This is a genomic window from Micrococcus sp. CH7, assembly GCF_001595485.1.
GTDB classification, from domain to species: Bacteria; Actinomycetota; Actinomycetes; order Actinomycetales; family Micrococcaceae; genus Micrococcus; species Micrococcus luteus.
The window spans coordinates 1-113,754 of the sequence record NZ_LOSQ01000007.1; the positions used below are offsets into that span (position 1 = coordinate 1).

The 113,754-nt window shown below is 72.7% G+C and carries 99 protein-coding genes, 6 tRNA genes and 3 pseudogenes (1 of these 108 only partly in view); 33 read left to right on the plus strand and 75 right to left on the minus strand.

The annotated features are described in order from the left end of the window. Positions 1-280, minus strand: a pseudogene (locus AUV08_RS02840) (hypothetical protein); the annotation flags it as partial. A gap of 112 nt (positions 281-392) precedes the next feature. On the opposite strand from AUV08_RS02840, the gene AUV08_RS02845 reads away from it, so the two are divergent. From AUV08_RS02845 to AUV08_RS02865, 5 genes are read left to right on the plus strand one after another with little or no spacing between them, the layout of a single operon-like run. Beyond that, positions 393-2,036 (plus strand): pyridoxal-dependent decarboxylase, encoded by a 1,644-nt coding sequence (locus AUV08_RS02845; protein ID WP_197463614.1) that lies wholly within the window; start codon positions 393-395, stop codon positions 2,034-2,036. Beyond that, positions 2,033-3,358, plus strand: coding sequence for a lysine N(6)-hydroxylase/L-ornithine N(5)-oxygenase family protein (locus AUV08_RS02850; protein ID WP_036313286.1), 1,326 nt, complete (start codon positions 2,033-2,035; stop codon positions 3,356-3,358). The genes AUV08_RS02845 and AUV08_RS02850 overlap by 4 nt, the downstream gene beginning before the upstream one ends. A 5-nt stretch (positions 3,359-3,363) precedes the next feature. Continuing rightward, the gene (locus AUV08_RS02855; RefSeq protein ID WP_227717895.1) at positions 3,364-4,008 is read left to right on the plus strand and encodes a GNAT family N-acetyltransferase; all 645 of its coding nucleotides are present in this window, start codon (positions 3,364-3,366) and stop codon (positions 4,006-4,008) included. Beyond that, positions 4,005-5,840, plus strand: coding sequence for an IucA/IucC family siderophore biosynthesis protein (locus AUV08_RS02860; RefSeq protein WP_052520015.1), 1,836 nt, complete (start codon positions 4,005-4,007; stop codon positions 5,838-5,840). The genes AUV08_RS02855 and AUV08_RS02860 overlap by 4 nt, the downstream gene beginning before the upstream one ends. Next, complete coding sequence (locus AUV08_RS02865; RefSeq protein WP_036340822.1) at positions 5,837-8,542, plus strand: GNAT family N-acetyltransferase; 2,706 nt, start codon at positions 5,837-5,839, stop codon at positions 8,540-8,542. Before AUV08_RS02860 ends, AUV08_RS02865 begins: the two co-directional genes overlap by 4 nt. 74 nt (positions 8,543-8,616) lie before the next feature. Here the strand turns inward: AUV08_RS02865 and zapE are convergent, their stop codons facing one another. Further along, positions 8,617-9,672 carry a cell division protein ZapE gene (gene zapE / locus AUV08_RS02870; RefSeq protein WP_004167583.1) on the minus strand — a complete coding sequence of 352 codons (1,056 nt, stop codon included), beginning with the start codon at positions 9,670-9,672 and terminating at the stop codon, positions 8,617-8,619. Between the two features lie 223 nt (positions 9,673-9,895). On the opposite strand from zapE, the gene AUV08_RS02875 reads away from it, so the two are divergent. The 3 genes from AUV08_RS02875 to AUV08_RS02885 are packed head-to-tail and all read left to right on the plus strand — an operon-like array spanning position 9,896 to position 11,811. Further along, positions 9,896-10,789 (plus strand): sulfurtransferase, encoded by an 894-nt coding sequence (locus AUV08_RS02875; RefSeq protein WP_044659665.1) that lies wholly within the window; start codon positions 9,896-9,898, stop codon positions 10,787-10,789. A 37-nt stretch (positions 10,790-10,826) separates the two neighbouring features. After that, the gene (locus AUV08_RS02880) at positions 10,827-11,285 is read left to right on the plus strand and encodes a SufE family protein (RefSeq protein ID WP_004167585.1); all 459 of its coding nucleotides are present in this window, start codon (positions 10,827-10,829) and stop codon (positions 11,283-11,285) included. A gap of 7 nt (positions 11,286-11,292) precedes the next feature. Then, entirely contained in the window at positions 11,293-11,811 is a 519-nt protein-coding gene (locus AUV08_RS02885; protein ID WP_044659664.1) for an aminoacyl-tRNA deacylase, read from the plus strand. Positions 11,812-11,836: 25 nt separating this feature from the next. On the opposite strand, the gene pgsA is transcribed toward AUV08_RS02885, so the two are convergent. The 5 genes from pgsA to AUV08_RS02910 all read right to left on the minus strand — a co-directional run bounded on the left by pgsA (position 11,837) and on the right by AUV08_RS02910 (position 19,274). Then, a complete protein-coding gene (pgsA, locus tag AUV08_RS02890) occupies positions 11,837-12,448 on the minus strand; it encodes a phosphatidylinositol phosphate synthase (protein ID WP_044659663.1) in 612 nt (203 codons plus the stop codon). After that, complete coding sequence (locus tag AUV08_RS02895) at positions 12,448-13,128, minus strand: HIT domain-containing protein (RefSeq protein ID WP_044659662.1); 681 nt, start codon at positions 13,126-13,128, stop codon at positions 12,448-12,450. Before AUV08_RS02895 ends, pgsA begins: the two co-directional genes overlap by 1 nt. Next, positions 13,125-15,143, minus strand: coding sequence for a threonine--tRNA ligase (gene thrS / locus AUV08_RS02900; protein ID WP_041102751.1), 2,019 nt, complete (start codon positions 15,141-15,143; stop codon positions 13,125-13,127). Before thrS ends, AUV08_RS02895 begins: the two co-directional genes overlap by 4 nt. 109 nt (positions 15,144-15,252) lie before the next feature. Next, positions 15,253-18,951, minus strand: coding sequence for a DNA polymerase III subunit alpha (locus AUV08_RS02905; protein WP_061867733.1), 3,699 nt, complete (start codon positions 18,949-18,951; stop codon positions 15,253-15,255). Beyond that, entirely contained in the window at positions 18,948-19,274 is a 327-nt protein-coding gene (locus AUV08_RS02910; protein WP_036338972.1) for a DUF6504 family protein, read from the minus strand. The genes AUV08_RS02905 and AUV08_RS02910 overlap by 4 nt, the downstream gene beginning before the upstream one ends. A gap of 473 nt (positions 19,275-19,747) precedes the next feature. On the opposite strand from AUV08_RS02910, the gene AUV08_RS02915 reads away from it, so the two are divergent. Continuing rightward, positions 19,748-20,467 carry a DUF6318 family protein gene (locus AUV08_RS02915; RefSeq protein ID WP_061867734.1) on the plus strand — a complete coding sequence of 240 codons (720 nt, stop codon included), beginning with the start codon at positions 19,748-19,750 and terminating at the stop codon, positions 20,465-20,467. Positions 20,468-20,940: 473 nt separating this feature from the next. Beyond that, positions 20,941-21,411, plus strand: coding sequence for a PKD domain-containing protein (locus tag AUV08_RS02920; protein WP_061867735.1), 471 nt, complete (start codon positions 20,941-20,943; stop codon positions 21,409-21,411). A gap of 68 nt (positions 21,412-21,479) precedes the next feature. Here AUV08_RS02920 and AUV08_RS12135 read toward each other — a convergent pair whose 3' ends face one another. The 3 genes from AUV08_RS12135 to AUV08_RS02940 form a co-directional block, all read right to left on the minus strand. Continuing rightward, positions 21,480-22,196: a hypothetical protein gene (locus tag AUV08_RS12135; protein ID WP_231862121.1), complete on the minus strand. Its 717-nt coding sequence runs from the start codon at positions 22,194-22,196 to the stop codon at positions 21,480-21,482. A 213-nt stretch (positions 22,197-22,409) separates the two neighbouring features. Then, positions 22,410-23,231, minus strand: a complete 822-nt coding sequence (locus AUV08_RS02935) for an SOS response-associated peptidase (protein ID WP_041102748.1) — start codon at positions 23,229-23,231, stop codon at positions 22,410-22,412. 1 nt (position 23,232) lies between these two features. Continuing rightward, positions 23,233-23,502: a hypothetical protein gene (locus tag AUV08_RS02940; protein WP_041102747.1), complete on the minus strand. Its 270-nt coding sequence runs from the start codon at positions 23,500-23,502 to the stop codon at positions 23,233-23,235. 205 nt (positions 23,503-23,707) lie between these two features. Between AUV08_RS02940 and AUV08_RS02945 the strand changes: the two genes are divergently transcribed. From AUV08_RS02945 to AUV08_RS02955, 3 genes are read left to right on the plus strand one after another with little or no spacing between them, the layout of a single operon-like run. Further along, positions 23,708-24,802 (plus strand): S-(hydroxymethyl)mycothiol dehydrogenase, encoded by a 1,095-nt coding sequence (locus tag AUV08_RS02945; protein ID WP_061867737.1) that lies wholly within the window; start codon positions 23,708-23,710, stop codon positions 24,800-24,802. Continuing rightward, positions 24,802-25,458: an MBL fold metallo-hydrolase gene (locus AUV08_RS02950; RefSeq protein WP_061867738.1), complete on the plus strand. Its 657-nt coding sequence runs from the start codon at positions 24,802-24,804 to the stop codon at positions 25,456-25,458. The genes AUV08_RS02945 and AUV08_RS02950 overlap by 1 nt, the downstream gene beginning before the upstream one ends. A 32-nt stretch (positions 25,459-25,490) precedes the next feature. After that, positions 25,491-26,111 carry a uridine kinase gene (locus tag AUV08_RS02955; RefSeq protein ID WP_061867739.1) on the plus strand — a complete coding sequence of 207 codons (621 nt, stop codon included), beginning with the start codon at positions 25,491-25,493 and terminating at the stop codon, positions 26,109-26,111. A 31-nt stretch (positions 26,112-26,142) separates the two neighbouring features. On the opposite strand, the gene AUV08_RS02960 is transcribed toward AUV08_RS02955, so the two are convergent. The 9 genes from AUV08_RS02960 to nrdH all read right to left on the minus strand — a co-directional run bounded on the left by AUV08_RS02960 (position 26,143) and on the right by nrdH (position 35,178). After that, a complete protein-coding gene (locus AUV08_RS02960; protein ID WP_044659655.1) occupies positions 26,143-26,913 on the minus strand; it encodes a lipoate--protein ligase family protein in 771 nt (256 codons plus the stop codon). Beyond that, positions 26,910-27,776: a thioesterase family protein gene (locus AUV08_RS02965; protein ID WP_061867740.1), complete on the minus strand. Its 867-nt coding sequence runs from the start codon at positions 27,774-27,776 to the stop codon at positions 26,910-26,912. The genes AUV08_RS02960 and AUV08_RS02965 overlap by 4 nt, the downstream gene beginning before the upstream one ends. Before the next feature lie 88 nt (positions 27,777-27,864). Next, positions 27,865-28,542 (minus strand): methionine ABC transporter permease, encoded by a 678-nt coding sequence (locus tag AUV08_RS02970; RefSeq protein WP_061867741.1) that lies wholly within the window; start codon positions 28,540-28,542, stop codon positions 27,865-27,867. Next, the gene (locus AUV08_RS02975; RefSeq protein ID WP_084785995.1) at positions 28,539-29,633 is read right to left on the minus strand and encodes a methionine ABC transporter ATP-binding protein; all 1,095 of its coding nucleotides are present in this window, start codon (positions 29,631-29,633) and stop codon (positions 28,539-28,541) included. Before AUV08_RS02975 ends, AUV08_RS02970 begins: the two co-directional genes overlap by 4 nt. 3 nt (positions 29,634-29,636) lie before the next feature. Next, positions 29,637-30,587: a MetQ/NlpA family ABC transporter substrate-binding protein gene (locus AUV08_RS02980; RefSeq protein ID WP_061867742.1), complete on the minus strand. Its 951-nt coding sequence runs from the start codon at positions 30,585-30,587 to the stop codon at positions 29,637-29,639. Positions 30,588-31,046: 459 nt separating this feature from the next. After that, entirely contained in the window at positions 31,047-32,030 is a 984-nt protein-coding gene (gene nrdF, locus AUV08_RS02985) for a class 1b ribonucleoside-diphosphate reductase subunit beta (RefSeq protein ID WP_369814511.1), read from the minus strand. Between the two features lie 249 nt (positions 32,031-32,279). Beyond that, positions 32,280-34,406, minus strand: coding sequence for a class 1b ribonucleoside-diphosphate reductase subunit alpha (gene nrdE / locus AUV08_RS02990; RefSeq protein WP_186299924.1), 2,127 nt, complete (start codon positions 34,404-34,406; stop codon positions 32,280-32,282). Positions 34,407-34,453: 47 nt separating this feature from the next. Then, a complete protein-coding gene (gene nrdI, locus AUV08_RS02995) occupies positions 34,454-34,921 on the minus strand; it encodes a class Ib ribonucleoside-diphosphate reductase assembly flavoprotein NrdI (RefSeq protein ID WP_004167610.1) in 468 nt (155 codons plus the stop codon). A gap of 11 nt (positions 34,922-34,932) precedes the next feature. Further along, entirely contained in the window at positions 34,933-35,178 is a 246-nt protein-coding gene (gene nrdH, locus AUV08_RS03000; RefSeq protein ID WP_036313172.1) for a glutaredoxin-like protein NrdH, read from the minus strand. Between the two features lie 411 nt (positions 35,179-35,589). Between nrdH and AUV08_RS03005 the strand changes: the two genes are divergently transcribed. Beyond that, positions 35,590-35,895, plus strand: coding sequence for a GNAT family N-acetyltransferase (locus tag AUV08_RS03005; RefSeq protein WP_061867744.1), 306 nt, complete (start codon positions 35,590-35,592; stop codon positions 35,893-35,895). 9 nt (positions 35,896-35,904) lie between these two features. On the opposite strand, the gene AUV08_RS12140 is transcribed toward AUV08_RS03005, so the two are convergent. The 5 genes from AUV08_RS12140 to AUV08_RS03025 form a co-directional block, all read right to left on the minus strand. Next, positions 35,905-36,465, minus strand: a complete 561-nt coding sequence (locus AUV08_RS12140; RefSeq protein ID WP_231862122.1) for a hypothetical protein — start codon at positions 36,463-36,465, stop codon at positions 35,905-35,907. A 49-nt stretch (positions 36,466-36,514) separates the two neighbouring features. Next, positions 36,515-36,898 carry a hypothetical protein gene (locus AUV08_RS12145; protein WP_231862123.1) on the minus strand — a complete coding sequence of 128 codons (384 nt, stop codon included), beginning with the start codon at positions 36,896-36,898 and terminating at the stop codon, positions 36,515-36,517. 202 nt (positions 36,899-37,100) lie between these two features. Next, a complete protein-coding gene (locus AUV08_RS03015; RefSeq protein WP_036313160.1) occupies positions 37,101-38,171 on the minus strand; it encodes a DUF305 domain-containing protein in 1,071 nt (356 codons plus the stop codon). Positions 38,172-38,293: 122 nt separating this feature from the next. Next, positions 38,294-39,052: a class F sortase gene (locus AUV08_RS03020; RefSeq protein ID WP_231862124.1), complete on the minus strand. Its 759-nt coding sequence runs from the start codon at positions 39,050-39,052 to the stop codon at positions 38,294-38,296. Between the two features lie 95 nt (positions 39,053-39,147). After that, positions 39,148-40,059 (minus strand): LysR family transcriptional regulator, encoded by a 912-nt coding sequence (locus AUV08_RS03025; protein ID WP_061867745.1) that lies wholly within the window; start codon positions 40,057-40,059, stop codon positions 39,148-39,150. Between the two features lie 144 nt (positions 40,060-40,203). Here AUV08_RS03025 and gabT point away from each other — a divergent pair, with 144 nt between their 5' ends. Continuing rightward, positions 40,204-41,526, plus strand: a complete 1,323-nt coding sequence (gabT, locus tag AUV08_RS03030) for a 4-aminobutyrate--2-oxoglutarate transaminase (RefSeq protein ID WP_061867746.1) — start codon at positions 40,204-40,206, stop codon at positions 41,524-41,526. Positions 41,527-41,604: 78 nt separating this feature from the next. Here gabT and AUV08_RS03035 read toward each other — a convergent pair whose 3' ends face one another. From AUV08_RS03035 to AUV08_RS03050, 4 genes are all read right to left on the minus strand, one after another. Continuing rightward, positions 41,605-41,916 carry a hypothetical protein gene (locus AUV08_RS03035; protein ID WP_017487866.1) on the minus strand — a complete coding sequence of 104 codons (312 nt, stop codon included), beginning with the start codon at positions 41,914-41,916 and terminating at the stop codon, positions 41,605-41,607. 202 nt (positions 41,917-42,118) lie between these two features. Next, positions 42,119-43,504, minus strand: a complete 1,386-nt coding sequence (locus tag AUV08_RS03040) for an NAD-dependent succinate-semialdehyde dehydrogenase (RefSeq protein ID WP_061867747.1) — start codon at positions 43,502-43,504, stop codon at positions 42,119-42,121. Then, entirely contained in the window at positions 43,501-45,162 is a 1,662-nt protein-coding gene (locus AUV08_RS03045) for an APC family permease (protein WP_061867748.1), read from the minus strand. Before AUV08_RS03045 ends, AUV08_RS03040 begins: the two co-directional genes overlap by 4 nt. A gap of 26 nt (positions 45,163-45,188) precedes the next feature. Then, on the minus strand, positions 45,189-46,721 hold the full coding sequence (locus AUV08_RS03050; protein ID WP_061867749.1) for an NAD(P)/FAD-dependent oxidoreductase: 1,533 nt from the start codon (positions 46,719-46,721) through the stop codon (positions 45,189-45,191). 162 nt (positions 46,722-46,883) lie between these two features. Here AUV08_RS03050 and AUV08_RS03055 point away from each other — a divergent pair, with 162 nt between their 5' ends. Beyond that, complete coding sequence (locus AUV08_RS03055) at positions 46,884-47,576, plus strand: TetR/AcrR family transcriptional regulator (protein ID WP_061867750.1); 693 nt, start codon at positions 46,884-46,886, stop codon at positions 47,574-47,576. A gap of 96 nt (positions 47,577-47,672) precedes the next feature. Here the strand turns inward: AUV08_RS03055 and AUV08_RS03060 are convergent, their stop codons facing one another. Together AUV08_RS03060 and AUV08_RS03065 are read right to left on the minus strand one after the other, a co-directional pair. Continuing rightward, positions 47,673-48,752, minus strand: a complete 1,080-nt coding sequence (locus AUV08_RS03060) for a hypothetical protein (protein ID WP_061867751.1) — start codon at positions 48,750-48,752, stop codon at positions 47,673-47,675. 243 nt (positions 48,753-48,995) lie between these two features. Next, positions 48,996-49,071, minus strand: a tRNA-Ala gene (locus tag AUV08_RS03065). A gap of 169 nt (positions 49,072-49,240) precedes the next feature. Here AUV08_RS03065 and AUV08_RS03070 point away from each other — a divergent pair. Continuing rightward, complete coding sequence (locus tag AUV08_RS03070; protein WP_061867752.1) at positions 49,241-50,371, plus strand: oxidoreductase; 1,131 nt, start codon at positions 49,241-49,243, stop codon at positions 50,369-50,371. 86 nt (positions 50,372-50,457) lie between these two features. Here the strand turns inward: AUV08_RS03070 and AUV08_RS03075 are convergent. The 11 genes from AUV08_RS03075 to AUV08_RS03125 all read right to left on the minus strand — a co-directional run bounded on the left by AUV08_RS03075 (position 50,458) and on the right by AUV08_RS03125 (position 61,280). Next, positions 50,458-50,533 (minus strand) — tRNA-Ala (locus AUV08_RS03075). Positions 50,534-50,654: 121 nt separating this feature from the next. Beyond that, on the minus strand, positions 50,655-51,320 hold the full coding sequence (locus AUV08_RS03080) for a histidine phosphatase family protein (RefSeq protein ID WP_061867753.1): 666 nt from the start codon (positions 51,318-51,320) through the stop codon (positions 50,655-50,657). Between the two features lie 13 nt (positions 51,321-51,333). Beyond that, positions 51,334-51,759: a ribosome silencing factor gene (rsfS, locus tag AUV08_RS03085; protein ID WP_002853902.1), complete on the minus strand. Its 426-nt coding sequence runs from the start codon at positions 51,757-51,759 to the stop codon at positions 51,334-51,336. Beyond that, positions 51,756-52,403, minus strand: coding sequence for a nicotinate-nucleotide adenylyltransferase (nadD, locus tag AUV08_RS03090; protein WP_061867754.1), 648 nt, complete (start codon positions 52,401-52,403; stop codon positions 51,756-51,758). Before nadD ends, rsfS begins: the two co-directional genes overlap by 4 nt. A gap of 74 nt (positions 52,404-52,477) precedes the next feature. Next, positions 52,478-52,702: a hypothetical protein gene (locus AUV08_RS03095; protein WP_036316935.1), complete on the minus strand. Its 225-nt coding sequence runs from the start codon at positions 52,700-52,702 to the stop codon at positions 52,478-52,480. A 79-nt stretch (positions 52,703-52,781) separates the two neighbouring features. Next, on the minus strand, positions 52,782-54,131 hold the full coding sequence (locus AUV08_RS03100) for a glutamate-5-semialdehyde dehydrogenase (RefSeq protein WP_061873096.1): 1,350 nt from the start codon (positions 54,129-54,131) through the stop codon (positions 52,782-52,784). A gap of 73 nt (positions 54,132-54,204) precedes the next feature. Next, a complete protein-coding gene (gene proB / locus AUV08_RS03105; protein WP_061867756.1) occupies positions 54,205-55,410 on the minus strand; it encodes a glutamate 5-kinase in 1,206 nt (401 codons plus the stop codon). 3 nt (positions 55,411-55,413) lie between these two features. Then, positions 55,414-56,961: a GTPase ObgE gene (gene obgE / locus AUV08_RS03110; protein WP_020622077.1), complete on the minus strand. Its 1,548-nt coding sequence runs from the start codon at positions 56,959-56,961 to the stop codon at positions 55,414-55,416. Positions 56,962-57,130: 169 nt separating this feature from the next. Beyond that, on the minus strand, positions 57,131-57,388 hold the full coding sequence (gene rpmA / locus AUV08_RS03115; RefSeq protein ID WP_002853915.1) for a 50S ribosomal protein L27: 258 nt from the start codon (positions 57,386-57,388) through the stop codon (positions 57,131-57,133). A gap of 51 nt (positions 57,389-57,439) precedes the next feature. Then, entirely contained in the window at positions 57,440-57,745 is a 306-nt protein-coding gene (rplU, locus tag AUV08_RS03120; RefSeq protein ID WP_002853919.1) for a 50S ribosomal protein L21, read from the minus strand. A gap of 232 nt (positions 57,746-57,977) precedes the next feature. Beyond that, positions 57,978-61,280: an Rne/Rng family ribonuclease gene (locus AUV08_RS03125; RefSeq protein WP_231862125.1), complete on the minus strand. Its 3,303-nt coding sequence runs from the start codon at positions 61,278-61,280 to the stop codon at positions 57,978-57,980. 397 nt (positions 61,281-61,677) lie between these two features. Between AUV08_RS03125 and AUV08_RS03130 the strand changes: the two genes are divergently transcribed. Continuing rightward, positions 61,678-62,337, plus strand: coding sequence for a vitamin K epoxide reductase family protein (locus AUV08_RS03130; RefSeq protein WP_061867758.1), 660 nt, complete (start codon positions 61,678-61,680; stop codon positions 62,335-62,337). An 85-nt stretch (positions 62,338-62,422) separates the two neighbouring features. On the opposite strand, the gene ndk is transcribed toward AUV08_RS03130, so the two are convergent. Beyond that, positions 62,423-62,845 (minus strand): nucleoside-diphosphate kinase, encoded by a 423-nt coding sequence (gene ndk, locus AUV08_RS03135; protein WP_061867759.1) that lies wholly within the window; start codon positions 62,843-62,845, stop codon positions 62,423-62,425. A gap of 75 nt (positions 62,846-62,920) precedes the next feature. Further along, a complete protein-coding gene (locus tag AUV08_RS03140) occupies positions 62,921-63,265 on the minus strand; it encodes a DUF4233 domain-containing protein (RefSeq protein ID WP_354436019.1) in 345 nt (114 codons plus the stop codon). Between AUV08_RS03140 and AUV08_RS12380 the strand changes: the two are divergent. Continuing rightward, positions 63,258-63,302 (plus strand): annotated as a pseudogene (locus AUV08_RS12380) (hypothetical protein); the annotation flags it as partial. The gene AUV08_RS03140 and the pseudogene AUV08_RS12380 overlap by 8 nt on opposite strands. Positions 63,303-63,417: 115 nt before the next feature. Here the strand turns inward: AUV08_RS12380 and AUV08_RS03145 are convergent. The 13 genes from AUV08_RS03145 to AUV08_RS03205 form a co-directional block, all read right to left on the minus strand. After that, the gene (locus AUV08_RS03145; protein ID WP_061867761.1) at positions 63,418-64,971 is read right to left on the minus strand and encodes a folylpolyglutamate synthase/dihydrofolate synthase family protein; all 1,554 of its coding nucleotides are present in this window, start codon (positions 64,969-64,971) and stop codon (positions 63,418-63,420) included. Further along, on the minus strand, positions 64,971-68,387 hold the full coding sequence (gene ileS / locus AUV08_RS03150; protein WP_061867762.1) for an isoleucine--tRNA ligase: 3,417 nt from the start codon (positions 68,385-68,387) through the stop codon (positions 64,971-64,973). Before ileS ends, AUV08_RS03145 begins: the two co-directional genes overlap by 1 nt. A 277-nt stretch (positions 68,388-68,664) precedes the next feature. Then, complete coding sequence (locus tag AUV08_RS03155; RefSeq protein WP_061867763.1) at positions 68,665-69,300, minus strand: TIGR03085 family metal-binding protein; 636 nt, start codon at positions 69,298-69,300, stop codon at positions 68,665-68,667. Positions 69,301-69,381: 81 nt separating this feature from the next. Beyond that, positions 69,382-70,818: an FAD-dependent oxidoreductase gene (locus tag AUV08_RS03160; protein WP_061867764.1), complete on the minus strand. Its 1,437-nt coding sequence runs from the start codon at positions 70,816-70,818 to the stop codon at positions 69,382-69,384. Next, positions 70,815-72,083: a uroporphyrinogen-III C-methyltransferase gene (cobA, locus tag AUV08_RS03165; RefSeq protein ID WP_061873097.1), complete on the minus strand. Its 1,269-nt coding sequence runs from the start codon at positions 72,081-72,083 to the stop codon at positions 70,815-70,817. The genes AUV08_RS03160 and cobA overlap by 4 nt, the downstream gene beginning before the upstream one ends. Continuing rightward, positions 72,080-73,003: an ABC transporter permease gene (locus AUV08_RS03170; protein WP_061867766.1), complete on the minus strand. Its 924-nt coding sequence runs from the start codon at positions 73,001-73,003 to the stop codon at positions 72,080-72,082. Before AUV08_RS03170 ends, cobA begins: the two co-directional genes overlap by 4 nt. Next, positions 72,993-73,718, minus strand: coding sequence for an ABC transporter ATP-binding protein (locus AUV08_RS03175; RefSeq protein ID WP_010078844.1), 726 nt, complete (start codon positions 73,716-73,718; stop codon positions 72,993-72,995). The genes AUV08_RS03170 and AUV08_RS03175 overlap by 11 nt, the downstream gene beginning before the upstream one ends. Positions 73,719-73,749: 31 nt before the next feature. Continuing rightward, entirely contained in the window at positions 73,750-75,090 is a 1,341-nt protein-coding gene (locus AUV08_RS03180; protein ID WP_061867767.1) for a sulfate adenylyltransferase subunit 1, read from the minus strand. Then, entirely contained in the window at positions 75,090-76,025 is a 936-nt protein-coding gene (cysD, locus tag AUV08_RS03185; RefSeq protein ID WP_061867768.1) for a sulfate adenylyltransferase subunit CysD, read from the minus strand. Before cysD ends, AUV08_RS03180 begins: the two co-directional genes overlap by 1 nt. A 32-nt stretch (positions 76,026-76,057) precedes the next feature. After that, positions 76,058-76,783, minus strand: coding sequence for a phosphoadenylyl-sulfate reductase (locus AUV08_RS03190; RefSeq protein ID WP_061867769.1), 726 nt, complete (start codon positions 76,781-76,783; stop codon positions 76,058-76,060). Continuing rightward, positions 76,780-78,495, minus strand: a complete 1,716-nt coding sequence (locus AUV08_RS03195; protein ID WP_061873102.1) for a nitrite/sulfite reductase — start codon at positions 78,493-78,495, stop codon at positions 76,780-76,782. Before AUV08_RS03195 ends, AUV08_RS03190 begins: the two co-directional genes overlap by 4 nt. Positions 78,496-78,612: 117 nt before the next feature. Further along, on the minus strand, positions 78,613-79,362 hold the full coding sequence (locus AUV08_RS03200; protein WP_061867770.1) for a sirohydrochlorin chelatase: 750 nt from the start codon (positions 79,360-79,362) through the stop codon (positions 78,613-78,615). 43 nt (positions 79,363-79,405) lie between these two features. Beyond that, entirely contained in the window at positions 79,406-80,200 is a 795-nt protein-coding gene (locus AUV08_RS03205; protein ID WP_061867771.1) for an SDR family oxidoreductase, read from the minus strand. 139 nt (positions 80,201-80,339) lie between these two features. On the opposite strand from AUV08_RS03205, the gene valS reads away from it, so the two are divergent. Beyond that, positions 80,340-83,018: a valine--tRNA ligase gene (gene valS, locus AUV08_RS03210; RefSeq protein WP_061867772.1), complete on the plus strand. Its 2,679-nt coding sequence runs from the start codon at positions 80,340-80,342 to the stop codon at positions 83,016-83,018. A gap of 360 nt (positions 83,019-83,378) precedes the next feature. Continuing rightward, positions 83,379-83,714, plus strand: coding sequence for a membrane protein (locus tag AUV08_RS03215; protein WP_036316984.1), 336 nt, complete (start codon positions 83,379-83,381; stop codon positions 83,712-83,714). Between the two features lie 83 nt (positions 83,715-83,797). On the opposite strand, the gene AUV08_RS03220 is transcribed toward AUV08_RS03215, so the two are convergent. From AUV08_RS03220 to AUV08_RS03250, 7 genes are all read right to left on the minus strand, one after another. Further along, positions 83,798-84,415 (minus strand): DsbA family protein, encoded by a 618-nt coding sequence (locus AUV08_RS03220; RefSeq protein ID WP_061867773.1) that lies wholly within the window; start codon positions 84,413-84,415, stop codon positions 83,798-83,800. Positions 84,416-84,477: 62 nt separating this feature from the next. Then, positions 84,478-85,776 carry an ATP-dependent Clp protease ATP-binding subunit ClpX gene (gene clpX, locus AUV08_RS03225; protein ID WP_060775624.1) on the minus strand — a complete coding sequence of 433 codons (1,299 nt, stop codon included), beginning with the start codon at positions 85,774-85,776 and terminating at the stop codon, positions 84,478-84,480. Between the two features lie 167 nt (positions 85,777-85,943). Beyond that, positions 85,944-86,609, minus strand: coding sequence for an ATP-dependent Clp protease proteolytic subunit (locus AUV08_RS03230; RefSeq protein ID WP_002855988.1), 666 nt, complete (start codon positions 86,607-86,609; stop codon positions 85,944-85,946). 41 nt (positions 86,610-86,650) lie between these two features. Beyond that, a complete protein-coding gene (locus AUV08_RS03235; RefSeq protein WP_152743804.1) occupies positions 86,651-87,265 on the minus strand; it encodes a ClpP family protease in 615 nt (204 codons plus the stop codon). Positions 87,266-87,532: 267 nt separating this feature from the next. Beyond that, positions 87,533-88,888: a trigger factor gene (gene tig / locus AUV08_RS03240; protein WP_044659111.1), complete on the minus strand. Its 1,356-nt coding sequence runs from the start codon at positions 88,886-88,888 to the stop codon at positions 87,533-87,535. Between the two features lie 42 nt (positions 88,889-88,930). After that, positions 88,931-89,004 (minus strand) — tRNA-Pro (locus AUV08_RS03245). Positions 89,005-89,087: 83 nt separating this feature from the next. Continuing rightward, entirely contained in the window at positions 89,088-89,981 is an 894-nt protein-coding gene (locus AUV08_RS03250) for an SDR family oxidoreductase (RefSeq protein WP_036316872.1), read from the minus strand. Between the two features lie 76 nt (positions 89,982-90,057). Here AUV08_RS03250 and AUV08_RS03255 point away from each other — a divergent pair. Beyond that, positions 90,058-90,128, plus strand: a tRNA-Gly gene (locus tag AUV08_RS03255). A 122-nt stretch (positions 90,129-90,250) separates the two neighbouring features. Here the strand turns inward: AUV08_RS03255 and AUV08_RS03260 are convergent. Next, entirely contained in the window at positions 90,251-91,162 is a 912-nt protein-coding gene (locus AUV08_RS03260) for an Fpg/Nei family DNA glycosylase (protein ID WP_061867774.1), read from the minus strand. Further along, positions 91,163-91,636 (minus strand): ribose-5-phosphate isomerase, encoded by a 474-nt coding sequence (locus tag AUV08_RS03265; RefSeq protein WP_044659097.1) that lies wholly within the window; start codon positions 91,634-91,636, stop codon positions 91,163-91,165. A gap of 195 nt (positions 91,637-91,831) precedes the next feature. Between AUV08_RS03265 and pepN the strand changes: the two genes are divergently transcribed. The 3 genes and pseudogenes from pepN to AUV08_RS12050 all read left to right on the plus strand — a co-directional run bounded on the left by pepN (position 91,832) and on the right by AUV08_RS12050 (position 95,618). Then, a complete protein-coding gene (gene pepN / locus AUV08_RS03270) occupies positions 91,832-94,453 on the plus strand; it encodes an aminopeptidase N (protein ID WP_061867920.1) in 2,622 nt (873 codons plus the stop codon). A gap of 91 nt (positions 94,454-94,544) precedes the next feature. Continuing rightward, positions 94,545-94,976: pseudogene (locus AUV08_RS12045) on the plus strand (OsmC family protein); the annotation flags it as partial. Between the two features lie 168 nt (positions 94,977-95,144). Then, positions 95,145-95,618 (plus strand): globin, encoded by a 474-nt coding sequence (locus AUV08_RS12050; RefSeq protein ID WP_167754995.1) that lies wholly within the window; start codon positions 95,145-95,147, stop codon positions 95,616-95,618. Between the two features lie 40 nt (positions 95,619-95,658). Here the strand turns inward: AUV08_RS12050 and AUV08_RS03280 are convergent, their stop codons facing one another. Beyond that, positions 95,659-96,369, minus strand: coding sequence for a hypothetical protein (locus AUV08_RS03280; protein WP_061867775.1), 711 nt, complete (start codon positions 96,367-96,369; stop codon positions 95,659-95,661). A gap of 78 nt (positions 96,370-96,447) precedes the next feature. Here AUV08_RS03280 and AUV08_RS03285 point away from each other — a divergent pair, with 78 nt between their 5' ends. Beyond that, entirely contained in the window at positions 96,448-97,467 is a 1,020-nt protein-coding gene (locus AUV08_RS03285) for an acyl-CoA thioesterase II (protein ID WP_036341631.1), read from the plus strand. Positions 97,468-97,653: 186 nt separating this feature from the next. Here the strand turns inward: AUV08_RS03285 and ettA are convergent, their stop codons facing one another. Further along, positions 97,654-99,336 (minus strand): energy-dependent translational throttle protein EttA, encoded by a 1,683-nt coding sequence (gene ettA / locus AUV08_RS03290; protein ID WP_036341629.1) that lies wholly within the window; start codon positions 99,334-99,336, stop codon positions 97,654-97,656. 98 nt (positions 99,337-99,434) lie between these two features. Beyond that, entirely contained in the window at positions 99,435-99,986 is a 552-nt protein-coding gene (locus AUV08_RS03295) for a single-stranded DNA-binding protein (RefSeq protein WP_036381125.1), read from the minus strand. A gap of 198 nt (positions 99,987-100,184) precedes the next feature. On the opposite strand from AUV08_RS03295, the gene AUV08_RS03300 reads away from it, so the two are divergent. After that, a tRNA-Arg gene (locus AUV08_RS03300) sits at positions 100,185-100,258 on the plus strand. Positions 100,259-100,373: 115 nt separating this feature from the next. Beyond that, entirely contained in the window at positions 100,374-101,819 is a 1,446-nt protein-coding gene (locus AUV08_RS03305; RefSeq protein WP_061867776.1) for a DUF2079 domain-containing protein, read from the plus strand. Between the two features lie 36 nt (positions 101,820-101,855). Here AUV08_RS03305 and AUV08_RS03310 read toward each other — a convergent pair whose 3' ends face one another. Genes AUV08_RS03310 through mptB (AUV08_RS03320) form a run of 3 tightly spaced genes read right to left on the minus strand, consistent with a single transcriptional unit; the run spans position 101,856 to position 106,617 of the window. Beyond that, on the minus strand, positions 101,856-103,241 hold the full coding sequence (locus tag AUV08_RS03310) for a glycosyltransferase family 87 protein (protein WP_036316843.1): 1,386 nt from the start codon (positions 103,239-103,241) through the stop codon (positions 101,856-101,858). Then, a complete protein-coding gene (mptB, locus tag AUV08_RS03315; protein WP_230297487.1) occupies positions 103,238-104,911 on the minus strand; it encodes a polyprenol phosphomannose-dependent alpha 1,6 mannosyltransferase MptB in 1,674 nt (557 codons plus the stop codon). The genes AUV08_RS03310 and mptB (AUV08_RS03315) overlap by 4 nt, the downstream gene beginning before the upstream one ends. A gap of 50 nt (positions 104,912-104,961) precedes the next feature. After that, positions 104,962-106,617 (minus strand): polyprenol phosphomannose-dependent alpha 1,6 mannosyltransferase MptB, encoded by a 1,656-nt coding sequence (mptB, locus tag AUV08_RS03320; RefSeq protein ID WP_061867779.1) that lies wholly within the window; start codon positions 106,615-106,617, stop codon positions 104,962-104,964. Between the two features lie 90 nt (positions 106,618-106,707). Between mptB (AUV08_RS03320) and orn the strand changes: the two genes are divergently transcribed. Next, positions 106,708-107,334: an oligoribonuclease gene (gene orn / locus AUV08_RS03325; RefSeq protein ID WP_002857127.1), complete on the plus strand. Its 627-nt coding sequence runs from the start codon at positions 106,708-106,710 to the stop codon at positions 107,332-107,334. A 103-nt stretch (positions 107,335-107,437) separates the two neighbouring features. After that, a tRNA-His gene (locus AUV08_RS03330) sits at positions 107,438-107,513 on the plus strand. On the opposite strand, the gene AUV08_RS11720 is transcribed toward AUV08_RS03330, so the two are convergent. Continuing rightward, complete coding sequence (locus tag AUV08_RS11720) at positions 107,492-108,067, minus strand: hypothetical protein (protein WP_369814512.1); 576 nt, start codon at positions 108,065-108,067, stop codon at positions 107,492-107,494. The genes AUV08_RS03330 and AUV08_RS11720 overlap by 22 nt on opposite strands. 208 nt (positions 108,068-108,275) lie before the next feature. Here AUV08_RS11720 and AUV08_RS03340 point away from each other — a divergent pair, with 208 nt between their 5' ends. Then, positions 108,276-108,581: an antibiotic biosynthesis monooxygenase gene (locus tag AUV08_RS03340; RefSeq protein ID WP_010078879.1), complete on the plus strand. Its 306-nt coding sequence runs from the start codon at positions 108,276-108,278 to the stop codon at positions 108,579-108,581. On the opposite strand, the gene AUV08_RS03345 is transcribed toward AUV08_RS03340, so the two are convergent. Both AUV08_RS03345 and AUV08_RS03350 read right to left on the minus strand, forming a co-directional pair. Then, entirely contained in the window at positions 108,497-110,491 is a 1,995-nt protein-coding gene (locus AUV08_RS03345) for a heavy metal translocating P-type ATPase (protein ID WP_369814513.1), read from the minus strand. The genes AUV08_RS03340 and AUV08_RS03345 overlap by 85 nt on opposite strands. A 31-nt stretch (positions 110,492-110,522) precedes the next feature. Further along, positions 110,523-110,750: a heavy-metal-associated domain-containing protein gene (locus AUV08_RS03350; RefSeq protein ID WP_010078881.1), complete on the minus strand. Its 228-nt coding sequence runs from the start codon at positions 110,748-110,750 to the stop codon at positions 110,523-110,525. Positions 110,751-110,918: 168 nt separating this feature from the next. On the opposite strand from AUV08_RS03350, the gene AUV08_RS03355 reads away from it, so the two are divergent. Together AUV08_RS03355 and def are read left to right on the plus strand one after the other, a co-directional pair. Next, positions 110,919-111,614, plus strand: coding sequence for a Crp/Fnr family transcriptional regulator (locus tag AUV08_RS03355; protein WP_061867780.1), 696 nt, complete (start codon positions 110,919-110,921; stop codon positions 111,612-111,614). 94 nt (positions 111,615-111,708) lie between these two features. Beyond that, positions 111,709-112,350: a peptide deformylase gene (gene def, locus AUV08_RS03360; protein ID WP_044659107.1), complete on the plus strand. Its 642-nt coding sequence runs from the start codon at positions 111,709-111,711 to the stop codon at positions 112,348-112,350. 82 nt (positions 112,351-112,432) lie between these two features. Here the strand turns inward: def and AUV08_RS03365 are convergent, their stop codons facing one another. Beyond that, positions 112,433-113,754, minus strand: partial view of a glyceraldehyde-3-phosphate dehydrogenase gene (locus AUV08_RS03365; RefSeq protein ID WP_061873100.1) — the 3' portion only. 124 nt of this gene lie beyond the right edge of the window; the window shows 1,322 of its 1,446 coding nt (coding positions 125-1,446); its start codon lies off the right edge, out of view; it ends in the stop codon at positions 112,433-112,435.

Genomic DNA, 113,754 nt, shown 5'->3' on the forward strand with positions numbered 1-113,754 from the left:
TCACGAGCGCCCGCCCCGGGGGCGGGGTGAGCAGCCCGAAGTACTCGTCGCAGCCCTGCGGGGTGAACGTGCGGAACTCCTCCGCGGCGAACGTGAGACGACGCAGCCGGGGGGCGAGCAGCCACGTGGCGCGGACCGTCATGGTCCACTGCGGATACTCGTCGCGGTCAACGGGCATCGCCTGGCCGAGGGCCGCGAGCCCGCGGTAGGCCTTCATCTGCAGGGCCTCGACACGCGAGGGACGGGCGGCAGGCGGGGGGAGGACGGAGGAGCTCGTCATCCGGTCATCATAGGTGAGCCTCACCTTTGCTGGAGTCCTCCCTTTGAATACGTCACGTCATTGTTGCGTATTTGCTTTCTTAGGTAAGGCTTCCCTACTGTGCGGGACGTCCGTGGCGCACGCCGCCCGGAGCCGACGACCCCCTCACGGAAGGCCCTCCCATGCTCCCTCGCCTGTTCGGACTCGGCGATCCAGCCGCCTACCTCGACGCCACCGGCAGGGCGGCCCGGGTGGCCGTCGACACCGCCTACGACCGCGCGGGGGTCCACCCGGACACCCCGTCGACGCACCTGGCCGACGCCGTCGGCGCCGTCGACTTCTCGCAGCCGACGGGCAGCCTCGACGACGCCTCGCCGAGGTCGCGGAGCTCTACGCCCACCAGACCACCGCCTACCACCACCCGCGCTATGCCGCTCACCTCAACTGCCCGGTCCTGCTCTCCAGCACCGCAGCGGACACCGTGCTCGGGGCGCTCAACACGGCGGTCGAGTCCTGGGACCAGGCCCGCTCCGCGGCGCTCATGGAGCAGCGGCTCCTGGCCGAGGTCGGACGCTGGTGCGGGTTCGCCGCGGGCGACGGCGTCTTCACCTCCGGAGGGTCGGCCTCCAACCTGCAGGCCATGACGCTGGCCCGCGGCCGCGCCGTGCAGCGTCTCACCGGCCACGCCGGGCTCGCCGACCTGCCCGCCGAGGTGCTCGGCTCGCTGCGCGTCTTCGTCAGCGCGGCCACGCACTACAGCATCGCCAAGGCAGCCGGCCTGCTCGGGCTGGGCCGCCACGCCGTGGTCGTCGTCCCCACCGACGCCGCCGGGCGCCTGGACCCCGGGGCCCTGGCCGCGGCGGTCGAGCGTGAGGTGGCCGCCGGTGCCGTGCCGATGGCCGTCGTCGCGACGCTGGGGACCACCGACCGCGGCGCCATCGACCGGCTGCCGGCCATCGCCGACGTCGCCGAACGCCACGGGATGTGGGTCCATGCGGACGCGGCCGTGGGCGGGATCCTCGCCGCGAGCGCGGCGACGCGCCACGAGCTGCCGGCACTGCACCGTGCGGACTCGGTGACGATGGACTTCCACAAGACGTTCTACGTGGGGCTGGCCTGCAGCGCGCTGGTGGTGCGGGATGCCGAGAGCCTGCGCCATGTGACGGTGCACGCGGATTACCTGAACCCGGAGGACAGCGTCCATCCGAACTTGGCGGATCGGTCGCTGCAGACGAGCCGCCGGTTCGATTCGCTCAAGCTGTGGCTGACGCTGCGTGAGCATGGGGCCGAGGCGGTGGCGTCCCTGTTCGCGGGGGCGCGCGAGCGCACGCGGCAGGCGTGCGGGATCCTGCGGGCCCGGCCGATGTTCGCGGTGCTGGAGGATCCGACGCTGGTGACGGTGCTGTTCCGGGTGCGGGCCGAGGGACTGTCGGAGGAGGAGTGCACGGCGGTGCAGGCGGCGATGCACCGGGAGCTGGTGGCCGGCGGGCGCGCGCTGATCGCGACGACGGTGGTGGACGGGGTGCCCCATCTGAAGTTCACGATCCTGAACCCCGCGGTCACCTCGGGCGAGCTGGAGGCGCTGGTCGACGTCGTGGAGGAGGCGGCGCTGCGGCACGCCGACGCGGTGCGGGCCGGCCGTCACCGGAGGCGCGGGGCGGGGCGGAACCGTCCGCATGCCCCGTCGGCCTCCGTGTCCTGCACGCTTCCCTCGTCGGCGGGACCCCGTCCGTCCGCGGCGCGCGTGGTTGAGCACGGAGAGCAGGTGTGCGCATGAGCCCGGCGTCCACGTCCCCCCGCCGCGTGCTCGCGATCGGGCTGGGCCCGTTCGACCTGAGCCTGGCCGCGCTGGCCCACCCGCTGCCCGACGTCGAGGTGGAGGTGGTGGAGAGCCGCGACGCGTTCGTGTGGCACCCGGGCATGATGCTGCCGGGCGCGCAGATCCAGGTGCCGTTCCTCGCTGACCTGGTGACGTTCGCGGACCCGACCTCCCCGTACTCGTTCCTGGCGTATCTCAAGGCGATGGGCCGGCTTCACCGCTTCTACATCCGGGGTTCCTGGTACCCGCTGCGGCGGGAGTTCTCGGACTACTGCGCGTGGGTGGCAGCCCAGCTGCCCGGCATCGCCTACGGGACCACGGTGACGGCGGTGCGGTGGGACGAGCAGGCGGACGAGTTCGTGGTGGAGGCGGCCTCCGCGGCCGGGACCAGCACGCACCGGGCCGACCACGTGGTGGTGGGCACGGGCACGGTGCCATCCCTGCCCGCGCCGCTCGCGCGCGTCGCGGAGGAGGCGGTCCGGGTCGGCGCGTCCCCCGTGGTGCACACGGGCGAGTACATGGGCCGTCGCGAGGACATCGTTGAGGCCGGGTCGGTCCTGGTGGTGGGCAGCGGTCAGTCGGCGGCGGAGTGCGCCCTGGACCTGCTGAACGCGGGCCACCCGGACCTCACGTGGGTCACGCGCTCACCCCGGTTCTTCGGCATGGAGGTCGGCCAGCTGACGCTCGAGCTGACCTCGCTGGACTATGAGCGGCACTTCGCCACTCTGCCCCGGGCGCGGCGGGATGAGATCAACGCGTCCCACCGGTCCCTGTACAAGGGGATCAGCGAGCACACGATCGAGGACGTCTACCACGCGCTGTACGAACGCCAGGTGGGTCCGCTGGACCCGGCCCGGCTGTGGCCGGGCACGTCGGTGGCGGACGCCCGCCTGGTCGCGGGCCAGGGCGCGCCCCGGGTGGAGGTCACCCTGCGCGATGAGGAGACCGGGGTGACCGCGCGGCACGTGGTGGACCGCGTCGTCGCGGGCACGGGCTACCGCCACCCGGACCATCCGTTCCTGGAGCCGGTGCGGCACCTGCTGCGCGTGGAGGACGGTCGGACGACGGCGAACGCGGACCACGCGATCGACGTGAGCGGCCGCCGGATCTTCGTGCACAACACCGCCGAACAGCCCCTGGGGCTCACCGGCCCGGACCTGGGCATGGCGGCGGAGCACAGCGGCCGCATCCTCAGCACGATCGCCGGCCGCGAGGTCTACGCGCAGGCCGAGTCGATCGCGTTCCAGGACTTCGGTGCCGTCGCGGCGGGCGTCCGGTGAGCGCCGTGACGCCGCCGCAGACCACCGTGGACGGTGCGGCCGCGAGCGCGGCCCGTCGTGTGGAGCTCCGTCCCGTGGGCGCGCAGGACCATCCGCTGCTGCACCGGTGGGTGACGTCCCCGCACGCCGTGTACTGGGAGATGACGGAGGCGGGCCTGGCCGACGTCGTGGCCGAGTACGAGGCGATCGCCGCGCACCCGCACCACCACGCGCACGTGGGGCTCGTGGACGGGACCGCGACCTTCCTGGTGGAGGTCTACGACCCGGCCCACTCGGAGCTGGCCGGACGGTATGCGGGCGCGCCCGGCGACATCGGCCTGCACGTGCTCGTCGCCCCGACGGACACCCCGGTGCCCGGGACCACGGACCTGGTGATGGCCGCGGTGGTGCGCTGGTGCCTGGCCCAGCCGGGGGCGCGGCGCGTCGTCGTCGAGCCGGACGAGCGCAACGCCGCCATCCGGGCGAAGAACCTGGCCGCCGGGTTCACGGAGCTCGGTCCCGTGGCGCTGGGATCCAAGACGGCGATGCTCTCGATCGCCACGCCCGAGTCCTTCACTGCCAGCCGGATCGGCGTCCTCGCCGCCGGGCTGGACCTCACCCTCCCCGAGCCCCCGCTCCTCCTCACCCCCGACAGGCAGGTGTCCGCATGACCCCCGTCCCCCCGTCCTCCCCGTCCCGCCTGGACGCGCTGACGGCGCCGACCGCCCGGCACGCCCACCGGCTGCTCGTCGCCAAGGCGATCCGCGAGTTCACCCATGAGCGGCTCCTGACGCCGGTGCGCGGCGAGCGGGTCGACGACGCCGGCCGCCACGCCTACACGCTCACCCTGGGCGGGGTGCGGTGGACGTTCACCGCGCGTGCCCTCCCGCTCGAGCACCTCGGCGTGGATCCGGACTCGGTGTGCCGTGCCGGGGATCCGGACGCGGTGGCCGTCGACCGCTTCGTCCTCGACGCGGCCGAGGTGCTCGGGCTGGCCGGCGAGGCGCTGGACGTCTATCTCGAGGAGCTCGCCTCCACCTTCGCCGCCCGGTGCCACACCCTGGCCGGCGAGCGCCCGTCCGCCGCCGACCTGGTGGACGCGGACTACACGGCGGTGGAGGCCGCCATGAGCGAGGGACACCCGGGCTTCGTGGCCACCAACGGCCGCATCGGCTGGGGGGCCACGGAGTACGCGATGTTCGCCCCCGAGGGCGGGCGGGCGCTGCACCCGGTGTGGCTCGCGTTCCCCTCCGAGCTCGGGGGACGGTGGACCTGGCCCAAGACCGCGAGCGCGGGCGCCGCCGTGCCGGCGCCGCCCCCGCCGATCACCGAGGCGGTGGCGGGCCTGTGGGCGGAGCGGGCGGCGGCGCTCGACGTCGATCCGGAGGCGTACACGCTGATCCCGGTGCACCCGTGGCAGTGGGAGCACCGGATCCAGGTGGCGTTCGCCCCCGACCTCGCCGCGGGGCGGCTGGTGCACGTGGGCGAAGACCCGGACGCGTTCACGGCCATGCAGGCGGTGCGCACCCTGTTCAACGCGAGCGACCCGCACGCCCCGCAGCTGAAGACGGCGTTGTCCGTGCAGAACATGGGGTTCGTGCGCGGCCTCTCCCCCGCGTACATGTCCGTCACCCCGGCGATCAACGCGGTGGTGGCCGACCTCGTGGACTCCGACCCCCTGCTCGCGAGGTGGGGCTTCGGGGTGCTGCGGGAGTACGCCTCGGCCGGGTACACCGGGGACGCCTTCCATGCCGTGGGCTCGAAGGGTCCTCACACGAAGATGCTCGCCGCCCTGTGGCGGGAGAGTCCGCTGCCGCGCCTGGCGGAGGGCGAACGGGTCATGACCATGGCGGCGCTGCTGCACCGGGACGGCGGGGGCCGCTCCGTGGCGGGGGCGCTCGTGGAGCGCTCGGGGCTGACGGCGGCGCAGTGGCTGCACGGGGTGGTGACGGCCTACGTGACCCCGCTGGTGCATCTGGCCGCCGCCTACTCGACCGTGTTCATGCCCCACGGGGAGAACATCGTGCTCCGCCTGCGGGAGGGACGGGTCACCGGCGCCTTCCTCAAGGACATCGGGGAGGAGGTGGTGGTCGGCGCGGACGGCGTCCCGCTCACGGAGCAGACCCGGCGCATCCGCATCGACCTCACCGACGAGGACCTCTCCCTCTCCTTCTTCACGGACATGCTGGACGGCGTGCTGCGCCATCTGGCCGACGTGATGGACGCGGACGCCCTGCTGCCGGCGGAGGAGTTCTACGCCGTGGTGGGGCGGGTCCTCGCCGAGTACACGGCCCTGGGGCTCGCGGATGTGGAGCGCCTCGGCCTGGACGCGGAGGACTTCGCGCACTCGTGCCTGAACCGGCTGCAGCTGCGGAACGCCACGCAGATGGTGGACCTGACGGACCCGTCGGGCTCGCTGCTCTACGCCGGTCGCCTGGCCAACCCGGTGTCCGCGCCGCTGCGCCGCGCGCTGGCGGAGCTCCGGCAGGACGCCGCGGCATGAGCGCGGACGCGTGGACCGGGACGGCGACGGGTGACGTGGCGGGCCGTTGCCACCGGGACGCGCACGGCGTGCCGACGCTCGTGGCCGCGTCCCTGCCCGAGCTGGCCTACCTCCAGGGGTGGCACGTGGCGACGGAGCGGGCCTGGCAGGTCGACTGCGAGCACCGCCGGGTCACCGGCATGGGCGCCGAGGTGTTCGGCCCGCCGGCGGTGGCGAACGACGTCGCCGCCCGGCAGATGGACCTGGACGGCGCGGCCCGCCGGGCGTTCGACGCCCTCGACGACGCGGAGGACCGGGCCTGGTTCACCCGGTTCGCCGACGGCGTGAACGCGGGGCTGGACGCCGGGGCCCGGCGCGCGCCCGAGTTCGCCGCCCACGGGGTGAAGCCGCTGCCGTTCGACCCGCACACGGCGCTCGCCCTGCACCTGGGCTACAACGTCTGGCTGACCAACGCGCCGGCCGCCCTGTTCCGCACCCTGCTGGCCGAGCGCTTCCCCGCGCTCGCCGCGGCGCTGATCTCGCCGCGCCCCGACGCGGACGGCTCGAACGCCTGGGCGGTGCGCGTCGGCGCCGAGGGCGCTCCGCTCGTGGCCGCCGACCCGCACCGGCTGCTCGAGCTGCCCGGCGTCTACCAGCAGGTGCGCCTCGTGGTGGAGGCCGAGCGTCCCCGGGACCGCGTCGACGTCGTCGGCCTGGCCTTCCCCGGTGTGCCGGGCGTCCCGCATGTGGGGCAGTCCGAGCACGTCGCGTGGGTGACGACCTCGGCGATGGTGTCCTCGCTCGAGATGGTCCTCGAGGACGCCCCCGAGGGGCCGGAGGTCCTCGACGCCCGGACCGAGCGGGTGCACGTGCGCGGCGGCGACCCCGTGGACGTGCGGGTGGCCCACACCCCGCGCGGGCGGCTCGTGGACGTGCCCGGCGCCGGCCCGGTGAGCATGCGGTTCCCCGCCTGGGACCGCGCCGACACCGGCCTGCCGAGCGCGCGCCGGCTGCTCACGGCCGCGAGCGCCGCGGAGGCCTGCGCGGTGCTGGACGGGCACGTCGAGCCGGTCAATCGCGTGATCGTCGCGGACCGGCGGACGGTGCTCACCCGGCACGCCGGGGCCGTGCGGCGCCGGGATCGACGCTCGGCCTGGGGTGCGGCGCGGGCCTCCGCGCTGGGCCGGGGCTCCGCCGACGGGTCCCTCGATCAGCGCTGGGTGCGCTGGCCCGCGCCGGCCGCGGCGGACGACGTCGTGGTGGCGGCCAACGAGCCCCACCCGGACACCGCCTGCCTCACCGTGGACGCGTGCGCGCCGTGGCGGTCCCGCCGCATCCGGGAGGCCCTCGAGGCGCTGGCACCGCAGGAGCGGACCGTGGACGCGATGGCCGCCCTGCAGACGGACACCCGGACCCCGGGCGCGCCGCGGGCCTGGCTCGCCGACGCCGTCGACGCGCTCGTCGCGGACGACGTGCTGGCCGCGGAGTCCGTCCCGGCGTGGGCCGGCGACGCCGCCGCCGGATCGGCCGCGGCCCGCTGGTGGCTCCTCGTGGAGCACGAGGTGGCCGCCGCCCTGATCGCGCACCTGCCGCCCGCCTCGCGGGCCCTGCTCGGCGGCCCGTGGGCACCGTGGGGCGACGCCGCCGCATGGGTCGGCGCGGCGCTCGCCGAGCGCGGGCCGGAGCCGCTGCGCGCGGCCCTGGGGGTCGCAGCGTCGACGAGGGACCTCGTGCGGGCCGCCGTCGCCGCCGTCGGCGACGCCGCTGAGCCGCCGGGCCCCGACGACACGGCTCGGACGTGGGGTGCGGCGCATGCCCTGACCCCGTTCCTGTTCACGCACGAGCATCCCGGCGGGCCGGATGTGCCGGGGCTCGCCGACGTGCTCGACACGATCGGGTCCGTCCGGGTGGGCGGCACCGCGGACGCGGTCTGCGCCACCTCGCACGCCCCCGGCCTGGCCGTCGGCACCCACCGCGGGCCAGTGGCCCGGGTCGTGTTCGACCTCGGCGACCGCACCCGCAGCCGGTGGGTCGTCCCGTTCGGCGCCTCCGGTCTCGGAGGCGGGCACGTGACGGATCAGCTGGACGCGTGGGCCGCCGGCCGCCTGCTGCCCGTGCCGTCCGGTCCCGTCCCCCCGTCCGCCGGCAGCGGCGTCGCACCCGCCCGCTCCGTCCCCGGCGGGGCCCCTCCGGGACGCATCGTGGCCGAGGTCGGCGTCGGGGCGTTGGGCCTGACCATGACGCGCGTCCGCCCGGCCCTGGACGCCCCGCTGATCCACGCACTCGTCACGGAGCCGCGGGCGGAGTTCTACGGGATGCGCGGGCACAGCGTGCAGGACGTCGAGGAGGTCTACGACTTCCTCGAGTTCCAGCCCACCCACGCGAACCACCTCGTGTGGCACGGCGGGACCCTCGTGGCCCTCGTGCAGACCTACGACCCTCGCGCGGAGGAGGTCGGCGGCGCCTACGAGGTGCGGGACGGGGACCTCGGATTCCATTTCATCACCGCCCCCGGCGGCCTGCAGGGGCGCGCCCGCGCCACGGCCTACCGGAGCATTGTGGACTGGTTGGGCGCACGCCCCGGCACGCGTCGGCTCGTGATCGAGCCGGACGTCCGCAACACGCGGGCCGTGAAGACCGCCCGGGCTCTGGGCTTCACGGTGGACCGGGAGGTCGAGCTGCCGGGCAAGCGGGCGGCGCTGTGCTTCCGCGCCGTGCACTGACCCTGCCCCGCACACGGCGACGGCGCGCACCCGCCTCGGTGCGCGCCGTCGTCGTGCCGGTCAGGGGCGGTGGCTCACTTGTGCTCGGCCACGCCCGTCTGGCCCTCCCGGACCAGGGCGGTCATGCGGGAGACCGTGCGGAAGTACTTCTTCATGTAGCCGCCGTGCATCATCTCCTGCGTGAACAGGGCGTCGAAGGGCACACCGGAGGCGAGGACGGGCACGTCCTTGTCGTACAGGCGATCCGCGAACACCACGAAGCGCAGGGCCGTGGCCTGCTCCGTGATGGTGTGCACGTCGTGGAGGGCGAGCACGTCCACGTCCTTGACGAGCTCGCGGTAGCGGGAGGGATGCACGCGGGAGAGCATCGCGGTGAGGTCCGCGAAGTCGTCCACGGCGAGCACGCCCGCGTCGGGGAAGTTCTCCTGGGCGGTGGCCTCGACGGCGGCGTCGTCCAGCGGCGACGGGGCGGCGGAGAGGCCGCGGTGGCGGTAGTCCTCGCCGTCCACGCGGATGACCTCGAACTGGTCGGCCAGGACCTGGATCTCGCGCTTGAAGTCCTGCGCCGCGAAGCGCCCCTCGCCGAGCGAGCCCGGCAGGGTGTTGGAGGTCGCCACCAGGCGCACGCCGGCGTCGGCCAGCTCGCGCATGAGGCGGGACATCAGCACGGTGTCCCCCGGGTCGTCGAGCTCGAACTCGTCGATGCACACGAGGGTGTACTCCTTGAGCTGGTCCACCGCCTTGCGGAAGGACAGGGCGCCCACGAGGTTGGTGTACTCCACGAACGTGCCGAACGCCTTGGGCCCGGGGGCCGCGTGCCACGTCGAGGCCAGCAGGTGGGTCTTGCCGACGCCGAAGCCGCCGTCGAGGTAGATGCCGGCCGGCCCTGCCGCCCGCTTCTTCCCGCCGAACAGGCCGCCGAGGAACCCGCCGCCCGAGCCGCCCCGGCCGAGGTCTGCCGCGAACCGGCGCAGCCGCTCCACGGCCTGTGCCTGCGAGGGGTGCGCGGGGTCCGGGATGTAGGTGTCGAAGGACACCGTGCCGAAGCGGTACGACGGGTGGAAGCCGGCCAGCAGCTGGTCCGGGGTGACCTGCGGCGAACGGTCGGCGAGGTGGACGATCTGAGCCACGGGACACTCCCAGGGTCGACGACGGGGATTCCGGGCCATGCTATCGGGCCGCGGACCCGACCCATGTGACCTCGCGTGTCCTGGACTGAGGGGCCCCTACCCTCTTACGTGACACCGATGTGCCGTAATCTGGCGCGCAGGGCACGGACACGGAACCCGCCGTCGTCGTGCCGCCCGCCCCGGGCCCGTGCGGGCCCGCCCCGACGCGAAGGAAGGCAGTGCCATGACCGATACCGCCGCGAAGTTCTCCGAGTACGCCCACCCCGAGAAGCTGGTGTCCACGCAGTGGGTCGCCGACCATGTCGGCGACGAGGACGTCGTGGTCCTCGAGTCCAACGAGGACGCTCTCCTCTACTCCACCGGCCACATCCCCGGCGCCCAACGCGTCGACTGGCACACCGAGCTCAACGACCCCGTCACCCGCGACTTCGTCGGCCCCGAGGCCTTCGCCGAGTTCGCCGCCTCCAAGGGGATCTCCCGGGACACCACCGTGGTGTTCTACGGCGACAAGTCCAACTGGTGGGCCGCCTACGCCCTGTGGGTGTTCACCCTCTACGGCCATGAGGACCTGCGCCTGATGGACGGCGGCCGTGACAAGTGGATCGCGGAGGGACGCGAGACCACCCGCGAGGTCCCGACCGTGGCCCGCGCCGAGTACCCGGTGATCGAGCGCGACGACCACACAGATCGTGCCGCCCGCGAGGACGTCCTGCAGGCCATCGGGACCACCCCGCTGATCGACGTCCGCTCCCGTCCCGAGTACACGGGCGAGACCACGCACATGGCCGGCTACCCGCAGGAGGGCACCCTGCGCGGCGGCCACATCCCCACGGCGGCGTCCGTGCCGTGGGCGTCCGCGGCCAACGAGGACGGCACCTTCAAGTCCCGCGCCGAGCTGGAGCAGGTCTATCGCGCCGGCGCCGGGCTGCAGGAGGGTGACGACGTGATCGCCTACTGCCGCATCGGCGAGCGCTCCTCCCACACCTGGTTCGTGCTCAAGTACCTGCTCGGCCACGAGGACGTCCGCAACTACGACGGCTCCTGGACCGAGTGGGGCAACGCCGTGCGCCTGCCGATCGCCGTCGGCGAAGAGCCGGGCGAGGCCCCCGCGCGCTGAGCCCCCGGCACGGCGTGGATCACTAGACTGGGACACCATGACCGAGAACCACGCCGTGCCCGCCGCCCTGGCCGAGATCATCGACGACTTCGCCGGGGTGCCCGATCCCGAGAAGCTCGAGCTGCTGCTGGAGTTCTCGGACGAGCTGCCGGCGCTGCCGGAGCGCTACGACGGCCACGAGGCCGAGATGGAGCAGGTCGTGGAGTGTCAGACCCCGCTGTTCCTGGCCGTGGAGCTCGAGGGTGAGCCCGGTCCGCAGGCCCCGGTCCGCCTCTTCATCACCGCTCCCCCGGAGGCGCCCACCACGCGCGGTTTCGCCTCCGTGCTCACCCAGGGCCTGGACGGGCTGAGCGCCCTCGAGGTCCTGGACGTGCCCGAGGACATCCCCACCCGCCTCGGTCTGGCCAAGGCCCTCACCCCCCTGCGCCTGCGCGGAATGTCCGCCATGCTCGGCCGCATCAAGCGCAACGTCCGCGAGCAGGCCGGGATCGCCTGAGTCCGCCGTGGGCCAGCGCAAGAAGGATCGCAGCGCCCGGCACGGGGCGGCCACACCGGCCGTCGCCGCCCTCGAGGCCGCCGGGGTCCCGTACCGGCTGCACACCTTCGACGTGGCCCTCGACGCCGGCGGCGAGCGGTTCGGCGTCCAGGTCGCCCGGGCGCTCAGCGTGCCCGCCGACCGACTGTTCAAGACGCTGATGGTGGCGGACCCCGACGGCGCGCTCGCCGCGTGCGTGGTGCCCGTGTCCGGTCAGCTGGACCTGCGGGCCGCCGCCGCGGTGCTGGGCGTCAAGCGACTCGCCCTGGCCGATCTGGCCGTCGTCGAACGCCGGACCGGCTACGTGCGGGGCGGCGTCTCTCCCCTGGGCCAGCGCCGGCCCCACCCCGTCGTCCTGGACTCCTCCGCCCTCGACGCGGAGCTCATGTACGTCTCCGGCGGGCAACGCGGCCTGGATGTGGAGATCGCGCCCGCCGACCTCGTGCAGGTGACGGGCGCCGTCGTCGCGGAGATCGCGGCGGACTGACGGGCGGGTCCTGCGGCCGGGCCGGTCAGACGTCGTCGCGCGCCTGGCGGCGCACCACAGCCATGCGCTGGCCGACGGTGACCAGGGAGGCTGCGGCGAGCAGCCCCAAGGTGACGGCCAGGACGACCGGGGGCAGACCGAGGCCGGTGAGGCCGGCGACCACGAGGGTGGCCACGAGCCGTTCGGCGCGCTCGGCGATGCCCACGTGCGCGTCCCAGCCGAGGGCCTCCGCCTTGGCGCGCACGTAGGAGACGAGCATGCCCAGGGCCAGGCAGGCCCCGGAGAGCGCGCCGACCGCGGGTGCGGCGCCGACGCCGAAGCCCCACAGGCACAGCCCGAGGAACACGGCCGCGTCCTGCACGCGGTCCAGGGTGGAGTCGAGGAACGCGCCCCAGCGGCCGGTGGACCCGGCCTCGCGCGCCATGATCCCGTCCACCAGGTCCGAGAACACGAACGCGGTGATGAAGAGCGTGCCCCAGAACAGGTGCCCCAGGGGGAAGAGCACGAGCGCGCCCAGGCTCACGCCGAGTGTGCCGACGACCGTCACGGTGTCCGGACTGACCCCGGCCCGCAGGAGCGTACGGGCCACCGGGGTGAACAGGCGGGTGGTGACGCCGCGCGCGTGACGGTCCAGCATCAGGCGGGGTCTCCGGCCCCCGGGCGAGGATGCTCGGCCGCGGCACGGGCGTTGGCCGCCCGGCGCGCGGCGTGGTCCCGGGCGGCCCGGTCCCAGACGCCCGCGAGGATCTGCCGGGTCTCCCCCAGGGTCTGCGACATGTTCTTGGTCCGAGCGATGATCGGCAGGAAGTTGCCGTCGCCGGTCCACCGCGGCACCACGTGCTGGTGCAGATGGGCCGCGATCCCGGCGCCGGCCACCGCCCCCTGGTTCATGCCGAGGTTGTAGCCGGACGCGCCGGCGGCCTGGCCGAGGGCGAGCATCGCCGTCTGGGTCAGCTCCGCCATCTCGGCGGCCTCCTCCGTGGTGGTGTCCGTGTACAGGGGCACGTGGCGGTAGGGGCAGACGAGCAGATGACCGGGGTTGTACGGGTACAGGTTCAGCACCACGTAGGCGGTGCGGCCGCGGTGGACGATGAGGGAGTCCTCATCGTCGCGCTGCGGGGCCGCACAGAACGGGCAGGTGTGCTCGTCCTTGACCTGGCCCGTCCCCTTGGACACGTACGCCATGCGGTGGGCGTTCCAGAACCGCTCGAAGGCGTCCGGGGCGCCGGGCAGCTCGAAGCCGTCCGTGGCGGCGGCGTCCGCCGACGCGCGGGCCTGCGCCCGCGCGTCGGATCCGCCGGTGCCGGGGCTGGTCATGGGGTGACCTCGCGCTCGCGCACCGCCTTCACGATGCGTTCGATCGCCTCCTCCACCGGCACGCCGTTGTCCTGGGTGCCGTCGCGGAAGCGGAAGGACACGGCGTTCGCCTCCCTGTCCTCGCCGCCGGCGATCAGCACGAACGGCGCCTTCTCCTTGGCCGCGGTGCGGATCTTCTTCGGGAAGCGGTCCGAGGAGTCGTCCAGGCGCGCCCGGATCCCCTCGGCACGCAGCTTCGCGACGACGTCGTCCAGGTAGTCGTTGAATGCCTCGGCCACCGGGATGGCCACGACCTGCTCCGGGGCAAGCCAGGCCGGGAACGCGCCGGCGTAGTGCTCGGTGAGGACGCCCAGGAAGCGCTCGATGGAGCCGAAGAGGGCGCGGTGGATCATCACGGGGCGCTGACGGGTGCCGTCGGCGGCCTGGTACTCGAGGTCGAAGCGCTCGGGCAGGTTGAAGTCCAGCTGGATGGTGGACATCTGCCACGTGCGGCCGATGGCGTCCCGGGCCTGGACCGAGATCTTCGGGCCGTAGAACGCGGCGCCGCCCGGATCCGGGACGAGCTGCAGACCGGAGGCCTCCGCGACCTCGGCGAGGGTGCGGGTGGCCTCCTCCCAGATCTCGTCGGAGCCGACGAACTTCTCCGGGTCCTTCGTGGAGAGCTCGAGGTAGAAGTCGTTGAGGCCGTAGTCCTTGAGCAGGTCGAGGACGAAGTTGAGCGTGGTGGTCAGCTCCTCCTTCATCTGCTCGCGGGTGCAGTAGATGTGGGCGTCGTCCTGGGTCATGCCGCGCACGCGCGTGAGCCCGTGGACCACGCCGGACTTCTCGTACCGGTACACGGAGCCGAACTCGAACAGCCGCAGCGGCAGCTCACGGTAGGACCGGCCGCGGGAGCGGTAGATCAGGTTGTGCATGGGGCAGTTCATCGGCTTGAGGTAGTAGTTCTGCCCCTGGCGCGTGATCTCGCCGGTCTCGGGATCACGGACCTCGTCGATGTGCATGGGCGGGAACATGCCGTCCGCGTACCAGTCGAGGTGGCCGGACACCTCGTAGAGGTGCTGCTTGGTGATGTGCGGGGTGTAGACGAACTCGTAGCCGGCCTCGGTGTGGCGCCGACGGGAGTAGTCCTCCATCTCCTTGCGGATGATGCCGCCGCGCGGGTGGAACACGGGCAGACCGGAGCCGAGCTCGTCCGGGAAGGAGAAGAGATCCAGCTCGGCGCCGAGCTTGCGGTGGTCGCGGCGCTCGGCCTCGGCGAGGCGCTCCTGGTAGGCCTTGAGGTCGTCCTTGCTGGCCCAGGCGGTGCCGTAGACGCGCTGCAGCTGCTTGTTCTTCTCGTTGCCGAGCCAGTAGGCGGCGGCGGAGCGGGTGAGCGCGAAGCCGTTGCCGATGAGCTTGGTGGAGGGCAGGTGCGGGCCGCGGCAGAGGTCGCACCACACGGCGTCGCCGGTCTTGCGGTCCACGTTGTCGTAGATGGTGATCTCCCCGGCCCCGACCTCCACGGAGGCGCCCTCGCCGGCGGTGTCCGCGGCGTCCTTCTTGCCGAGCAGCTCGAGCTTGTAGGGCTCGTTCGCCATCTCGGCGCGGGCGGTCTCCTCGTCCACGACGCGGCGGCGGAAGGTCTGGCCGGACTTCACGATCTTCTGCATGAGCGAGGAGATCTGCTTGAGGTCCTCGGGGGTGAAGGGCTCGTCGACGTCGAAGTCGAAGTAGAAGCCGTCCGTGATGTACGGGCCGATGCCGAGCTTGGCGCCCGGGCGCAGCTGCTGCACGGCCTGGGCCATCACGTGGGCGGTGGAGTGCCGCAGCACCTCGAGTCCCTCGGGCTCCGTGATGTCCACCGATTCGACGGACGCGCCGGCGGGGATCTCGCGGGCCAGGTCCCAGAGCAGGCCGTCCACCCGCATCACGGCGGTGGTCGGCTTCTCGCGGAAGAGGTCGAGGCCGGTGGTGCCGTGCGTCACCTCCCGCAGCTCTCCGTCCACGGTCAGCAGGATGTTCTTCGGCTCCGACACGGTGCTCCTTCGAGGTCTGGCTTCGGGATCGGTGGCGTACGGGGGCCACCGTTGGCCGCGTCCCATTCTAGGGGCGCGGCCGGACGGCGGGGCACGGAGGCGGACGGTCTCATCTGTCCGGGGTGGGCAGCAGCTCCCACGTCTCCGGGTGGGGCACCGGGATCGGGGTGTGCTCCGGAGCGGGCCGATCGGGTGCCGTGCGGCCGGGGCGGGCCCCGCCGGCCGGCCCGACGTCGGTGCGCACCTTCACGGGCCAGCCGCCCGTGCCGTGGTGCGGGATGTCCGGCAGGGGCTGCGCCCCGGTGCCCGCCCGGCCGCTGCGGCGCGCGGCGGCGGCTCGGCGGTCCGCCGCGAGCCAGTCCCGCCACTGCTGCCGGGTGGCGTCCAGGTAGTCGGGGTCCGGGAGCGTCTCGGGCCGGTGCAGGTCCCAGGCGCGCACGGCCTGGACGGACACGGCCCGGTCACCGGTGCGCCGGACGGTGCCCTCGATCAGCAGGAGGCGGGCGGAGAAGAGCATCTCCCCGGAGGCGTGCTGGGCCTCGGTGAAGAAGGAGGCGTCCACGCAGCCGGTGCCGTCGTCCACGGAGAGGAACACCACCCGCTTGCCGCTGCGCATGGGCGGGGTCTGGGTGGCCACACGCACCCCGGCCACGAGCACCCGGGACTGCGTGCGCAGCCCGAGCAGGTCCTTCGCCCGGGTGACGCCGAGCGCGTCCAGATACGGGGCGTGGGAGTCCATGAGGTGGGCGGTGACGTCCAGGGCGGTGAGCTCCAGCTCGGTGCGGACCCGGGCGGCCGGGCCCGGGTCCGGGAAGAGCGGGGCGAGGGCGGTGAGCTCGGTGTCCGGCAGGTCCAGGGCCAGCTGGCCCTCCACCTGCCGTGGACGGGCGGACCGCGAGCGCGGGGCGGTGCGGCCGGGGGCGGTGCCGCGGGTGGTGGAGTGCTGGAGTTCGAGGTGGTGGACGAGGTCGGTGCGGGAGGCGCCGCCGGGTGGGAGGAGGCAGTCGAGGGCGCCGAGCTGGGCGAGGCGTTCGAGGTTGCGGGCGGTGGGGCGGGCGCGGTCGCGGACGTCGGCGAGGGAGCGGTAGGGGCGGCCGGCGTCGAGGCGGTCGGTCTCGGCTTCGCTGAGTCCGGAGAGGCTGGTGAGGGGCAGGCGGATGCCCCAGCGGCCGGGGGCGCCGTCGTCGACCTCGGGGTGGGCGGGGACCCATTCGACGTGGACGTGGCGGGAGGAGGCGTTGACGTCCACGGGGAGGACGGGGATGCCCATGCGGCGGGCCTCGGCGACCATGAGGCGGGCGGGGTACATGCCGGGGTCGTGTTCGAGGATGGCGGCCATGAAGGCGGCGGGGTGGTGGGTCTTGAGCCAGGCGGAGTGGTAGGTGGGGACGGCGAAGGCGGCGCCGTGGGCCTTGCAGAAGCCGAAGGAGCCGAAGGCGGAGAGGGTGGCCCAGACCTCGTCGATGACGTCGAGGGAGTAGCCGCGGGCGAGGGCGCCGGTGCGGAAGGCCTCTTCGACGAGGTGTTCCTGCGGGCCGCCGAGGAGGCGGCGGTGCTCGTCGGCGCGGGCCAGTCCGCAGCCGGTCATGACGTCCATGGTGCGCAGGACCTGTTCGTGGAAGACGGTGACCCCGTGGGTCTCGGCGAGGACGGGCCGCAGGTCGGGGTGCGGGTAGTGGGCGGGTGCCCAGCCGTGCCGCTGTTCGAGGAAGGGCCGGACCATGTCGGACTGCATGGGGCCGGGGCGGAAGAGGGAGATGTCCACGGTGAGGTCGTTGAACTCGCGGGGGGCGAGTTTGCCGACGAGTTCGCGCTGGCCCGGGGACTCGATCTGGAAGCAGCCGAGGGTGTGGGTGGTGCGGATCATCGCGTAGGTGGCGTCGTCGTCGAGGGGCACCTGTTCGAGGTCGATGCGCTCGCCCGTGGTGCGTTCGACCTCGGCGATCGTGTAGGCGATGGCGGACTGCATGCGCACGCCGAGGATGTCGAGCTTGAGGAAGCCCATGGGGTCCATGTCGTGCTTGTCGAACTGGCTCATGGGCAGGCCCATGCCGGAGGGCTGGACGGGGGTGCGGTGCAGCAGGGTGGCGTCGCCGAGGATGACGCCGCAGGGGTGCATGGAGATGTGGCGGGGCAGGCGGTCGAGGCGTTCGGTGAGGTCGACGAGCAGGTCCAGCTGGCGGTCGCCCTCGGCGCGGCCGGACTCGATGCGGCGGGAGAGGCCGCCGAGTTCGGGCATGCGCTGGAGGGCCTCGCGGAAGTTCGAGGCGGAGAAGCGCCAGAGCTGCTTGGCGATGGCGTCCACCTCGGGTTCGGGCATGCCGAGGGCGAGGCCGGCGTCGCGGACGGCGCCGCGGGCCCGGTAGGCGTTCTGCATGCTCATGAGGGTGGTGCGCTCGGCGCCGAAGCGCTCGACGACGGCGTGGTAGATCTCGTGGCGGCGGGCGGACTCCACGTCGATGTCGATGTCCGGGAGGGTGGAGCGGTCGGTGGAGAGGAAGCGCTCCATGATCAGGCCGTTGGCCATGGGGTCGACATGGGAGATGCGCAGGGCGTGGTTGACGAGGGAGGAGGCGCCGGAGCCGCGGGCGGCCACGCGGATGCCCATGCCCTCGATGAGGTCCACGACGGCGGCCACGGTGAGGAAGTAGGAGGAGAAGCCGAGTCGGGTGATGATGCCGAGCTCGTGCTCGGCGCGGTCCTGCAGGTCCCGGGCCGCCTGGCTGGTGCCGGGGAGGCCTCCCCCGGTGTGGAGGTGGGGGTAGCGGGCGAGGAGGCCGGCGCGGGTGCGCTCGCGCAGCACGTGCTCCGGGGGGCCGTCGATGCCGATGACGGCGGCCTCGGGGACGCGGGGCACACCCCAGCCGAGGTCGGTCTCGGGGTCGATCGCGCAGGCCTCGGCGAGGCGGCGGGTGGCCTCGAGCAGGGGGGCGGGGCGGTCGTCGGCGGCGGAGGCGACCTCGTGGGCGATGCGGTGCATGGCGGCGGTGGGCTTGAGCCAGCCCTGTCCGTTGGGCTGCAGGTCGTGGAGGGCGTCGAGGGAGCTGAGGGCGCGGACGGCGTCGAGGACGTCCGCGGTGGCGGCGCCGTCCGGGGCCGCGTAGCGCACGGCGTTGGTCAGGACGGCGGGGATGCGGGCCTGGCGGGCGGCGCGGAGGGTCTTCACGGCGTGCCCGGTGTCGAGGCGGCGGCCGGGGGCGGAGAGGTGGGTGACGACGTCGGCGTGGGGGCTGCCTGCGGGCAGGGCCGCCTTCCAGCGGCGCAGAGCGGCGAGGCCGGCCGCGTACCGGCGGCGGGCCAGGTGGCGGCCGACGTCCGAGTCCGGGCCGAGGAGGACGAACAGCTCGGGGGTGGGCGGGTTGTCCCGGTTGGCGGCGGTGGGGACCCGGCCGGCCGCCGCGGCGGCGAGCTCGGCGACGCTGGCCCAGGGGCTGCCGCCCGCCGCTCCCCCGGTGGTGCGGGCGTGGGCGGCGGAGACGAGCTCGCACAGGGAGCGGTAGCCGGAGCCATGACAGCCGCCTCGGGCGAGCACGACCACGCGGCCGGCGTCCTCGTCCTCGCTCCACCGGACGGCCAGGTCCACGCCCACGATCGGGGTGATGCCGTGGCGCAGGCAGGCGCCCACGTGCTTGGCCATGCCGTAGAGCCCGTCCCGGTCGGTGCAGGCCAGCAGGTCCATGTCCGCGGCCGCGGCGGCGGCCACGAGGTCCTCGGGCCAGCTGGCCCCGTAGTGGGCACTGAACGCGGAGGCGACGTGCAGGTGGGCGAAGGGTGCGATGGTGCGTCCGGCCGCGGCGGCCTGGCTCATGCCGACCGCCTCAGGTCCTGGGCGTGCTCGTGGACGCGCACGAGCCGCCACCGGCCGGAGTCCAGGTGGTGGGCGACGTCAAGGGTCTGCAGGGGCGCGGCACCGGCCCGGGCCAGGCGGACCTGCAGCCGCCACATCTCGTGGTCGACGAGACCGGCGCCGCGACCCTTCTCCGCGCGGACCTCCTCCGCCCACCAGCGGCGCCGCTCGAACCAGCGCACGGGGCGCTCCGCGAGGACGTAGTCCCGCCCGTTCCAGCGCAGCCCCTGCGGGGTGCCGTCTGCCCCGCACTCCACCGCCACCGACTGTGTGAGGACTCCCATTCTGCTTCTCTCCCTGTGCACTGCTGACCGAACCGACGACGGGGTGCCGTCGGGCGATGGGAGCGCGGCCCGTCCGGCGCACCGGACGCGGGGAAGAAGTGGGAAGGTGGGGCCGCACCCCCGATCGTACTCGAACATGTGTTCGAATACGATGGGTGCGAACGTAGGGCAGCCGCCGGACACGTTAAGGACGCATGACCCCGAGACGGGCGAGGCCGGGAACGCCCTTTCGTGAGGCCGGCTGGCCGAGTCCTGGCCGTGGGTCTCGAACCCGACCCTGGGGCGCACGTGCACGAGAAAATCGCCTCTGGGCCGGAAGAAGTGCGCCGGCACGGTCCTGTGGACAATGCGAGCAGGACCACAATCCGTCTGCGTATACTCCGAACCAACCGGGCCTCGCATGCCACGGGCACCGCGCTGCGGGATCAGCGCGGGAGGCGCGGACACACGACGGACGTCCAGTTGGAGGGGAAATGTCTCTCACCGCACCCGGGCGCGCCCTGCGCCGCCACCGATTCGCCCAGGCGGGCACGCTCAGCGTGGCCTTGGCGCTCACACTGACCGCCTGCGGCGGACAGTCCGAGCCCGCCGAGTCGTCGACGACGTCGCCCTCGTCCGCCAAGCCCGCCGTCGAGACGTCCGCGAGCACGAGCGAGACCGCGGGTGTCAGCTCATCCCCCACGGCCACGGAGAGCGGGTCCGGCGAATACGTGCCCGCGTCTGCCGACGGTCCCGCTCAGAATGTGCCCAAGCCAGAGATGCCCGCCGCCATGAAGGAAGAGACCAAGGAGGGCGCCGAGGCGGCAATTCGCTATTTCTGGGACGCGCACTACTACGCCGAGCAGACCGGAGATACGGAACTCATCGACTCTCTCTACAGCGAGTATTGCGAGTTCTGTTCGGTCCGCAGCGAGAGCATTGATGGAATTTATAAGGATGGTGGCTGGTACACCGGCACGGAACCTCGAATTGACTCGATGCTCACTGCACAGTCGGAGAACGGGTACATCTCGACGTTGCTCATCACAACTGAAGACGGGACCGGGTATTCCAGTGATGGCTCCATTCCAGAGGACGCCCGAGTCGCACATGCGTCAAAGCAGCCCTGGCTAGTAGAGGTCTCCTACGACACCAACAACGGCCGCTGGGTGATTGATGAAATGACCTACGAGGGTGGAGACCCGTCTCAATGAAGCACCAGACACTGATTGCTATGGCAGCGGCTATCACGCTAGCTAGTGTCGGAGCGACAAGCGCCTGGGCTGTCACTTCGCCTTCCTCCGCCACCTGCAAATCAACGAATATCAATTATTCCGCTCGATCAGACTCTTTTGATGGAACGTCTCACTGTCGTAATGAAAAAAGGCCTGATCGCAAAAGTGCTGTGACCGCGGGGAGCAGGAGTCGAGACTCTGGCAGAGACTCCCACCTGGAGCACAAGACGGTCAGTGCATGCTTCTCAGGGCAGCTGGGCAATCCGGATTTCGAGAGTTGCCGAGAGCAAGAGGCGAACTTCTGCCCCGAAGGCTCATGGATCCGCGCACAGACGACAGATACTCGTCAACCTGATGCGAATCCCATCTATGGCGCCCCCAAATGTTGGACGGCCAAGGCCTCCAGCAACGGCGCCCCGCCCGTCTCCATCGACGAGGTCCGCACGCTCCTCGTGCTGGAGCCTGAGATCCGGTCGGACAACGGCGGACGCGGGATCCGCAATGCGGAGACCAACTTCTACGCAGACGCCGAGACGCGCACGCTCGTCACCACCCTCAACGGGGTCGAGGTCGAACTCCGCGCCACGCCGGTGAGCTTCCACTGGGATTACGGGGACGGCTCCCCCACCAAAACCACCTCGATCGCAGGCCAGAGCCAGCCGGAGTTCAACGTCCCCACCCCCACGAGCCACGTGTACGAGGACACCGGGCAGTACACGGTCCGCCTCACCACCGTGTACATCGGCGAATACCGGGAGGCCGGGGGCGAGTGGGTGCTCATCCCGGGCACCATCAGCCTCGACTCGGCCCCCGTCACCGCGAACATCTGGCGCACCATCACCCGCAATGTCGCCGATGACTGCAGCGTCGACTCCTCAGCCTGGGGCTGCACCGGCCCCATCGAATCCGCTCCGGCCGGCTGAGCACAGACCGCGGGGCGGCCGACGGTCTCCCGTCCACCGCCCCGCGGCCCCCTCGTCGGCCGGGTGTGTCAGACCCGGCGCACCCGCCCCCGGGCCATGAGCACGAGTCCCGCGCCGAGGGCCGCGAGCGCTCCGAGCGCGCCCGCCGGAACCTCGCGCCCGGTCTCGACCGTGTCCGGGGTCGTGTGGGTCTCCTCCTCGCCCGTTCCCTCTCTCGGCTCCTCCCCGGCCACGGGCGCCGGAGTGTCGACGGGCTCCTGCTCGGCGGGCGGCACCGGGTCCGCCTCGCCGGGAGACGGGGCGTCCTCCCCCGCCGGCACGTTCAGGGCCCGGGGCTTCTGCCCGTCCGCGAGCAACTCGACGAGCGCGAAGACGTCGGACCGCGCCGCGTCCTGGGTGATGATGACGTCCTCACTCTTGGTCATCCCGTCCAGCGACCAGTCGAGGACGAGGCGGTCGTCGGTCGGGTATGTCGCATCAGCGAGGTAGTGAAACCCGGTGAAGGAGTCCACCGTGGTGTCGCGCCAGAGGGCACCCCAGCGCGGACCCCACGAGAGTTCCGCAACCGCCGCGTCGTCGCCCAGGCCTTCGGACCGGAACGGCAGCAGCACGCCCGGCTCGGCGTGCTCCAGCGTGAGGAACCGCTCGGGGTAGTCCCCGAACACGGGGTCGGCCAGGCTGTGCTCGCCCCACGCGTAGACGAGCCCGGCAGAGGGGCCTATGTTGCCCTCCGGAGTGCCGGCAGCCTCATCGTAGAGAGCGGCGGCCACCGGGGTGCCGTCCACGGACAGGGTGAACAGGAGATGACCGTCTCCGGCCTCACCGTGGCACCCCGCCGAAAGATGCGGCGCTCGCGCCGGCCCGGTGACACCCACGCTACGCAGAGCCCATTCTCAGGGGGAGTTCAGGACGGTCTCGGATCCGTCTCGATCCGATCACGGTGCCGCGGCACCGCGTTCCCGCGCCTCACGGGCAGGTCATCCCCGTCGCCCCGTCCCTCAGAGCAGCGTGCCCTGCTGCTCTCTCATCTCCTGGATCAACTCCGGCCCGTTGTTCCGGACGTTCCCCACGGCGCCCTCCACGGGCCGCAGCGACCAGCCCGCCGCGACGTCGTACGCGCCGGCGCACACCTCGCCCACGAGGGCGTCGGCTTCTTCGGCAGACCCGAGCGTGTCCGGGGCGAGCCACCGGTCCATCGTCTCGGCGTCCATGGGCACGGGCATCCGGTCGTGCAGCTGGCCGAGTGCGGCGAGCACCGGCTCGTCGTCGTCCGCGTCGGGTGCGGCCATGGTGAGGATCGTCGTCGAGAGGACCCAGGCGTCCTCCCCCGCGGCCTGGGCCTCGGGGTCCTGCCACCACTCGTACAGGCCGGCGAACCAGATGACCGGCCCCTCGCCGTCCCCGGCCCCGGCCGGGTGCACGTAGTAGGGCTGCTTCTTCGCGGCCCGCCCGTCGGGGCCCTTGGCGCCAGGCTCCGGCGTCTTCCACTCGTAGTAGCCCTCCACCGGCACAGCGCAGCGGCGGGCGCGGACGGCGGCCCGGAACGTCGGCTTGGAGGCCACGGTCTCCGAGCGCGCGTTGAACGCACGGGACCCCACGGACAGCTCCTCCGCCCACGGCGGCACCAGGCCCCAGCGGGCCACGTGGATCCGCCGGGTCACTCCGGCGCCGCCGTCGTCCGCATGCGCCACGAGGATCGGCACCTCGGCTGTCGGCGCCACGTTCCAGCTCTGGCGCAGCACCAGCTCCTCATTCGTCTCGGCATCGCCCAGGGCCACCAGGTCGCTCGTGGCGCGGGCCATCACGTAGCGGCCGCACACGTCAGCGGTCCCTCCCGTCCCGGCCACGCTCGACATACATCCACGCGATGCCGAGGGCGAAGCCCATCATCGCGCAGCCGAGCACAGTGCCCCAGGGCCTTTCGGTGCCCAGTCCGAACACCACCCCCAGGCCGACGCCGATCAGCAGCCCCACCAGTGGGATGCGCCACTGAGCGAGCGCCCCGGTGCCGTTCCGGGCACCGGCCGGAGCCCCGGCTGGAGCCTCCGGAGCTTCGTACGCCTCGTCCTCGTCTCTGCCCTGTCCTGCCACGGTTCGCCCCTCCGTTCACATCGGTGTTGCGGGTCAGGTTGCAGTCTCCCCCGGCCGCCGCGGCGACACCACACACCAGGCCCCCCGGCTGCTCACCGATGCGTCGCACAGACACCTGTGATGGGATGGGCAGAACGAGCCCGCACGTCGCGCCGCCCCACGCATGCGCGGCATCGGGCAGATCCCCACCACCAGGAGGAACAACGTGTCCCAGAAGGTCCGCGGCGTCGTCGCCATGGCGAAGGACGCCCCCGTCACCATCGAGACCATCGTCATCCCCGATCCGGGACCCGGCGAGGCCGTCGTCGACATCAAGACCTGCGGCGTCTGCCACACGGATCTGCACTACCAGCAGGGCGGGATCGGCGACGAGTACCCGTACCTGCTCGGCCACGAGGCCACGGGTGTGGTCTCCGCGATCGGCGAGGGCGTCGACCACGTCAAGGTCGGCGACACCGTGATCCTCAACTGGCGCGCCGTGTGCGGCGAGTGCCGCGCGTGCCGGAAGGGCGAACCGAAGTACTGCTTTAACACCCACAACGCGACCCAGAAGATGACCCTGGAGGACGGCACGGAGCTGTCCCCGGCCCTGGGCATCGGGGCGTTCGCGGACAAGACGCTCGTCCACGCCAAGCAGTGCACCCAGGTCGACGGCGTCGACACGCCCGAGGAACAGGCCGCGGTCGGCCTGCTCGGCTGCGGGATCATGGCCGGCATCGGCGCGGCCATCAACACCGGCGAGGTCAAGCGCGGCGAGTCCGTGGCCGTGATCGGCTGCGGCGGCGTCGGCGTGGCCACGATCGCCGGGGCGAAGCTCGCCGGCGCCACCACGATCATCGCGGTGGACATCGACGCCAAGAAGCTCGCCAAGGCTGAGGAGCTCGGCGCCACCCACACCGTGAACTCGAAGGACGAGGACCCCGTGGAGGCCATCCGCGCGGCGACCGGCGGCTTCGGTGCCGACGTGGTCATCGAGGCGGTCGGCCGCCCGGAGACCTACGAGCAGGCGTTCTACGCCCGGGACCTGGCCGGCCGCGTCGTCCTGGTGGGCGTGCCCACCCCCGGCATGGAGCTGAAGCTGCCCCTGCCGGAGGTGTTCGGCCGCGGCGGCGCGCTGAAGTCCTCGTGGTACGGCGACTGCCTGCCGGAGCGCGACTTCCCGATGCTCGTGGACCAGTACCGCCTGGGCCGCCTGCCGCTGGACGAGTTCGTCACGGAGACCATCGCCCTCGACGAGGTGAACGAGGCCTTCGAGACGATGAAGTCCGGCGACGTCCTGCGCTCGGTGGTGGTGCTCTGATGGCGCGCATCGATCACCTGGTCACCTCTGGCACGTTCTCCCTGGACGGGGAGACGTTCGACGTGGACAACAACGTGTGGATCGTCGGCGGCGCGGAGCAGTGCGTCGTCATCGACCCGGCCCATGACGCCTCGGCCGTCTGGAAGAAGGTGAACGGCCGCCAGGTGCTGGCCATCGTCCTCACCCACGGCCACGACGACCACATCCGCCAGGTCCAGGAGTTCCGCCAGATGGTGGACGCCCCCGTGCTGCTCCACCCCGCAGACCGCATGCTCTGGGACGACGTCTTCCCCGACGAGGAGCCCGACGGCGCGCTCGCCGAGGGCGACGTCCTGCGCGTGGCCGGCGTCGAGCTGCGGGTGCTGCACACCCCCGGCCACTCCCCCGGCTCGGTCTGCCTGTACGCCCCCGCCCTGGGCGAGGCCGGCGACGACGGCGCCCCGACCGGCGTCGTGTTCTCCGGCGACACCCTGTTCCAGGGCGGGCCCGGCGCCACCGGCCGCTCGTACTCGGACTTCGACACGATCATCGAGTCCATCCGCGAGCGCCTGCTCCCGCTGCCGGAGGCCACCGTGGTCCACACCGGCCACGGCGACTCCACCACGATCGGCACGGAGAGGCCGCACCTGCAGGAGTGGATCGACCGCGGCCACTGAGGACGCGCCGAGGTGGGGAAGAATGGTCCCCCGTGACCATCCTCCCCGCCTCGCCCCCTCCCTCCGTGATCCTGCTCGGCGGCGCGTCGGGCTCCGGCAAGTCCTACCTGGCCCGGCGGCACGGCCGGCCCCACCTCTCGCTCGATGCCTTCTACCGTCCGCAGTCCGACGACGGCGCCGCGGGCGGGCCCGGCCCCGCGTTCCCGCGCACCCCGTACGGCGAGATCGACTGGGACCACCCCGGAACATGGGATGAGCAGGCGGCGGTGGACGCCGTCGTCGAACTGCTCGAGGAGGGCGCCACGCGCGTGCCCGACTACGACATCTCCACGTCCTCCGTCCGCGGGCACAGCACCGTCGCGCTCGAGCCGGGCGGGGTGATCGTGGCGGAGGGCATCTTCGCCGAGCGCATGCCCGCCGCCCTGGACCGGGCCGGAGTCCGCTACGCGGCCTGGTACATCGACCAGGCGCGGACCACGACGGCGGCCCGCCGGTTCGTGCGCGATGTCGCCGAGCGTCGCAAGCCCGTGCCGTTCCTCGTGCAGCGGGGCTGGTCCCTGTACCGGACGGACGCGGCGCGCCGGGCGGCGGCCGTGGCGGCCGGCTTCACCCCGCGACGCAAGCGGGAGATCATCGCGGATCTCACGGCCTGACGGGCCGCCCGCAGCCGGGCCGCCCGTGCCCTCAGCCGGCGGTGCCCGCGCCGAGGACGGCGAGCTGCTCGTCCACGACCTCGAGCCCGGCGGCGGCGGCCCACGCCGTGTACTCCTCCCGCAGGGCCACGGCGAACGCGGGGACGCTCACCCCGGGACGCACGTCCTCGGCCGCGCCCGCCGTGCGGGGGTCCATGTCCAGGCCGAGCTCCCGGTAGACGTCGACGAGCACGGCCCGCAGCGGGGCGGGGTCGGACACCACCACGTGGGTGGAGAACAGGAACGCCCCCTTCACCACGCGCTGCGCGGAGCCGGCCAGCTTCACCGGGTAGGTCGGCGCAGGACCCTGCACGGAGAACTCACCCGGGCAGTACTCCCCCGGGATCTCGCCCACGGAGGCGGGCACGTCCATGCGCGCGAACGCCCGCACGAACAGGTCGGCGAACTCGGCGAACCGGGCCTGCTGGGTGAGTGCCGCGTCCTCCTGCTGGCTCAGGTGGTCCACCACCAGGCAGCCGTGATGGTAGGCCGCCGCCCGCCCGCCGGCCCGGCGCACCACCGGCGCGAAGCCGTGGGCCCGGGCCGCCGCAGCCGCGGCCGCGAAACCGGGCAGCCGCGCGTCGCGCTGGCCGAACGCGACCGTCGGTTCGGGCACGTAGACGCGGATCAGATCGTCGAGGGCCCTTCCCTCGGCCGCGGCGGCGCGGAAGACGGCCAGCTCGCCCATGGCCCAGTCGAGGTCTTCAGCGGCCCCGAGGGTCCGCTCCTGCACGGCCCAGCGCAGCCGGGGAGCTGGGCTCACAGGCCGCCCTCGACCGGCCAGGAGCGCAGGGTGAGGGTCTGCTCGACGTGGGCGAAGGGGCCGTCGTCGTCGTGGAGGACGGTGCTGGTCAGGCCCACGCCGTCCGGGCCCACCGTGACCTGCCCCGCGAGGCCGAGCCAGTGGCCGGTGGGCTCGCGGTACAGGTGGATCTGCAGGTCCACGTTGGGGAAGAACCACCCGCCCGGCTTCGCCGGCAGGGCGGGGGCGATCCCGTTGGCCGCATCGGTGAGGCTGATCAGGCGCACCAGGTCGCTCGTGCTCTCCCCCGCCACCATCTTGCGGTCCGTGGTGAGCCACACCCGGCCGTGGCCCGGCCCGTGGCCGGGCAGGACGACGCCGTCGAGGGAGGCGATGTACCCGCCTCCCCATCCGTGGAGCGCGTTGTGCGACTGCGCCTGCGAGCGCGGCGGGAGGGGCTCGTCCGGCAGCTGGGCGACGGCGGAGGTGTCCGAGGTGGACAGCAGCCAGGCGCGCAGGGTCAGCACGGTGCGGCCCCGGGCGTGGAGCACGGACTCGACGAGCTCGATGGTCCGGCCCGGACGCAGGGTGCGCGTGACCACCTCGAGCTCGCCCGACCAGAGCGTGCCCAGGATGTCGTAGGAGAGCCGTCCCACCCGCAGCCCGGGGGTGGTCTCGTGCGCGGCGACCTCGTGCAGCAGCAGGCCCGAGACGGCGGCCATGTGCATCTCCTCTTCCCGCCATGCGCCCTGGGCGTGCACGGTGGAGCGCACGCGGGAGGTGCGGACGCCGTCGGCGTCCACGGTGGGCTCGCCGAGGCGGACGTAGAAGGCCAGGGGATCGTCGGCGACGGAGGTCGCGGGGGTGGAGGTGATGTCGGTCATGGGCCGAAGTCTGCCAGAACGACGACGACGGCCGGTGACGTCCCCGCGGGGATGTCACCGGCCGTCACGGCGTGGGCCGAGCCGGGGTTCAGCGGCGCATGACCTTGCGGGCGATGCCGTTGCCGATCAGCTGCAGCGCCTGGACGAACACGATCACCACGACGACGGCCAGCCAGGTGACCTCCGGACGGAACCGGTTGTAGCCCTCCACGATGGCGAAGTTGCCGACGCCGCCGCCGCCGATGATGCCCGCCATGGCGGACATGTCCACGAGCGAGATGATCACGAATGTGAAGCCGAGGATCAGCGGGCCGAGGGCCTCGGGCAGCACCACGGTGCGCACGATCCGCATGCGTGAGGCGCCCATCGCGCGGGCGGCCTCGATCACGCCGGGGTCGAGGGAGACGAGGTTCTGCTCCACGATGCGGGCGATGCCGAACGTGGACGCCCAGATCATGCAGAACACCACGGCGGTGTTGCCGATGCCGGTGCCGAGCACCGCGATGGTCAGCGGCTGCAGGGCGGCGATGAGGATGACGAACGGGATGGGCCGGATGAGGTTCACGATGAAGTTCGTGACCAGGTAGACGGCGCGGTTGGCGAAGATGCCGCCCGGGCGCGTGGTGTAGAGGAGGAGCCCGACCAGCAGGCCGAGGACGCCGCCGATGACGAACGCCCAGCCGACCATGTAGAGGGTGTCCCCCACGGCGGTCAGGAGTTCGGGGCCGTAGTACCCCCAGTCGAGGTTCTGGAAACGGTCGATCACTGCTGCACCTCCTGCACGTCCCCGGCGCCGGCCAGGTCCGCGACGAACGCGTCCACCGCGGCGGGCTCACCCGTGAGCGCCACGGTGAGCAGGCCGTACGCGGAGTCCTTGGTGGCGGACATGCCGCCGTGGGCGATCTCGAAGCCGACGCCGCGCGTCGACGCGGTGCCGAGCACGGCCGACACCGCGGCGGCGTCCTTGAGCGAGACCATGATCAGCCGACCCTCGGTGCGCGCCCGGATGCGGGCCACCTCCTCGGCATTCGGCCGGTCCTTGAGCGCCGTGGCCACGAAGGACGCGGCGTCGGCGGAGTGGGCGGGCCGAGAGAAGAGGTCGTAGACCTTGCCGGACTCCACCACGCGGCCGCTGTCCATCACGGCGACGCGGTCGGCGATCGAGCGGATGACCTCCATCTCGTGGGTGATGGCCACGATCGTGACCCCGAGCTCCTCGTTGACGCGGCGCAGCACGGAGAGCACCTCGTGCGTCGTCGAGGGATCCAGGGCGCTGGTGGCCTCGTCTGCGAGCAGGATCTCCGGCTCGGCGGCCAGGGCGCGGGCGATGCCGACGCGCTGCTTCTGGCCGCCCGAGAGCTGCTCCGGGTAGTGCTTGGCCTTGTCCGCCAGGCCGACGAACTCGAGCAGCTCCGCCACGCGAGCGCGGCGTTTGGACCGCGGCCAGCCGGCCGTGTCCAGGGCGAACTCGATGTTCCCGGCCACCGTGCGGGAGGTCAGCAGGTTGAACTGCTGGAACACCATGCCGATGCGGGTGCGCAGCGGACGCAGCTTCGCCTCGGACAGGTGGGAGACCTGCTGGCCCAGCACGGTGACGGTGCCCGACGTCGGCTTCTCCAGCCCGTTGATCATGCGGATCAGGGTGGACTTGCCGGCGCCGGAGAAGCCGATGACGCCGAAGACCTCGCCGCGGTTCACGGCGAGCGAGACGTCGTCCACGGCCTTCACACCGGCACCCTTCTTGGCGGCGTAGACGCGGCTGACGTGGTCGAAGACGATGACCGGCTCCCCCGGGGCGCCCGCGGAGGGGCGCCCCGGGGTGACCGCGTCACGGTCGGACGTATGGGAACCTGCCATGGATCAGGCGTCCTGCTTCGCGATCGCGTCCTGGTACTGCTTCAGGGTCTCGTCGATCTGGGCGGTGTCGAGCTGCACCGGCACGCTCGTGTCGGAGGAGAGCTTCGCGGACTCGTCCAGCACGGCCTGCTCGTGGTACAGGGCCGCGACCTTCTTGTAGGTCTCGTTGTCGCGGTCCGCGCGACGCACGGCGAAGCCGTTGACGAACGGCTTGGCGGAGTCGGCCTTGGGGTCGTCCTTGAACAGGGCGGTGTTCGTGTCGATGCCGGCGTCGGCCGAGAACGTGTTGTTGATGACCGAGCCCTGGACGGACTCGAGCGCGTTCACGGTCTGCTGGGCGGCCACGGTCTGGACCTTCACGGTGGAGGCGGCCTCGTCGATGTCCTTCGGCTCCGGGCGGATGGTCTCGTTGGACAGCTTCAACAGGCCGGCGGCGACGAGCACGTTGATGGCACGGGCCTGGTTCACGGTGTCGTTCGGGATGGCGACGGTGTCGCCCTTCTTGAACTCGGAGACGTCCTTGTACTTCTTGGAGTACAGGGGCAGCGGGATGATCTCGGTGGTCCCGATCAGCGTCAGGTCCTTGCCGGAGGCCTGGTTGTAGTCGGCCAGGTAGGCGATGTGCTGGAACCAGTTCATGTCGATGTCGCCGTTGTCCAGCGCCGGGTTCGGCTGCGTGTACTCGGTGAAGTTGCGGATCTCGACGTCGATGCCGTGCTTCTCCTTGGCGAGCTTCACCAGGGCGCGGTGCGTCTCGTTCTCGGACACGACGCCGATGCGCACGGTCTGCGCGCCGTCGTCGCCCTTCTCCTCGGCCTGCGAGTTGCAGGCGGTCAGGGCGAACGCGCCGACGGCGGCCAGGGACAGGCCGGCGAACGAGCGGCGGGAGATGTTCGAGGGGGTCATGGGGTTCTCCTTGGAGGACAGGGCGAGGCCGCCGGCGCGGGTGGGCACGGCGGGCGCGGAACGGTGCGGGGTGGGCCGTGCGGTGGGTGGTTCCCCGCGGGGCACAGCACGGCGGGCGGGGGGCGAGAGACGCCCCGAGCCGGAGGCCGGGATCCTTTCGAACGCTGCTCTTGCCCGTCCCCCAGTCACTGCGTGCTGCCCTCGATGGGTCTGCACGCAGCGGAGGCGGGCCGCTTCTCGGTCCGTTGCCACCCGTGAACATGGGGTTGGCGAGCGGCTCGTCGTGGGACCACGTGGACCCGCCGAGGCGGGGTTCACAGCCGCTTCTCCTGAAGCTGGGCCCAAGCATATCGCAGCGTGTGCGCTCCATCGCGCAGGGCGGTGACGCGCAGCGTCATACTGCGGGGCCCGGGGCCGACGTGTGATGCCCCTCGCGAGACGACGACGGCCGGGCGCCTCCACGGGAGGCGACCGGCCGTCGTCGGGACGGGGCTCAGGCGGACGGGATCAGAAGTCCCAGTCCTCGTCCTCGGTGTTCTCGGCCTTGCCGATCACGTAGGAGGAGCCGGATCCGGAGAAGAAGTCGTGGTTCTCGTCCGAGTTCGGGGAGAGTGCGGAGAGGATGGCGGGGTTCACGTTCGTGGTCTCGGCCGGGAACATGGGCTCGTAGCCCAGGTTCATCAGCGCCTTGTTCGCGTTGTAGTGCAGGAACTTCTTCACGTCCTCGGCCAGGCCGACGGCGTCGTAGAGGTCATGGGTGTACTCGACCTCGTTCTCGTACAGCTCGAACAGCAGCTCGAAGGTGAAGGCCTTGAGCTCCTCCCGCTTCTCCTCCGGCAGGGTCTCGATGCTCCGCTGGTACTTGTAGCCGATGTAGTACCCGTGCACGGCCTCGTCGCGGATGATCAGGCGGATCAGGTCGGCGGTGTTGGTGAGGCGGGCGTGCGCGGAGAGGTACATGGGCCAGTAGAAGCCCGAGTAGAAGAGGAAGGACTCGAGCAGGGTGGAGGCGATCTTCTTCTTGTACGGGTCCTGGCCGTCATAGCGCTCCACGATCAGGCGGGCCTTGGCCTGCAGGTTCGGGTTCTCCCGGGACCAGCGGAACGCCTCGTCGATCTCCGGGGTGGAGGCCAGCGTGGAGAAGATCGAGGAGTACGACTTCGCGTGCACCGACTCCATGAACGCGATGTTCGTGAGGACGGCCTCCTCGTGCGGGGTCATGGCGTCCGGGATGAGGGAGACGGCGCCCACGGTGCCCTGGATCGTGTCCAGCAGCGTCAGGCCCGTGAACACGCGCATGGAGAGCAGCCGCTCCTCATCCGTGAGGTGGGACCAGGACTGGACGTCGTTGGACAGCGGCACCTTCTCCGGCAGCCAGAAGTTGTTGACGAGGCGGTTCCACACCTCCACGTCCTTCTCGTCCTGAATGCGGTTCCAGTTGATCGCCTCGACGAGGTGGGACTGCTGGGTCTCGGTCACGGCAGGGCACATCCTTCAGAAGAATTCGTTGAGAATCCGCGGATTCCGGGGGCTCGCGAGAGCACGGTCAGCGGGGCGCGGGTTCGGGACAGTCTAGGCCCGCAGGGGCAGCGGCAGCCACTCGGGCAGGTCCGGGCTCACGACGTCGTGGGCCCGCCCCGCTCGACCGTGCGCGCCGCCCCACTTCGAGGCGGGAAATCGAGCGCAAGCGCGCCCAGAAGCGCGGAATACGCGGGATTTCCCGCCTCAAAGGGCCGGCTGTCAGAGCATGCAGCTCACGCAGCCCTCGACCTCGGTGCCCTCCAGCGCGAGCTGGCGCAGGCGGATGTAGTAGATCGTCTTGATGCCCTTCCTCCACGCGTAGATCTGTGCGCGGTTCAGGTCACGGGTGGTGGCCGTGTCCTTGAAGAACAGCGTCAGGGACAGGCCCTGGTCCACGTGCTGCGTCGCCGCGGCGTACGTGTCGATGATCTTCTCGTAGCCGATCTCGTACGCGTCCTCGTAGTACTCGAGGTTCTCGTTGGTGAGGTACGGCGCCGGGTAGTACACGCGGCCGAGCTTGCCCTCCTTGCGGATCTCGATCTTCGAGGCCACCGGGTGGATCGAGGAGGTCGAGTTGTTGATGTAGGAGATCGAGCCCGTCGGCGGGACGGCCTGCAGGTTGCGGTTGAAGATGCCGTACTCCATGACGGAGGCCTTCAGCTCACGCCAGTCGTCCTGCGTGGGCAGGGCGATCCCGGCCTCGGCGAACAGCTCGGCGACGCGCTCGGTGGCGGGCGCCCACTCCTGGTCCGTGTACTTGTCGAAGAACTCCCCCGAGGCGTACTTCGAGTCCTCGAACCCGCCGAACCGCTGGCCGGTCTCGATCGCGATCCGGTTCGAGGCCCGCAGCGCGTGGAACAGCACCGCGTAGAAGTACATGTTCGTGAAGTCGATGCCCTCCTCCGAGCCGTAGTGGACGCGCTCGCGCGCCAGGTAGCCGTGGAGGTTCATCTGCCCCAGGCCGATGGCGTGGGAGGCCGCGTTGCCCTTGGCGATGGACGGCACCGACTGGATGTCGGACATGACCGACACGGCCGTCAGCGCACGGATCGCGGTCTCCACGGACCGGCCGAAGTCCGGCGAGTCCATGGTCTTGGCGATGTTCATCGAGCCGAGGTTGCACGAGATGTCCTGGCCCACGTGGGCGTAGCTCAGGTCCTCGTTGTACTCGGAGGCCTCGGAGACCTGCAGGATCTCGGAGCACAGGTTGGACATGGTGATGCGGCCCTTGATCGGGTTCGCGGCGTTCACGGTGTCCTCGAACACGACGTACGGGTAGCCGGACTCGAACTGGATCTCGGCGATGGTCTGGAAGAACTCACGCGCGCTGATCTTGGTCTTCTTGATCCGCGCGTCGTCGACCATCTCGTAGTACTTCTCGGTCACGGAGATCTCGGAGAACGGCACCCCGTAGACGCGCTCGACGTCGTACGGGGAGAACAGGTACATGTCCTCGTTCTTCTTCGCCAGCTGGAACGTGATGTCCGGGATCACGACGCCGAGGGAGAGGGTCTTGATGCGGATCTTCTCGTCCGCGTTCTCGCGCTTGGTGTCGAGGAAGCGGTGGATGTCCGGGTGGTGCGCGTTGAGGTACACCGCGCCGGCGCCCTGGCGCGCGCCGAGCTGGTTGGCGTAGGAGAAGGAGTCCTCGAGGAGCTTCATCACGGGGATGACGCCGGAGGACTGGTTCTCGATCTGCTTGATGGGCGCGCCGTGCTCGCGGATGTTGGTCAGCGAGAGGGCCACCCCGCCGCCGCGCTTGGACAGCTGCAGGGCGGAGTTGATGCCGCGGGCGATCGACTCCATGTTGTCCTCGATGCGCAGCAGGAAGCAGGAGACGAGCTCGCCGCGCTGCTTCTTGCCCGAGTTGAGGAACGTGGGGGTGGCTGGCTGGAAGCGGCCGGCGATCATCTCGTCCACCAGATGGGTGGCCAGCTCCTGGTCGCCCCGGGCCAGGTGGAGGGCGACGACGGCGACGCGGTCCTCGTAGCGCTCGAGGTAGCGCTTGCCGTCGAAGGTCTTCAGGGCGTACGAGGTGTAGAACTTGAACGCGCCGAGGAAGGTCGGGAAGCGGAACTTGGCCTTGTAGGCACGATCGAACAGGCCCCGGATGAACTCGAAGGGGTACTGCTCGAACGTCTCGGTCTCGTAGTAGTCGTTCTTCTGCAGGTAGTCGAGCTTCTCCTCCAGGTCGTGGAAGAACACCGTGTTGGTGTTGACGTGCTGCAGGAAGTACTGGCGCGCGGCCGCGTGGTCGGCCTCGAACTGGATGCGACCGTCGGCGCCGTAGAGGTTCAGCATGGCGTTGAGCTCGTGGTAGCCGAGGTTCTGCCACTCGGCGGGCATGTTCTTCGCCTGGCGGATGAGGTCCGCCTCGGTGGGTGCGGTGGTGGTCATGTCCACAGTCCTTCCAGGCCGCCGCGGACGCGTTCGACGTCGTCGGGCGTGCCCATCAGCTCGAATTTGTACATGAGGGGCACCTGGCACTTGCGGGAGATGATGTAGCCGGCCAGGCAGTAGCCCTCATGGAAGTTGGTGTTCCCGGACGCGATCACACCCCGAATCCAGTGACGGTTCTCCGGGACGTTGAGGAACTTGATCACCTGCTTCGGGACCGCGCCCGGCCCGCTGCCCCCGCCGTAGGTGGGGGTCATCAGGACGTACGGGGCGGTGGCCCCGAGGGTGGGCTCCCGGGTGATCAACGGCAGTCGAGCCACCCGGTCCTCGGGCAGCTCGAGCTTCTCGACGAAGCGGTGCGTGTAGTTGGAGGCGGAGGAGAAGTAGATCAGTCCCGCGTCGGTGGGGACGAGCCCCTGCGCCTCGGCCGAGCGGATGTGGCTCGGGTCCGCGGCGACGGTCATGTCGACTCCGGTCAGGCCACCGATGCCGCGGCGGACTCGGCGAGCTCGGCGATCTTGTCCGGGCGGAAGCCGGACCAGGAGTCGGTCTCGGTGACGACGACGGGGGCCTGCATGAAGCCGAGGGCACGGACGCGCTCGAGGGCGGCGGGGTCCTGGGACATGTCCACGACCTCGTAGGCGATGCCCTTCTTGTCCAGTGCACGGTAGGTGGCGTTGCACTGCACGCAGGCCGGCTTGGTGTACACGGTGACGGTCATGGCGATCCCTGTTCCTTCGTGGTCTCTGGTGGTCTGCGGGTGTCGGCGCGGCGCCCGCGAGGTGAATCACGGGGCGTGCCGAACATCTGCGTCGATACTACATCTAGTGATCACAGCCGGGAACCATCCCTACATGTAGTAGTCACACCGCTGTAGTTACGTATCCCCACGCTCTGCCCATCCTGTCCACACCCTGCTGTGCGAGACGATCCGCGCGGACATGCGGGACACGCCGGGACCGAGGTCGACTGTCCACAGCCGGTGGAGATCTCGGGGCCGGGTTCCCACAGCCGGAAAGTCGGGTTCGCCACGTCCGCGAGCGGCGTGTCCGGCCCCCGCGGACCACTACATGTAGGAGCCCGCCGCCGGCCGGCGTCGGAATACCCCGTGACCACCGGGGGTTGCCCCGGCATGAGCACCTCCCCCACCGTCACCCGCAATGACGCCGAGTCCCGCTACGAGCTCCATGACGGCGGCACCCTGCTCGCCGTCCTCGACTTCCGGGACAACGGCGCGGCCGTCTCCCTGAACCGGGCGTTCACCATCCCCGTGCACCGCGGTCGGGGCCACGCCGCCGCGCTGACCGCGGGCGCCGTCGAGGACATCGCGACGAACGGCGGCCCCGCAGGGGGCCGCCGCATCGTGCCGATGTGCTGGTACGTCGCCCAGTGGTTCGACGAGCACCCGGAGAAGAGCGCGCTGCCCGCGCCCCACTGACCGGAGCGGTCAGGCCGCGACGCGGTGCCGGCGCACCACGGCCAGGACGCCCGCGGCCAGCACCGCGACGGCGACGGGCCACGCCGCCGGACCACGCCCGGTCTCGACCGCGTCCGGCACCGTGTGCTCGCCGTCGGCCGGATCCGCAGGGGTCTCGGGCTCCGCCGGCGAGGTGGGAGTGTCGGGATCGGCCGGCTGGCCCGGAGCCGGAGCGTCGTCGAACAGACCGGCCACGGGGAAGGTCACGAACCCCGGGATCCGCCCGTTCTCCCAGTCGTAGAGGTCCACGCGGGGATCGCCGAACCGCACGGTCACCGTCCGCGTCGTCGTCACGCCGTCCCTCGTGGCCCGCAGGGTGACGGTGTCGGATCCGGTGAAGCCCTCGGGCGCCTGGTACACGTAGCCGCGCGGACCGCCGGTCTCCTCCTCCGTCACCTCGACGACCCGACCCTCGGCCGGGCCCGCGACGAGCGTCAGCGGCGCCGCCTCATCGCCCGTGTACGAGGAGATGAACACGTATCGCTCCCCCGGCGCCGCGAGCAGGGTGGTGTCCCAGGCGGTGGGGAGCATGTGGAAGCCGAGCTCATGACGCTGGTCGGCGCGCAGCGGCTCGCCCGGGTCAGCGGTAGAGGGTGTAGACGACGGGACCGGTCCCCGACTCGCCCAGGCTCCGCCGGGCCGCGGCGACGTCGAAGTCACCGCGCTCCAACTCGTCGTCGTACGTGAACGGGACCTCGGTCTCGGCGCCGCGGGCCTCCCCCTCCAGCACCGGAGCCACCGTCAGGCGGACGTCGGACTCGTCCACCTCGAACTCGGTGCCGAAGGAGGCACCGGTCTCACCCTCCGCGCTGGCCACGAGGAAGGATCCGCCGGGCAGGTCGTGCTCGGCGGTCCATCCAGCGGGGTGGGCGGGTGAGGCGAGGGCGGGGGTCGCCCCCAGGCCGGTGAGAAGGACGCCGGCGCCCAGGGCGGCGGCAAGGCGGGTCGGTCGGGCGGTGCGCATCGTGCTCCTCCAGGGGTGCGGTGCTGCGACGGGCCGAAGGGTTCTCCGGCTCGGACGCCCGAGGTCGACCGGATGCCGCACTCGCCGCGTCGGCACGAATCTACGCCGCACGGACGTGAGGCGGGTCACCATCCGGTGACGAAGCGCTATCGACTCGGTCACGGCGACGCGCGATGCGGATCGGGCCGGCCGGCGCCGCGCGTCAGCGGGATGCGCTGGGCGAGGGGCTTGCCCCGGAGGAGGGGCGCGGGGTGGCCTGCGCCGTGTCGGCCGGGCTGGGCGACGGGCTCGCCGATGCGGCGTCCCGCCCCCGCTGGTCCTCGGCGTCCCGGCCGGACGCGCTGGCGGAGCCCGACGCGCTGGAGGAACTGGGCGAGCTCGACGACGGCAGCACCGGCTTCTGGGTGGCGCGGAAGCTGCGCACCCGCTGCAGCGGCTCCGGGACGAAGTCCGAGGGGACGGAGCCGCCGTCCGCGCCGGTGCCCTCGATCTTGATGGGGCCGGTGAACCCGGACGGTTCCGCCGTGCGCGCCCCGCTCGACCCGATCACGCCCATCTCCCCGAGCGTCGCGGCCAAACTCTCCAGCTCCTTGCGATGGCCCTCGACCACGCTGGAGGCCAGCTCCTTCGCCGCGTCGTCCGAGCCGTCCTCCGCCTCCGTGGCGGAGATCGTCAGCGCGCCCTGATAGAGGCGGCGCATCTGGAGCAGGTAGATCCGTCCTGCCTCCTCCGGCTCGGCGGCGGCCAGCACGTTCTTCTCCCGGTCGGACAGGAGTCCGGCGCGCAGCTCGTCGCCCACGATCTGGGTCGGCTCCGCGTCCTCCGTGGACTCGGGCTGCGCAGACGGGGTCGACTCGGCACCCGCACCGCGCACGTCATCCGAGGGGACGCCCCAGCCCTCGAGCATCGACTCGAGCCGGCCCGCCCGCTCCTCGTGCTCGGACTTCATCCGTTCGGCGGTGGCCCGGATCTCCTGGTCCACGCCGTCCTTGCCCAGCACCTGATCGGACTGCTGGATCGCGTCGCGGTGGTTGCGCAGCAGCAGACCCGCGAACTGGATGTCCGCCGCGAGCGGGTCGGCGGACGTCTGGCTGGGGCTGGCCAGCACGCCCTCCAGGTAGGTGTTCCCCGCCTCCGTGCCACCGGTCTGTCCGGGCTCCTCGGCGACGCTGCAGCCGCCGGTGGCCAGGGTGATGCTCAGGAGCGCCCCTCCGACGGCCACGCTCCAGCGGCGGGGGCGCACGCGGGCGGGGGCGATGTCGGCTCGGCTCATGGGCGCAGGTCCTCTCGGCGGTCGTCACCCGGTCACGGGGTCAATGGCGGTCCGACGCGGTCGGCCGCCCCGGCCTCCCCAGGGTACCCCTCCGGCCTCCCTGCCCCGGGGTCGCCGCGGCCTCAGGCGACGCGGGTGGCCTGCACCACCCAGTTGTTGAAGGCGTTCCCGGCCATCCCGGTGCCCGGCACGAGGTCGCACGTGATCAGCGTGACCTTCGCGTCGTCGCCCCCGGGCTCCCAGGCCCAGCGGTTCGCCGGATCCTGGGTGAGCGCCTCCTTCTCCACCGAGACCGCGTCCGCGTCCGCCTCGAAGGCGGCCTGCGTGCCGTCGTCGTATGTCACCACGACGACGGCACCCGCGCGCACGTCGCCCAGGTTCCAGAACACGTCCCGCACGCCGTAGTAGACGACGTGCCCGGCCAGGACCCCCGCGTACCGGGAGCGCTCCCCCGGCGTGGTGCCCCACTGCGGCGGGCCGTACCAGCCGACCGTCTGCGGCTCCGGGTCCAGGTCGCCGCCCTCGTCCAACTGCGTCAGGTCGATCCCCGCTCCGACGATCTGCTCGCCGTCCTGGTGGACGTCCACGTGCACGGGCGTCGCCGTGATCTCGTCCCACGGGGCGGCGGGGCCGGAGAGGTGGGCGGCCGCGGCGGGGGCTGGCTCCTCGGTGGGGGTCGGCTCCTCGGACGGCGTGGGTGCGCCGGCGGGTTCCTGGGTCTCGATGGGAACCGCCGCCTCCCGCGTGGTTGCCGCAGAGGACGGGCTCACGGACGCCGTGGCGCTGAGGGTGGGGGCAGCGCTGATCGGCACGGCGCCGACCGCCAGCACCCCGCGCAGCGCGAGGAACACGAGGCTCAGGCACAGCAGCAACAGGACCACCCACAGGGCGCGTCGGACGGTGGTGTTTATCCGGGTTCTCCCCTCGTGTGCATCGACCCGGCCCGCCCGGGGCCGCGTCCGACGACGGCATGGTCTCACGCGCTCCGGCCTCGGCCCGGCGCGTCGTCTCCGGGCTCGGCATAGCGGTCCCGGACGAAGGCCTGCAGCCGACGGGCGATCGCCTCCAGCGTCTCGGCGGCGAAGTGATCCCCCCGCCACGCCGCGTGCAGTCGCACCGTGAGCGTCCGCCCCTGCGCGATGACCCGCACCGGCGTCAACCCGAAGGCCGGGTCCTCGGTGACGACGGCGACGCCCGCCCCCGCCGCGACCAGGGCCTGGGCCACCCGCCCGGAGTTCGCCTCGGTGAGGGCCGGCGGCGTGAGGCCCGCCACGGCCACGGCGCCGTCGAGGACGCGTCGCGCCATGAAGGTGCGGGCGGGTGCGACGACGGGCTGGGCCACGAGGTCGTCGAGGGACACCCGCGTCCGGCCCGCCCAGGGGTGGCCCGGGGCGACGTACGCCCAGACCGGCAGGTCCATCAGCGGCAGCGACGCGACGGAGGGCGGCGGCACCGTCGGCATCACCACGAGGTCGTGCCGCGCGACGGCGTCGAGCAGCGAGTCGTCCAGCTGGGTCTCCGCGACGCGCGGGCGCGGGTCCTCCTCGCCGAAGGTGGCCACGAACGGCAGCACGACATCGATGAGGGTGGTGCCCGGCGCGGCCACGGCCACGTCCGTGAGCCGACCGGAGGCGAGCGCGCGGGCCGCCTGCTCCGCCCGTCGATGGGCGACGAGGACCTCGCGCGCCACCGGGAGGAACGCCTCGCCGGCCGTCGTCAGCTCGAACCGGCCGGCGACCCGGGCGAACAGGGGCAGGCGCAGCTCACGCTGAAGCCGCTGCAGCTGCCGACTGAGCGCGGACTGCACGAGATCCAGGCGGATCGCGGCCCCCGAGACCGTGCCGACCTCGGCCACCGTGACGAAGGCCCTGAGCAGTTTCTCCTCCATGCCGGATGAGCATAGCCACCATGCCAGATCATCACTGGACGGCATGGACTCGACGCCCCACCATGGGAGGACGCGGCCCGACGCGTCGTCGTCGTGCCCACCCGTCGTCCCCGCTCCCGTGAGCCGTCCCCAGGAGGCATCCCCATGACCGCCACCCCCGACCTCGAGCAGACCCGCCATCTGGCCACCGAGCTGCCCGGCCCTCGCTCCCGTGAGCTCGCCGAGCGCCAGAAGCGCGCCGTCCCGGCCGGCGTGGCCACCACCATGCCGGTGTACGCGGCCCGCGCCGCGGGCGGCATCCTCGAGGACGTGGACGGCAACCGCCTGATCGACCTGGCCTCCGGCATCGCCGTCACCTCCGTGGGCGCCTCCCACCCGCGCGTCGTGGCCGCCGTCCAGGAGCAGGTCGCGCAGTTCACCCACACCTCGTTCATGATCACGCCCTACGAGGGCTACGTGGCCGTGGCCGAGCAGCTGGACCGCACCAGCCCGATCCCCGGCGAGACCCGCACCGCCCTGTTCAATTCCGGCGCCGAGGCCGTGGAGAACGCCGTCAAGGTGGCCCGCGCCTACACCGGCAAGCAGGCCGTGGCCGCGTTCGACCACGCCTATCACGGCCGCACCACCCTGACGATGGCGCTGACCGCCAAGTCCATGCCCTACAAGCACAGCTTCGGACCGTTCGCCCCCGAGATCTACCGCGTGCCCGGCTCCTACCCGCTGCGGGACGGCCTGTCCGGCGCCGAGGCCGCGCAGCGCGCCATCTCCGCGCTGAAGAAGCAGATCGGTGCCGACAACCTGGCCGCCGTGATCATGGAGCCGATCCAGGGCGAGGGCGGCTTCATCGTCCCGGCCGAGGGCTTCCTGCCGGCCGTGGTCGAGTGGTGCAAGGCCAACGACGTCCTGTTCATCGCGGACGAGGTCCAGTCCGGCATCGCCCGCACCGGCGCCTGGTTCGCCTCCGAGACCGAGGGCATCGAGCCGGACCTGATGGCGACCGCCAAGGGCATCGCCGGCGGCATGCCGCTCTCCGGCGTCACCGGCCGCGCCGAGGTGATGGACTCCGTGCACCCGGGCGGTCTCGGGGGCACCTACGGCGGCAACCCCGTCGCCACGGCGGCGGCGCTCGCCGTGTTCGAGGCCGTCGAGGAGGACGGTCTCCTGGAGAAGGCCCGCCGGATCGAGCAGGTCATCCGCGACCACTTCGAGCAGAACCCCGACGACCGCATCGCCGAGGTCCGCGGCCGCGGCGCGATGATGGCGATCGAGTTCGTGGACCCCGCCACCGGCGAGCCGGACGCGACGCTGACCGCCACCGTGGCCGCGGCCGTGCGCGCCACCGGCGTCATCCTGCTCACGTGCGGCACCTACGGCAACGTCGTCCGCTTCCTGCCCCCGCTGACCATCGGTGAGGACCTCCTCAAGGAGGGCCTGAGCGAGGTCACGAAGGCGCTGCAGTCCGCCTGAGCCCCCGCCACCGGCGGACCGACGACGGCCCCGCATCCCTGCCCGGGATGCGGGGCCGTCCGCCTGTCGGCGGAGGACTCAGATGTCGTCCTCATACGCGGGGCCGCCTTCGTTCTCCAGGGCCTCGAGGCGCCGGGACTTCTCGGCGGTGAAGATCCGGCGGACCCCCGTGCCGCCGAACTCGTCCTCCGGGACCAGCCCGACGCCGTACTTCCGCAGGGCCTTCTCCAGACGCAGACGCTCGTCCACCCGCAGGTCGGCCAGCCCCTTCTCGAAGCGGCGCAGCTGCTCCTTCTCGAGGCCGGCCGCGGTGGCCAGGGTGCGGACACTGACCTGGGCGAGAGCGCGGCCGGCACGCGCCACGTCGAAGGTCATGGGGGTGGGGTACATCAGACATTCTCGATTCTGCTGGGATTCAGGGGGGGAACCGGTCCATGATGGCCACGGGGCGGTTGAATGGACAAGGGCGCGCCAGCCTAGAGCCCGCTGTGCGACATGCGCGTCGCTGACCCCTCGCTCCCGCCACGCCGGCGGGACGCGGACGGGCCCGCCTCCGGTCACCGGAGGCGGGCCCGTCGTCGTCGTGGGGGTGTCAGTCCTGGACGAAGTACATCTGCTTGTTGACGAACTCGTCCATGCCGAGCGGGCCGAGCTCGCGGCCGAAGCCGGAGCGCTTGATGCCGCCGAACGGGATCTCCGCCCCTTCTCCCGCCGGCGTGTTGACGTTGGCCATGCCGACCTCGAGCTGCCGGGCGATCCGCTCGGCCTGAGCCTCGTCCTGGGAGAACACGGCGCCGCCCAGGCCGTACTGGGAGTCGTTGGCGAGGGCGAGCGCCTCGTCCGCGGACTCCACCTTGTAGACGACGGCGACGGGGCCGAAGAGCTCCTCGCGGTAGGCGTCCATCTCGGAGGTGACGCCCGTGATCACGGCCGGGGCGAAGCGGGCGCCCGCCTCGTCCGTGACGGTCCCGCCGACGTGGACGGTCGCGCCCTGCTGACGGGCCCGCTCCACCTGCTCGGCCAGGCCCTCGGCGGCACCGCGCGAGGACAGCGGGGTGAAGACCGTCGGGTCCTCGTCGGCGGCCTCCCCGGGCTTCATGGCCTCGGCCAGGGACACCAGCTCGGCCACGAAGGCGTCATGGATGTCCGCCGAGACGATCATGCGCTTGTTGGAGTTGCAGGCCTGGCCCATGTTGTACATGCGGGTCGCCCACGCGGTGCGGGCGGCCTCGGCCGGATCCTCGGCGTCAAGCACGATGTACGGATCCGACCCGCCGAGCTCGAGGACGGCCTTCTTGAGGTGCTGGCCCGCGAGCGCGCCGATCACGGAGCCGGCCCGCTCGGAGCCGGTCAGGGAGACGCCGGCCACGCGCGGGTCGGCGATGAACTCGGCGATCTGGTCGTGCGTGGCGAACACGTTGGTGTACACGCCGGCCGGCACGCCGGCGTCGTCCATGATCTGCTGCACGGCCAGGGCCGAGCGCGGGCAGATCTCGGCGTGCTTGAGCACGATCGCGTTGCCGAGCATGAGGTTCGGCGCGGCGAAACGGGCGATCTGGTAGTACGGGAAGTTCCACGGCATGACGCCCAGCAGCACACCCAGGGGCAGGTGGCGGATCATGGCGCGGCCGCCCTCGAAGGTCTCGATGGGACGGTCCGCGGCGAAGGTGGGGCCCTTGTCCGCGAAGTATCCGAAGATGGCCGAGCTGAACTCCGCCTCCTCGACGCCCTCGGTCACGCGCTTGCCCATCTCGGTGGCGATGATCTGCGCGAGCTCGTCCTTGCGCTCCTCGAAGAGGTCCGCGACCTTGTGCACGATGGTGGCGCGCTCCTCGATGGGGCGGGCGGCCCACGCGCGCTGGGCGGTCTCGGCGGCGGCCAGCACCTGGTCGACCTCACCGTCGGCGAGGGCGGGGAAGGTCTCCACGACCTTGTCGGTGCTGGGGTCCTGCACGCGATAGCCGGTGGGGGTGCTCATGAGTGGGTCCTCTCGTTGGGGTCCCGGACCACGGCAGTGCCGTCGTCGTCCGGACGGATGATCGGGATGGGTCGGGTCGAGTCCGTCTGCGGCAGGGTCTCGCCACGGAAGTAGGCCGGGTGGCGCAGCCGCGTCCACATCATCAGTACCACGCCGATGGCCAGCACGCCCATGCCCAGGATGAACACGGTGCCGACACCGAACACGGAGGAGCCGGAGCCGTAGTCGGGGTCGGTGGAGTCCATCGCGGTCACGCAGAACATCACCAGCAGCACGAGGCCGCCGATCAGCGGGAACAGGAAGGTGGTGAGGGCGTTGCCCACCGAGGTGAACCACTCGCGGCGGAAGTACCAGACGCAGGCCAGGGCGGTGATGCCGTAGTAGAAGCAGATCATCAGGCCCAGAGCGGTGATGGTGTCCCACAGGGCGTTCTCGGAGAGCAGCCGCGTGACGACGTAGAAGAGGCCGGCGAAGCCCGCGCACACCCAGGTCGCGAAGGCCGGGCTGTTGAACCGGGGGCTCAGCTCGGCGAAGCGCGCGGGCACGGCCCGGTAGAAGCCCATCGCCAGCAGGGTGCGGGCCGGGGAGACCATGGTGGACTGCAGGGAGGCCAGGGAGCTGACGAGGATCGCGCTGGACATGATCACGGCGAAGGGGCCCAGGATCGGGCCGGCGAGGACCGCGAAGATCGACTCCTGGTTGTCCGGGTTGCCCGCGCCCAGGCCCTCGGAGCCGATGCCCGCCCAGGAGATCACGGCCAGGGCGGACAGGATGTAGACGGCGATGATGACGAACACGGTGACGGCGGCGGCCCGGCCGGGGGTGCGCTCGGGGTCCTTGGTCTCCTCGTTCATCGTGAGGGTCACGTCCCAGCCCCAGAACAGGAAGATGGACAGGGAGACGCCGGCCGCGACCACACTGAAGTCGCCCGCGGTGAACGGGTTGAACCAGTCCAGCTGCACCGGGGTGGGGTCGAAGCCCGCGCCACGGGAGGACTGCGTCAGGGCGGCGACCGCGAACGCACCGAGGGCCAGGATCTGGAAGGCCACCAGGATGTACTGCAGGTGCTTGGTGGTCTCCATGCCCCGGTGCGAGATCCATCCGGCCAGGGCCAGGTACACCAGGGTCAGGGGGATGTTGACCCACAGGTTGCCGGCCAGGTCCGCGATGGCCTGGCTCCCGGTGATCTGGGCGAGCAGCAGGAACGTGAAGTCGACGGCGACGGCCGCCAGGTTGGACAGCACGATCACGGAGGCGGCGATGAGCCCCCAGCCGCCCATCCACCCGACATACGGCCCGAAGGCGTGCGTGGCCCAGGTGAAGGACGTGCCGGAGTCCGGCACCCGCGTGTTCAGCGCCCGGTAACCGAGGGCCACCAGGAGCATCGGGATGAAGCCGAGCAGCAGGATCGCGGGCACGTGGGTGCCGACGGTGCTGATGGTCGGCCCGAGGCCCGAGGTCAACGTGTAGGCGGGGGCGACGACGGAGACGCCGATCACCACCGCCCCGAGCAGGCCGACCTTGCCGGCCTGGAGCCCCTTGTTGCTCACCCCGCCCGGGTTGAGCAGGTTGACCTGCTCGATGGCGGAGGTGGTCGGGTACACGTGCTCGTGTCCCTCGCTGTCGACGACGCGGCGTCGTGGGGTGGATGCGCTCATGAGGATGTCCTTGTCCGTCGGGCCGGTCAGCCGGTGGGCTGCCCCGCGTCGGTGGCTTCCCGCTCGGCGATGGCCAGGGCGGCGGCCTCGCCCATGCGGATCGCGCCGTCCACGTGCTGGTAGCCCTCGGCGGCGATGTCCGAGCACGCGTAGTGGATGGGGCCGGTCGGGCGGTTCTGGAGGTGGCCCCAGCGGGAGAGCCCGCCGAGGTCGTAGCTGGTGGCGTAGGCGCCTCGGGTCCACTCCTCGGCGGCCATGTCCGAGAGGAAGAACGCGATCGGCTTGAGGGTCCGGGGGCCGAGGTACTCGGCCATGGCGCCGAGGATCGCGGCCTTGCGCTCCTCCTCCGGCAGGGCCCACATCTGCTCCGCGTACACGTCGGACACGAAGCCGACGAGGGTGCCGTGCGGGTCCTCCTCGCCCGGGGCGCCACCGGCCAGGTTCTCGCCGCGGTTGGTGTTGTCATAGATCTCCTGGACGAGACGGCCGCCACCGAAGCACGTGCCGGACAGGCCCTCCTCGCGCCAGAATGGGGTCTCGTACACGGCGTGCACCTTGATGACCAGGCCCATGGAGATGTGCTGGTGCGCGATCTGCTGCTCGCGCGGCAGCGGCGGCTCGAAGGAGATGCGGCTGTAGAGGTTCGGCGGGACGGCCAGGACCGCGTATCGGGCGTGCACCTCGTAGTCGTCAGTGAGCGCCACGACGTCGCCGGCGGCGCCGTCGTGCGCCACGCCGTTGCGCACGTCCGCGGCCACACCGTTCTTCTCGTCCGCGGTGGACGGGTCCGGCTCGGCCCAGCGCAGGGTGCGCACCGGCTGGCCGAGGACGACGTCGTCGCCCAGCTCGGCGGCCATGGCCAGGGACACGGACTGCATGCCGCCCTCGACGCGCTTGTCCAGGATGAAGTCCTCGTCCACCAGGTTGCGGAACGACCCCGCCGAGGCGGCCATGAGCAGCGCCTGGAGCATGGAGAAGGTGTGGGAGGGCTTGGTCAGCATGCCGGAGGCGATGTAGATGGAGACGTTGTCGATGGCCTCCGGGTCGTCCGACTCCTGTTCCAGCCAGTGGCGGAAGGAGATCGTGTCCAGCTCGGCGGCCCGCGGGTGCTCCCACGGGGCGGCGGCGTCGATCTCTGCGGTCAGTTCGTCGATCTTGGCGATCAGGCGATCCATCTCCCGGTCCGTCTTCTCGGCCACCGGGAAGTCGAGGCCGTCGTAGACGTGGCGTTCTCCGCGCGGGTCCACATAGACGTTGCGACCGTCGCGGAAGCGGGAGAACGTCGGCAGGCCGAGCTCCTCCACCAGGGAGATGAGGCGGGTCTGGTCCGGGGAGATCCACTGGCCGCCGATCTCGATGAAGTGGTCCTTGCCGTCGGCGCCCTCGACCAGGCCGTTCCAGGTGCGGCCGCCGACGCGCCGGCGAGCCTCCAGGACGGTGACGGACAGGCCCTGGGCCTTCGCGGTGCGGGCGGCCATGAGGCCGGCCGGGCCGGCGCCGATCACGACGACGTCGCTCGTCCGGCGCTCGCGGCCGGCGGTGGCGGGGGCGGTGGTCATGGGGTGCTCCTCTGGCGGGGACGGGGGCATCGGGCGGGGCCCGGGTGAATGCCGTTCATTTAGAGTGTCGGCGCTCACTGTACGGGCCGCGCGCCGGGAAGGGAAGGCCGGTCCGTGGCCGGCCTGACACCTCCTGCCCGTCCGACGGGTCAGAATGGCCGGATGGACGAGACCCCTGAACCGCCCCGGACGCGCCGCCGCCGCGGACGACCTCTCTCCCCCGCTCTGAGCCGCGAGGCGATCGCGGATGCGGCGCTCGCGGTCGCCCGCACCGAGGGATACGAAGGGCTCACCATGGCGGCGGTCGGCCGTCGCCTGGGCGTGGCGCCGAGCGCGCTCTACAACCACATCCGGGGCAAGCACGAGCTGCTCGTCCTGCTGCAGGACGCCGTGATGGGCGAGGTCTCGCTCGTCGAGCTGGAGGCCGCGATCCGGGGCGAGGCGCCCGTCGTCGCCGCCCTGCGGGCGTGGGCACGCTCCTACCGGGACGTCTTCGCGGCCCATCCGCCGCTGATCCCGCTCATCGCCACCCTGCCGATCGAGGGAGCCCCGTCGACGCAGCGGGTCTACGAGACGGTGTGCGCGGTGCTGGCCCGGACCGGCCTGGCGCCGGAGCAGGTGCTGGCCCGGGTGATCGCGCTCGAGTCCTTCATCTACGGTTCCGCGTACGACGTCGACGCTCCGGCCGACATCTTCGAGGTGGCGGGGGCGCAGGAGCGCCTGCCCGCGCTCGGCGCGGCCGCCGAGGCCTTCCGGGCGGGCGGGGGCACGCGCGCGACGGGGGCGCGGAACCCCTACGCGGACGCACCCTTCGAGGAGGGACTGGACCTGCTGCTGGCGGGCCTCGGCGACTGACCCGCGGACTGCCGGCCGCGTGTCAGGCCGACACGGACGCGCCGCCCCTCTGTGCGAGAGGGGCGGCGCGTCGACGGATCTGTGCGCGGCGGGCTGTCAGTCGGTCAGGCCCAGACGACGGCGGGCCGCGACCAGCACCCCCGCGGCGGCGGCGCCGAGGCCGGCCAGCCACCAGCCGGTGGACTGCCCCGTCTCGACGGTGTCCGGGGTCGTGTGCTGCTCGTCGGCGTCGTCCTCGACCGGAGCGGGCTGCTTCTCCGCGCCCTCCGGAGCCGGGGCGGCCTCGTCGCCCCGGAACGCGGCGAGCGCCTCGGCGGTGTCCGGGTCGGTCAGGTCGAGCGGTGTCCCGTTGAGGACGCCGTCCTCGGCATCGAGGAAGCCGTCGTACGCGGCGGGGATCTCCTCGCCGACGTGCACGGTGACGGTCTGGACATGGGCGACGTGATCGCTGTGGAAGTCGACGGTGAAGGTGTCCGTGCCGACGAAGCCCTTCTCGGGGATGTACCAGGCACGGAGCTCGGAGTGCTCCGAGTCACGGAACGCGAAGACCTCACCGTGGGCCGGCTCGGCCACGACCGCCGCGTAGGTGTTCTCCATCGTCGGCGCGGCGACCAGGTGGACGATCTCGGCGCCCGCCACCCCGGGTGCCAACTGCATGGCCGAGTCCCAGGCCAGGGGCCGGTCCCCGAGGTGGGCCATCTGCGGGCCGTCGACGGAGTGCACGGCCGCCCCCTGATCGTCGGCGAGGTCGGTGTCCGCCTGGAGCGTGATGCCCATGTTCAGCATCTGCCCGTCGGCCACGACGTCGTACCGCACCAGGCCTGCACCGGCCGCGCCGAGCGCGCGGCGGGTCTCGAGGACGTCCACCGCACCGCCGTCGATGACGTCAAGGGCGGTGAACTCGACCTCCTGGCCGCCCTCCAGGCGGGTGCCGTCCTCGGCCACCGGGGTGAGCGTGAGCGTGAGGTCCTCCGGGTCGTAGCCGTCGTAGGTCTGGAAGAAGGCGGTGGTGACGTTCTCGTGGTCGACGGCCTGGAAGTAGCCGGCCTGGGGGCCGTGGGCGTTGTCCCAGGCGGCGGCGGGGCCGGCGAGGGCGACGGCGGTGCTGAGGCCGGCGGCGGCGACGGCGGCGGGCAGGTGACGGAGGGAGGGACGACGGGTACGGATGACGGACATGGCAGCTCCTCACCGAGTCGGCCGGTCGGAACCGGCTGCCCCCGCCTCTGCAGCACCGGTGTTCCGGGCTCCACGGGTGGGGATGCTTCGAGTCTGTCCGCCCAGAGCCTGCCGTGAAAGGGCTGTGCGACGCCGATGCCTGATCCACGCTGGACCACAACCCGGCCGTGACCGGCGGGTCTCGACGGCGAGCCCGCCGTCACGACAACGAAGGCCCGGTCCGTATGGACCGGGCCTTCTGCCTGGTGGAGGTAAGGGGATTCGAACCCCTGACCTTCTGCATGCCATGCAGACGCGCTACCAACTGCGCCATACCCCCAGGTGGGTGATGCCCCCGTTTCCGGCGGACCGGCCGGAGCACCTGAATAGAATACCCGGCCTGCGGCAACCGTGCAAACCTGCCGGGCGGCGTCGGTGGACCGCCGCGGCCCCACGGCCTAGCGTGCAGGAGACGCCCCCATGCCCGCCGCCAGCCCAGGAGGTCCTGCATGTCCCCCACCGACGCACCGATCCGCACCGCGCTGATCGGCTACGGGTTCGCCGGGAAGACGTTCCACGTCCCCCTGCTCCACGCCACGGAGGGACTCGCTCTCACCCATGTCGCTTCCAGCCGCCCGGACGCGGTGCGCGCGGACCTGCCGGACGCCGTCGTGGTGCCCGACATGGACGCGCTCCTGGCGCGCCAGGACGTGGAGCTCGTGGTGATCGCCGCCCCGAACGACCAGCACACGCCGCTCGCGCGCGCCGCCCTCAGGGCGGGCAGGCACGTGGTGGTGGACAAGCCCTTCACGCTGAGTCTCGCCGAGGCGCGAGAGCTGCGCGACCTCGTGGCCGAGACGGGACGGGTGCTGCGGGTGTTCCAGAACCGCCGCTTCGACAGCGACTTCCTGGGCATCGCCGAGCTCGTCCGCTCCGGCCGGCTCGGGAACGTCGTCCACCTCGAGTCCCGGATCGACCGCTTCCGTCCGACCGTCCGGGACCGCTGGCGGGAAGCCGCGGTGCCCGGGGGCGGCATCTGGTTCGACCTCGGCCCGCACCTGGTCGACCAGGCCCTCCTGCTCTTCGGCGTCCCCGAACGCGTGGACGCCGACCTCGCGGCCCTGCGTCCGGGTGCCCCGGTCGAAGACTGGGCGCACTGCGTGCTGCAGTACCCGGGCCGGCGCGTGGTCCTGCAGGCATCGATGCTCGTGGCCGGCGGCAGCCCGCGCTTCGCGGTCCACGGCACGCGCGGCTCCGCGGTGAAGGAACTGCCGGATCAGCAGGAGGCTCAGCTGCGCGCGGGCCTGCTCCCCGGCGCCGAGGGCTGGGGCGTCGACCCCGACCCGATCCTCCTGCACGACGGGGAGGGGAACACCGAGCGCGTCCCCGCACCCACCGGAGCCCAGCAGCGGTCCTACGCGGGCGTGCGCGACGCGATCCTGGGCCGCCCGAGCAGCGACGCCGCCACCCCCGACCAGGCCGTCGCCGTGATGGCGGTGCTCGAGGCCGCCGTCGTCTCGGCGCGGGAGGGCCGTGCGGTGGAACCCGCACTCACGGCGGTGGAGCGCGCCGCGTACCCCGGCGTGTCCCCCGCACCGACCGCGGCGGAGCGACATCACCGCAGTGCCGCAGCGCGGTGATGTCGCAGGGCGGCGGTCGCCGCCCGGGCCCGCACAGGAACCCGACGACGACGAAGGCCCGGTCCGTATGGACCGGGCCTTCTGACTGGTGGAGGTAAGGGGATTCGAACCCCTGACCTTCTGCATGCCATGCAGACGCGCTACCAACTGCGCCATACCCCCAGATGTGGGCGCCACCCGCGATCTTCACGCGCCGTTTCCGGCCCGTTCGCCTCGCTGGCAACTCGACCAGCGTACACGGTCCCTGCGCGGGCGCCAAATCGGCGTCCGGGCCGGGGTGCCCTCAAATGCCGTAGCCCTCGAGGGTCCAGTCGCCCCAGCCCTCGGCCCCGGTGTCCGGAGTGAACGCGCCCTGCAGCACGGCGGCACGGGCGTTGCCGATCCGCTCCATCGCCGCGAAGGCCTCGCCCTCGTGACGGAGGAGCAGCCCCGTGGCCGCGCGGATCAGCGCACCGTGGGCCACGGCGAGCAGGGTCTGGGCGCCCCCGTCGCGCGGGGTGTCCGCCCAGTGCGGGGGCACGTGGCCGCGCAGCGCGCGCAGGGCCCGCCCGCCGCCCCCGCGCAGGGTCTCCCCGCCGACGGGGCCGGCGTCGAGCGACGGCTCGGCCCGCCAGAGGCGGTGCTCGTCCGGCCAGCGTTCCGCGATCGCGCTGAGCTCCAGGCCCTCCCACTCTCCCCCGGCCAGCTCCATCAGCTCCGGGTCGACGGCCACGGACGCCTCGCCCACCCGGGCCTCGAGGACGATCTCGGCCGTGCGCCGTGCCCGGGACAACGGGGAGCACACGGCCACGAGCTCCTCCGCGTCCTCGATCAGGTCACCCACGGGCCCGCCGGCGGCGCGGCGGGCCTGGCGCTCCCCCTCGGCGTTCAGCTCGATGTCCGTGTGCCCCTGATACCGGTCCAGGGCGTTCCAGTCGGTCTCACCGTGACGCAGCAGGATCAGGCGCATCTCCCGGCCCCGCTCAGGAGGCGTGCGAGGCGGAGGCGCCGTCGTCCTGGGCGGCCGCGTCCGGTCGGGTGCTCTCCTCCGGCAGGCCGAGGTCGATCGCCGGGGTGTCCTTCCACAGGCGGTCCAGCGCGTAGAACTCGCGGTCCTCGCGATGCTGGACGTGCACCACGAAGTGCCCGTAGTCGAGCAGCACCCAGTGGCCGTCGGACCGGCCCTCGCGACGCAGCGGCTTGAGCTGCTCGTCCTTCAGCAGCGCCTCCTCGACGCCGTCGACGATCGCGTTGACCTGACGCTCCGAGGCGCCGGAGGCGATCAGGAAGGCGTCGGTCAGGCCGAGCCGCTCGGCGACGTCGAACGCGACGATGTGCGTGCCGAGCTTGTCCGCGGCGGCGGCCGCGGCGGTGGTGAGGGCGTCCAGGGTGGTCTGGGGAACGGTCACGAGGTCTCCTCTTCCGAGACGTAGAGGTGGTGCTTGGCGATGTATTGGACGACGCCGTCCGGGACGAGATACCAGACGGGTCGGCCCCGGCGGACGCGCTCCCGGCAGTCCGTGGAGGAGATCGCCATGGCGGGGATCTCCATCAAGGACACGTCATCGCCCAGGCCCATGTCCGAGAGGTCGTGGCCGGGACGGGTGACACCGACGAAGTGCGCCAGGCCCCAGAGCTCGTCCACGTCCTTCCACGTGAGGATCTGGCCCATCGCGTCCGCGCCGGTGATGAAGAACAGCTCGGCGTCCGGGTGCAGGCGGCGCAGGTCCCGCAGCGTGTCCACGGTGTAGGTCACGCCGGGGCGGTCGATGTCCACGCGGGAGACGGTGAACCGGGGGTTGGAGGCGGTGGCCACCACGGTCATGAGGTAGCGGTCCTCGGCCGGGGAGACCTGCCGGTCCGACTTCTGCCACGGCTGGCCCGTGGGGACGAAGACGACCTCGTCCAGCTCGAACTCGGCGGCCACCTCGGAGGCGGCCACGAGGTGCCCGTGGTGGATCGGGTCGAAGGTGCCGCCCATGATGCCGAGGCGACGACGGCGCGCGCCCCCGGCGGTGGGCGCGGGCACGGGGGTGCGGGAGGCGACGGTCATGCGCTCAGGAGACGAACGGACGGCCCGCCGCGTCGCCCCCGGCGGAGGCGACGACGCGGCGGGCCGATGAGACGTCAGTGACCGGAGGTGTGCGAGCCGCGGCCGGTGCCGTGGTGCTGGACCGCGGTGGTGGGCTCGGGCAGGCGCAGCGCGCGGGAGCGCATGGACATGGTGGCGGCCAGGGCGGCCATCAGCAGCGCGAAGACGAGCAGGCCGTACCAGATGGGGTCCATCGGCAGCTCGTTGACGACGTGGTGGCCCTCCTCGGCGGCGGCCAGGATCAGGGAGGTGTTCAGCATGGATGCTCCTCGGTGCAGCGGGTCAGACGGCCGGGCCGGGGCCGGGCCGAAGGGGTCCTGGTGTCCATCGTAGCCCGGCTCAGCGGCGGATCTGCCCGTCGCCGCGCAGGATCCACTTGGTGGTCGTGAGCTCCTCCAGGCCCATGGGCCCGCGGGCGTGCATCTTCTGGGTGGAGATGCCCACTTCGGCGCCGAGGCCGAGCTCGCCGCCGTCGGTGAAGCGCGTGGACGCGTTCACGATGACGGCCGCGGCGTCCACCTCGGTGATGAACCGCTCGGCCGCGGCCAGGTCGTTCGTGACGATGGCCTCGGTGTGGCCCGTGGACCACCGGCCGATGTGCTCGATCGCCTGGTCGAGGGAGTCCACGACGCGCACGGCCATCTCCATGTCCAGGTACTCGGTGCCCCAGTCCTCCTCCGTGGCGTCCACGGCGTCCCGGGCGTGGTCGCCGCGGTCGGCGAGCGTGGGCAGCCAGGCCCGCGCGGCCTCGTCCACGTGCAGCAGCACGCCGGCACGGGTGAGGGCGCGCAGCACTTCGCGGCCCGCCTCCTCCGCGTCCCGGTGGAGCAGCAGGGTCTCGGCCGCATTGCACACGGAGGTGCGGTGGGTCTTCGAGTTCAGCGCGATGTCCACCGCCATCTGCTTGGGTGCGGAGGCCTCCACATACAGATGCACGTTGCCCTCACCCGTCTCGATCACGGGCACCCGGGCCTCACGGACCACGCGCTGGATCAGCTCACGGCCGCCGCGCGGGACGAGGACGTCCACGGCGCCACGGGCGGCCATCAGCGCGGCGACGCCGGGACGTCCGAGATCGTCGATGCCCTGGATGATGTTGGGGTCGAAGCCCTGGTCCACGAGCGCCTCGCGGAGCACCTGGATCAGGACCGCGTTGGTGGACTCCGCGGCCGAGCCGCCGCGCAGGATCACGCCGTTGCCCGACTTCAGGGCGATGCCGGCGATGTCCACCGTGACGTTCGGACGGGCCTCGTACACGGCGCCCACGACGCCCAGGGGCACCCGCACCTGGCTCATCCGCACACCGTTGGGCAGCGGACCGCCGCGGACCACGGTGCCCACGGGGTCCGGCAGGCCGGCCAGGGTCTCCAGGGCGAGGGCCAGCGCCTCGACGCGCGCCTCGTCCAGCTTGAGGCGGTCCAGCATGGCCGCCGAGGTGCCGGCCTCGCGGCCGCGGCTGCGGTCCTCGCGGTTGGCCGTGATGATCGCGGCCGCGTTGGCGCGCAGGGCCTCGGCCATGTGGCGCAGGACGGCGTCCTTGCGGACGCGGCCGGCGGTGGCCAGCTCGGGCACGGCCTGACGCGCCCACTCGGCCCGTTGGCGGACGGCCTCCTCGACCTCGGGCGTCGGCGCCTCGGCGTCCTGGCGGCCGGACTGATCCTGGGGTGCGGTGCTCTCGGTGGTCTGCATGCCCCCAGCCTATCGAGCGCCCCGGACGAGGCACGAGGCCCCGGTCCGTCGCCGCGGCCGGAGCCCGTGCCGGTCAGCGCTGCGGCGGAGCCAGGCGCACCCAGTCGTCGGCGTGCACGACGACGCCGTCGTAGCCCGCGCCCAGGTCCTCGCGGAGGTCGGCGGTCGTCCGCCCGAGCATGGCGGGCAGCTGCGACGAGGAGTACTGCACGAGGCCGCGCGCCCGCACCCGGCCGTGCGCGTCCACGATCTCGACGACGTCGCCCGGCGTGAAGTCGCCCGTGCAGCCGGTGATGCCCGCGGCCAGCAGGGAGCGGCCGCGGTCGATCGCCCCGGCCACCGCGCCGTCGTCGATGACGAGCCGGCCCCGGACCTCCGCCGTGAGGCCGAGCCACGCCGCGCGCGCGGACCGGCGGCGGCCGGTGGCGGAGAACCACGTGCCCACGTCCTCCCCCGCGAACGCGGCGCCCGCGTTCGCGGCCGAGGTGAGCAGGGTCGGGATGCCGGTGGTGGCCGCGATGCCGGCCGCGTCCACCTTGGTCACCATGCCGCCCGTGCCCACGCCCGCGGAACCGGGCACACGCACGTCGACGCCGGCCAGATCGTCGTCCGAGGTGACCTCCGGGATGCGCCGCGCGTCCGGGTTCGAGGGGTGGCCCGTGTAGAGGGCGTCCACGTCCGAGAGCAGGACCAGCAGGTCCGCCTTGCAGAGGTTGGCGGTGAGGGCCGCGAGGCGGTCGTTGTCGCCGAAGCGGATCTCGCGCGTGGCCACGGCGTCGTTCTCGTTCACGATCGGCATCACGTCGAGCGTGAGCAGCCGCGACAGGGCCCGGTGCGCGTTCGTGTACTGGGTGCGCCGCATGAGCTCCTCGGCGGTCAGCAGCACCTGGGCCACCTCGGTGTCGTGCCGGCCGAAGCTCGTGGTGTAGTGCGCCATGAGCTTGCTCTGGCCGACCGCCGCCGAGGCCTGCTGGGTGGCGGTGTCCTTGGGGCGTCGGCCCAGCCCGAGGTGGGGGAAGCCGGCCGCGACGGCACCGGAGGACACGAGCACCACCTGGGTGCCCTTCTGCCGCTCGGCGGCGAGGACGTCCACGAACCGGTCGATGGCCGCCACGTCCAGGCCGTCCGGGGTGGTCAACGAGGACGAGCCGATCTTCACGACCACTCGGCGTGCGGCCTGCATCGTCTCCCGCGAGGTCACGGGGTTGGCCTGCGGGTCCTCAGAGCCGCGCGTGGCGGGGGTCGGATAGCGGGTGACGACGGTGCGCCGCACGGACATGGATCATCCCTCTCGATCGTCGGTGTCGGTCCACAGGCCGGAGCGTCGCTCGGCCTCCATCTCGGCCCGGGTCGCCGCACGGGCGGCCCGGCGGGCATCCTGCTCGGCGCGCTTCTCCGCGCGGGTCGCGCGGGTGCGCTCGTCGAGCCGCAGGTCGGTGCCACGGGGCCCGGCGAGCAGCTCGGCTCCCGCGGACAGCGTGGGCTCCCAGTCGAAGACGACGCCCGTGACGTCGTCGCCGATCACGACGGCGTCGCCCGGCCTCGCACCGGCCTTGAACAGGCCGTCCTCGACGCCGGCCCGCTGGAGCCGGTCCGCAAGGTAGCCGATCGCCTCGTCGTTCTGGAAGTCCGTCTGGGCGACCCACCGCTCGGGCTTCTCGCCGCGCACGCGGAACAGCGGCTCGAGGTTGCGTTCCTCGCGGCGGATCGTGAATTCGGCCCGCTCGCCACGGCGGCGATGCCGGCGCGGCACCTCGACGGGCGCGGCCGGCGCGGGCTCGACCACCCGGGAACGGGCCTCCGCCACGAGCTCGGCCATGGCGTACTTGAGGGCGTCCAGGCCCTCGCGGGCCAGCGCGGAGATGTCGAAGACCCGCAGGCCACGGCCCTCGAGCTCGTCGCGGACCATGTCCGCCATCGCGGCGCCGTCGGGCAGGTCGGTCTTGTTCAGGGCGATGAGGCGGGGCCGCTCGTTCAGCGGTACGACGCCCTCCCCGCCCTGGGAGAAGACGGGCTCCACCGCGTAGGCCTCGAGCTCGGCCTCGATGGCCTCGAAGTCGGCGATCGGGTCGCGGTCGGACTCGAGGCTGCCGCAGTCGAGGACGTGCACGAGCGCGGCGCAGCGCTCGACGTGGCGCAGGAACTCCAGGCCGAGGCCGCGGCCCTCCGAGGCACCGGGGATCAGGCCCGGGACGTCGGCCACGGTGAAGCGCACGTCGCCGGCCTGCACGACCCCGAGGTTGGGCACGAGCGTGGTGAACGGGTAGTCCGCGATCTTGGGACGGGCCGCAGACAGGGCAGCGATGAGGGAGGACTTGCCGGCCGAGGGGAAGCCCACGAGCGCGACGTCCGCCACGGTCTTGATCTCGAGCGTCAGGTCCCGGCTCTCCCCCGGCAGGCCGAGCAGCGCGAAGCCGGGCGCCTTGCGCTTCACGGAGGCCAGAGCCGCGTTGCCGAGGCCGCCCTGACCGCCGGCGGCGGCGACGTAGGTCGCGCCCTCCCCCACGAGATCGGCCACGATGTTGCCCTGCTCATCCTTGACCACCGTGCCGTCCGGCACGGGCAGCACGAGCGACTGGCCGTTCTTGCCCTCGCGGTGGTCGCCCATGCCCGGCTGGCCGTTCTCAGCGGACCGGTGCGGGGCGTGGTGGTAGTCCAGCAGCGTGGTGGTCTGCGAGTCCACCACGAGGGTGATGTCGCCGCCGTCGCCCCCGTCGCCGCCGTCGGGGCCACCCAGGGGCTTGAACTTCTCGCGATGCACGGAGACGCACCCGTGCCCGCCGTTGCCGGCGGTGAGGTGGAGGACCACGCGGTCCACGAAGGCTGCCATGGGAGTGCTCCTAGGGGCTGGAGGGATCGGACTCAGACGGCCCAGGGGCCGGAGACGCCGACGGCGGGGGCGGGTCCGGTGGATGCCGGGCCCGCCCCCGCCGGGGCGTCAGGGGGTGCGGGTGTCCTCGCCGGGCGAGGGTCCGCACGCAGACCGCACGAGTGTCAGATCACTCCGCGGCGGGGACGATGTCCACGACCTTGCGGCCGCGGCGCTGGCCAAAGGCCACGGAGCCCGCGGACAGCGCGAAGAGGGTGTCGTCCTTGCCCCGGCCGACGTTGCGGCCCGGGTGGAACTTGGTGCCACGCTGGCGGACGATGATCTCGCCGGCGTTGACGTCCTCGCCGCCGTAGCGCTTGACGCCGAGGTACTGCGGGTTCGAATCGCGGCCGTTCTTCGAGGAACTGCCGGCCTTCTTATGTGCCATTGCTGTTGCCTAACCTCTCGGATGCTCGGTTTCGCCGGTGCCGGTGACGGCTCAGGCGATCCCGGTGATCTTGACCGTGGACAGCTCAGAGCGGTGGCCCTGGCGCTTCTTGTAGCCGGTCTTGTTCTTGTACTTCATGATGACGACCTTCTTGCCACGGGAGTGGGAGACGACCTCGGCGGTCACCTTCACACCGGCGGCATCGGCGCCAGCCTTGACCTCGTCCCCGTCCACCAGCATCAGAGCGGGCAGCTCGACGGAGCCACCGGTCTCAGCGGGAACGCGGTCAAGGGTAACGAGGTCTCCGACGGAAACCTTCTCCTGGCGGCCGCCAGCGCGGACAATCGCGTACACCACTTGGGACTCACTTCTCTCGACGTTTCAATGGATCAGATCGGGTTCTGCTCGCCCGCACCTCGACCGCGGCTGCGTCCGGGTCCGGCGGTCCCTCACCGGGACATGCGGGAGCGTGCGGGCGGTGAACACCGATGGTCCAGCATACTCGCTGCCGGGCATCCGGACCAAACAGAGGCGTGTCGGCGCGTCGCCGCCGCCCGGGGCAGGCCCGGGGCGGCGGCACCGACGACGGTCAGCGGCCGCGACGGGCCAAGTCGGCGGCCTTCACGCCGACGCCGAGCATCACCGGGGCGGCACCCTGCGGCTCGGCGGGGGTGGACGCCTCGGCCACGGCCGCCGTGAAGCGGCCGCCCTGGGCGCCGCCGGGCGCGGCCTGGACCTGGACGTGGACGCCGTCGGACGACACGGCACGACGCGAGCGCCGGCGCGGCGATCCGGGCGCCGGGGCCGCCTGGGCCTCGGTCGGGGCGTCCGCGGCGGACGCCTGCTCCGCGTCCGCCGTGGGCTCCGCCGTCGGCTCGGTCGCCGCAGGCTCCACCATCACGGCCTCCTCGACGGCGGCCGGGGCGGCGGGCTGCGCGTGGACCTCGGTGGCGTCCGTGGACTCCTCGGGCGAGGGCTCGGTGGCCTCCACCGGAGCCGCGTCCGTGCGGTCGGCCGCCCGCGCAGTGGACGCGTCCGTACCGGCGCCCGGACGGACGACACCGTCGCTCGAGGCCCGGCGGGACCGGCGGCGCCGGGGCGCCGGGGCATCCTCGGCGGGCACGGGCGCCGGGGCGTCCTCCGCGGGCACCGGCTCCGATGCGTCCTCCGCGGGCGCGGCCGCCGAGGACTCGGCGTCCGCGGCGTCGTGCCGCGACGGCGTCGCGCGCTCCGCACCGTGGTCCTCGGCGTCGGCGTCGGCCTCGGTCGAGGCCGCCTCGCCGCCTCGGCGAGACCGCCCGCGGCCACCCCGGCGACGCCGGGACCGGCGGGGACGGTCGCCCTGCTCAGCCGCGTCTTCCGGGGACTCGGCCTCCTCGGCCTGCGCGACCGGGTCCTGGTGCTCGGGGACCTCGGCGGCGGCCGGCTCGGCGACCTCCTCCTCGGTCTGACGGGTCTGACCGGCGGACTCGGCGGGGCCGTCGTCGTGCGACCGCGCGGCATCCTCGGAGCCGGCATCCTCGGCGCCGGTGTCCCCCGACTCCTCAGCGCGGCCCCGGCTGCGCCGGCGGCCCCGACGGCGCCGGCGACGCGGCGTCTCCTCCTCGTCCGCCCCGGCCGGCTGCCCGGCCTCCGCGGGCCCGGCCGACGCGGCCTCGACGGCCTCGGCCGCCTGGTCCTCGGCGACGTCCGCCGCCTGCTCGGCGGGGGCGGACTCCTGCGCGGGGGTCTCGTCCTCGGCCACCTTGCCGGAGGCCTTCGCGATCGAGTGCAGGGCGACCCGGGCGGCCTCGGCCCGCTCACGGCGCTGCCGCTCGTCCTCGGAGTCGGCGTGCTCGGCGCCCGTCGTCGTGGCCGCGGCGGCGTGGGCGTGCTCGCCCTCCCCGTTGCCCCGGCGCCGGCGACGACGGCGGCCCTCCGCCTCGCCGCGCTGCTCACCGCCGGAGCGGCCCCGCTCGACGGGCGTGTCCTGGATGAGGATGCCGCGGCCGGCGCAGTGCTCGCAGGTCTCCGAGAACACCTCCACGAGCCCGGTGCCCATGCGCTTGCGGGTCATCTGGACCAGGCCGAGCGAGGTCACCTCGGCGACCTGGTGCTTCGTGCGGTCCCGGCCCAGGCACTCCACGAGACGGCGCAGCACGAGGTCGCGGTTGGCCTCGAGCACCATGTCGATGAAGTCGATGACGATGATGCCGCCGATGTCCCGCAGGCGCAGCTGCCGGACGATCTCCTCGGCGGCCTCGAGGTTGTTCTTGGTGACGGTCTCCTCGAGGTTGCCGCCGGAGCCCGTGAACTTGCCGGTGTTCACGTCCACCACGGTCATGGCCTCGGTGCGGTCGATCACGAGCGAGCCGCCGGAGGGCAGGTACACCTTGCGCTCGAGCGCCTTGTGGAGCTGCTCGTCCACACGGTGGGTGGCGTACAGGTCCTCGCCGTCGTGGTCCTCCGGCACCCAGTGGTGCAGCCGGTCCAGCAGGTGCGGGGCCACGTAGGTCACGTAGGCCTCGATGTTGTCCCACGTGGCCTCACCCTGCACGAGCATGGCGGAGAAGTCCTCGTTGAAGACGTCGCGGACCGTCTTGATGGTCAGGTCCGGCTCGGCGTAGAGCAGCTCGGGGGCCAGCACCTTGGTGCCGGACGCCTTCTCCTGGATGCCCTCCCACTGGGCGCGCAGACGGTTGATGTCGTTCTGCAGCTCCTGCTCGGAGGTGCCCTCGGCCGCGGTGCGCACGATCACGCCGGCGTCCTGCGGCAGGTGGTCCTTGAGGATCTTCTTCAGACGCGAGCGCTCCACGTCCGGCAGCTTGCGGGAGATGCCGGTCATCGAGCCTCCGGGCACGTACACGAGGTAGCGGCCGGGCAGGGAGACCTGGCTGGTCAGGCGGGCGCCCTTGTGGCCCACCGGGTCCTTGGTGACCTGGACGAGCACGGTGTCGCCGGACTTGAGCGCGTTCTCGATCTTCCTCGGCTTGCCGTCCAGCCGGGCGGCGTCCCAGTTGACCTCGCCCGCGTAGAGCACGGCGTTGCGTCCGCGGCCGATGTCCACGAACGCGGCCTCCATGGACGGCAGCACGTTCTGGACCTTGCCCAGGTACACGTTGCCGATCATCGAGTCCTGCGTGGTGTGCGAGACGAAGTGCTCGGCCAGCACGCCGTCCTCGAGCACGGCGATCTGGATGCGCTGGTCGCGCTGGCGCACCAGCATCTTGCGGTCCACGGCCTCGCGGCGGGCCAGGAACTCGGCCTCGGTGATCACGGTGCGGCGACGCCCGCCCGAGCGGGAGTCGCGGCGGCGCTGGCGCTTCGCCTCGAGCCGGGTGGATCCCTTGACGCTCTGGACGGTGTCCGAGGCGGTGCCGACGGCCTGGCGCGGCGCGCGCACGCGGGTGACGGTGTGCTCGGGATCGCCGGCCTCGCCGCCGTCGAGCTCCATGTCCACCTCACCGCGGCGGCGTCGGCGGCGCCGCCGGGAGACCACGGCGCCCTCGGCCCGGTCCTCGGACTCTCCGGCGTCCTCCCGGTCCTCGGCGTCCGCCGACGCGTCTGCGGCGCCCTCCTCCGCGTGGCCATCCTCGCGCGAGGGGCGGCGACGACGGCGCGAACGCCCGGAGGTCTCCGGGTCGTCCTCGTCCTCGGAGCGCTGCCGGGACGTGGTCTCGGTGCGCAGGACCTCGATCAGGTTCGCCGGCACGGCGAACGGGTCGGTCGGGTCGACCTGCAGCGTCGGCGCGCTCGGCTCCTCGGGCGCGTCCGCGGCGTCGTCGGACGCGGGGGTCCGCTCCGGCTGAACCGCCCCGGCGGCGGTGTCCGCCGCGGTCTGCGTCACGGCCTGCTCGGCCGTCTCCTCCACGCGTTCGTCTGCGCGGGTCGTGTCCTCGTTGTTGGCCGCCATGGCAGCACCTCCCGCCGACCGACGACGCCACACTCGCCGCCGCCCGGCGTGTCCGCGTCCGCCGCCGGCCGCGTTGCCCCGGGCGCCGTGCGCCGCGGGTGCGCCGGGAGGCGGACTCCGAGAAGTCATCGGGTGGACCGCGTCGACCGTCAGGGCCCGGCGCGGAACCGCTGCGCCCTCGAGATCGGGTCCTCGGCGTCACGTGCCGTCCGCCGGCCGGCGCACGGACGCGCACGGGCGGAGCCCGGCGTCCACCTCCCGCACGATGCTCGACGCGGGGGCGCCTCGGCGGCGGCCCGACGTCGGGCGCGCAGCGGGCTGCCCCGCGGTGTGGCCACGGGACGGCCAGGGCCGATTCTCTCACATCCGCCCCGGGCACGCGCCTAGAATCGTGTCCATGCCTGCGACCCCGCTGACGGACGACGTCCGCCTCTCCCCTGCCGACGACGTCCCCGCCGAGGAGGCCCGGCTCACCTGGTACGCCCGGCCCGCGGGCACGGCGGCGCTGCTCCTGATCACCTCGCTCGTGGCGCTGACGGCCACCATCATCATCATCGTCGAGCGCGCGCTCCTCACCGCTGACCCGACGCACCGCACGTCCTGCGACCTCAACCCGTGGGTGTCCTGCGGCCAGGTGATGCAGTCGTGGCAGGCCCACACCTTCGGCTTCCCGAACACGTACATCGGCGTGGTCGCGTTCTCCGTGCTCATCACCGTGGCGATGTCCCTGCTCGCCGGCGCCCGCTTCGCCCGCTGGTACTGGCTGCTGATGAACGCGGGGATCCTGGCGGGCTTCGCGTTCTGCGTGTGGCTCTGGTACTCGGCCGTCTACAGCATCGGCACCCTCTGCCTCTACTGCATGATCGTGTGGGCCATGGTCATCGCCCAGCTCGTGCTCGTGACGTCCCGGAACCTGCAGACCGGCACGCTGCCGGCCCCGGCCGGTCTCGTCCGCCTCGCCCGGGACCTGGCCTGGCCCGTGATCGTGCTCCTCTACGTCCTGGTGTTCGCCTCGATCCTGCTGGAACTGGGCCTCGGGGTCATCGGGATCGACTGAGCCCGCGCTCCCTCACCGGACACGACGACAGCGGCCGGCCACCCCACCAGGGTGACCGGCCGCCGTCGTCGTGCCCGGAACGGGCTCAGCCGAACCAGATCGCGAGCTCGCGCTCGGCCGAGAGGGTCGAGTCCGACCCGTGGACGAGGTTCTTCTGGACGGCCTCGCCCCAGTCCCGGCCCAGGTCGCCGCGGATGGTGCCCGGGGCGGCCACGGTGGGGTCGGTCTTGCCGGCCAGCGAGCGGAAGCCCTCGATCACCGAGTCGCCCGTGACGCGTGCGGCCACGACGGGGCCGGAGGCCATGAACGCGACCAGCGGCTCGAAGAACGGCTTGCCCTGGTGCTCCTCGTAGTGGCGCTCCAGCATGGCGCGGGTGGGCGTGAGCATCTTCAGATCGGCGATCACGTAGCCCTTCCGCTCGATGCGCGCGAGGATCTCGCCGAGCAGGTTGCGGGCCACCCCGTCCGGCTTGATGAGGACGAGGGTCTCTTCGGTGTGGTGCGTCATGGGGTGTGCTCCTAGCGTCGTCGGGCGGCCGCGAGCGCGGTCCGGTTCCCGCCCCACCCTAGTGGGGCCCGGGTCTCAGCGTCCGTGCTCGGCCTCCCAGGCGGCCTCGAGGCGGTCGCGCTGGGCGTTCTCGACGTCCATGGCACCGCCCTTGATCACGGCGTACGCCCACGTCAGCGCGAAGAGGGCCCCCACCACGAACATCGAGTACTCCCAGAAGCCGGAGGCCAGCAGGACGGCCTGGATCGCCCAGCCGATCGCGATGCCGACGGGCTTGCGCACCAGGGCGCAGGTCAGCACCGCGACGACGGCCAGCGCGGAGTAGCCCGCCACGAACCACCAGGCGCCCGGCTCGTCCCGGTGCATGCCGAACAGCATGAGCCCGAGGAAGAAGATGAGCACCGCCTCGAGCATGAGGATCGTGGAGGTGAACAGGGCGCGCACGGAGCGGCGACGCCGACGAGTGCCGGGGCGCCACTGCCGCTGGGACCGCGTCTCACGCGCGGGGCGCCAGGACTCGTCGCCGAAGCGCCCCTGCTCCGTGGCGTCTCCGGTCTGCGGCTGGTCGGGGGTCATCGGTCCTCCTCCGGCCGGCGGCGGGCGCCGGCGTCGTCGCGGTCCTCGAGCAGCTCGAGGATCTCCGGGTCCAGGTCGTCCTCGTCGGCGTCCGCCAGCCCGACGGCGTCGAGCAGGTCGGCGGGGTCGAGGCCGCGGGCGGCCACGGTGACGGGGCCGGCATGGCGGGGCTCGCCCACGAGGGTGCGGACCTCGGCGGCCAGGGTGATCGAGCCGAGCACGAGCACGCCGCCGCCGGTGCCGGAGGCCAGTTCGTCCGCGCTCGTCTCGAGGGCCTCCGCGCGGCCGACCGCCCACTCGAGGGCGTCGGGCACGGACTCGGTGGCGTACACGTCGTCCTCGGGCCAGCCGGCGTCGACGGCCATGCGGGCCAGCTCCCCGGCCGGGATGGCGCGGGCCGAGGAGGACTGCGTCATCGCGAGGTCCTCCACGTCGTCGCCGAACGCCCGGTAGAGCGCCGCGAGCATGCCCGGCGCGTCCTTCTCCTGGAGGATCCCGACGACCAGCGAGAGGCGGGTGAAGCCGAACGCCTCCTGCACCGCGCGGGCCGTGGCCCGCACGCCGTCCGGGTTGTGGGCGGCGTCCACGATGAGCGTGGGGGCGGTGCGCAGCACCTCGAGCCGGCCGGGCGAGGTGACCTGGGACAGCCCCTCGCGCAGCAGCTCCTCGTCCAGCGGTCGCTCGCCGCCGCCCAGGAACATCTCCAGGGCCGCCACGGCCACCGCGAGGTTCTGCGCCTGGTGCTCCCCGAGCAGCGGCAGGAACAGGTCCCGGTACTCGGCCGCGAGGCCACGCACGGACACCTGCTGGCCGCCCACGGCCAGGGAGCGCTCGAGCACACCGAACTCGACGCCCTCGAAGCGGAACGGCACGTCGGCCGCCCGGGCCGCCTCGAGCAGCACCTGGGCGGCGTCGCGCTCCTGGGCGGCGGAGACGAGGGCGCCGCCGGGCTTGATGATGCCGGCCTTCTCCTGGGCGATCTCGGCCTCGGTCTCCCCCAGCAGGTCCGTGTGGTCCAGGGAGATGGGGGTGACCACGGAGACGACGGCATCCGCGACGTTGGTCGCGTCCGTCACGCCACCGAGGCCCACCTCGAGGACGACGACCTCCACGGGCTCGTCCGCGAACACCGCGAAGCCCAGCGTGGTGACCGCCTCGAAGTACGTCAGCGGGACCTCGCCCGCGGCCTCGAGCTCCGCGTCCACGGTCTGCACGATCGGGAGGATCTCCCCCCACACGCGCACGAAGGTCTCGTCGGCCACCGGGGCGCCGTCGATGCTGATCCGCTCCGTGACGCGCTGCAGATGCGGCGAGGTGTAGCGCCCGGTGCGCAGCCCGTAGGCGCGCAGGACGGCCTCGACCATCCGCGCCGTGGACGTCTTGCCGTTGGTGCCGGTCAGGTGGATCACCGGGGCCGCGTGCTGCGGGTCGCCGAGCAGCGCGAGCACGCGCCGCATCGGCTCGAGCCGCGGCTGCATCGCGTTCTCCGGGGCGCGGGCGAGCAGGTCCCGGTAGACCTCCTCGACCGTGCCCGGGACGTCCCCGCGCATCACGCGTCCGCCTTCGCGACGGTGACGGCCACGGTCTTCATGGCGTCGTCGGCCGGGTCCTTGCGCGGGTCGGCCGCGCCGGAGTCCACGAGCTCCAGGTCCACCGTGAGGGTCTCCTCCGCGACGAGACCGCGGCGGGCCTCGAGCGCCGCCACGACGGCGGTGGGACCCTCGATCCGCGTGCGCACGCGGTCGGAGACGTCCAGGCCGGCGTCCTTGCGGGCCGCCTGGACGGCGCGGACCACGTCCCGGGCGGTGCCCTCGGCGGCCAGCTCCGCGGAGACCTCGGTGTCCAGCACGAGGAAGCCGGCGGTGCCGGGCAGCACGCCCACCGCGGTCCCCTCGGGGGCACCGGTGGAGACGGTGCGCAGCTCGTAGAGCGCGGGGGCCAGGGTCACGGTCTCGCCGTCGGCGAGCGTGACCGCCAGGCCCTCGGCCGTCTCCTCGTACGCGCCGGCGTCGACCGCCCGCTTCACGAGCGGCACCTGCCTGCCGAACGCCTTGCCGAGCTCGCGGAAGTTCAGCTTCAGCTCCGTGCCGATGCCGTAGCGGGCGATCGCCTCCTCCGAGAGCTCGGTGAGCTCGACGTCCTTGAGGTTCAGCTCGTCCGCCACGATGCGGGCGTAGGTGCCCTCGAGGCCCGCCGCGTCCGGGACGACGACGGACAGGCGGGGCAGCGGCAGGCGCACCCGGCGCCCGGCCCCCTTGCGCAGGGCCGAGCCGGCCGAGCTGATGCGGCGCACCGCGTCCATGCGGGCCACGAGGGAGTCCGCCTCGGGCCCGTGGGGGAACAGGTCGGCGTCCGGGTAGTCGGTCAGGTGGACCGAGCGGCCGCCCGTGAGACCGCGCCAGATCTCCTCGGCGATCAGCGGCATCAGCGGCGCGGCGGCCCGGGTGAAGGCCTCCAGGACGGTGTAGAGGACGTCGAAGGCGACGGTGTCCTCGTCGAAGAACCGCTCACGGGACCGGCGGATGTACCAGTTGGTCAGCGTGTCCATGAAGCCGCGCAGTGCGTCCGTGGCGTCCGAGACCTCGTAGGCGTCCAGGCCGGCCTTGACCTCCCGCAGCATGCGGCCCGTGGCGGCCAGGATGTACTGGTCCAGGGGATCCTCGGCGGTGTGCCGCTCCTGCGCGCGGTACCCCTCGGGGCGGGCGCCGCCGTCGTGCGCGGTGTTCGCGTACAGGGTGAAGAAGTGGTACGCGTTCCACGCCGGCAGCAGCACCTGGCGCACGCCCTCGCGGATGCCCTCCTCCGTGACGATCAGGTTGCCGCCGCGCAGGATGGGGCTGGCCATGAGGAACCAGCGCATGGCGTCCGCGCCGTCGCGGTCCAGGACCTCCGTGACGTCCGGGTAGTTGCGCAGCGACTTGGACATCTTCTGCCCGTCCGAGCCGAGCACGATGCCATGCGAGATCACGTTGGAGAACGCCGGCCGGTCGAACAGCGCGGTCGCCAGGATGTGCATGGTGTAGAACCAGCCGCGCGTCTGGCCGATGTACTCCACGATGAAGTCCGCCGGGTTGTGCGTGGGGAACCAGTCCGCGCGCTCGAACGGGTAGTGCACCTGGGCGTACGGCATGGAGCCGGAGTCGAACCAGACGTCCAGCACGTCCTCGACCCGGCGCATGACCGCGCCGGCCGCGGCGGCCTCGGGGTCCGGGTGGGGGCGGGTGAGGTCGTCCACCCACGGGCGGTGCAGGTCCACCTCGCCCTCGGCGTTGCGCGGCAGGCGGCCGAAGGCCTCCTCGATCTCCGCGAGCGAGCCGTAGACCTCCTGGCGGGGGAAGTCGGGGTGGTCGGACTCCCACACCGGGATGGGCGAGCCCCAGTACCGGTTGCGGGAGATGGACCAGTCGCGTGCGTTGGCGACCCACGTGCCGAACTGCCCGTGCTTCACGTTGCCGGGGATCCAGGTGATCTCCTCGTTCAGCTCGAGCATGCGCTCCTTGATCTGGGTGACCTTGACGTACCAGGACGTCACCGCGCGGTAGATCAGGGGCGTGCGGCACCGCCAGCAGTGCGGGTAGGAGTGCTCGTAGGAGGCTTCGCGGGCCACGCGGCCCAGGGCGCGCAGGGCGCGGATGATCGTGCGGTTGGCCTCGAAGACCTGCACGCCGGCGATCTCGCGCAGGTCGCCGCGCCCGACGTCCTCGCGGGCGAACAGCGGCAGGAACCGGGCTCCGGAGTCCACGGAGAGCAGCACGGGGATGCCGTTGGCCTCGCACACGCGCTGATCGTCCTCACCGTAGGCCGGCGCCTGGTGGACCACGCCGGTGCCGTCCTCGGTGGAGACGTAGTCGTCCACGAGGATGCGGTGGGCGCCCTCGACGCCGAGGTCACGGCCGTTGACGGTGAAGGTCTCCCCGCGGTGGGCGTCGAACACGTCCGTGAACAGCGGCGCGTAGGCCAGGCCGCCGAGGCGGGCGCCGGGGATCGTCTCGGTGACCGCGGCGCGGGCGGCGTCGGCGTCGGCGTAGCCGAGCTCCTTGGCGTGGGCGCCCACGAGGTCCACGGCCAGGAGGAAGCGGTCCCCGTCCGCGGTCGCGCCTTCGGGGCCGGCCGGCACCACGGCGTACTGGATCTGGGGGCCGACGGCGAGGGCCGCGTTGGTCGGCAGCGTCCAGGGCGTGGTGGTCCAGGCCAGGACGTGGACGCCGGCCAGGTGCGCGGCGAGCGCCGCGTCGGCGCCGCCGTCGGGCACGAGGGCGGGGTCCGCCGGGAGGCCGGTGATCGGGAACGTGACGGTGACCGAGGGGTCCTGACGCATCTTGTAGACGTCGTCGTCCATGCGCAGCTCGTGGTTGGACAGCGGGGTCTCGTCGTTCCAGCAGTAGGGCAGGACGCGGAAGCCGCGGTAGGTCAGGCCCTTGCGGTGCAGCTCGGAGAAGGCCCAGATCACGGACTCCATGAAGTCCGGGGTGAGGGTCTTGTAGTCGTTCTCGAAGTCGACCCAGCGGGCCTGGCGGGTCACGTAGTCCTGCCACTGGTCCGTGTACTTCAGGACCGAGGAGCGGCAGGCGTCGTTGAACGTGTCGATGCCCATGGCCTCGATCTCGGACTTGTCCGTCATGCCCAGCTGCTTCATCGCCTCGAGCTCGGCGGGCAGGCCGTGGGTGTCCCAGCCGAAGCGGCGCTCCACGCGGCGGCCCTGCTGCGTCTGGTAGCGGGCCACGAGGTCCTTGACGTACCCGGTGAGCAGGTGGCCGTAGTGCGGCAGGCCGTTGGCGAAGGGCGGTCCGTCGTAGAAGACGAACTCGTTCTGCGAGCCGTCCGCGTTCCGGGCGGGACGCTGGTCGATCGAGGCCTGGAAGGTGCCGTCCTCGTCCCAGTACGCCAGGATGCGGCGCTCGATCTCCGGGAAGCGCGGGGAGGCGGGGGTGCGGCCGTCAGGGGCGGAGGAGGCGAGGGGGTACACGGGGGTCCTTTGCGTCCGGGGCGTCGGTTCCGTGCAAGGACGCCCGAGGGCCCGACCCTCCGGCCGGCCGCGGACGCGGTACCACCTTGCTTGCCGGCCTCGGGAGGTCCCCGGGGTGCCGGCCGCTTGATGACTGCTGTGACGGGCTTACCCGTCCGGTTCTACTGGGGCCGTGCGGCCCGTTCTTCCGGAGGCTCACCGGTGATGGCCGGGTCGACGCCTGTGCCCGCCAGTGTAGTGGACGCTGCGCCGGCCCGTGGCCGCGGGCCGGAGCGCGTCAGAGGGCGGTGCGCACGGCCGCCGACGCGTCGCCGTCGAGCTCCACGTGCACGGCGTCCCGGCCCGAGGCCCAGAGGAGGAGCTCCCCGACCTCGCCGGTCACCGTGACGGGCGCCCGCAGCGCCACGGCCCCCCGGGTGACGGTGACCGGGGCGCGGCCCGGGCCCTGGAGGACCACCGGCGCCGTGGACGTGCGCAGGAACAGCGGGGCCATGCGGCGCAGCGAGCGGTAGAGGGCGTCCTCCTCGTCCGGGGAGAACGGGCGCGGGGCGGGCAGCGAGCCGCCGGTCGCGGACTCGCCGCGCCGGACGTCCTCGAGGTGGATGAAGTGCTCGGCCGCGTTCACGTGCCTGTCCGCCGCCCGCATGGGGTTCAGCGCCGACGGGCCCGCGGCCCACTCCCGCACGACCTCGGCGTAGTCGCGGCGCTTGGTGTCCGCGGTCAGGCGGTCGAGGTGGCGGGACAGCGGCGGGAGGAACAGGGCGGCGAAGGCGTCGGGTCGGCTCTCCCGCAGCCAGAGGTGGGCGGCGAGGTCGCGGGTGCTCCAGCCGCCGCACAGGGTGGGCGCGTGGGGGCCCTTCTCGAGCAGGAGGTCAGCGAGGCGGGCGCGTTCGGCTGCGGCGAAGGTGGTCATGGGCACCACGGTAGGGAGCGGGCCGCGGCGCGGGCGAGGGGTGGGCCGCGCCGCGGCCGCGAATCCGCCCGACGGGAGGACTCAGCCTTCGGCGCCGAGGAGGACGCTCTCCCGGGAGATGCGGGTCATCTCCTCCCGGTCCACGACCTTCACCCGCTCCCGCGCCACCGGACCGGCCTGCGTGGCCTGCGCACCCAGGGACTTCTCATGGTCATCCAGAGCATGCCAGCCGGCCCACGTGGTGTACGGGACCTCACGGGACTCGAGCAGCTCGATCACCGACTCCTCCGACGGCTCCTGGGCCGTCCACAGCCCCGGCTCGTCCTCGATCAGATGCTTGATCGTCTCCAGGGAGTCACCCTTGGTGTGCCCGATCAACCCCACCGGGCCCCGCTTGATCCACCCCGAGGCGTACAGGCCCGGCACCGGGGCGCCGTCCGCGTCGAGCACCCGGCCCTGCGCGTTCGGGATCACCCCGCGCACCTCATCGAACTCCACCCCCTCCACGGGCGAGCCGAAGTAGCCCACCGCCCGGTAGATCGCCTGCACCGGGTAGTCCACGGTCTCGTCCGTCGGGCGGACCCCACCGGAACCGTCCAGCTCCATCCGGCGCATCCGCAGGCCGTCCACCCGGCCGTCGCCGTCCTCGTCCAGGAACTCCTCGGGGGCCTGCAGGAAGTGCAGGTGCAGCCGACGCGAGGCGCTCTGCTGACGGTCCTCCTGCTCCATGAGCCAGTTCGTCAGCGTCCCCACCATGGTGCGGACCTGGTTGTTCTCCTCGATCGCCTTCTCCGAGGCCGCATCGAAGTCGAAGTCCTCCTCGTACAACACGATGTCCACATCCCGGGAATGCGCCAGCTCCCGCAGCTCCAACGGGGTGAACTTCACCTGCGCCGGCCCACGCCGGCCGAACACGTGCACATCCGTGACCGGGGAGGCGGCCAGGTCCCGGTACACGTTGTCCGGGATCTCGGTGGGCAACAGGTCCTCGGCATGCTTGGACAGGATCCGGGCCACATCCAGGGCCACGTTCCCGTTGCCGATCACCGCCACCTGCGTGGCCTCCAGCGGCCAGTGCCGCGGCACATCCGGGTGCCCGTCATACCAGGACGCGAAGTCCGCGCCACCGAACGAGCCGGCCAGCTCCACCCCGGGCACGTCCAGGACCGCGTCCCGCACGGCACCGGTGGAGAACACGATCGCGTCGTAGTGCCGACGCAGATCGGCCAGGCTCAGGTCCGTGCCGTAGTCCACATTCCCCAGGAAACGGATGTCCCCGCGGTCCATGACCTTGTGCAGCGCGGTGACGATGCCCTTGATGCGCGGATGGTCCGGGGCCACCCCGTAGCGGATGAGGCCGAACGGGGCCGGGTACCGGTCGAACAGGTCGATGCTGACCCGGAAGTCCCGCTCCTCCTTGGTCAGGATGTCCGCCGTGTACACCCCGGCGGGTCCGGCACCGATGATGGCGATGCGCAACGGGCGGTCAGGCCTCGAGGACGAGGGGGTCGGGGTCATGCTCGTGCTCCTTCGGAGGTCGGGTTCAGGGTCAAGATCGGGGCAGGGATGCCGGCCGCAGGCGCGCCGGTGGCGTAGGGGCTCAGGCGCACGACGTCGCCCACGACGATCACGGCGGGGTTCTCCACACCGACGGCGGCCGCCTGCGCGGCGATGGTCTCCACCGTGCCCACGGTGACCCGCTGGTCCGGCATCCAGCCGCGCTCGATGATCGCCACGGGCGTCGCACCGTCGAGGCCGCGCTCCGTCAGTCGGCGCGCGGTGTCCGCGAGCCGGCGCACGCCCATCAGCAGGACGAGCGTGTGGTCGGCCCGGGTGGGCACTTCGGACAGCTCTTCGTGGCCGGTCACCAGCGTGAAACCGGTGGCGACGCCGCGATGCGTGACCGGGATCCCCGCGGCGGCGGGCACCGAGACGGCGCTCGTGACACCGGGCACCACCTCGACGTCGACGCCGTGGGCGCGGCAGTGCGCTGCCTCCTCGCCGCCGCGGCCGAGCACGTACGGGTCGCCGCCCTTGAGCCGGACGACGAGGCGGCCGGCCCGGGCCTCCCGGACCAGGACGGCGTTGATCTCGTCCTGCGTGGCCAGGTGGTTCCCGGGGGCCTTGCCGACCTCGATCACGGGCACCGCCGGGTCCAGCTCGGCCAGGAGGGCGCGCGGGCCCAGCCGGTCGGCGACCACCACGTCGGCCTCCGCGAGCAGCTGCCGGCCGCGCACGGTGATGAGCCCGGAGTCGCCGGGGCCGCCGCCGACGAGGGCCACGCGACCGGGCTCGGCGGACGCGCGCCGCCGCCGCAGCGGCAGCCGCCCCGTGGACAGGGCGAGGGTGATCGCGTCCTTCAGGGCGCGGGCACGGCGAGGGTCTCCCCCGGCGTTGACGGCCACGGTCACGTCCCCGGCCCGGACGACGGCGGGCGTCCAGGCGGCGGAGGACTCGGCGTCGGAGGCGTCGACACACCAGACGCGGCGGGCCTCGGCGTCGGAGGCCACGGCCCCGTCCACGGCCCGGTCACCGGTGGCGGTCTGGGCGAACCAGACCCCGTCGAGGTCGGACGGGCGGTAGGGGCGGCGGTGCAGGGTGAGCAGGCCGGCCGCCGCGAGCCGCTCCACCTCCTCCCCCGGCTCCGGGGCCACCACGGTGACGAGCGCGCCGGCGTCGAGGAGGGCGCCCATGCGGCGGCCGGCCACGCGCCCGCCGCCCACCATCAGGACGGGCCGGCCGAGCAGACGCAGGGAGGTGGGGTACAGATCGGACGCGGTCATCGCGTGCTCCCTTCCAGCAGCCCGCGGCGGCGCAGCATGCGCCGCTCGACGGGGCCGAATGCGGCCAGTTCGAAGAGGACGCCGACGGCCAGGATGGTCAGGACGGCGCAGAGGACGACGGCGAGGTCGGACGCGGCACGTCCCTCGTGGAGCAGGGTCCCGAGTCCCACGCCCATGGGCCCGCCGACGGCGATGATCTCGGCGGCCATGAGGCCTCGCCACGCGAAGGCCCAGCCCTGGCGCAGGCCGGAGACGAAGGCGGGCAGGGCGGCCGGGAGGACCACCAGCAGGGCGGTCTCGAGACGCGAGGCGCCCAGCACCCGGGCCGCGCGACGCAGCTGCGGCGGCACCTGGTCCGTGCCGGTGGTGAGGCCGGCGACCACGGCGGGGACGGCGCCGGTGAGCATCACGAAGTACGCGGTGGCGTCGCTGAGGCCGAACCACAGCACCGCGAGCGGCACCCAGGCCACGTTGGGCAGCACCATCAGGGCCGTGAGCAGCGGGCCGAACGCCCGCCGCAGGACGCCGACCTGTCCGAGCACGAGGCCCAGCCCGACGCCGACGACCACGGCGAGTGCGAAGCCCACGACGGCGCGGCCCACCGACGTCGCCACTGCCTGCTGGACGAGGCCCTGCGCCCACAGCGTCCCGAAGGCCCCGACGACGTCACCGGGACCGGTGATCGGCTCACCGCGCGCACCGGCCAGCCACGCGAAGGCCTGCCAGATCGCCACGAGCAGGACGACGGCGGCCACCGGGAGCAGGACCCGGCTCCAGTCCCACCCGGCCAGACCCGTCCGACGGGTCGAGTCGACGGCCTGGAGCGCGTCGAGGCCGCTGTCGAGCTCGCGCAGCTCGTCGTCGGTGGCGGCCCCCGGCGCGCGGCCGGGGGCGTCGAGGGTGGGGGTGTCAGTGCGCATGGCGACGGATCTCCTGACCGAGTCGGGCGGTGATGGCGGCCGTGAGGGCGGCCGCGGCGGGCGCGTCGTGGCGGGCGGCCGCGGGCACGTCCCATTCGGCGACGACGCGACCCGGACGTGAGGACAGCAGCAGCACCCGCTGGCCGAGGCGGACGGCCTCGGCCACGTTGTGGGTGACGAACACGACCGTCCGACCGGTCTGCCGCCACACGCGCTCGAGCTCCCCATGCAGCAGGTCGCGGGTGATCGCGTCCAAGGCCGCGAACGGCTCGTCCATGAGCAGCAGGGGGCGGTCCTGGGCGAGGGCCCGGGCCAGGGCGACGCGCTGGCGCATGCCGCCGGAGAGCTGGTGGGGTCGCAGGTCGGCGGCGTCGTCCAGGTGGACGAGGCGCAGCAGCTCCCCGGCACGCTCCCGACGCTCCCCCGCGGCCACACCGGCGAAGCGGAGGGCGAGCTCGATGTTGCCGCGGGCGGTGAGCCACGGGAAGAGGGCGGCGTCCTGGAACATGAACGCGGCCCCCTCCCGGGGGGTCTTGACGACGCCCGCGGTGGGCGCCTCTAGCCGGGCGATGATGTTCAGCAGGGTGGACTTGCCGCATCCGGACGCGCCGAGCAGGCAGACGAACTCGCCCGGCTCGATCCGCACGGAGACGTCCTCCAGCACGGGCGTGGGCCCGCCGAAGCTCTTGCCCACGTCCTCCATCACCACTGTCATGACCGCTCCCGTCCCGCCGTCGTCATCCGTCTCAGGCCTCGTCGCCGCCGCGCACCATGCCGGCGGCGAGCGTGGCCCCGTCGTGGGGGTCGATCACGAGGAACGCCCCGGTGCGCCGATGCACGGCGTAGGGCTCCACGGGCAGCGGCGCGGCCAGGTGCAGGCGCACCTGTCCGATGTCGTTGAGCCCGAGGGTCTCGGCCGGGTCGAGCCGCAGGGTGTCGAGGTCGAGCCGGCCGGCCACCTCCTGGACGAGCGCCCGGACGACGGCGGTGCCGTGCTTGACGAGGACCTGCTGCCCGACGCGCAGCGGCGCGGCGGAGAGCCAGCACAGCGCGGCGGCCACCTCCGCGGTGGGGCGCGGGGCGGTGTCCGCGGCGGCGATCGTGTCCCCGCGGGCCACGTCCACCTCGTCGGCCAGGCGCAGGACCACCGACTGCGGGGAGGAGGCCTCCTCGAGGGACTCGCCGGCGGCGTCCACGCCCACCACGGTGGTGGTGCGCACCGGCTGCCCCGGGGTGAGGACGGCGACGGCGTCCCCGGGCCGGACGGTGCCCGCCACCACCTGCCCGGCGTAGCCGCGGTAGTCGCGGAAGACCTCGGGGTCGAGGCCGGGGGCCAGGGCGCCCTGGGGGCGCACCACGAGCTGCACCGGGAAGCGGAAGGAGGCGGCGGCGTCGTCCTCGGCGTCCGCCCCGGGCAGGGACTCGAGCAGCTCCATGAGCGTGGGGCCGGTGTACCAGTCCGTCCGCTCGGAGCGGGTGACCACGTTGTCACCCTGGAGGGCGGACACCGGGACGCTCACCGCGTCGGAGAGGCCGAGCTCCCGGGCCACGCGCCGGACGTCCTCGGCGATCGCGGTGAAGACCTCCTCGGAGTAGTCCACGAGATCGATCTTGTTGACGGCGACGATCACGTGCGGCACCCGCAGCAGGGCCACCACGCTGAGGTGGCGTCGGGTCTGCTCCACCACGCCCTTGCGGGCGTCCACGAGCAGCACGACGGCGTCGGCCGTCGAGGCGCCCGTGACGGTGTTGCGGGTGTACTGCACGTGCCCGGGGCAGTCGGCCAGCACGAAGGTGCGCCGGTCCGTGGCGAAGTACCGGTACGCGACGTCGATCGTGATCCCCTGCTCCCGCTCGGCGCGCAGGCCGTCGGTCAGCAGCGCCAGGTCCAGCCCGCCCTCGGCGCCGCCGAAGCCCCGCTCGGCGGAAGTGCGGGCCACGGCCTCGAGCTGGTCGGCCAGGACGGCCTTGGAGTCGTGCAGGAGGCGGCCCACGAGGGTGGACTTGCCGTCGTCGACCGAGCCGGCCGTGGCCAGGCGGAACAGGGTCCCGGCGGGGGCGCGCCGGTCCAGCAGTGCGGTGCTCATCAGAAGTACCCGTCCTTCTTGCGATCTTCCATGGCCGCCTCGGAGATGCGGTCGTCGGCGCGGGTGGCCCCGCGTTCGGTCAGGGTGGAGGCGGCGACCTCGAGCACGACGTCCTCGACGGTGGCGGCCTCCGAGAGGACGGCGCCGGTGCAGGACATGTCGCCCACCGTGCGGTAGCGCACCGTCCGCGTGGTGACCTCCTCGTTCTCGGCCGGGCGGGAGTGCTCCCCCACGGCGCGCCACATGCCGTCGCGGCGGAAGACCTCCCGCTCGTGCGCGTAGTAGATGGAGGGCAGCTCGATGCCCTCGCGGGCGATGTACCGCCACACGTCCAGCTCGGTCCAGTTGCTGATGGGGAACGCGCGGACGTGCTGGCCGGGGGTGTGACGGCCGTTGTAGAGGTTCCACAGCTCGGGGCGCTGGTTGCGCGGGTCCCACTGGCCGAACGCGTCCCGCAGGCTGATGATCCGCTCCTTGGCCCGCGCCTTGTCCTCGTCACGGCGGCCTCCCCCGAAGACGGCGTCGAACCGGTTGGTCCGGATCGTGTCCAGCAGGGGGGTGGTCTGCAGGGTGTTGCGGGTGCCGTCGGCGCGCTCACGCAGCTCGCCGCGGTCGATGTACTCCTGCACGGAGCCCACCACGAGCCGCAGGCCGAGCCGCTCCACCGTGCGGTCGCGGAACTCGAGGACCTCGGGGAAGTTGTGGCCGGTGTCCACGTGGACCACCGGGAAGGGGATCCTGCCCGGCCAGAAGGCCTTCGCGGCCAGGTGGAGCATCACCACCGAGTCCTTGCCGCCCGAGAAGAGCATGGCGGGGCGCTCGAACTCGGCCACCACCTCGCGGACGATGTGGATCGCCTCGGCCTCCAGGGCGTCCTGGACGTCGGGCCCGGCGGGGCTCACGGTCCCCGGGTCGGGGGCATGGGTGAGGGTCATCGTGTCTCCTTGGTCTGTCTCGGGTGCGGCGCTCAGACGTGGATGCCGCACTCGGTCTTCGCGGTCCCGGCCCAGCGCCCGGCTCGGGGGTCCTCCCCGGGGGCGACGGGGCGGGTGCAGGGACGGCAGCCGATCGAGGGGTAGCCGTTCTGCAGGAGCAGGTTCACGGGCACGTCGTGGTCCGTGGCGTAGCCGACCAGGTCGTCGAAGCTCCACGGGGCGACGGGGTTGACCTTGACCATGCCGTGGGCCTCGTCCCAGCCCACCAGCGGGGTGTCCGTGCGCGTCGGCGCCTCGTCCCGGCGGACTCCGGTGAACCACAGGTCGTATCCGGCCAGCGCCCGGTTGAGGGGCTCGACCTTGCGCATCGCGCAGCACAGCGCCGGGTCACGGGCGAACAGGTCCTTGCCGTGGCGCTCGTCCTGCTCGGCCACGGTCAGCTCCGGCAGCACGTCCACCACGGTGACGTCGAGGCGGCGGGCCACCTCGTCGCGCGTCGCGAGGGTCTCGGTGAAGTGATAGCCGGTCTCCAGGAAGAGGACGTCCACGCCGGGCATCCGCTGCGCCACCAGGTGCGGCAGGACGGCGTCGGCCATGGAGCAGGCGACGGCGGCCCGGCGGAGGTCCACATGGCGGGCGGCCCAGTCGACCACCGCCTCGGCGGGGGCGTCCCAGCCGAGCTCGGCGGCGCCGGACTCCGCGAGCGCCTGCAGGCGCTCGAGGTCCTCGGTCGGACGGGTGGGGGGAATGGTGCTCATCGGAGGGCCTCCTCGTCGACTCGGTGCGCCCACCGGGCGAAGGTCTCGCCCGGCTCGCGCTGCTCGTCGTACCGGCGGACGAGGCGCTCGACGTAGTCGACCAGCCCGTCCGCGCGGACCTTCAGGCCGCGGACGCTGCGTCCGAGGCCGGCCTCGGCGCGGTCCACGGAGGCCAGGCCGCCGCCCAGGTGGACCTGGAAGCCGGGCGTCTGGCCGCCGTCGTCGTCCGGGAGCAGCTGGCCCTTCAGGCCGATGTCCGCGGTCTGGATGCGGGCGCAGGAGTTGGGGCAGCCGTTCACATGCAGGCTCAGCCGCTCGGGGAGGCGGTCGGCGAGGTCGGCCAGGCGCTCCTCGAGCTGGGCGATCGCGGCGGTGGCGGTGTCCTTCGTGTCCACGATGGCGAGCTTGCAGAACTCCAGGCCCGTGCAGGCGATGGTGGAGCGGCGGAACACGGACGGCTCCGGGTCCAGTCCCAGCTCCTTCAAGCCGGCCACGACGGCGTCCACCCGGTCCCGCTCCACGTCCAGCACCACGATCTTCTGGTGCGGGGTGGTCCGCAGCCGGGTGGAACCGTGGGCCTCGAGCAGGTCCGCGAGGGCGGTGAGGGTGGTGCCGCTGGAGCGGCCGACGACGGGGGCGGCACCGATGTAGAAGCGGCCGTCCTTCTGCTCGTGGACCCCCACGTGGTCGCCGGGGCGGGTGGGCGGGGCCGGGGCGGGTCCGTCGGGCAGGGCGTAGCCGAGGTACTCCTCCTCCAGCACGGTGCGGAACCTCTCCGGCCCCCAGTCCTCGAGCAGGTACTTCATGCGGGCCTTGTTGCGCAGGCGCCGGTAGCCGTAGTCACGGAAGATGCTCACGACGGCGTGCCACACCTCGGGGGCGCGCTCGGCCGAGACGAAGGCGCCGATCCGGTCGGCCAGGCGGGCCTTCGTGGACAGGCCGCCGCCGACCCACAGGTCGTAGCCGGGGCCCAGCTCGGGGTGCACGACACCGATCAGGGAGACGTCGTTGATCTCGTGGACCACGTCCTGGGAGGGATGTCCGGTGATGGCGGTCTTGAACTTGCGGGGCAGGTTGGAGACCTCGAGGTCACCGATCCAGCGGTCCGCGATCTCCCGGATCACGGGCGTGGGGTCGATGATCTCGTCCGCGGCGATCCCGGCCACCGGTGAGCCGAGGATCACGCGCGGCACGTCGCCGCAGGCCTCGGTGGTGGACAGGCCCACGGACTCCAGGCGCCGCCAGATCTCGGGGACGTCCTCGACACGGATCCAGTGCAGCTGGACGTTCTGCCGGTCGGTGATGTCCGCGGTGTCACGGCCGAAGTCGGTGGAGATCCCGCCGATCACGCGCAGCTGCTCGGTGGTGAGGTCGCCGCCGTCGATGCGCACGCGCAGCATGAAGTAGCGGTCCTCGAGTTCGTTGGGCTCCAGGGTGGCGGTCTTGCCGCCGTCGATCCCCTGCCGGCGCTGGGTGTACAGGCCCCACCAGCGGAAGCGGCCGTGCAGGTCGTCCGAGGGGATCGAGTCGAAGCCCTCCCGGGCGTAGACCTGCTCGATGCGCTCGCGGACGTTCAGGCCGTCGTCCTGCTGCTTGAACTCCTCGTTGTGGTTCAGGGGGGTGGTCCCGTCCACCTTCCACTGGCCGTGCGGCTTGGCGGAGGGACGGCGCGGGGTGCGCGCCGGCCTCGACGTCTCGTTCACCTGGGTCATGGCCGCCACGCTAGGAACCCGGCATGCCGACCCCAAGATCGTCGACGCGGTTCGTCACGTTCCCGGGGCCGGCCCGCGGTTGGGGCCCGGCCCAGCCCCGGCCGTGTGACGAGCGGCTCAGCGGCCTCCGGCGGCTCCCCTCGGGGCCTCGGCGAGGGCGGACCGCAGCCGGTCCAGGGCGATCCGCGCCACCAGCGGATGCGGCAGCAGGGGGTCGGTGACCGCGTCCGCGCCGGCCTCGCCGAGCCGGTCGTGGAAGTACCCGGGGGCCAGCAGGTGGGCGGCCACCACGGCGCGACGGCCGGCGGCGTGCACCCGGGCGACGGCGTCGGGCACACGGGGGGTCGCCGCCGCCCCGAACGCAGCGGTCACGGGCAGTCCCGTGGCCCGGGCCAGGGCCCCGGCCAGGGCGTGCACCTGGGCCTGGCCGTCCGCGGCGCGGGTGCCGGCCGCCGCCAGGATGACGTCCGATGTCGCGGCCTCACCGGCCGGCACCGCCCGGGCCACCCGCTCGGCCAGAACGGTCACCAGGCGCGGCTCGACGTCGTCCCCGGCCCCGGCCAGCGGTGCGGCGGCGATCGTGCCGGGTCGGGCGGCTGCGGCGTGGTGGATGTCGTGGTGGACGTGATGGCCCAGGGACAGCAGCAGCGGCACGATCACGGCCGGCTCCCCCGGGGGCAGGGCCGCCACGACCTCGTCGAGGGAGGGGCTCTGCACGTCCACGTAGGCCTCGTGGACCTGGGCGCCCGGCCCCTCGGCGGCCAGGAGGGCCGCCAGGTCGGCACGGAGGCCGTCGATCACGTCGCGGCCGGCCGCGTCGTGCGTGCCGTGGGCGCAGGCGATCACGTGCAGCACGGGCGCGCTCATGCCGAGCCCACCGCGTCGGCCCACACGTTCTGCGGCCCGCCGCTCACCGGCGGATCACCTTGTGCTGGGCGGCCTGGGCGACCGGCCGCATCACGATCTGATCCAGGTTCACGTGGTGGGGCAGCTCGACGGCGTGGACGCACACCTCGGCGACGTCCTCGGCGGTGAGCGGCTTCTCCACGCCCGCATACACGGCGTCCGCGGCGGACTGGTCGCCGCCCAGGCGGTTGCGGGAGAACTCCTCGGTGTGGACCATGCCCGGGAGCACCTCGATCACCCGCACGTTGTGCTCGGCCTCCTCCAGGCGCAGCGCGCCGGTGAGCCCGTGCTGGCCCATCTTCGCGGCGTTGTAGCCGGCGCCGCCCTCGTAGGCGGTGACGGCGGCGGTCGAGGTCAGGTTGAGCACGGTGCCCTCGCCGTGGGCGCGGAGCATGGGCAGGAACGCCTGGCACATCGTCAGGGTGCCGAGCACGTTGACGCGGTACATCCACTCCCAGTCGGCGCGGTCGCCCACGCCCACCGCGTCCGTGCCGAGCGCCCCGCCGGCGATGTTGACGAGGGTGTCGGCGCCGCCGTCGGCCTCGACGCGCGAGGCCAGCGCGGCGACGGCGGCCTCGTCCGTGACGTCCAGGGGGGCGGGGACGACGTTGCCGCTCACGCCCTCGGCCCGGGCGTCGGCAGCGAGGGTCTCGAGGCGCTCGGCCCGGCGGCCGACGGCGTACACGCGCCAACCGCGGCGGGCGAGCTCGAGGGCCGTGGCGCGGCCGATGCCGCTCGTGGCCCCCGTCACGACGGCGGCGCGGGCGGGGTTCTTCGCAGGTTCATGGGTGTGGCTCACGCCTCCGACCGTAGCCGAGCCGTGCCGTTCGGAGCACCGCCCGGATCACCTCCTCCAGGTCGACCGACTGGAAGGGCGGGATGTCCCGGGCGTCGTCGCAGGCCCGGCCCGCCGCCCCGGTCATGGGAGGATGGCGGGCATGGCTGAGAACACGCAGGGCACAGACACGCCCATCGACGCATCGACCCCGTCCACCCCCGCCGCCGTGGCCGTGCCGGACAAGCCGGCCCTCGAGGGCCTCGAGGAGAAGCTGACCGCCCGCTGGGCCGACGAGCGCACCTACGCGTTCGACACGCAGACCACCCGCGAGCAGGTCTACTCGATCGACACTCCCCCGCCGACCGCCTCCGGCTCGCTGCACGTGGGCCACGTCTTCTCCTACACGCAGACCGACGTGCTCGCCCGCTACCAGCGCATGAACGGCAAGAACGTGTTCTACCCGATGGGCTGGGACGACAACGGCCTGCCCACCGAGCGCCGCGTGCAGAACTACTACGGCGTCCGCTGCGACCCCGCCAAGCCGTACGTGGAGGGCTACCGCCCGCCGGAGAAGCCGGCGAAGAACCAGCGCGACTGGGACGTGATCTCCCGCAAGAACTTCATCGAGCTCTGCGAGGAGCTCGCCGTCGAGGACGAGAAGGTCTTCGAGGACCTCTTCACCCGCCTCGGCCTGTCCGTCGACTGGGACATGACCTACCGGACCATCGACGGCGTCTCCCGCGCCGTCTCCCAGCGCGCCTTCCTGGCCGGCATCGCCTCGGGCGACGCCTACCTGGCCGAGGCCCCCACCATGTGGGACGTGACCTTCCGCACCGCCGTGGCCCAGGCCGAGCTCGAGGACCGCGAGGTCCCCGGCGCCTACCACCGCTACGCCTTCACCGCTGCGGACGGCGAGCAGGTCTTCATCGAGACCACCCGCCCCGAGCTGCTGGCCTCCTGCTCCGGCCTGGTCGCCCACCCGGACGACGAGCGCTACCAGCACCTGTTCGGCACGACCGTCACCTCCCCGCTGTACGGCGTGGAGGTCGAGGTCTTCCCGCACCCGCTGGCCAAGCCGGACAAGGGCTCCGGCATCGCCATGGTCTGCACCTTCGGCGACCTCAACGACGTCACCTGGTGGCGCGAGCTGCAGCTGCCGACCCGCACCCTGATCGGCCGTGACGGCCGCTTCGCCGCCGACACCCCCGAGTGGATCACCACGGACGCCGGCCGACAGGCCTATGCGGACACCGTGGCCGGCAAGACCGTGTTCTCCGCCAAGCAGGGTGTGGTGGACGCCCTCACTGCGGCCGGCCTGCTGGACGGAGAGCCGAAGAAGATCATGCACGCCGTGAACTTCTACGAGAAGGGCGACAAGCCGCTCGAGGTCGTCACCTCCCGCCAGTGGTACATCCGCAACGGCGGCCGCGACGCCGACCGCCGCGCGGAGCTGATCGAGCGCGGCCGCGAGCTCTCCTGGCACCCGGAGCACATGCGCCACCGCTACGAGAACTGGGTCGAGGGCCTCAACGGTGACTGGCTCGTCTCCCGCCAGCGCTTCTTCGGGGTGCCGATCCCGGTCTGGTACCCGCTGGACGCGGAGGGTGAGCCCGACTATGAGAACCCGATCCTCCCGGCCGACGAGCAGCTCCCCGTGGACCCGGCCGCCGAGGCCGCCCCGGGCTACTCCGAGGACCAGCGCGACGTCCCCGGCGGCTTCACCGGCGACCCGGACGTCCTGGACACCTGGGCCACCTCCTCGCTGACCCCGCAGATCGTGGGCCGCTGGTCCCGTGACGAGGCGTTCTTCAACAACGTCTTCCCGTTCGATCTGCGCCCGCAGGGCCACGACATCATCCGCACCTGGCTGTTCTCCACCGTGGTGCGCGCCCACGCCCTCAACGGCTCCGTGCCGTGGACGGACACCGCGCTCTCCGGCTGGATCCTCGACCCGGACCGCAAGAAGATGTCCAAGTCCAAGGGCAACGTGGTGGTCCCGACCGACATCCTGGACCAGTTCGGCTCGGACGCCGTCCGCTACTGGGCCGCCTCGGCCCGCCTCGGCGCGGACACCGCCTACGAGGTGGCGCAGATGAAGATCGGCCGCCGCCTGGCCATCAAGCTGCTCAACGCCGCCAAGTTCGTGCTGAACCTGGGCGCCACGCAGGACGCCGTCATCCGTACGGCCGACGACGCCGCGGCCGTCACCAACCCGCTGGACGCCTCCCTGCTGACGCGCCTCGCGGCCACCGTGGAGCAGGCGACCCGCGCGTTCGAGGCCTACGACTACGCACGTGCCCTCAACGTGACCGAGCAGTTCTTCTGGGCCTTCACGGACGACTACGTGGAGCTCGTGAAGGACCGTGCCTACGGTGGCCACGGCGAGGCCGAGCAGGCCTCGGTGGTGACCACGCTGGCCACCACCCTGGACGCCCTGCTGCGTCTGCTGGCCCCGTTCCAGCCGTTCGCCACCGAGGAGGTGTGGAGCTGGTGGCGCGCCGGCTCCGTGCACACCGCCGCGTGGCCGGGCGCCGCGGACGAGGTGGCGTCCCTGTCCTTCGCCGCCTCCGCCGGCGACGCCGAGGTCCTGCCCACCGTGGCGCAGGTCCTGGGCGGCATCCGCAAGGCGAAGTCCGAGGCCAAGGTGAAGCAGCGGACCGAGGTGCGCTCCGCCGTGGTGACCGGACCGGCCGACTGGCTCGAGAAGCTGCGCGGCGGCCTGGCGGACCTCAAGGCGGCCGGCAACATCGCGGACCTGTCCCTCACGCAGGGCGAGGCCGGCGAGTCCGCGCCCCTGACCGTCTCCGACGTGCAGCTCGCACCGGTCGACGACGACTGACCCGCGCCGCGCGTTCCCGGACGGTGTCTCGGGAGCGCACGCGGCACGACGACGGCCCCGTCGCCCATCACGGGCGGCGGGGCCGTCGTCGCGCCCGTGCTGCAAACCCGAGTCTGCCGTCAGCGTGGGATGTTCGTGGCCCGGATCCGGTAGGGCACAGCACGCGTCGGACAGTCCGCCGCCGGATCGGAGTTCGTCGGGAGGCGGCCCTCCCGGGGGTGTCGTGGTGCACCTCCCGGTCGTGCTCCTGCCGCATGTCGCAGTGCGGTCACCGCGGCAGGGGTGGACACTGAGAGGATGAGACCGACACCCGATCCCGCCCCGGCCGGCCGCCGCGCCTGCGACTCCTCCGCCCGGCGGATGTCCGCCGCCCTCGCCGCCATGGGCGTGCTCCACTTCGTCCGACCTGAGCCCTTCGACGGGCTGATCCCGCCGTTCCTGCCCGGCTCGGCCCGCGCGTGGACCCACGGCTCCGGCGTGGCCGAGCTGGCCGTGGCGGGTCTGCTGGCCGTCCCGCGCACCCGGCGCGCGGGCGGACGCGCCGCGCAGGCGCTCTTCCTCGGCGTGTGGCCCGGCAATGCGTGGATGGCCTGGCGGTGGCGACGCCGGCCCTGGCCGGCGCAACTGGTCTCCCTCGGGCGGCTGCCCCTGCAGGTCCCCCTGATCCGCGCGGCCGGCAGAGTGGCGCGCAGCTGACCCCCGCCGCCCCGCACCCCGACGACGCCGGCCCCACACCTTCGCGCTGAAGGTGTGGGGCCGGTCTCGTGCGAGCCGGGGGCTCAGTCGAACTGCGGATCCGTGGTGCGGGCCCGCTTGATCTCGTAGAAGTACGGGAAGTCGGCCAGGGCGACGGCGCCGTCGAAGATGCGGCCCGCCTCCTCGCCGCGCGGGATGCGGGTCATCACGGGACCGAAGAAGGCCGTGCCGTTGAACGCCACGACGGGCGTGCCGACGTCGTTGCCCACGAGGTCCTCCGCCTCCTTCTGGCTGGCGCGCAGCTGCTCGTCGGCCACGTCGGTGCGGGCGGCGTCCAGGATGTCCGCGTCGTGGCCGAGCTCCTCGAGGGCCTCGGCCACCACGGCCTCGAAGTCCGTGCGGCCCTGCTCGTGGATGCGGGTGCCGACCGCGGTGTACCACGGGCCGAGCGCCTCGGCACCGTACCGCTCGCGCACCTGCACGGCGGCGCGGGCCGGCAGCCAGGCCTTCTCGAGGCGGGCCAGGTACTCGGGGTCCAGGTCGCGGCCCTCGTTCAGGATCGCGAGCGACATGATCTTGAAGACCACCCGCACGTCGCGCACCTTCTGGACCTCCAGGATCCACCGAGAGGTGATCCAGGCGAACGGGCACGTGGCGTCGAAGTAGAAGTCGACGGTGGGCTGCTGCGTGGTGTCGGTCATGCTGTGCTCCTTGCGATCAGGGAGCCGTCTCGGCTCCGGTCGGTCCTGCTGGGCGACGGCGGTCAGGCGCTCCGGCCGCGTCGACGTCGTTCCACCTCGGCCGGGATGAGCGTGGGCTCGGCCTCGCCGCGCACCACGTCCCCGGAGATGACGACCGTGCCCACGTCCGAGCGGGAGGGCAGCTCGAACATCACGGGCTTGAGGACGTTCTCCATGATGGAACGCAGGCCGCGGGCGCCGGTGCCGCGGGCCTCGGCCTGGGCGACGACGGCGTCCAGGGCGTCCTGCTCGAACTCGAGCTCCACGCCGTCCATGAGGAACATCTTCTGGTACTGCTTGAGCAGGGCGTTCTTCGGTTCGGTCAGCACCCGCACGAGCTGTTCGTGCGTGAGGTCCTCGACGGTGGTGATCACGGGCAGGCGGCCGATGAACTCGGGGATGAGGCCGAACTTCAGCAGGTCCTCCGGCCGCACGTCCGCGTAGGTGACGTCCCCCGCGCCCAGGTGGTTCAGGGGCGCGCCGAACCCGATGCCCTTGCGGCCGGCGCGGGAACCGATGATCTCGTCCAGGCCCGCGAACGCGCCCGCCACGATGAACAGCACGTTGGACGTGTCGATCTGCAGGAACTCCTGGTGGGGGTGCTTGCGTCCGCCCTGCGGCGGCACCGACGCCACCGTTCCCTCGAGGATCTTCAGCAGGGCCTGCTGCACGCCCTCGCCGGAGACGTCCCGGGTGATGGAGGGGTTCTCGGACTTCCGCGAGATCTTGTCGATCTCGTCGATGTAGATGATGCCCTGCTCGGCCTTCTTCACGTCGTAGTCCGCGGCCTGGATGAGCTTGAGGAGGATGTTCTCCACGTCCTCGCCCACATAGCCGGCCTCGGTGAGGCTGGTGGCGTCCGCGACCGCGAACGGGACGTTGAGCCGCCGGGCGAGGGTCTGCGCGAGATACGTCTTGCCGGAGCCGGTGGGGCCGACCATGAGGATGTTCGACTTGCCGACCTCGACGTCCGCCAGGTCGTCCCGCTCGGTGAGGCGGTCGGCCAGGTCACCGCTCCGCGCCTGCGGCCCACGCACGCGCTTGTAGTGGTTGTACACGGCGACGGCGAGGGAACGCTTGGCCGCCTCCTGGCCGATCACGAAGCTCTCGAGGTGGTCGAAGATCTCCTGCGGGGTGGGCAGGACGGTCTCGTCCGCCTCCGCCGCCTCGCCGAGCTCCTCCTCGATGATCTCGTTGCACAGCTCGATGCACTCGTCGCAGATGTAGACACCCGGGCCGGCGATGAGCTTGCGCACCTGCTTCTGGCTCTTCCCGCAGAACGAGCATTTCAGCAGGTCAGCGCTCTCTCCGATACGCGCCATGGTGGTACTCCTCGGGGGCCGGGCGGAGACGTCCGCCCCGCGCGGGCGGCGTCGCTGTCAGATTCCGTCCAGCATACGGCCGTGGACGGACACGTTAAGGGACCGGGTCCCCGGTCGGCGTCGAGGGGCCCGGCCGCGCGGCCGGGCCCCTCGACGGGCGCCGTCGGTCAGGCGGACGGGCGGGTGATCTTGCGGGAGGCGAGGACCTCGTCCACGAGGCCGTACTCGAGGGCCTGCTCGGCCGAGAGGAACTTGTCCCGGTCGATGTCCTGCGAGACCTCCTCGGGCGTGCGGTTGGTGAGGGAGGCCAGCGTCTCCTCCATCCACACGCGCATCCGGTTGATCTCCTGGGCGTGGATCTCCAGGTCGGTGGCGGTGCCGCGGTCGCCCTGCATCGCCGGCTGGTGGATCAGCACGCGCGCGTTGGGCAGCGCCAGGCGCTTGCCGGGGGCGCCCGCGGCCAGCAGCACTGCCGCGGCGGAGGCGGCCTGGCCCAGGCACACGGTCTGCACCTCGGGGCGGATGAACTGCATGGTGTCGTAGATCGCCGTCATGGCCGTGAACGAGCCGCCCGGCGAGTTGATGTACAGGGTGATGTCACGCTCGGAGTCCATCGCCTCGAGCACGAGCAGCTGGGCCATCACGTCGTCGGCCGACGCGTCGTCCACCTGCGCGCCGAGGAAGACGATGCGGTCCTCGAAGAGCTTGGCGTAGGGGTCCTGGCGCTTGAAGCCGTAGGGCGTGCGCTCCTCGAACTGCGGGAGGATGTAGCGCGCGTCCGGCGTGGGCAGGGAGGGCATCCCGGTGGGGAGCCCGGCGGGGAACTGGGTCATTCTTGGTCTCCTGGAGAGGGTCGGGACGGTCCGGGCCGGGCTCAGCCCCGGACGCCGCCGCCGCCGGTCACGGACGCGGCACGGTCGGCGATGTGGTCGATGAAGCCGTACTCGAGGGCCTCCTGCGCGGTGAACCACTTGTCCCGCGCGTTGTCCTCGAGGATGGTCTCCACGGACTGGCCGGTCTGCTCGGCGGTCAGCTCCGCCATCACCTGCTTCATGTGCAGGATCAGCTGGGCCTGGATGCGGATGTCCGACTCGGTGCCGCCGATGCCGCCGGAGGGCTGGTGCATCAGCACGCGCGCGTGGGGGGTGGCGTAGCGCTTGCCCTTGGTGCCGGAGGCGAGCAGGAACTGGCCCATGGACGCGGCGAGGCCGGTGGCCACCGTCACGACGTCGTTGGGGATGTACTGCATGGTGTCGTAGATCGCCATGCCCGCGGTGACGGAGCCGCCCGGGGAGTTGATGTACAGGTAGATGTCCTTCTCCGTGTCCTCGGCCGAGAGCAGGAGCAACTGGGAGCAGATCGCGTTGGCGTTGTCGTCACGGACGTCCTCGCCCAGCCAGACGATGCGCGACTTCAGCAGCTGGGTGTAGAGGAAATCCTCGCGCTGCGCCGGGTCCACCGAACGCATGCTGGGGGTGATGTCGGTCATCACTTCCGCCTTCCTGTCGAGATGTCCACGGGCCTCCCGAACGGCGGCCGCTCGCGCGGACGGACGGGTCCCTGATCGAGTCCGACACTAGCCGGGCGTCCGGGCCAGCGCGCGGGACGCCGTCGGCGTTTCGCTGTTGGCGCAGGTTGTCGCGGACCCCGCCCGGGGCCGCCCACCGGGGCCCCGGGACGACGACGGCGCCCCCACCGGCGTGGGCGGGGGCGCCGTCGTCGTGGCTCGGCGGGGGTGCGTCCCCACCGGCCGGGATCAGGCCTGCTCGGCCGCCTCGGCGTCGTCGGCCTCGGCCTCGGCGTCGAGGGCCTCCTGGCCGCCCGGGGTCACGAACGCCGTGAGGTCGACGGCCTTGCCGTCGGTGTCGGTGACCTCGGCGTACTCGAGGACCTTGGCCAGGGCCTTGCGACGGCGGACCTCGCCCATGATCATCGGGATCTGCCCGCCCTGGTCGAGCATCATGGCGAACTGGTTCGGGTCCATGCCGTACTCGGAGGAGGTGGCGATGATGTACTCGATCAGCTCACCCTGGTCGACCGTGACCTCCTCGGCCTCGGCGACCTCGTCCAGGATGACCTCGTTGGCGAACGCCTCGCGGGTGTTCTGCTCGAGCTCGGCACGGTGCTCGGCGGTGTCGTGGTCGTCGCCCGCGGTGTGGCCGCCGGCGGAGAAGTGCTGCTCGACCTGCTCGGCGATGACGCCGTCCGGCACCGGGACCTCGACGAGCTTGGCCAGCTCCTCGAGGACCTTGTCGCGGGCCTCGACGCCCTGGCGGTTCACGGCCTCCTCGGCGGCCTGCTTCTTCAGGTCCTCCTTGAGCTCGGCGATGGTGTCGAACTCGGAGGCCAGCTGGGCGAACTCGTCGTCGGCCTCGGGCAGCTCGCGCTCCTTGACGGCCGTCAGCTCCAGCTTGACCACGGCGGTCTCGCCGTCGTGCTCGCCGCCGTTGAGCGTGGTCTCGAAGGTGGCGTCCTCGCCGGCGGACAGGCCGTCGAGGGCCTCGTCGATGCCCTCGAGCATGGTGCCGGCGCCCACCTGGTAGGACAGGCCCTCGGCCTGGTCGACCTGCTCGCCGTCGACCGTGGCGGTCAGGTTCATCGTGACGAAGTCGTCCTGGGCGGCCGGGCGGTCCACGTCCTTGAGGGAGCCGAAGCGCGAGCGCAGGGCGTCGAGGGCCTTCTGCTCGTCCTCCTCGGTGGCCTGGGCGGGCTCCACCGTCACCTTGAGGCCCTTGTAGTCGGGCAGCTCGATGGTCGGGCGCACGTCGAACTCGGCGGTGAAGGCCACCGGGCCCTCGGCGTTCTCCGCGTCCGGGGTGGCGGTCACGTCGACCTCGGGGCGGGAGATCGGCGTGACCTCGGCCTCGGCGATGGCGGCGGAGAACCAGGTGTTCAGGCCCTCGTTGACGGCCTGGTCCACGACGATCTCGCGGCCGAAGCGCTGCTCGATCAGGCGCGCCGGGATCTTGCCCTTGCGGAAGCCCGGGATCTGGACCTGGTTGGCGATGTCCTTGAACGCCTTGTCCAGGGCGGGCTTCACCTCCTCGAACGGCACCTCGACGGTCAGCTTGACGCGGGTCGGGCTGAGGTTCTCTGCGGTGGACTTGACCACGGATGACTCCTGTTGGTGGTGGTGGATGGTCTTGACGTCGAGTCGGGGTGACAGGATTTGAACCTGCGGCCTCACGCTCCCAAAGCGCGCGCTCTACCAAGCTGAGCTACACCCCGCCGTCGTCCCCGACGCCGGCGGGCTCACGCGGTGGAGGCTCGCCGGACACCCGAGGGACTGCCCGAGGGCAGACTGTGGAATCCTAGCGCGCCGTCTCGCGCCCCGCGAAAAGCCGCGACCGCCGGCCCGTGAAGCCGTCCATCGTGGCGTTGACCCCGAGGACGTCCATCGCGCGGTCGAAGACGGGCGCCGGCAGGGCGCGCAGGGGCGCGATCAGACCGACGGCGCGCGGCAGCAGCAGGCGGGTGCGGCCGGCCTCGACGGCGTCCAGCACCTCCTGCGCCACGTGGCGCGGATCCAGCACGGGCAGCAGCCAGGGCACCCGGCTGCGCACGCCCGCGAACATCCCGGTGTCGATGTAGAAGGGGCAGACGGCGAGGGAGGTGACGCGGCTGCCGTCCTTGCGCAGCTCCGCGGCGAGGGACTCGGCGAAGCCGACCGCGGCGTGCTTGGTGGCGGAATAGTCCGTCTGGCGCGCGACGCCGACCAACCCCGCGGCCGAGGCCACCGTGACCACGGCCCCGCGGTCCCGGGCCCGCATTCCGGGCAGGACCGCCCGGGTCAGCCAGTACGGCGCGAGTGCGTTCACCTCGAAGGTGCGGCGGATGCCCTCCTCCGTGGCGTCCTCGAGGCGCACGCCCGTCACGACGCCCGCGTTGTTCACGGCGACGTCCACCTCTCCGGCGCGGGCGGCGGCGGCCTCGACGGCGGCCGCGTCCGTCACGTCCACGCGCTCGGCCTGGGCGTCCGCGCCCTGAGACCGGATCTCGGCGGCGACGGCCTCAGCCCCCTGCAGGTCGAGGTCCCAGACGACGACGCGGCCCGCGCCGCGGCGGGCGGCCCCCAGGGCGATCAGTCGACCGATGCCGGACGCGCCGCCCGTCACGAGGACGGTGGCGCCGCGCAGGGACAGGGGACGACGGCCGGCGAGGGCGGACGCGGCCCTGCGGAGGGCGGGACGGGAGCCGTGCATCATGCCTCTTCCCCCACGGCCGACGCGGGCCCGCCGTGATACGGTGTCAGCCGCTGGTCCGCGCCGAGCGCGGCCCCGCGGGGATGTAGCTCAATGGTAGAGCCCCAGTCTTCCAAACTGGCTACGCGGGTTCGATTCCCGTCATCCCCTCCGGACCTCATGAGCCGGGTCATCGTGTGCACACGATGGCCCGGCTCATGGCTTTCTCGGGTGCGTCGTCGTCCGCGCCGGTGCCTTGACCGCTGTGCCCGGTCGGGCCTGCTACAGGCCCCTCAGCTCTGACAGGTGAGGCACCGGTAGAGCTTCCGGGCCGCCATCTCCTCCACCACGATCGTCTCGCGCCCGCACACGAGGCAGGCCAGGCCCTGCCGCTGGTACACGTAGTTCGCGTGCTCGGGCCAGGCCGATTCGGCAAGGATCCCCGGCCGGTGCTCGGGCCGCGTGGTGACGATCCGCCCGAGCCGCACGCCCTCCCGCATGAGCGCGGCGTTGTCCGCCCAGAGGAATGCCAGGTCCGACGCGGAGACCTCCCGGGCCGGCCGCCACGGGTCGATGCCGGCGCGGAACAGCGCCTCGGCCCGGAAGATGTTGCCGATCCCGCTGACGGCCGCCTGGTCCATCAGCACGACGCCGATCGGCCGCCGTGTCCGCCGGGCGAGGTCGTAGAACGGCGCGGGATCGTCGTCGCTCAGCGGATCCGGGCCCAGGCCGGCGACGACGTCGGCAGCCTCGGCCGGAGTGAGCGCGCGGCACCGGCTCGCGCCGATCAGGTCGGCCCAGCCGTGCTCGGCGCGCAGTCGCAGCCGGACCGTGGCGGCCGGCGGCGGGGGCTGGACCCAGCCGTCGGCGTCGCGAGCGGGCTCGGCGGCCGGGGCGCCGTCGTCGTGGACCTCCCGCTCGCCGATCCGGCGGGGTGCGCCGATCGAGGACGCGGCCGCGAAGTCCTGATCCCCGCCGAAGGTCCACGCCCCGTACATGCCCAGGTGGACGTGGAGCACGTGGCCGCCGGAGACGTCGGCGAAGAAGTGCTTGCCGTGGGCCCGGGCGCGCTTCAGGACCTGGCCGTCGAGCAGGGCGGCCCCCTCGGCGAAGCGGCCCTGCGGACTCGTGGCGCGGATCCGGCGGCCGCCGAAGACGTCGGTGAACTGGCGCGCGAGACGGTGGACGGAGTGGCCCTCAGGCACTCACATCAGCACCTCTCCGGTGGTCTCGTAGTGCGCGATCTTCCCGATGCGGCGCACGTGGCGCTCGTCCTGGGAGAACGGTTCGGCCAGGAACGCCTCGATGAGCTCGGTGGCCTCCTCGAGCGAGTGCTGTCGACCGCCGACGGCCACGACGTTCGCGTCGTTGTGCGCGCGGGCCAGCCGCGCCGTGTCCAGGTTCCAGGCCAGGGCGGCTCGGACGCCGGCCACCTTGTTGGCGGCGATCTGCTCGCCGTTGCCGGAGCCGCCCAGCACGATGCCGAGCGAGTCCAGTCCCTGCTCGCGGTCGGCGACGACGGCGCGGGCGGCGTTGATGCAGAAGCCCGGGTAGTCGTCCTGCGCGTCGTACTCGGTGGGTCCGTGGTCCACCATCTCGTAGCCAGCGGCGGTGAGGTGCTCCACCAGGTGGGCGGACAGCTCCATGCCGGCGTGGTCGGTGGCGATGTGGACGCGCATGCGCAGACTCCTTAGGGGCGGTGGCTCGGGGTCCCCGCCAGTCTAGTGAGGGGCGGGGCATCCAGAGGCCGTCCACGACGCCCGGGCCAGGTGGCACACTGGGGAGCACCGTGCCATGGCCCCCATCACAGGCGCCCGGCCGTGCCGCATCCACCCGACCCCAGGAGGAGTCCGACCGTGACCACCGCCGCCGCCATGAACATCACCCGCGAAGAGGCCGCCGCGCGCGCGGCCGCCCTCACCGTGGACGCGTACGAGGTGAGCCTGGACCTCACCCGCGGAGCGGAGCACTTCCGCACGGCCACCACCGTGACGTTCGCGGCCACGCAGGACGCGGTGGGCACCCACACGTGGATCGACTTCGTGGCGGAGCAGGCTCCCACGGTGACCCTCAACGGCGAGGCGCTGGACGTGGCGGACTTCGACGGCGCCCGACTGCGGATCGGCCCGCTGGCGGCGCAGAACACCCTCGTGGTCGACGGGCTCGGGGACTACAGCAACACCGGCGAGGGCCTGCACCGGTTCGTGGACCCCGTGGACCAGGAGGTCTACCTCTACACCCAGTTCGAGGTGCCGGACTCCCGCCGCATGTTCGCGGTGTTCGAGCAGCCCGACCTCAAGGCCGCCTTCCGCTTCACGGTGACCGCGTTGGCACACTGGGCCGTGGTGTCCAACCAGCCAGAGGCCTCCCGCCGCACCCTCGGCGTCGTGGCGACCGAGGAGAACCCGCAGGGCGTGGACGCCGCGGTCTGGGAGTTCACCCCCACCCCGCGCATCTCCTCCTACATCACCGCGCTCGTCGCCGGCCCGTACGCCTCCGTGCACTCGGAGCTGACCAGCGCCGACGGCCGCACGATCCCCCTCGGCGTCTACTGCCGCGCGTCGCTGGTGGAGCACCTGGACGCGGAGAACGTCTTCGAGCTCACCCGCCAGGGCTTCGAGTTCTTCGAGGCCCAGTACGGCCACGCCTACCCGTTCGAGAAGTACGACCAGCTGTTCGTGCCCGAGTTCAACGCCGGCGCCATGGAGAACGCCGGCTGCGTGACCTTCCTCGAGTCGTACGTCTTCCGCGGGACCGTGCCGGAGGCGCTGATCGAGCGCCGCGCCATCACGATCCTCCACGAGCTCGCCCACATGTGGTTCGGCGACCTGGTCACCATGCGCTGGTGGAACGACCTGTGGCTCAACGAGTCCTTCGCCGAGTTCATGTCCACGCTCGCCGCCGCCGAGAACACGCAGTACACCGGCGCCTGGACCACCTTCTCCTCCATGGAGAAGAACTGGGCCTACCGTCAGGACCAGCTCTCCTCCACGCACCCCATCAAGGCCCGGATCCGCGACCTCGACGACGTGCTCGTCAACTTCGACGGCATCACCTACGCCAAGGGCGCCTCCGTGCTCCGCCAGCTCGTGGCCTGGGTGGGCCAGGAGAACTTCATGGCCGGCGTCCGCGCGTACATCGCCCAGCACGCGTGGGGCAACACCGAGCTGCCGGACCTCATGTCCGAGCTCGAGGCCGCGTCCGGCCGCGACCTGTCCGAGTGGACCCGCGTGTGGCTCGAGACCTCGGGCGTGAACACGCTGCGCACCGAGGTGGAGACGGATGAGGCCGGCACCATCACCGCGCTGCGCCTGCGCCAGAGCGCCCCGGACGGCTCGCCGTCGGCGCCCGGCGACGACGTGCTCCGCCCCCACCGCCTCGCCGTGGGCTTCTACGACGTGGACGAGGCCACCGGCCGCCTGACCCGCACCGAGCGCTTCGAACTCGACGTGGCCGGTGAGGTGACTGAGGTCGCCGAGGCCGCCGGCCGCCGTCGTCCCGCCGTGATCCTGCCCAACGACGACGACCTGGCCTACGCCAAGCTGCGCCTCGACGACGCCTCGTGGGAGGCCGCGTCCACCCGTCTGAAGGATGTGGACGGCTCCCTGGCGCGCACGCTGCTGTGGGGGGCGGCCTGGGACACCGTGCGCGACGGCGAGGCCTCCGCCGCCTGGTTCGTCGACCTCGTCCTCGCCAACGTCGGCCACGAGCGGGACTCGTCCGTGGTGCAGACGCTGCTGCGCCAGCTCGCGACGGCGATCGGCCTGTACCTGCCCGAGGACCAGGCCGAGGCCGTGCGGGTCGCGGCGGCCGACCGTCTGTGGGGCCTCGTCGCGGAGGCCGAGGACGGCTCGGACAACCAGCTGCAGTTCGTCAAGGCGTTCGCCCTGCACGCGCGCACCACGGCGCAGCTGGACCGCCTGGCCGCCCTCGTGGACGGCACCCGCACCGTGCCCGGGCTGGACCTCACCACGGACCTGCGCTGGGAGCTGCTCACCGCGCTGGTGGCGGCCGGCCGTGCCGGGGAGGCCGAGATCGCCGAGGCCGAGCGCGCCGACGCGACCGCCACGGGCGCGCTCGCCGCGATCCAGGCCCGGGCCGCCGTGCCGACGGCCGAGGCCAAGCGCGCGGCCTGGGACCGGGTGATGGCCGGCGAGCTGTCCAACACGGAGCAGCGCCAGGCCCTGATCGGGTTCGCCCGGGTCCACGACGCCGCGCTGATCGCGCCCTTCGCGGACGCCTACTTCGAGGGCGTCGAGGCGATGTGGGACTCCCGTTCCCACGAGATGGCCGAGACCGCCGCGACGCTGGGCTACCCGACCGCCCAGGTCACCCCGGAGATCGCCGACCGCGCCACCGCCCTGTCCGAGCGGCTGGCCGACACCCGCGCGGGGCTGTCCCGCGTCCTCGCCGAGGGTCGGGACGAGACGGTCCGCGCCCTGGCCGCGCGCGAGCACGCGACGGCGCACGTGCATCAGGTCCACGCCGGGGCCTGAACCGGGCGGGGGCTGGTGGGCATTCCACGGAAGATGCCCTCCAGCACCGCCCCCGCCGCTGTCGAGGCGCGGGCTGGCTAGGCTGGAACCCATGAAGCACACCTTCTCCCTGCGCACCGAGTGGACGGGCGACCGCGGCTCGGGCACCTCCGGCGTCCGCGACTACGACCGCTCCGTGGTGATCCAGGACGCCGCCGTCGGCGAGATCCAGGCCTCGGCCGCCCGCCCCTTCCGCGGCGACGACTCGAAGTGGAACCCGGAGACCCTCCTGCTCGGCGCGCTCGCCGAGTGTCACGTGCTCTCGTACCTCCATGTCGCGGCGACCTCCGGGGTCGTGGTCACGGGGATGACGTGCGGGGTCGAGGGCGAGCTCGAGGTGGACGGCGACGGCGCCGGTCGGTTCACCGCGATCACGCTGCGGCCCGAGGTCACGCTGCAGGACGAGGCCGACCGGGAGCGGGCCGAGGCCCTCCACGCCGAGGCGCACCGGCTGTGCTTCATCGCGAACTCGCTCTCGGCCCCGGTCGCCGTCGAGCCGGCCCGCCCCGAGGCCCCGCCCACCGGCACGCCGACGCTGCCGGACCACTCCGCGCGCCTGGGCGCCCCCCTGGCGGTGCTGCGGCCGCGCGTCGCCAAGGGCCCGTCCCGTGTGACGGGCCTGGCGGAGCGGCCCACCGAGGTCGAGCCGGTGATGCACGAGGGCACCCCCGCCCCGGTGGACCAGGTGCGCGCCCGCGACGCCACGGCGGGCCCCGCCGGCGCGACCCCGGCAGCCCCGGCCGCGCCCGGTCAGGCCACCAGCTTCTACGACGCCGTCGGCGGCCGCCCGACGTTCGACCGGTTGACCGCCGAGTTCTACGCCCGCGTGCGTGAGGACGAGATCCTCGCCCCGATGTATCCGCAGGACGACTTCGAGGGCGCCCAGCGTCGGCTGCTCATGTTCCTGGAGCAGTACTGGGGCGGACCGCGGACGTACTCCGAGGAGCGCGGCCACCCCCGCCTGCGCATGCGCCACGCCCCGTACCGGATCGACCCGGCCGCGCGCGACGCATGGCTGCGGCACATGCGCGCCGCCGTCGACACGCTGGGCCTGTCCCCGCTGCACGAGGCCGAACTCTGGGACTATCTGGAGCGGGCCGCCCACTCCCTGCAGAACTCGGCCTGACCGGCCGCCCGGCTGCGATTTCGACGCGCCGGGCGCGGGCTCACACCGCCATGGCGGGGCGGCCCAGCACGAAGCCGCCGGGGGTGTCCAGGCGCGTCCACGGCCCCGCCGTGCTGAGCCGGGCGCGGCCGCCGGGCCGCAGGAAGCCCAGCGCGTGCGCGCCGAAGGCCATGCCGGCCGGGAACTGCAGCGCCTCGCCCCCGAGCAGGGGTCCCCACATCTGCGCCCGGACCCTGCGGACCAGCGCCTCCCCCGGGTTCTCGGGCAGGGCGTCCCGCACGGCGTCGGCGCCGCGCGTGGCCACCTCGGCCAGCTCCTCATCGGCGACCTCGGCCACGGGCGTCCAGCCGCCGCGGGGCGGGGTCAGCGCGGTCCAGGTGAAGTGCTCGCGGCCCGGCGGCACGGCGAATGCCAGGTCGACGGGGTCCTGGCCGCGCATCCGCGCGGTGCGCTCGGTGACGGAGCCCAGGGCGACGACGGCGTCCAGGTCCGCCACGCCGTGGGCGGTCGCCAGGGGCACGGTGCGCAGCCCCAGGACGACGGGCACCCCGTCTCCGAGCCCGGCCGGCTGCAGCACGGAGACCCACTGGGCGAGCATCGGGGTGCGGGAGCGCCCCGCCTCAGGCACGACGTGCAAACGCATGCCCGTGTCGGCGACGCGCCGGGCGCGGCTGGCCAGCTGCTCGAGGTCCCGCACAGCGCGGTCGTCGACGAAGCGGAGGACGGGGGCGGCGGCGGGGTGCTCGGTCATGCAAGCATTGTCCCAGGTCCGTCGCGTCCCGGGCCGCCCCGCCGTCGCGGGTCCATCCATGTCGAAGGAGAGCCGTTCGTGCCGCAGCGCCATCCCCGTCCCCGCCCCGGTCACGCACCGGTCCGCCCGGCCTCGGCCCCGAAGGACCCCACCGAAACGCTGCGGGGGATCCTGGAGCTGACGCCGGCCGCGCCGGACCCGGTGACGGGTCAGGTCCGCTTCACGGGCACGACCCCCCGGCAGACGCACGGCCGGGTGTTCGGCGGCCAGGTGCTCGCCCAGGCGCTGGCGGCCGCCTCCCGCACGGTGCCGGCCGCCCGTTCCGCCCACTCGCTCCACGGCTACTTCATCCGCCCCGGGGACGCGCTGCAGCCCATCACGTTCACCGTCGAGACGCTGCGGGACGGCCGCTCCTTCTCCGTCCGCCGGGTGCTGGCCTCCCAGAACGAGAAGGCCATCCTCGCCCTGACCTGCTCCTTCCAGGAGCCCGCCGGCAGCGCGCTGGACCACCAGGTGGCCATGCCGGAGGGAGTGCCCCGGCCCGAGGACCTGCCCACGACGGCGGACGTGCTGGGCGCCATCAACCACCCCGTGGCCCAGGAGTGGGCCTGGTCCCGGCCGTTCGACATCCGCCATGTCACCCCGGCCATCTATGTGGAGCCGGCCGCGGAGACCGAGAACTGCAACATGGTGTGGATGAAGACCTTCACGCCCCTGGCGGACGACCCCGCGCTGCACCTGGCGGCGCTCACCTACGCCTCGGACTACACGCTCCTCGAGCCGATCCTGCGGCAGCACGGCGTCGCCTGGATCCAGCCCGGCATGTCCGTGGCCTCCCTCGACCACGCGATGTGGTTCCACCGGCCCGCCCGCGTCGACCAGTGGCTGCTCTACGTCCAGGACTCCCCCAGCGCCCAGGGCGCGCGCGGCCTCGGCACGGGCGCCGTGTTCACCGAGGACGGGACGCTCGTGGCCACGGTCGCCCAGGAGGGCATGATCCGCCTGCCCGAGGGGGCCGCCGCCCGGCGGGCACGGGCCCGGGGCGCGGCCCAGCGCATGGCCCTGCGGACGGTGCTGCGCCGCAGCTGGCGGCGCTGACCCGGCGGGTTCGCAGGGGGTGAGACTGCCGATCGGGCCCTGCCATGGGTGAGGCGGCTCGCCGTCCGCGCCGCGCGCACCGTTCGTCGTGGTCGACGTGGACCCCGCCCCGACACGACGACGGCCCGTCGCGATCACGTGATCGCGGCGGGCCGTCGTCGGCGCGGCGCCCGGGGGCGCGTCGGCTCAGTCGCGCGTGAGCTTGCGGTGCGTCATCCGGTGCGGGCGGGCGGCCTCGGGGCCGAGCCGATCGACCTTGTTGGCCTCGTAGGACTCGAAGTTGCCCTCGTACCAGTACCAGTTGGCCGGGTCCTCCGCGGTGCCCTCGTAGGCCAGCATGTGGGTGGCCACGCGGTCCAGGAACCAGCGGTCGTGCGAGACGACGACGGCGCAGCCCGGGAACTCGAGCAGCGCGTTCTCGAGGGAGGTCAGGGTCTCCACGTCGAGGTCGTTGGTGGGCTCGTCGAGGAGCAGCAGGTTGCCGCCCTCCTTGAGGGTCAGGGCCAGGTTCAGGCGGTTGCGCTCACCGCCGGAGAGCACGCCGGCCTTCTTCTGCTGGTCCGGGCCCTTGAAGCCGAACGCGGACACGTAGGCGCGCGAGGGCATCTCGACGTTGCCGACCTTGATGTAGTCCAGGCCGTCCGAGACGACCTCCCACAGCGACTTCTCGGGGTCGATGTTGGAGCGAGACTGGTCCACGTACGAGATCTTCACGGTCTCGCCGATCTTCAGCTCACCGCCGTCCAGGGGCTCGAGGCCGACGATGGTCTTGAACAGGGTGGTCTTGCCGACGCCGTTCGGGCCGATCACGCCGACGATGCCGTTGCGGGGCAGGGAGAAGGACAGGCCGTCGATGAGGACGCGGTCCCCGAAGCCCTTCTTCAGGTCCTTGGCCTCGATCACGACGGTGCCCAGCCGCGGGCCCGGCGGGATCTGGATCTCCTCGAAGTCCAGCTTGCGGGTCTTCTCGGCCTCGGCCGCCATCTCCTCGTAGCGGGCCAGGCGGGCCTTGGACTTCGCCTGACGGCCCTTCGTGTTGGAGCGGACCCAGTCGAGCTCCTCGGCCAGGCGCTTGGCGAGCTTGGCGTCCTTCTTGCCCTGCACCTCGAGGCGGGCACGCTTGGTCTCCAGGTAGGTGGAGTAGTTGCCCTCGTACGGGTAGAGGCGGCCGCGGTCGACCTCCGCGATCCACTCCGCGACGTGGTCGAGGAAGTACCGGTCGTGGGTGACGGCGATGACGGCGCCCGGGTAGGAGGCCAGGTGCTGCTCGAGCCACAGCACGGACTCGGCGTCCAGGTGGTTGGTGGGCTCGTCGAGCAGGAGCAGGTCGGGCTTCTCCAGCAGCAGCTTGCACAGTGCGACGCGCCGCTTCTCGCCGCCGGAGAGGTTCGTGACCGGCTCGTCCCCCGGGGGCGTGCGCAGGGCGTCCATCGCCTGCTCGAGCTGGGAGTCGATGTCCCACGCGTCCGCGGCGTCGATGGCGGACTGCAGCTCGCCCATCTCCTCCATGAGGGCGTCGAAGTCCGCGTCCGGGTTCGCCATCTCCTCGGAGATCTGGTTGTAGCGCTGGATCTTGCCGTAGATCTCGCCGACGCCCTCCTGGACGTTCTCGAGCACCGTCTTGGACTCGTCCAGCTTGGGCTCCTGCATCAGGATGCCCACCGAGTAGCCGGGAGAGAGCCGCGCCTCGCCGTTCGAGGGCTCGTCCAGCCCGGCCATGATCTTCAGGATCGTCGACTTGCCGGCGCCGTTGGGGCCGACCATGCCGATCTTCGCCCCGGGGTAGAACGACATGGTGACGTCGTCCAGGATCAGTTTGTCGCCCACCTTCTTGCGGGCCTTGACCATCGTGTAGATGAATTCCGCCATGCGGCCCAGGCTAGTCGGTGGCCGCGGGATTCCACTCATCGTGCCGATCCCGCGACCACCGAGCCCGCTCCCCCTCCGTGCTCCGTGCCGCCCCGTGGTCAGGCGACGCCGGCCGCCGCCGGCTCGCGCCCGGGGGCGCCCGCGTCCGACTCGTCCGGGCCGGGCGAGGCCGGGGCGTCGCCACCCTGGAACCCGTCCGGCAGGCCCGCGCTGAACCCGTCGCCGACCGCGCCGGCCCGCCCGCCCGACGCGTCGTCGTCGCGCGGGGCCGACTCGGGGCGCGGCACGGCCGCGCGCTGGCTGCGCTGGAACGCCGCCGAGCCGAAGCCCAGGTCCAGCCCGACGGCGTCCGCCACCACGTCCACGGACGTGCCGGAGCGCTCGCCCGAGGACCAGTCGCGGACCCGGAGTCGACCGGTGACGATCACGGGGTTGCCCTTCTTCACGGACTGGGCGGTGTTCGAGCCGAGCTGGCCGAACGCCGAGATGCTGTACCAGTTGGTGTGGGCGTCCACCCACTCAGCGGTCTCGCGGTCGAAGCGCCGCTCGGTGGTGGCCAGGCGGAAGCCGGTCACGGCGGCCCCCGATGCGGTGTGGCGGGTGGCGGGGTCCGTGGCCACGAAGCCGCGCACGGTGATGAGGTCCTGCATGGTGTGCCTCCTGGGCTGGGCCCCGGTGGGCGCCGGGGCGGGTCGTCGGCGCATCGGCTGATCCGCCATGGCCAGACAACCCCACCGCGGGGCACCCCGGCAGGATCGGGGCCGGTCTGGGGACGCGCGGAGGTCCCCGGGCGACTGTGCAGGAGCCGACGGCGCCGCGGCCGGCGGCCGTTAGACTGACACGGCCCAGCCCCAGTAGCTCAGCTGGACAGAGCAGCGGCCTTCTAATCCGCCGGTCGGGGGTTCGAATCCCTCCTGGGGCACCCAGACCAGGGGCGGAGCCGTCCGAGCACGCCCGACGACCGCCCGAAGGAGACCGTCCTGGACCGTCTGCGCTCCTGGCTCCGCGCCCCGCGACCCGCCGTCCCCGAGGTCCGTGTGACCCGTCGCGAGGGCGTCCAGCTGGCCGCCCTGCTCGTCGCGGCCGCGGCCCTGTACGTGACGCACTCCTTCCTCCGGTACGCCACCTACGAGGCCAAGGGCTACGACCTGGGCATCTTCGACCAGGTGGTGCGGCAGTACGCGCTGTTCAACGCCCCCCTCAGCTCCGTCAAGGGCGTGGACTTCCACATCCTCGGCGACCACTTCCACCCGATCCTCGCGCTGCTGGCGCCCTTCTACTGGGTATGGCCGGACCCCCGCATGCTCGGCGTGGTCATGGCGCTGGCCCTCGCCGCGTCCGCCGTGCCGGTGTACCTGTTCGCCCGTCGTCGCGCGGGACACGGGGTGGCCCTGGCCGCCGTCGCCGCCCTGCTGCTCTCCTGGCCCTTCCAGGCGATGGTGAACTGGGACTTCCACGAGGTCACCCTCGGCGTGCCGATCCTCGCCTGGCTCGTGTGGGCCCTGGACGGGCAGCGGGCGTGGCTCGCCACCGGCCTGGCGGCGCTGCTGCTCACGGTCCGAGAGGACATGGGCGTGACCCTGCTGGCCGTGGCCCTGGTGATGGCGATCCGTCGCTTCTGGCCGCAGGCCGCGGTCACCGCCGTGCTGGGCGTGCTCGGCTACTGGTTCGCCACGTCCGTGGTGATCCCCCACTACTCCCCCACCGGCGCGTTCGGCTACTGGCAGTTCACCGCCCTGGGCCCGGACATGCGCAGTTCGGTCCTGTTCCTGCTGACCCAGCCGTGGAACGCCGTCGCGGTGCTGTTCGACCACCCGCTGAAGGTGGCCCTCTGGCTCCTGCACTTCGTCCCGCTGCTGTTCCTGCCGGTCCTGAGCCCGCTCACGCTGATGGCCCTGCCGATCCTGCTCTCGCGGCTGTTCAACGACCGCCTCAACGTGTGGGCCCCCGTGTACCAGTACGACGCGATCCTCGCCCCGCTGCTGCTCATGGCCGCGCTCGAGGCGGCCCACCGGCTGGCCGGACGCCGGGACACGCTGCGCCGGCTGCCCGCCGTCCTCGTCTCCGCGGCACTGGCCGCCGGTCTGATCGGCACCGCGTTCTTCCCGCAGGTGTACCCGCTGCACCGCACGATCGCCGGCGACATGACGATGACGCAGCACGCCCGCGACCTCGACCACGCGGTCGGGCTGATCCCGGACGGGGTGTGCGTCGAGGCCGCCGACAACGCCGTGCCGCACCTGACGGCCCGCACCCACGTCGGGCTGCACGGGGACATCGGCGACGAGCTGGCCACGTGGATGATCGTGGACACCTCGGTGCCCGAGCTCGGCGGCTGGGACCCCCTCACCCCGGAGCAGGCGCTGGCCCGCGCCGAGCGGCTCGGCTTCGAGCGGGTCTGGTCCGCGGGCGACGTCGTCGTCCTGCACCACCCGGACCGCGCGGTCTCGCCCACCTGCACGACGTACCTCGAGCACCGCTGAGCGGAACCCCACGGCGCCGGCGGACCCGCTCCGCCGTCAGCGGCCCGCGGACTCGCCGAGTGGCTGCAGGCCGAGTCCGGCCGGGGGCAGGAGCAGTCGGTCACGGGCACCGGTGAAGACGCCGGCGTGCGGGTCCTCGGCCACCCCCGGGGCGATCTCGGGGGCCCCCTGGTCGAGTGCGGTGCGGCGCACCGGGTCGCGGACGGGGTCCAGGATGTCCTTGACCACCGTGGTCATGAGCCACACGAGGGCGACGATGTGCGCCACGATCCCCGAGGCATACCAGGCGGTGATCCACCAGGCGCCGCCGGCGAACGCCCCGTCGGAGGTGATGCGCGCCGACTCCATCCACACCCCGCCCCAGTGGTAGACCTCCACGGCCTGCCAGATCCAGAACGCGCGCCACCGCGGCGTCGCGAGGACCACGAGCGGGATCAGCCACATCACGAACTGCGGCGAGTACACCTTCCCCCACAGGATGAAGGACGCCACGATCAGGAAGCACAGCTGGGCCATGCGCGGACGGTGCCGCGCCGCGAGGGCGAGGTAGGCGATCCCCACGCAGCACACCAGGAACAGGCCGTTCTGAAGCGTCGTGAACGTCTCCCCGGACCATCCTGTCCAGGCCAGCGCCAGCCAGGTCGAGGAGAAGGAGACCGCGCGGTCCCCCGAGAACGTGTAGAAGCGCGACCACTGGTCGAACGCCGTCAGCATGAACGGGAGGTTCACCGCGAGCCAGGCCGCGGCCCCGGCCAGGGCCGCCTTCACGAACCCGGCCCAGCGGCCCGTGCGCAGCGCCAGCACGAAGATCGCGCCGAAGAAGAACAGCGGGTAGAGCTTCGTGGCGGTGCCGAGCCCGATGAGCAGGCCGGCGAGGGTCGGACGGCCCGCCGTCCACGCCCACAGGGCCAGGGCGGCCAGCATCACGGCCCACAGGTCCCAGTTGAGCATCGAGGTCAGGATGATCCCCGGGGCCAGGGCCACGAGCAGGGCGTCCCGGGAGCGACCGCGCGCGGTGTACGCGGTCGCGACGACCAGCACGATCCAGCACAGCACCACGCCGATCGCGTTCACGTCGAAGTAGGTCACGGTGCGCTCGTGCAGGTCGCCGGAGGCGGGCACGAGCCACATGGTCACACCCGCGACCACGGCCAGCAACGCCGGGTACTCCATCCACTGCTCGGGCGGCAGCGGCGTGTAGAAGGGGAAGTGGCCGTCCGAGAGGCCCCGCGTGGGGAACAGCTGGGCGAAGTCCGAATAGCACATGTGCGCGTGCACGCCGGGGGCCGCCCAGCCGTTCACGCGGCACCACTGCTTGGTCAGCACGCCGACGGCGGCGGCCACCACGGTCAGGCCGACGAGCAGGCCGACCCAGCGGCCGCTCGGACGGGACGGGGCGGGACTGCGGGGGTGGGAGGTCACGGTCTCTCCTGGGGGATGCGGGTGGACGAGGAGGCGGGGTGCGCGGCGGTCGACGGCGGCCCGTCGGGCGGCGCGTCCGGCGGCACGCCCGCCTCCGGAGGCGTCGGCGACGCCGCCGCGGCCCGCGGCTCGACCACCTCCAGGGGAGGACGCCGCCGCCCGGGGAACAGGGGCGCGGTGACGGGATCGCGGTGGATGATCCATCCGATCCCCGCGAGCATCAGGACCAGGGTGAACACGCGGACGGCCAGGACCGGCAGCCACTGCGCCACGGAGAGCTGGTCCACCACGCCGACGCCGGTGAGCAACAGGACCGCGAGCGCGGTGACCCACCCGAGCCAGCGGGGATGGTCGGCGCCCCACGGCAGCGGGCGGAGGGCGCACGCCAGCAGCGGCAGGACCCAGAGCAGGTACCACGGCTGGACGATCGGGGCGGTGGCGACGGCCACCACGAGCACGGCCGCCGCGCTGAACACCGGGTCCAGGGGCCGGCGGCGCAGGGCCAGCCAGGCCGTGAAGCCGAGGGCCGACACCGTCATCGCGGTGTAGAAGGCCGCGGCCACGTCGCGCGCCCCCAGGGGCGTCACGGCTTCGACGACCGCGCCGAGCAGCAGGCCGAGCAGGCCCACGGGGGCATACGGGAACGCCGCGTCCCCGCTCGTGAGCATGGCCGGGACCCAGCCGAACCAGAGGCCGGAGCCGGCGCCGAGGATCGTGAGGACGGCCAGGGAGATCACCGCCGTCGTGAACCACGGGCCGAGCCGGTCCCGCCGGCGCAGGCGCGGATCGGCCGCGCGGAACCGGGCCCAGCCGGTGGGCAGGAGCAGGGCCACGAAGGGCAGCACCAAAGCTGTCAGGGGCTTGATCGCAACGGACAGGGCGATCAGCACGATCCCCCACAGCGCATGCACGCGGCGGCGGGGCGGGCGGACCATGAGCAGGATGCCCGCGAGCATCAGCCCCGACATCAGCGCGTCGTTGTGGGCGCCGGCGATCATGTAGAGCAGGAACAGTGGGTTCGCCACGGCCACCCACGTGGCCCACACCCCGCATCGGCCCGCGACGGCGGCCAGCCGCGGCACCGCCCACAGGCACAGCGCCAGGCCCGCGAGCGCCAGGAGCCGGAACGCCGTGACGGAGAGCTCGATGTTGCCGCCCGTGGCCCGCCACGTCGTCTCGGCGAACAGCAGGAACAGCGGCCCGTAGGGGGACGGGGACTCGGCCCAGATGGAGTCCGCTCCCTGCATGAACCAGCCGGGCAGGGCGGACACGCCCTGGGAATACGGGTCGAGACCCGACGCGAGGAGCCGGCCCTGCTGGAGGTAGGAGAACACATCGCGGGAGAAGATCGGCAGCGCGAGCATCAGCGGGGCGGACCACCACCAGGCGGCCCGGGCCACCAGGCGGCCGTGCTCCTCCCAGCGGCCCCGCAGCGCGCGCCCCAGCTCGAGCCAGGATCGGACGAGGAGCAGCGAGCCGGCGGCCAGCAGCACGGTGCTGAGCAGCACGCCGGGAAGGTAGACCCGCAGCGGGTTGAGCAGGGTGGTGCCGGAGAACACCGAGTCGGGCGTCATCGGCAGCCACCCCACGCCCCAGGAGCCCACCGTGATGAGCACGGACGCCCACGTGCCCCGGCGGACGGCCGCCTCCGGCTCGGGCTGCGCCGTCACGCGGCTCGGACGGGGCCCTCGGGCGCCGGTCGTCGCGGAGGCGGCGGGCCTCACTCCGCCGGCTCCGCGGGTCGAGGGGCGCCACGGAGCCGGGCCAGGCCGGCGCGTACGGCGGGGCGCACGTGCCAGTGGTCCTTCACGAACCGGCTGGTGCGGCGGTCCACGACGAGGATCCACAGCAGACACACGGCGGAGACGATCAGGGACACGGCCTTGACCTGGTCCGCGATGTCCAGGAACTGCCAGGTGAAGAGCTGGTCCGCGGCGCCGAACGCCAGGAAGTAGCCGACCGTGAACACGACCCACTTGATCTGCCAGTTGTCCCGGATGCCGAGCACGGCGAAGAACGGCAGCAGCCACAGCAGGTACCAGGGCTGGATGATGGGCGAGAGGATCACCAGCGCGGTGAACGCCCAGGTCATGCGCGTCATCACGCGGTCCTGGCGGCCGAGGAACATCAGGGCCAGCACGATGAGCACCGAGAGCGCGCGTCCGGCGGTCTTGTACACGCCCTCGACGGCCTGCACGTCCGCCCCCTGTCCGAAGAGCTCGCTCGCCCCCACCGTGATGAGGGACAGCATGCCGATCGGCCCCCACGGCACGGTGCCCGTGCCCGTGCCGACCATGACGGCCACCCAGCCGAAGCCGAAGCCGTTGAGCACCCCCACCAGGGCCATGAGGCCGAAGGAGATCCCGGCGGTGAGGGCCCAGAAGGCGAACCGGCGCGGCCATCGGGCCGTCGGGCCGGCCCACAGCAGGCCGATGAACGGGAGCAGCACGAGCGTGATGGGCTTGATGCCCAGGGACAGGGTGACCAGCACGACGCCGGCCACCCCCCACGCGACGGACTGCCCGGGCCGCTGGGGGCGGAGCGGATGCCCGGCGCGCAGCGCGCACCACGTGCCGGCCAGGGCGAGGCCGACCATGAGGGCGTCGTTGTGCCCGGACGCGACGAAGCTGATGGTGAAGAGCGGGTTGGCGACGCTGATCCACTGCGCCCACGCACCGTTGACGCCCAGCCGGCGGGCCAGCAACGGCACGAAGACCATGATCAGCGCGACGCCGGCCACCGCCACCAGGCGGAACAGGAAGATCGCCAGGTCCGGGTTCATGTCCCCCGAGATCGCGACGACGGCCTGCTCGATCCAGAGGAAGATCGGACCGTACGGGGTCTCGGAGTCCGCCCAGGTGGCGTCCGCTCCGAGCTGGAACCAGTTGGACAGCGAGGAGATCGTGTCCACGTAGGGGTCCTGCCCCGCCTCCATGAGACGGCCCTGTCCCACGTAGGCGAAGATGTCCCGGCTGAAGATCGGCAGGGCCACGACCTGGGGCAGGCACCACAGGACGGTGGCGAGGTTGACCGTGCGCAGGGCGCCGCGACCGAAGGGGCGGATCGTCTGGCCCAGGCGCAGCCAGGCCCAGAACATCACCCAGCAGCCGAGGGTGAGGAGCGCTGTGCCGGCGAGCACGCCGGTCTCCTGGGTGCGCCACGGGATCAGCCACTGCCAGCGGTTGATCGGGGAGGCCGAGGCCAGCCAGCCGACGGAGTACGAGCCCACCACCAGGAGGAGGGAGCCGAGGGTCCCCACCAGGATGGGCCACCAGTCCGCGCCGGCGACCTGGGGGTCCGCGCGGAGGCCGCCGACGCCGACGTACTCCGGCCGGTGGGCCGTGGACCCGGACGGACGCGGGGTCGACACGCTCATGCGACGGGTCCTTCCGTGCGGTCCTGCGAGGGCGCGCGAGGGCGCGGCTCGCTCGAATCTACCATCGTGACACGCGAGTAGCCTGGGGGCATGAGCGAGACGAGCACCCCCGCGCCGGAGAGCGCCCCCCTGGTCTGGATCGACTGCGAGATGACCGGCCTGCACCCCCAGGTCGACGAGCTCGTCGAGGTGGCGGTGCTCATCACGGACGCCGAGCTGAACATCCTGGACGAGGGCATCGACCTGGTGATCCGTCCCTCCGCGGCGGCCCTCGAGCAGATGGACCCGTTCGTCCGGGACATGCACACCACCTCCGGCCTGCTGCCGGAGCTGGCGGAGGGCCTCGAGCTCGACGACGCCGCAGCGCGCGTCCTCGAGTACATCGCGGCCCGCGTGCCGGCCGGCAAGGGCCTGCTGGCCGGCAACACGGTGGGCCAGGACAAGCTGTTCCTCGCCCGCTACATGCCCGCCGTCGTCGACCATCTGCACTACCGGATCGTGGACGTGTCCACCGTGAAGGAGCTGGCCCGGCGCTGGTACCCGCGCGCCTACTACCAGGCCCCCGCCAAGACCGGGGGCCACCGCGCTCTCGGGGACATCAAGGACTCCATCACCGAGCTGCGCTACTACCGGGCCGCCGTCATGGCCCCCGCCCCCGGCCCCACCACGGAGGAGGCCCGCGCCATTGCGGAGGTGGTGTCCGGGGCGCAGGCCTGAGCCGTCACCCCCGGCCTCGCCGCCCCGATTCGGCGCTGCGCGGGATCTCGTGTACTGTGGACCCCGCTGCGCCGCGCGGATCCGTCCGTGTGAGGCAGGCATGGTGGGCGTAGCTCAGTCGGCAGAGCGTCTGGTTGTGGTCCAGAAGGTCGCGGGTTCAATCCCCGTCGCTCACCCCACTCGAAGCCCCCGGAATCCTTACTGGTTCCGGGGGCTTCTTCGTGTGCTCCCCGAGCGGGCCGCGCTCCCCCTGCGCCCGCAGCTGCGGGATCGTGGTGCCAGCCGAGTCCCGCGTGGCCGCGGCGAGCGAGTCGGCCGCCGGACCGGTGAGGCCGGCGTCGTCCAGGGCCGCGGGCAGCGTGGCGGCGAGGGCGATGGACAGGGTGGCCCCGGCGAACGCGGTGCCCAGCGCTGAGCCGATCTGCCGGACCGTGCTCTGCGTCGCGGCGCCCTGACCCGAGATCTGCACGGGGATGTCCTGGAGCACCATGTCCGTCAGCTGCGCCGAGGCCAGGCCGAGCCCGAGGCCGTACACGACGAGGGGCACGGCGACGAGCCAACCCGAGGTGTCCGGGCCCAGGAGCAGGGCGAGCGCCACGACCCCGGCCACCTCCAGGCCCAGCCCGATCAGCACGGTGCCCGGGGCGCCGAACCGGGCCGCCAGGTGACGGGCCGCGGCGTCCGAGAGGAACGCGCCTGCGGCCATCGCGGCCAGGACCAGGCCCGCCCCCATCACGTCCAGGCCGAGCGGCGCACCTTCTCGCGGTGTCGCTCCAACCCTTCGAACAGCGCGAGGGCGAGCGCCGCGACCGCGAGCGCGACGGGGACGACGCCGCCGGGCATCAACCGCTCGACGGATCCCCGGTCCGCTGCCGGGCGTAGAGTCGGCCGGTGAGGGCGTCGACCCGACGCCGCACCCCCGCCGACGAGGAGGCCAGCCCATGTCCGTCGTGAAGATCAACGCCATCAGCGTCCCCGAGGGCGCCGGCCCGGAACTCGAGAAGAGGTTCGCCGCCCGCAAGCACGCGGTGGACCAGGAGCCGGGCTTCGAGGGCTTCCAGCTGCTCCGGCCCACCGCGGGCGAGGACCGCTACTTCGTGGTCACGACGTGGGCGTCGGAGGAGGACTTCCAGCGCTGGCGGGACGGGCGCATGCCCGCCGCTCACGCCGCCGAGCAGGGCGGCCGCCCGGCGCCGGTCGCCACGGGCGCCGACCTGCTCGAGTTCGAGGTCGTGGACCTGGGCTGACCCGGGCGCCGCAGCAGGCGCATCGCGTTCACGATGACCAGCAGCACGGACGCCTCGTGCACGAGCATGCCGACGGCCATCGTGACGCCGCCGGCGAAGACGCCGGCCAGCAGGGCCACGACGGTCACGAGGGAGATCGCGATGTTCTGCCGCATCACCCGCACCGTGCGCCGGGCCAGATCGAGCGCCTGCGGCAGCCGCTCGAGCCGGTCGCCCATCAGGGCGATGTCCGCGGTCTCGATGGCCACGCCGGAGCCGGCCGCGCCCATGGCCACGCCGATGTCCGCCGTCGCCAAGGCCGGGGCGTCGTTGACACCGTCACCGACCATCGCGACGACGCGGCCCTCGGCCTGCAGGGCCTCGATCGCCTCGAGCTTGTCCTGGGGCAGCAGGCCCGCCCGCACGTGGTCGACGCCCACCTGCCGGGCCACGGCCTGCGCGACGCCGGGCTGGTCGCCGGTCAGCATCACGACCTCGCGGACGCCGATCCCGTGCAGCGCCCGGATCATGCCCGCGGCCTCGGGCCGGAGGGTGTCTGCGATGGCGAGGACGCCGAGCGGGATGCCGTCGACGACGACCGCCGCCGGGGTCCGGCCCGCCTCCGCGAGCTCGGCCGCGACGGTCTCGACCCGGTCGGTCGCGGCCGGATCCACGCCGCGCTCGCGCAGCATCGCCACGTTGCCCACGGCGACGACGCGGCCGTCCACCTCTCCGGTGAGCCCGCGGCCGAGGACGACGTCCACATCCGTGGCCAGCGGGCCGTCCAGCAGGCCGCGGTCCCGGCCCGCCGCGACGACCGGCGCGGCCAGCGGGTGGTCCGAGGCCGCCTCGAGCCGTGCGGCCCAGCGCAGCACCTCGTCCTCGGCCCCGGGCTCGAACGCGACGACGTCTGTCAGCTCGGGGGTGCCCGACGTGAGGGTGCCGGTCTTGTCGACGGCGACGGCGTCGACCTTCGCGGAGCGCTCAAGGAACTCCCCTCCCTTGATGAGCACGCCGTCCTTGGCGCCGCGGCCGATCCCTGCCACGATCGCGACCGGGATGGAGATCACGAGGGCGCCCGGGCAGCCGATGACCAGCAGGGTCAGGGCCAGGGGGACGTCCCGCGTGATCAGGCCTGTCGCGAAGGCCAGCACCATGATCGCCGGGGTGTACCAGCGGGAGAAGCGGTCCATGAACTGCTGGGTCCGCGCACGGGCCTCCTGCGCCGCCTCGACGCGGTGGATGATGCGCGCCAGCGTGGTGTCGGCGCCGACGCCCCGGGCCTGCACCTGCAGCAGGCCGGCCGTGGCGACGGTGCCCGCGTACATGGCGTCACCGTCGGTCTTCTCCGCCGGGATGGACTCGCCCGTGATGGATGCCTCGTCCACGGCGCCGACCCCGGTGAGCACCACGCCGTCCACCGGCACCCGAGCGCCGGCCTTGACGAGGACGGTCGCGCCGGGGGCCACCTCGTGGGCAGGCACGGTGCGCTGGGTCCCGTCTGCGTCCACGACGACGGCGGTCTCGGGCGCCGTGGAGACGAGGTCCGCGAGCGCCGAGCGAGTCTGAGACAGGGTCGCGTCCTCGAGGGCGTGGCCGAGGGCGAAGAGGAAGGTCACGGCGGCGGCCTCCCAGAAATTGCCGAGCAGTGACGCGCCGATCGCGGCGGTGGCGACGAGCAGGTCGATGCCGACGGTCTTCACCCGCAGGGCGGCGATCGCGTCGCGCGCGATCGGCAGGCCGGCCACGACGGCGGCGGCGAGCATCAGGCCCGCCGCCACGAGGTGTCCGGTCCCGTGGGCCAGCTGCTCGGGCGCCAGCACGAGCGAGACGGCGATCAGCAGGCCGGCCACCACGGGGCGCCGCCAGCGGCGGGACAACGTGAACCGGGCACGAGGGCGGCCCGGACGTGTGACGGCGGGGGTGGACATGGCGGACTCCGTTCGTCGGGGGAGGGCGGGGTCAGAAGGCCGACGGCCGGGCGGTGTAGCCGACCTTGGCGACGGCCTCGACGAGGTCCTGGGCAGTGGTGGTCTGCGGGTCGTGGTCGACCTCGATGCGCTGGGTCTCGAAGTGGACCTGCGCGCCGGTCACGCCGGGCAGGGCGTCGAGGGCCTTCTCGATCTTCCGGACGCACGAGGGGCAGCTGAAGCCCTCGGCGCGGAGCAGGGTGTGCGTGGTGGCGGTCATGGTCACTCCTGTGGGTCGTCACCGGCGCGGCCGCCGATGAGGCTGAGCGGACGGGCGGGTGCCCGGTCCGATCCCCGGCCTCCGGGGATGTCACTGACGCTACGAAGGGGACGGCGGGCCCGCCTTGACCGCGGTCAAGCCGCCGTGTGGGAGGCTGATGGCGTGCGTATGGACCTGCCCCTCGCCCCCATGGACGAACCAGAGCCGTGCGCGGCCCGGGTCCCGCTGTTCACCGGGCTGGATCTGGAGCAGCTGCGCCGGGTCTCCGCCCTGGCGCGGCCGCTCGTGCTCGAGGCCGGCGATGCCCTGCACCTGGCCGGTGACCGCACGGACCGCCTGTGCGTCGTGCACAGCGGCCGCCTGGCGCTGACGCTCGGCTCAGCGACCGGCCGGGAACGCGTGGTGCGGATGGTCGAGCCCGGGGACTCCGTGGGCGAGCACGAGTTCCTCACGGGCGAGCCGGCCCGGCACGGGGCGCGCGCCGTGGCCGCGACCCGCCTGTGCACCTTCTCCCACGCCGAGGTCGCCCGACTCCTGGCCCAGCATCCGGGCATCGGGGGACGCGTGATGCGGACGCTGGCCGTCCGCCTGGCCGAGGCGGAACAACGGCTGGCCCGGGAGCATCAGCCTGTCACCGCACGGATCGCCGGACATCTGCTCGGCCTGCCGGCCCTCCGGGACGAGGCCGACCTCGTCGTGGTGCTGGCCGCGCCGAAGAAGGACGTCGCCTCGCTGCTGGGCACCACCCCCGAGGCGTTCAGCCGCGGGCTGCGCCGCCTCGCCGACGACGGCCTGATCGCCATGGCGGGCCCGCGGGTGACGCTGCTGGACCCGGATGCGCTGGAGGCCCTCGCCGCGGAATGACGGCCGTCGTCGTGGTGTCCCCGGCGGTAGGCTGGGGACTCCCCCGTCCCCCCACCCACGCAGGCCCGCAGCCCGGGCCGGGAAGCGCAGTGCCATGGCCTCCATCCGTCCCATCACCGTCTACGGCGAGCCCGTGCTGCACCGGCGCGCGGCCGAGGTGGAGGTGATCGACGACGAGATCCGCGAGCTGATCGAGGACATGTACGTCACGCAGGACGCCGCGCACGGCGTGGGCCTGGCCGCCCCGCAGGTCGGGGTCGGGCTGCGGATCTTCACGTGGACGTTCCCGGACTCCGGCGACGCGCCGAACGTGGGCCACGTGATCAACCCGGTGCTGACGCACCTGGACAAGGCGCCGCGGGAGGAGCCTCACCCGGACGAGCACACCGAGGGCTGCCTCTCGGTGCCCGGGCTCGGCTTCCCCCTGCAGCGCCCGACCCGCGTGCGCCTGTCCGGCCAGCGCGTGGACGGCGAGATGTTCGAGTTCGAGGCCGAGGGCTGGTTCGCGCGCATCATGCAGCACGAGTACGACCACCTCAACGGCACCCTCTACGTGAACCGGCTCGAGGGCAAATGGCAGCGGCGCTGGAAGCGCGCGCAGCGGGCCGAGCGTCTGAACGTGCCCGGTGTGACGTGGCTGCCCGGCACGGACGAGGACCCCTTCGGCCACGACGCCGACGACCACGAAGACCACGAGCACGGCCCCGACGGCGACCACGGGGACGACGAGGCCTGAGCCTCGGCTCCACGTCCGACCCGGTCGGCACACGACGACGGCCCGTCCCCTCCGCGGGGACGGGCCATCGGTCATCGGCGGGTCAGGCCTGCGGGAAGGCGGGGACCTGCTGGCCCGCCATCTTCTCCACCACGCGGATCACCTGGTGCGAGTAGCCGTACTCGTTGTCGTACCAGACGTAGAGGATCGCGTTCTTGCCGTCGTTGTTCACGAGGGTCGCCAGGCCGTCCACGACGCCGGCGCGGTCCGAGCCGACGAAGTCGGTGGACACGACCTCCGGGGAGTCCACGTAGCCGACCTGGCCGCGCAGGGGGCCGGTGAGGGACTCCTGCTTCAGGCGGGCGTTCAGCTCCTCCACCGAGGTGGGCTTGGTCAGCTCGAGATTCAGGATGGCCATGGACACGTCCGGGGTGGGGACGCGGATGGCGTTGCCGGAGAGCTTGCCCTTGAGCTCGGGCAGGGCCTTGGCCACGGCCTTGGCGGCACCGGTCTCGGTGAGCACCATGTTCATGCCGGCGGCACGGCCACGACGGGCGCCCTTGTGGAAGTTGTCCACGAGGTTCTGGTCATTGGTGTAGGCGTGCACGGTCTCCACGTGGCCGTGGTCGATGCCGTAGTCGTCCTGGATGACCTTGAGCACCGGGGTGATCCCGTTGGTGGTGCAGGAGGCCGCCGAGATGATGGTGTCCTGGGGCGTGATGTCGTCCGAGTTCACGCCGTACACGATGTTCTTCATCTCGCCCTTGCCCGGGGCGGTCAGCAGGACCTTCGCGGCGCCCTTGGCCTGCAGGTGCTGGGACAGACCCTCGTCGTCGCGCCAGCGTCCGGTGTTGTCGACGACCAGCGCGTCCTTGATGCCGTAGGAGGTGTAGTCCACCGTGGTCGGGTCGTTCGAGTAGATGACCTGGATCTCAGTGCCGTTGGCGGTGATCACGTCGCGGTCCTCGTCCACCACGATCGTCCCGTCGAACGGGCCGTGGATCGAGTCGCGGCGCAGCAGGGAGGCGCGCTTGATCAGGTCGTCCTCCGAGTTCTTGCGCACGACGACGGCACGCAGGCGCAGCTTGGAGCCACCGCCGGCGTGGTCGAGGAGGATGCGGGCCAGCAGGCGGCCGATGCGACCGAAGCCGTAGAGCACGACGTCCTGGGTCTCGCCCAGGCCCTCACCGGCCTTGCCCTTGACCTCGGCGAGCTCGGCGTCCAGGAAGGCCTGGACGTCCTGGCCCGAGGCCTTCTGCTTGGCGGCCAGCTCGGCCAGGTCGATGGTGGCGGCGCCCAGGTCCATCGCAGCCATGGCCTCGACCAGCGGGTAGGTGGACTCGACGCTCAGCGGAGCCTGCTGCACGCGGCGGGCGTAGCGGTGGGCCTTGATGATGTCGATCACGCCGCGGTTCACGAGGGAGC

Bases quoted from the DNA above. Each gene is read 5' to 3' on its own strand.
- AUV08_RS02850 (WP_036313286.1), top strand. From the start codon at position 2,033: ATGAGCCCGGCGTCCACGTCCCCCCGCCGCGTGCTCGCGATCGGGCTG.
- AUV08_RS02860 (WP_052520015.1), top strand. From the start codon at position 4,005: ATGACCCCCGTCCCCCCGTCCTCCCCGTCCCGCCTGGACGCGCTGACG.
- AUV08_RS02865 (WP_036340822.1), top strand. From the start codon at position 5,837: ATGAGCGCGGACGCGTGGACCGGGACGGCGACGGGTGACGTGGCGGGC.
- AUV08_RS02875 (WP_044659665.1), top strand. From the start codon at position 9,896: ATGACCGATACCGCCGCGAAGTTCTCCGAGTACGCCCACCCCGAGAAG.
- AUV08_RS02880 (WP_004167585.1), top strand. From the start codon at position 10,827: ATGACCGAGAACCACGCCGTGCCCGCCGCCCTGGCCGAGATCATCGAC.
- pgsA (WP_044659663.1), bottom strand. From the start codon at position 12,448: ATGCTGGACCGTCACGCGCGCGGCGTCACCACCCGCCTGTTCACCCCG.
- AUV08_RS02895 (WP_044659662.1), bottom strand. From the start codon at position 13,128: ATGACCAGCCCCGGCACCGGCGGATCCGACGCGCGGGCGCAGGCCCGC.
- AUV08_RS02905 (WP_061867733.1), bottom strand. From the start codon at position 18,951: ATGAGCCAGGCCGCCGCGGCCGGACGCACCATCGCACCCTTCGCCCAC.
- AUV08_RS02910 (WP_036338972.1), bottom strand. From the start codon at position 19,274: ATGGGAGTCCTCACACAGTCGGTGGCGGTGGAGTGCGGGGCAGACGGC.
- AUV08_RS02915 (WP_061867734.1), top strand. From the start codon at position 19,748: ATGTCTCTCACCGCACCCGGGCGCGCCCTGCGCCGCCACCGATTCGCC.
- AUV08_RS02950 (WP_061867738.1), top strand. From the start codon at position 24,802: ATGGCGCGCATCGATCACCTGGTCACCTCTGGCACGTTCTCCCTGGAC.
- AUV08_RS02965 (WP_061867740.1), bottom strand. From the start codon at position 27,776: ATGACCGACATCACCTCCACCCCCGCGACCTCCGTCGCCGACGATCCC.
- AUV08_RS02975 (WP_084785995.1), bottom strand. From the start codon at position 29,633: ATGGCAGGTTCCCATACGTCCGACCGTGACGCGGTCACCCCGGGGCGC.
- nrdF (WP_369814511.1), bottom strand. From the start codon at position 32,030: ATGTGCCCTGCCGTGACCGAGACCCAGCAGTCCCACCTCGTCGAGGCG.
- nrdE (WP_186299924.1), bottom strand. From the start codon at position 34,406: ATGCCCGCCGAGTGGCAGAACCTCGGCTACCACGAGCTCAACGCCATG.
- nrdI (WP_004167610.1), bottom strand. From the start codon at position 34,921: ATGACCGTCGCCGCGGACCCGAGCCACATCCGCTCGGCCGAGGCGCAG.
- nrdH (WP_036313172.1), bottom strand. From the start codon at position 35,178: ATGACCGTCACCGTGTACACCAAGCCGGCCTGCGTGCAGTGCAACGCC.
- AUV08_RS03005 (WP_061867744.1), top strand. From the start codon at position 35,590: ATGAGCACCTCCCCCACCGTCACCCGCAATGACGCCGAGTCCCGCTAC.
- AUV08_RS12140 (WP_231862122.1), bottom strand. From the start codon at position 36,465: ATGCTCCCCACCGCCTGGGACACCACCCTGCTCGCGGCGCCGGGGGAG.
- AUV08_RS12145 (WP_231862123.1), bottom strand. From the start codon at position 36,898: ATGCGCACCGCCCGACCGACCCGCCTTGCCGCCGCCCTGGGCGCCGGC.
- AUV08_RS03015 (WP_036313160.1), bottom strand. From the start codon at position 38,171: ATGAGCCGAGCCGACATCGCCCCCGCCCGCGTGCGCCCCCGCCGCTGG.
- AUV08_RS03025 (WP_061867745.1), bottom strand. From the start codon at position 40,059: ATGGAGGAGAAACTGCTCAGGGCCTTCGTCACGGTGGCCGAGGTCGGC.
- gabT (WP_061867746.1), top strand. From the start codon at position 40,204: ATGACCGCCACCCCCGACCTCGAGCAGACCCGCCATCTGGCCACCGAG.
- AUV08_RS03035 (WP_017487866.1), bottom strand. From the start codon at position 41,916: ATGTACCCCACCCCCATGACCTTCGACGTGGCGCGTGCCGGCCGCGCT.
- AUV08_RS03040 (WP_061867747.1), bottom strand. From the start codon at position 43,504: ATGAGCACCCCCACCGGCTATCGCGTGCAGGACCCCAGCACCGACAAG.
- AUV08_RS03045 (WP_061867748.1), bottom strand. From the start codon at position 45,162: ATGAGCGCATCCACCCCACGACGCCGCGTCGTCGACAGCGAGGGACAC.
- AUV08_RS03050 (WP_061867749.1), bottom strand. From the start codon at position 46,721: ATGACCACCGCCCCCGCCACCGCCGGCCGCGAGCGCCGGACGAGCGAC.
- AUV08_RS03055 (WP_061867750.1), top strand. From the start codon at position 46,884: ATGGACGAGACCCCTGAACCGCCCCGGACGCGCCGCCGCCGCGGACGA.
- AUV08_RS03060 (WP_061867751.1), bottom strand. From the start codon at position 48,752: ATGTCCGTCATCCGTACCCGTCGTCCCTCCCTCCGTCACCTGCCCGCC.
- AUV08_RS03070 (WP_061867752.1), top strand. From the start codon at position 49,241: ATGTCCCCCACCGACGCACCGATCCGCACCGCGCTGATCGGCTACGGG.
- AUV08_RS03080 (WP_061867753.1), bottom strand. From the start codon at position 51,320: ATGCGCCTGATCCTGCTGCGTCACGGTGAGACCGACTGGAACGCCCTG.
- nadD (WP_061867754.1), bottom strand. From the start codon at position 52,403: ATGACCGTCGCCTCCCGCACCCCCGTGCCCGCGCCCACCGCCGGGGGC.
- AUV08_RS03095 (WP_036316935.1), bottom strand. From the start codon at position 52,702: ATGCTGAACACCTCCCTGATCCTGGCCGCCGCCGAGGAGGGCCACCAC.
- AUV08_RS03100 (WP_061873096.1), bottom strand. From the start codon at position 54,131: ATGCAGACCACCGAGAGCACCGCACCCCAGGATCAGTCCGGCCGCCAG.
- proB (WP_061867756.1), bottom strand. From the start codon at position 55,410: ATGTCCGTGCGGCGCACCGTCGTCACCCGCTATCCGACCCCCGCCACG.
- obgE (WP_020622077.1), bottom strand. From the start codon at position 56,961: ATGGCAGCCTTCGTGGACCGCGTGGTCCTCCACCTCACCGCCGGCAAC.
- rpmA (WP_002853915.1), bottom strand. From the start codon at position 57,388: ATGGCACATAAGAAGGCCGGCAGTTCCTCGAAGAACGGCCGCGATTCG.
- AUV08_RS03125 (WP_231862125.1), bottom strand. From the start codon at position 61,280: ATGGCGGCCAACAACGAGGACACGACCCGCGCAGACGAACGCGTGGAG.
- AUV08_RS03130 (WP_061867758.1), top strand. From the start codon at position 61,678: ATGCCTGCGACCCCGCTGACGGACGACGTCCGCCTCTCCCCTGCCGAC.
- ndk (WP_061867759.1), bottom strand. From the start codon at position 62,845: ATGACGCACCACACCGAAGAGACCCTCGTCCTCATCAAGCCGGACGGG.
- AUV08_RS03145 (WP_061867761.1), bottom strand. From the start codon at position 64,971: ATGCGCGGGGACGTCCCGGGCACGGTCGAGGAGGTCTACCGGGACCTG.
- AUV08_RS03155 (WP_061867763.1), bottom strand. From the start codon at position 69,300: ATGACCACCTTCGCCGCAGCCGAACGCGCCCGCCTCGCTGACCTCCTG.
- AUV08_RS03160 (WP_061867764.1), bottom strand. From the start codon at position 70,818: ATGACCCCGACCCCCTCGTCCTCGAGGCCTGACCGCCCGTTGCGCATC.
- cobA (WP_061873097.1), bottom strand. From the start codon at position 72,083: ATGACCGCGTCCGATCTGTACCCCACCTCCCTGCGTCTGCTCGGCCGG.
- AUV08_RS03170 (WP_061867766.1), bottom strand. From the start codon at position 73,003: ATGCGCACTGACACCCCCACCCTCGACGCCCCCGGCCGCGCGCCGGGG.
- AUV08_RS03175 (WP_010078844.1), bottom strand. From the start codon at position 73,718: ATGACAGTGGTGATGGAGGACGTGGGCAAGAGCTTCGGCGGGCCCACG.
- AUV08_RS03180 (WP_061867767.1), bottom strand. From the start codon at position 75,090: ATGAGCACCGCACTGCTGGACCGGCGCGCCCCCGCCGGGACCCTGTTC.
- cysD (WP_061867768.1), bottom strand. From the start codon at position 76,025: ATGACCCTCACCCATGCCCCCGACCCGGGGACCGTGAGCCCCGCCGGG.
- AUV08_RS03190 (WP_061867769.1), bottom strand. From the start codon at position 76,783: ATGAGCACCATTCCCCCCACCCGTCCGACCGAGGACCTCGAGCGCCTG.
- AUV08_RS03195 (WP_061873102.1), bottom strand. From the start codon at position 78,495: ATGACCCAGGTGAACGAGACGTCGAGGCCGGCGCGCACCCCGCGCCGT.
- AUV08_RS03200 (WP_061867770.1), bottom strand. From the start codon at position 79,362: ATGAGCGCGCCCGTGCTGCACGTGATCGCCTGCGCCCACGGCACGCAC.
- valS (WP_061867772.1), top strand. From the start codon at position 80,340: ATGGCTGAGAACACGCAGGGCACAGACACGCCCATCGACGCATCGACC.
- AUV08_RS03215 (WP_036316984.1), top strand. From the start codon at position 83,379: ATGTCCGCCGCCCTCGCCGCCATGGGCGTGCTCCACTTCGTCCGACCT.
- AUV08_RS03220 (WP_061867773.1), bottom strand. From the start codon at position 84,415: ATGACCGACACCACGCAGCAGCCCACCGTCGACTTCTACTTCGACGCC.
- clpX (WP_060775624.1), bottom strand. From the start codon at position 85,776: ATGGCGCGTATCGGAGAGAGCGCTGACCTGCTGAAATGCTCGTTCTGC.
- AUV08_RS03230 (WP_002855988.1), bottom strand. From the start codon at position 86,609: ATGACCCAGTTCCCCGCCGGGCTCCCCACCGGGATGCCCTCCCTGCCC.
- AUV08_RS03235 (WP_152743804.1), bottom strand. From the start codon at position 87,265: ATGACCGACATCACCCCCAGCATGCGTTCGGTGGACCCGGCGCAGCGC.
- AUV08_RS03250 (WP_036316872.1), bottom strand. From the start codon at position 89,981: ATGATGCACGGCTCCCGTCCCGCCCTCCGCAGGGCCGCGTCCGCCCTC.
- AUV08_RS03265 (WP_044659097.1), bottom strand. From the start codon at position 91,636: ATGCGCGTCCACATCGCCACCGACCACGCCGGCATGGAGCTGTCCGCC.
- pepN (WP_061867920.1), top strand. From the start codon at position 91,832: ATGAACATCACCCGCGAAGAGGCCGCCGCGCGCGCGGCCGCCCTCACC.
- AUV08_RS12050 (WP_167754995.1), top strand. From the start codon at position 95,145: ATGCACGAGGGCACCCCCGCCCCGGTGGACCAGGTGCGCGCCCGCGAC.
- AUV08_RS03280 (WP_061867775.1), bottom strand. From the start codon at position 96,369: ATGACCGAGCACCCCGCCGCCGCCCCCGTCCTCCGCTTCGTCGACGAC.
- ettA (WP_036341629.1), bottom strand. From the start codon at position 99,336: ATGGCGGAATTCATCTACACGATGGTCAAGGCCCGCAAGAAGGTGGGC.
- AUV08_RS03295 (WP_036381125.1), bottom strand. From the start codon at position 99,986: ATGCAGGACCTCATCACCGTGCGCGGCTTCGTGGCCACGGACCCCGCC.
- mptB (WP_061867779.1), bottom strand. From the start codon at position 106,617: ATGAGCGTGTCGACCCCGCGTCCGTCCGGGTCCACGGCCCACCGGCCG.
- orn (WP_002857127.1), top strand. From the start codon at position 106,708: ATGAGCGAGACGAGCACCCCCGCGCCGGAGAGCGCCCCCCTGGTCTGG.
- AUV08_RS11720 (WP_369814512.1), bottom strand. From the start codon at position 108,067: ATGGGGGCGGGCCTGGTCCTGGCCGCGATGGCCGCAGGCGCGTTCCTC.
- AUV08_RS03340 (WP_010078879.1), top strand. From the start codon at position 108,276: ATGTCCGTCGTGAAGATCAACGCCATCAGCGTCCCCGAGGGCGCCGGC.
- AUV08_RS03345 (WP_369814513.1), bottom strand. From the start codon at position 110,491: ATGTCCACCCCCGCCGTCACACGTCCGGGCCGCCCTCGTGCCCGGTTC.
- AUV08_RS03350 (WP_010078881.1), bottom strand. From the start codon at position 110,750: ATGACCGCCACCACGCACACCCTGCTCCGCGCCGAGGGCTTCAGCTGC.
- AUV08_RS03355 (WP_061867780.1), top strand. From the start codon at position 110,919: ATGGACCTGCCCCTCGCCCCCATGGACGAACCAGAGCCGTGCGCGGCC.
- def (WP_044659107.1), top strand. From the start codon at position 111,709: ATGGCCTCCATCCGTCCCATCACCGTCTACGGCGAGCCCGTGCTGCAC.